The organism is Halalkalibacter sp. HAAS-P013 (assembly GCF_056619925.1).
The window spans coordinates 1-115,343 of sequence record NZ_JBWQTU010000006.1; the positions used below are offsets into that span (position 1 = coordinate 1).

Below are 115,343 nucleotides of genomic sequence, written 5' to 3' on the forward strand. Positions count from 1 at the left end.
CGTTATTACAACGAAAAAAGAACCCAGTATAAACTGGGTCTCGTTACTCCGAAGAGATATTATTTAGATTATAAAATTGCAGGTTAATGTCGTATTTATCTTTGTCTATTATTAGGGGGCTTGACCACTAGGCACCTTTGATAATAAATTATAATCAACAATAAATACCAAACTGTAGTTATTTTTTAATTAATCGTTGTATACATAATTCATTTTAAGATCCTCTAATAATAAACCTCTAAAGCTTCTGTTTCCAGACTTATTCAGATGATCTTCATCTGCAAAATAATGTACATTGTCTAAATATAATTCACTATAATCAAGAAAGTAATTATAATCGATACTATCAAAAAATAAATCAAATTTTTCTATGTCAAAGTTATTTAGCGCTGCTATATACTCTTTTGAGATAGGATATCTAACTCCAACTACAGTTATATTATGTTCATTAGCTAACTCAAGAATATCCTCATATACATTTTGTAATTCTATTTCAATATTAGCATTATTAAATTGACCATTAACCCTTGAGACAGCTCTATTTTCCCTAGCAGATTCAGACATTTCTACCCACCTCTGATTATAACCATCCCTCAAACGATTTATCTCCATAGACAATCTTAGCATTGTAAATGATCTATTCTCCCCAAGAGAAATAGGAAATTTAGAGTGAAGAAATTTATCTACATTCCCTATACTCTCTCCAAAAAGACTATAAATATCTTCTTTCGAAGCATACAGATACGATCTGTTTTTATTAACTGAATTGACCCTATATGAAGATAACATATGATAATCACTCTGCAAAACTAGAGTTTCTATTTCATTGTTATTTTGAAGTGCATATTTTAATTTTAAATACATTTCTTTAACCGAGTCACTATCTGCAGACATATCCCATACAAGATTATCTTTATCAATCCCTGATATAGCAGCTCTTGCACGGGAGTCACCTATGATAACTATCTCAGCTTCTGGATTCATAGTACCTATTACACTTTCTATATAGTAATTATTTAAAAAGTAAGTAACCAGCATTACAGGTAAAAAAAACAGTAACATTTTATAAATAAGCTTTATTAACATTGCACTCCACCTTATTTAATTATATAGGTATGTTAGAATTGAAAATAAATAAATTCTACTTCTGTTGAATAGTAACCTAAAAACAATATTGCAAATAGGATATAAACATAAGCAGCATATCTAAATATAAATGGCGTACGTGATAGTTTTTTACTTAGTCCTCCTCTTCTTTGGTTCATATGAACAACTTCCATTATAAATAATGACGATAATGCTATTAACAAATCAAGCTGTGTCCATCCTATTAACAAAGAGGACTTCATAGAACCAAGTAAACTAGAAGTATCTAATAAGCCTACAAACATATTAGAAACTATATAAAAAGCTTCGCTTATATTATTTGCCCTAAAGAAAATCCATGCAAAACATACCAAAGAAAAAGTTATACTCACTTGAAAAATTTTACAAAATATAGGGTATTTACTCAGCCCTAAAAAATGAACAAATTGCTTTCTTATTTTATAGGTCCAAATACTAAATACTAAATAAAAGCCATGTAATGCCCCCCAGACCACAAAGGTCCAATTTGCTCCATGCCATAAGCCACTAACAAGAAATACAATAAATAAATTAAATTGCCATCTCCACTTTATTACCCTATTACCACCTAAGGGAATGTACAGATAGTCTTTAAACCATGTTGACAAAGAAATATGCCATCTTCTCCAAAACTCAGAAATAGACTTTGAATAGTATGGCCTTTTAAAGTTATTCATAAGATTAAACCCCATTACTTTTGCTGCACCAATTGCAATAAGAGAATATCCGGCAAAATCACCAAATATTTGAAATGCAAAAAATACAGTGGCTATTAATAATGGAAGTCCATTATAGTCAAAGGGATTATTGTAAACTTCATTAACATATACAGCAAGCCTATCTGCAATTACCACCTTTAAGAAAAAGCCCCATAGCATTAATTTGATTCCTTTTGAGACATTTTTATAAACAAAACCATTTCTTTTATAAAATTGAGGTAATAAATTAGTTGATCTTTCAATTGGTCCGGCTACTAATTGTGGGAAAAAGGAAACGTACAACGCAAAGATACCAAAATGCTTTTCAGCTTTTGCTTTTCCTCTATAAACATCTATAGAATAACTTAATGTTTGAAATGTATAAAAAGAAATCCCAATTGGTAGTAATAATTCAAAATTTGGTAAGCCATAAAATATATTATACGATGCTAATACAGAGTCAAATGTGCCCATAAAAAAAGTTAAATATTTAAAAGTAAATAAAATCCCTAAACTTGATGTAATACTTATTGTCAAAAAAGCTTTCCTTAACCGCTCATTATTACTATTACTAATTAATATCCCAAAATAATAGCTTATTGATGTAGATATTAATATTAATATTATATATTCAGGTTTCCAGCTCATATAGAAGTAATAGCTGGCCGCTAATAGTAATACCCATTTATATTTATGAGGAATTAAAAAATATAACCCTATTACTATTGGAAAAAAGAACATAAAATGCAAAGAGTTAAAAAGCATATAATAACTGACTCCTTTTTACTATAAAAGTTTACAAACTAAAAATATACTCTGCATAGCATACTGGTTATGTTCAATTTCAGAGCATCACTTATCCAAACAAGAAAATGAATTAGTTAAAATGAATTTGTATTTTATAGTACGAACTAGATATAATTGGTATTAATACGAAGATTATTCAAAACAATATTTAACTTCAAATGGAAAAGCTTAATTTAAACAAGTATAAAGTTTATATTGGTAAAAGAAATATCATTGCATATTTAAATCACTGGTATTAAATTTAAACCCAGTGATTAATTTCACTAATATTTTCTGGAAAATCTCTAGTTTCTTAACTTCACTTTATCGTTTAATACTCATAGGTTGAGATTCTTCTCTTTTTTCTCGACAACTACATCCAATTTTAAATCACGGAATATTTTTTGAAGAACAATATATCTTGATAACAGTTGAATTATACTAACTAGAACTACCGAATAAGCAACTCCCTCAATTCCAAAAGGTGGTATCAATAAAAAGCAAAGTATAACTGAACTTACTACCCATATTACACCTAAGATGGGTTGCACCTTAAAATACCTTGCAGATGTAATTAAGAAACTATGGAACGAACTAACAAAAATAAAAACTGTTGATATTATAAGGATTTTAAATATATTTGTATAACTTCCATAATCATTTCCATATATAAATGTTAATAGAAAATCTCCGAACATATATACAGTAGATATACTAATAATACCTAGCATTAACCCAACAAATTCTAATTTAGTGAGTAACTTTTTAATTTCTTTTATTTTTCTATTATAAACAAGTTTGGAAAACCTAGGCATCACAACTTTACTCAGTGCTGTCGTAAAAATATTTATATTATTTACTACCATATATGATATCGCAGCAAAATACCCTAATATTTCTGCATCAAAATAATACTCCACAAAGTACCTAGGAATATTTGTATTGAGAGAAATTAACATATGGAGTACGCCTAATGGAAGTGATATTTTTATAATATTATAAAAATGAGGAAATACAAAACTAATCTTTACAGATTTAAACTTCTTAGCATTCTTCAAATCATATAAAAATAGCATTAATAAGTAAATAATTATTACAACAGATAAGCCTAAAATCAAATTATCTGTAAAGTAAAGTATTGTTGAAATTGAAATAAGCGATAATATTCCTTTAACTACTTTAGAAATAGCTACAAAAGTTACATGCTCTTCTTTTTGCATAGGAGCATATAAAATTTCACTTATAGATTCAACAACTTTATAAATTCCTACTAATATTATTATCAAGCTCGTTAAAAGACTATATTCAATAGCGAATAATATAATAACAAGTATAACTAATGTAATAATAGAAGTGAGAATTCTCAAACTAAAATAATCTATAAATTTATACTTTTCTATTTGGTCTGTAATATATACCGTTGAGGACTTTAAACTTGAAAACATAATTATCGGAGATATAATTGCTAACCCTAGTGTATATTGTCCTACCATTTCAACATTGCCTAAACGGGCAATTACAATTAATATTCCCCATTGAGATAAAGCGAAAAATATGTTAGCCAAAAAAACAAATGAAAAGTTTTTTTTCAATGATACACTTGGAATCTTTTCTTTTTTATTTTCCATAAAGACACCATTCTTTATTTATATTAGTTTAGATCCAACATGAACTTATGAAACTTTTTTAGTAATCAAACAAAAGTGTTATAAATATTATATAACTTCACAACATTTTACCGATTTACAATATTTTTTAAACTACTTATTATAAGTAATATATCTAGACTCGAAAGTTTAATCACTCTTTGTTATATCCGATTCTCTCCATACAATCTATTACCTGTGTGAGAACTTCTCTACCTTTTTTAATATGACCAGGATCTTTGTAATCCAATCTAATTGACGTATTCCGAGTAAAAGCCCGATGTACTAGAAGATCATCATTTACATCTGTAAAATACACTACTTTTGGAAGTGGCTTTTTCTCAAGGAGCCCCAACATGTCATAGTTCTTACTAGCACTGAATGTTATAGACCAGAGGGCTTGGAATAAACCTTGATCCCAAATATATTGTCCCTTTATGTTTATACTGTTTTTTCGATACAAATAAATAATCGCAAACCAATTCGACAGCACACTGAATAGATCTTTTAAACTTTTCTGTTTAGAAGATATTATTATCTTGGTATCACGTATAAACATTTTTGGTGAAGAAAACAAAATGGAAACTAGACAACCTAATTTATAAAATTGTCGCTTTAAATTAGATTTTGGTAATGAACTATTTACATCTACTACATCACTTTGCCCTTGGATTATTTTTCGCATTAATGTGGATTTCCCAGAAGCTGGCATCCCCAACATCTCTATGCAATTATCAAACTTTTGATCACAGCACTGCTGATATTTCAGAATATACATCAGTTATTACCTCTTCAAGTGGTTTATTTGCATTAATAGTAATGATTACCCCAGACGGTATCCGGAGTTCTTTAATAATTTCAACTTTATTTTCAATAGTAATAGGATTATCCATAGGTTTTCTTTCTTTGGCTGTTTCAGCATCTACTAAAAGTTTTATCAATAAGTCAGGCTTTAATATACTCGCCTGTTCATAGATACCAAACTCCCATTGTGCCAGATTTCTTTTAATCCAGTTTGTAGATTCAGTCCATTTATAAAGTAAAGGTCCATCATTAATCCCCATAAACTGCGTTTGAGGATACCTATCACAAATTACTATCATACCCCTAGCTCGAGCTTTCCAAATGCGGTTTAGCTTATTTTGCTTTTCTAATGCCAATACTAATGCCCAAACAGCCTTTATAATTGATAAATTCCCTTGCTTTCTTTGCAATTCGTTTTGTGTTTCTCTTACAGCCTCTTGCTTTTTAGCTTTAGTAAACTTTTTTAAAAACTGTAAAGGAGCCCTAATTAATGAACTTTTACCTTCACCACTACCAAAATACTCATTATAAACATCAATCTTTTTTTTCAGTGATTTCTGTAACATAGCGTTGATTGTAGATTTACCTGCTCCATCGGCACCCACTATGGCAATTATTCGTCCCCCTGCTGGATTTATACGGCGATAAGGAACCGGACGAACAAATTTACTCTGCAATATATAATCCCAAATCATCATTAGACGTACAAAGAGATATTTTATACCGGTCATTTTTTCCGTTTTATATGGTCTATACATTTTCCTAACGGCGAGAATTAAAGGAAGTAATTTTTTTCCCCTTTTATCACTTTGCAAAAATTCGTGTAATTTATTTATAACTTTGTCATTACTCATTAGTAAGTCTTTTGAATAAAATTCTAATTCCTGTTTGGTTACTCGATCTTCTAACCATTGCGATTCTCTTTTAAAATCACTGCTCACACGAAATCGGTGCAAGAAAAATCGTAAAGGTCCAATTTTGAGACAGTAGCGTAACCAAAGTATAAGTAATTCCTGTGCAGGGTGCATTATACGAACAGGGAAATCCCTGTCTAGTTTAGCATTTGCAAAAAAAGCATCATCAATAGGTATCAAGTATTCTTTGTAAAATTTTTTTCCAACCATAAAACGATCATGTAAATGAACATGCAACACTTTCTTTGATTCTGGATCTAACTTAACATAATCAAATATTGATATATAACTTTTCTTTCCAGTAGCATTATATAAAGAAAATCCTTCCTCTTCCAAAATATGAACAAACCTATTATGATGCTCTGGTCGCACCATAATATCTAAATCTGTATCTCCATTTAGTGCAGCATATAGATGCTCATTACTCTTCCAATGTATATATTCTATTTTTTCCTCATTTAATCTTTGAAATATTTTTTCTAACACAGAAAGCATTAATATTTTCCCCCTAACGTTTGGTACAACTAACTATTTGGAAATTTCACGATATAAAGTAGCATATCGGTTGAAACATTCGGAAATGTCATATTTCCCCCTCAACTTTTCTATAATCTCATCATTTTTTTCTTTACTATATTCAAATTTAATCATATTGAACATACCTTGCTTTATTTCCTGTTCATCTTTAGGGTCAAACATCACCATATTACTTTCTTGATCAAATAATTCTACAAAAATATTAATGTTAGAAACCATTGCTGGGAGTCCTACGACTAGAGCCTCCATTAATGCATTACAAAAACCCTCGTAAAATGAAGCCATGATAAATGCGTCAAAACGATGTAACAAGCTATAAACTGTTTCTCTAGGTAGCATCCCCGTTAAAACCACATGTTCTTTTAATAAATCGCTTGCTTGAATTATCTCGTTAATTTTTTCACGCTCTGGGCCATCCCCAACCAATAACAATCTATATCTTCTATCTTTTGGAGCTTCACGTAGAAAACCTTCAAATGCTCGTAAAACTTTTTGATGGTTTTTTACCTTTACAAAACGTCCAACCATTCCAAATAAAAAATCTTCCGATCCAATTCCATGTTCCTTGACAAGAATTTCTCCAATTTCAGAAGGCGTATTCTGAATAATGTTACAGTCCACCCCATTATATATAACTAGCTTATTAACATTTCTTGTACGCCTCTTTTGCCAGTTTTTTAAACCCTCTAAGGACGTTTTTGAATTTCCCACAATAGCATCACTATACTGTAGAGTAAAACCAATAATTAAATTTTGCCACGCTGAAAAACTGTTATGATTCGCATGAACAGTATGAACTACTTTAGATTGATGTAATTTTTGTGCCACCCACCGTGCTAGAGTACCTGATACAGCTTGATGAGTGTGAATTATATCAAAATCACCTTTCTTAATAAAAGTAGCAAACTCTTTCAAACCAATTATCGGTTCTTTTTTCAAATTATAAGCTTCAAATTTACAGTTGGGTGCAACTGAATCTACTATTTTTTGGGCGGAATTCTCCGAATCATATAGAGAAACCACTGTAGTTTCAAAAATTTCAGACAACATGTTAGCCATCTCTAAAGGTATGGACGTGTGTGACAGCTTATTCAGTACGTATAAAACTCTCATTATTCTTCTCCTTTACTATTTTATATACTTTTTCCAAGGAATATATTCCCAACACTTAAAGATGTAGAAATTATTTAGATAAATTCATATCTTTTTCTGTAATTATGCTACTACCTTTGGAGAGTGTGTCATTAGAAAAATTGAAGAATATTAATAATATCCACAGAAAGGGATGATAAAAAGTTGACATAACGCTTAAATGTAAAATACCAGCAATAAAACTGAACAGAAAAATGTTCCTTGAATCGAGTTTAGATTTGTAAATTCTTATAAAACTTAGAAAGAGAAAAATAGTAATCGGCAATAAGGTAATAATTCCTGCTTCTAATGTTAAAAACATATACCAATTTGTTGTACTTCCATAGCCTTCCGACGATGTACTCCCTAATCCTTTACCTATAAGAGGGCTTTCTTTAATTCCATCTATTCCTCTTTCCCAACGTGATACCCTTTCTCTAGCTGAACCTATATCCTCATTTAAGGAAGCTTTTGAAATCATTGGACTGTAATAGTTTTCTAGACTTTTAAGTGTAGTAATATTAGCGTATGTTATGGTAGAAACTAATACAAGAAATACTAAAGTAATCAATATTTTAGTAACTTTATATTTTTTTACTAGTATTCTTTTAATATTTAGTAAAAACACAATCGTTAAAGATAAAAGTAAAAATGTAATTCCGGCCGATGAAAAGGTTGTAATAAGGGCTAAAATGGGTAATATGGTTAATAATATTCTTTTTATTAGTTTAGTATCAGTATTAGTTTTTTTCCATAAATACCATATTGCTATTGGTGCAAGAGAATTAAAATAGAATGCTAGTACTCCTGGTTCAGTAGCAAAACCATAAGAACGAGAAAACTCAACAGCGTATGTTGCTGATGTGGCCCTGTTCCTTACTATATATTGTTGAACATCTATCCCCGTGAAATATTGTAAGCTAAACTCACTAATAACAAAAACACTCACAAACATTACAGAAATTAAATTTATCTTCATTAATTTCCCATAACAAATATTTTTATAAATTGCTCCTTTCATGAGTAGGTATTCAAAAACAAATATTAATGTGTATGCACCTAGGTAATTAAATGTTTTTGAATTATTATTTACTAAACTTGAAAAGAACAATGATAAAATAAAGATTAATATAAATACATCTTCAACCTTAAATGGAGTTTTTTCTATCTTTTTAATTATTAAAGTTTGAAGTATAAATAAGACTGTTATAACTATGGTTAACATAACATGTAAAGGAAACCATTGCCCTAAAGAAAATGCATCTGTCCAACTAATAAAAAAAATAAATAAATAAATAAAATATCTCAATAGACTATTGTACATCTATTTTGCACCTAATTTCTCTACTTAACTTTTATCGTATTTGTTTAAATTATTTTTATCTCCTAATCCCATAATATCAAGCATATGCTTATTAACAATCTTAACATCATACTTGTTATTACACAGATATATACTTTTTTCAGACATTCCTTTGAGAATCTTAGGGTTCTCGATCATATATTTTATTTTCTCAGCCAACCCTTTACTATCTTTGGGCTGTACTAAGAATCCATTAACTCCATCAGTCACTGCATCACGACAACCTGGCCAATCTGTTGTAATAACAGGTCTGGCCATCGCCATTGCTTCTAAAATAGTTCTCGGAAGTCCTTCACGATAATAAGTAGGTAATACAAAGACTTTCGCCTTTTCAAAAAAAGGAACAACATTTTTAGTCTCTCCTGGAAACTCAATTGATCCATCATTTATATAAGGTTTTATTTCTTCAGGTTTAATAGCACCAATGGAACTATCAAAACCACCAAGTAGAATAAACCTTGACTCTGGGTAAACTTTTTTTACTTGCCTGGCTGCCTCCGCAAATTCAAATACACCTTTTTCTTTAATAATTCTAGCTATCATTAAAAATACTGGTTGATCAGGTAAATCATTTGCAATAAATCTTTCCATACTTACTCCTGAACCATTCACTCGGACTGCTTTATCTTCAGGTAGGTAGCTTAATTTAACAAATTGTTTTAAATCGTCATTATTTTGAAAAATAACTTTATTACACCCTTTAAAAGCTTGCTTATATAGGGTACCAGTAATTTTTCTTAATAGTTTAGCTTTAAAACTATTAGAAGCGTATACACGCCCTAGCCCAGTTACCATCGGATATATTTTTTTAACTCCTGCTTTTCGAGCTGCTAAACTACCATAAACTACTGGTTTGATAGTATAACTAAATACTAAATCTGGCTTCTCTTTTTTTATTACTCTTTTTAGCTTTTTATAATACTCTAGATCTCCAAGTATACTAGTGTTATCTTTAGAAAAAGGGACTTCTATGAATTTCACCCCAAGGGCTAGTACGTCATCTAAATAGTCCTGATTTGGACCAATTGTAACAACTTCATGTCCTCTTGAAACAATTTCCTTTATAAGATCTCCCCTGAAATTAAATAGTGTTTTATTTTTTGGTGAAATCACCATTACTTTCATTTATTGCACCTCTTTAAAGTATATAATTAACATAAGTTATCTGTTGAGTTTCTTACAATTAATTGAAACAACCGTTCACTGACCCTATCAGATATAAATGAGTTATGAGGCGTAACAATAACACTATCTAAAGCCCACAACTCATTTTCTTCTGCTAATGGTTCTTCCTCAAATACATCAAGTGCTACTCCATGGAACTTATTAGTTTTAAGAGATTCTATCAATGCCTTCTGGTCTACAATGCCACCACGAGAAACATTAATAAGTACACTGTTATCTTTCATCTTTCGTATTCTATTAGCATCAATCAAGTGGGTTGTTTCCTTTGTGAAAGGAATAGTCAAAATAACAATATCACTCTCACTTAACACTTCATCTAATTTTTCAATTTTGTAGTATTCATCAACTAAATCAGATGTAATATCTCGTCTACCAACACCAATTACATTTACCCCAAAAGCTTTAAGGCGTTTAGCAACTTCAGACCCTACACTACCAAAACCAATTATAGCTGCAGTCTTATCAGTAAGTTCTAATATATTACGTTCCTTTTCCCACTTACGTTGAAATTGTAATTTGTAGAAATGACCGCTCATTTTGTAAGTTTCTAAGATTTTAAGTACTACCCATTCAGCCATTGGAATGCTATAAACGTCTTTGGCATTATAAAGTTCTATTCCATGTTCCTTAATATACTTAAGAGGAACCCTATCTAACCCAGCACTAGTGAGTTGTATAAATTTCAGGTTCTTAAATTTCTGGATATCATTGTAGAGAAATAGACCATTACAAACTACTCCATCAATATCAGAGACATCAAATTGTATAGCAACTCTTTCATCCTGAACAAATATGGTTTCAAAACCAAGCAATTTTAATTTATTTAATTGTTCTTCACTATATTTAAATGCCCCAGTAAGTAATAGCTTCATTTTTACAAACTCCTTTTTCTTACAAGCTATTTGACAATTGCGTTTATAATTTCATCAACCTTTTCTCTAAGAAAATCTTTATTCTCATAAAAGAAACTATTTTGTTCGTTTATTAACCTTTCTTCATAGTTTCTTATTTCTTTAACACCTGTTTCAAACACTTCTGCTACCATAGTGATATCTGCTTCCTTACTTGTATTGCAAAAGCTTCTTGATAAGATAACCATGCTAGATCCTAAACGGTAGTGTTCAGCAATAATGTTCTCCGCTGGGAGGGTTCCTTGTCCAAGCTTTGCTATCCCACCAAATCCATACGGAATTCCTTTAGCTTTAAACTTATTGCATAACCTTTCAACCGTACCATCTACCAATAGTTCAAACATAAACTTCAGATCATAACTAAGGTGCAGATCATTTAATCCGATGTGAATGTAATCAATCCCATCCACCAATAATATAGAATCTATGTTCTCTACTGCTTCTGATGTTTCACACAAAAGACAAACCCTTGCTCTACCATTCACTAGGTTTACGAATTCCGCTACTTCTTCTTTAGTTTTAAAAAACGGAAGCATAACAATATCTGCACCGTATTCAATGACTTTATTAATCTCGTCTTTTGAACCATCATAAATTGGATTTATACGTACAAGTAATTCTGATTTATTAAGTATTTGCTTAACTTTTTTTATATCATCAATACTATGTCGGGATATGACTGTGTCCAAGTGTCCCTGTCGATCATCTTTACCGTTTATTTCTAAGTCAATAAAAATCCAGTCTACACCACTTTGTTCAGCTGTTTTAGCAATATCCTCTTGATTAGTAATGTACATTAACTTTAAAGACATTTACTTAGTCCCACTTTCTTCTTTTGTTGCTGCTACTTCGTTATTTATAACATTATCTGTATCTCTCTTTGCAGTCTCTCCAACATTTACATTGTCCTTCATCATTAGTACTTTAAATATAGTCTTAGTGAAAATTTTAAAATCTAATGCAAACGATAGATTGTCAACGTACTCTACATCATATTCAATCCTTTTATCCCAAGGCACTTCTTTTCTTCCATTTACTTGAGCCCACCCTGTAACTCCAGGTCTAACATCAAACCTTTTCCATTGAAATTCAGTATATTCACTTAACTTCCATGGGTGGTATGTTAAAGTGGGACGAGGCCCGATAAGAGACATGTCACCTTTTATAATATTTATAAATTGGGGAAACTCATCTATACTTGTCTTTCTTATAAACTTTCCTACCTTAGTTACCCTAGCGTCACCTTTTGTTTCATAAACACCACTTTTCTCAGCACCAACACACATTGATCGAAACTTATAAATTTTAAATACTTTTCCATCTAGACCAAGCCGCTCTTGTTGAAAAATAACCGGACCTTTCGACTCTAATTTAATTGCAATAGCTACTATTATTAATAATGGTGAAAGAATTGATAGACCAATAACTGATAGAACGATATCCATTAGCCTTTTAATATACTTGTATATCATAATAAGTGCTCAGCTCCTTTGCATAATTGTTTCCGTATCCACAAGAGGAAAATCTCTATAATATAACTTTAGTCGATTAGTGCTTAAATGAACCTAATTCCAACTAACTACTAACCACTAAATTATCGATCTAGCTTAATTAAAAATAAGCTAAAGCCATCTCCAGCTAATAAAACAGAAAATGGCTTTGACCTTACATCTACTTCACTCCACTTAAAACCCTCAACTCACCAACCCTAAAGTTAGCAATATCCAACAATCTCTCACGTAACTGTTCTTTAGTCAGCCCCTCAAATTCACCAACCAACTCATAAGTCACATTTATATTAACCTCCGGAGTCTTCCCACGATAAATCTTCGGATAAACCTGCTCACTATGCACTTCATCCGCACCAAGCAATTCCTCAAACATCTTCTCCCCAGGCCTCATCCCAGAGAACACAATCGGAATCTCATCCTCCGTATACCCAGACAATTTAATTAGGTTACGAGCCAAATCAACAATCTTCACCGGCTCACCCATATCAAGCACAAACACTTCTCCACCTTCAGCAAGCGCCCCAGCTTGAAGGACCAAACGAGAAGCCTCAGGTATTGTCATAAAATAACGAACCATATCAGGGTGAGTAACTGTCAATGGTCCACCATTCTGAATCTGCTGCTTAAATAATGGAATCACACTCCCGCGACTCCCAAGCACATTTCCAAAACGAACAGCTACAAAACGAGTATCACTAATCATATCCATATGCTGTACAACCATCTCCGCAATACGCTTCGTTGCCCCCATCACACTCGTAGGATTCACGGCTTTATCTGTGGAAACCATCACAAACGTATTTACGCCAGCTTCATTCGATGCTTCAGCTACGTTTCTCGTTCCAATCACATTGTTCTTAACTGCTTCTTCTGGATTACGCTCCATTAAAGGAACATGTTTATGTGCTGCTGCGTGGTAAACGACATGCGGCTGTCTCTTAGCCATGATCGAAAACATTTTATCACGATCTTGCACATCAGCAATTTCAGTTGAGATATTTAATTCAGGTACCGTTCTTCGCAATTCCATTTCAATCGAATAAATACTGTTTTCACCATGTCCTAGTAAAACGAGCTCTTTTGGTTTGAAAATGGAAAGTTGACGGCAAATTTCTGATCCAATCGATCCACCAGCTCCCGTAACGAGAACGGTCTTTCCTTTTACATACTTCTCAATACCTGCAACATCAAGCTCAACTGGTTCGCGTCCAAGTAAATCCTCTACTTCTACATCACGGAATTGATTGACTGATACTTTTCCAGACATTATATCTTCAATACGAGGGAGAATTTGTGTTTTCGCTTTTGTTTTTGAACATTCTTCAAAAATCGTGTTTAATTCATTTCTACTAAGGGAAGGGATAGCTATAATGATATGTTTAACCTTTAATTTTTCTACTGTTGATACAATTTCTTCGATCCCACCGACAACGGGTAAGTTTAACACTTCTAGATGCTGTTTGTTAACATCATCGTCAATAAACGCAACAGGAGTTAAGTCAGATTCTTGGCTTTGCTGGAGCTGTCTAGCTACCATCGTTCCGGCCGCACCGGCACCGATAATCAATGTATTGCTTTTCCCTTTTGCTTGTTGAATATAATGGTCTCGATATAATCTCCAAGAAAAACGTGATCCGCCAATAAAGAGAATATGCATCATCCACGTAATCGCTAGTGTTCGGAGGGCAATATCTTGGAAGAAGATGAGTTGGACCGCACCTGTTACAATCACTGAGAATGTCACAGCTTTAAAGATTCCTGTAAGCTCGGACATACTCGCATATTGCCAAACTTTTTTATATAGCTTGTACTTAGCTGCAAATAGATGGTGGCTAATAAGCAATGTAATTGCACTAACTAGTAGGACGACTGTAAAAGGATTTGCTAACGGAAGTAATAAGAAATGACTAATAAAGATGGACGTTAATACAATAAGTGAATCGATCATCACTAAAGCAGCTATTCGTTTTCGATATGACATGTAATGTTCCCCTTTCTATAAAAAACCGTTCGTAATGTATAAAACCTTAAGCTATTATCCCTCTGAGTTGTCTTTGAAGAATCATAGGTTAAGGCTTTATTTAGGCCTTAACAGTAAAATAGAAGGGGAAAGTAATGATCCCCTTCTTCAAAAATTAGTTAGTCAACTTACTCTTATTAAGAAGCTCTTCCATCTCATGAAGTAACGGCTTACTTAACTCTTCATTTTGCAACGCAAACTTCAACGTCGTTAAGACAAAGCCAAGCTTCTCCCCAACATCAAAACGCTCACCTTCAAAGTCATACGCATATACATACTGTTGTTCATTTAAACGTTGAATGGCGTCTGTTAATTGTATTTCTCCCCCTGCACCTGTTTCTTGGCTTTCTAGTAAAGAGAAAATCTGCGGTGTTAACAAATATCGACCCATAATAGCTAAGTTGGACGGTGCTGTACCTTGCTTCGGCTTCTCAACAAAGTTACTCACTTGATACGTTCTGCCTTCTTGCGAAATCGGATCAACAATCCCATACCGATGTGTTTGATCTTCTGGTACAGTTTGAACACCAATCACAGAAGAACCTGTTTCGTTATAGACATCAATTAGTTGCTTCGTACATGGCGTTTCCGCTAGAACGATATCATCCCCAAGTAAAACAGCAAATGGCTCGTCCCCAATAAACTTACGTGCACACCAGACAGCATGTCCTAATCCTTTTGGTTCTTTTTGACGGATATAATGAATATCGACTTTTGAAGCAGCTTGTACTTTATCTAATAGAGCAAACTTCTCTTTTTCAATCAAGTTTTGTTCTAATTCAAACGCATGATCAAAGTGATCTTCAATCGCACGCTTCCCTTTACCTGTAACAATAATAATATCCTCAATCCCTGACTCAACTGCTTCTTCAATAATGTATTGAATTGTTGGCTTATCAACAATTGGAAGCATTTCTTTTGGCATCGCTTTTGTTGCAGGTAGGAATCTTGTCCCTAGCCCTGCTGCTGGAATAATCGCTTTTCTAACTTTTTTCAATTTATTTCCCCCCCTGTAACTTGTTTGTCCTTAACACAATGAAAGCCTTAAGCTATTAGACTTACTTGTAAGACTAGTAGCTTAAGGCTCTATCTATTTTATTAAAAATAAGAGGCATCTAACCCCTCCTCACACCACACTAATGACGACTATTTGCGTCTAAGGTTCAAATAGAACCCACAGCGTAACCGAGTGCCTCCATCGATAACGGCAAGGAGACATTGCCAAGTTCTCTTTTTGGTTTTTAGCGCGTGTCTTCTTGTTTTCTTATCTCTATCGCTTGTTGTAAAAGCAGCTGAATCGTTTCAAGTTTCTCTACTGGCGCATCTTGTTTTATATATCGAATTGCTTTTTTTATTGATTTCGGCATTTCATCAAGATTTTTCATAGTTTCACATATCCTTTGCAATAAAAGAACAAGAGGTATGTAGATGCTCTTGTTCTGTCTTTTTACTATAGTCACTATGATAAAGTTATCTTCAGCCAATAATGGTCCAAAAGGTCTAGATATTATTCATTAGCATGTAATCTTGTTTGTCTGTTATATATCTTAACATACATTTTGTCGAATTATCTTTTCCAATATACGGTTTTTGAGTGATCACGAAGCCTTATTACAAAAGCAATAACACTATGAATTACACTTTATCATTGTAGTTGTTTAAGATACATAATTCAACAAGTTCCGTACCCTATCATTCGACAATTTTCGTAGGTTATTCCGTGAAAGCGCTATGAAAATAGTCATAAAAAAAAGCCATTAATTTGGCTTCTATTAAAATATCGGTTCTTAGGTCTTATAACAAACCAAATAAACGTCTTTTTCTTCTAATTGGCTCAGGGGGCAAGACTTGAACATGCTGTTGACTAGCAAGCAGCTCTGCATTTTCTTTTAAATGGTACACCATATCGATCCCAAATAGCTCTTCTACTGCAGCATAAGCTTCAGTTAATAAGAAAGGTCTCTCATGACAATTGTGAGCATCTGAAGCTAGAAAATGAGTTAAGTTAGATTCTAGTAATTGCTCAGTGAATTTCATTACTTTTTTCCCAAAGTGACCTGTCAAACTCCCAGCGGTTATTTGCGTGAGAACCCCATTCTTTACGAAGTCAAAAAGCATCACAGGATCTTCTGCCAACACTTTGTTTCGTTCCGGATGTGCAATAATCGGTGTATAACCTTGTAGTTTCAAATCGTAAAATAATCTTGATGTGTAATGAGGAATACTGTTTGAAGGGAATTCTATTAAAATATATGAGTTGCCTGGTGTCATCGGCAGAACATCCCCTAATTCCAAATACCGAATCATTCCACCGTGCAAACGAACCTCTTGGGATGGAATTACATCTATATTAATATTTGCTTCCTTCAGTTTATGATTCAATTGTTCTACTTCTCTAATGACAGAGAAACCACTGTTCTCAAAAGACGGATGCTGGTGGTGAGGTGTCGCAATGATTTTCGTAATCCCTTCTGATTCTGCTAATCTAGCTAGTTCTAAGCTTTCTTCAACGGTTTTCGGTCCATCATCAACACCTGGTATGATATGACAGTGAATATCAATCATTCGTTACCCTCCTCAAACTGAATTCTATAAACAGAGGTTACTGATTAGCTAATCTGCCTTTTCAGTAACCTCTAGATCCGAAACTATTTAATTTGAAGTTGAGCTATAGTAATAATAACTTCCTGATTCAATCTTCTTATTGTTTAATACAGCACCTAAGATGTTTGCTTTCGCATTAAGCAGCTGATCTTTTGCTTTCTTTACATCTTCTCGTTCTGTCTTTCCGCTTGAAACAACAAGTACCGTACCATCACACTTACTCGCTAAAATTTGAGCATCGGCTACCGCCATCACAGGTGGGGAGTCAATGATAATCGTGTCAAATACCTCTTTTGCACGCTCAAGGATCAAACCCATCATTCTCGAGTTTAATAACTCAGCTGGGTTTGGTGGAATCGGACCAGAAGGCAAAAGGGAAAGATTCTCCACTTTTGTTTCTTGAACTACCTCTTCTAAACTTCCTTGCTTCGTGATGACATTCGTTAAACCACGCATGTTCGAGACCCCAAATGTATAGTGCATTGTAGGTTTTCGTAAATCGGCATCTATTAACAGAACTGAGTTGCCGTTTTGTGCCATCACAACAGCTAAGTTTGATGCAGTCGTCGACTTCCCTTCTGCCGGTCCAGCTGATGTAACTAAAATCGTTTTAATTTCTTTATCTACCGCAGAAAATTCAATGTTCGTTCGTAGTGTTCTGTACTGCTCAGAGACAGGTGAGCTAGTCCCTAATTCTGTAATTAGGTTACGTTGTAAATTTGTATGTGTTTTTTTACTTTTACGAGACACGTTTTGCTCCCCCTCTCTTTCCTTTTTTCCCAACTTTTTGATCATCCATCGCTGCAACGACACCTAGTATAGGAAGGTCAAGAGTATCTTCTATATCTTTTTCCGTTTTCATCGTTGTATCAAGGAATTCAAGCAAGAACGCAAGACCAACTGCTGCCATTAACCCAACAACAAAAGCAATAGCTATATTTAATTCTGGGTTTGGTTTAATTGGTGATGGTGAATCACTTACTTGAGCTTGAGAAAGGATACTAACGTTATCAACGTTCATAATTGAAACAATCTCACGTTGGAATACAGTAGCGATTGTATTAGCAATGTGAGCAGCCGTTGATGGTTGTTCGTGTTGAACAGTAATGTTAACTACCTGTGAATTGTTTTGACTTCCGACAGTCACCTTACTATTTAACGCTCCAACCGACTCGGATAGATTTGCTTCTTCAATGACTTTTTCTAAAATAATTGGGCTTTTAATGATGACGTTATACGTATTTATAAGTTCAACATTTGTTCTAATATCATTTTGACTAAACGTTTGATCTTGTTGAGTTTGGTTTACGAGAATTTGCGTAGAGCTCTGATATATTGGTGTTAAGTAGAAATAACTTACAAGCGCACTAACTAATACAGCAATAACAGGGATAATGATGAGAAGCTTTATACGTCTTTTTAACGTTTGAAAGATCTCTTTTAAACTAATCGTTTCTTCCATATTGGTAATTGACCTCCTAATATTTTAAACTGCAATACTGTGGATTATATCATAGATTGTCAGTTTCTGTAGATATTTTTTATTACTCATCAGTTACAATTTAACTATTAATTTGTTGAGAAATCTATACTAGTTTTTTGGTAATTTCTATTGAGTTATTTCTTCACTTTACGGTCGTATCACTCTGATTCCTCGGTTTGGACGTTTTCTCGCTATTGTAATTACACTAAGCTCAATTCCTTAATATTCGCCATTCTTTCTATATATTGTCTATTTTCGTTTGATATTTAATGGCCTCATAGTTACAATTTAACTATAATCGCATAAGAAATCTATGCAAGTTTATTGGTAATTTCTAAATCCAGGAGAAGAGGCATTCTTATATGAAAAAGAAAATACTTGTTACTTTAGGCATTATGTTTGGTGTTTTGTTTCTAGCAGCTACCACTTATGGTTTTTATTTATATAAGTCTGTTACGGATACGGTTCAAGAAATCCACGAACCAATTGAGCGTGTCACGGAGAAACGAGAAAAGGAAGTTGATGTCGAAAACCAGGAACCGATTTCGTTTTTAATTGCTGGTGTTGACTCAAGAGGAGACCATCATTCAGGCCGGTCTGATACGATTATTGTGATGACCGTTAACCCTGAAGATCAGTCGGTTAAAATGTTAAGCATTCCGCGTGATACACGTACGGAGATTATTGGACGAGGTACGGTTGATAAAATTAATCATGCTTATGCATTTGGCGGTGTTGAAATGACGATGGACACTGTTGAGAACTTTCTTGATATTCCAATCGATCATTATCTAAGTATCAATATGGAAGGGTTCAAAGGGTTAGTTGATGCTCTAGGCGGAGTAACAGTTTATAATGATTTTGCTTTTGATTATAGTCGACATTCCTTCCCTGAAGGAGAGCTTTTCTTAAATGGTGAGGAAGCTCTGGCTTACTCACGAATGCGTTATGAAGACCCTCGTGGGGATTTTGGTCGTAATGACCGACAGCGTCAAATTGTCGATGCCGTTATTCAAGAAGGTGCTCAAATAAGTTCAATAACAAGAGTTGGAAATATTTTGAGTGAGGTCGGTAAGTCTGTAAGAACGGATTTGGATTTAGAAGATATGTGGACAATTCAATCGAAATATCGTGATGCTCGGCATAATGTAGAACAAATGGAAATCAACGGGGACGGTACACGGATTGATGGAATTTATTATTTAATTGTTCCTGATGATGAGTTAGCACGTGTTCGTGGTGAGTTACGTGAGCATTTACAATTAGATAATTAAAAAGATAAAAGCAGAATGAGTAACCGGATTGGTTTTCATTCTGCTTTTTATTACTATTGCGATACTGGCTTCTTCTTACAATTATTCTTTTTCGTGACAGGCTTAGTTGAATATATCTTCAAACCAACTCGTCGATAAAAATCAAAAAAACTGCAACTGAAAATAATTTAACTTAATGACTCTATAATTCTTCTTGGGCAATAAATCCGTCCCCAACAATCAACAAAAAATATCAAATATATAGGAAGAACCTTGTAAATCTCCCTCAATAACTTTCGAACTATTCCGACAATGATATAATCATGTTTATCTACTAATTTGGAGGAGATCTTATGATAAAAAATAAAAAGGATTATGAATTCTATTTAAATGCCGATTTAAGAGCTAGAAATTTCACAAAGTGGAAGCGCAGCTATAAATTAAAGCACCCGGAACTGTACTTCCAAAGAGTCATGAGAAAACTCGAATATTTTAATGTTAGAAAGGCAAATCCCTACTTTAAAATACGTGCCTACTTCACGGAAAAAAAATTTAAAAAGCTAGGAATCACGTTAGGTTATACAATTTATCCGAAAAATTTTGAAGCTGGTCTTAAGATCGCCCATTACGGCAGTATCGTATTACACCCTCAAGTAAGAATAGGGAAAAACTGTGTAATTCATTCATCTGTTAATATTGGCAAACATAAAAACGGAGTTCCCCAAATAGGAAATAATGTTTATATCGCACCAGGTGTGAAAATATATGGGGGCATTACAATAGGAGATAATGTCATTATTGGAGCGAACTCTGTTATTAACAAAGATGTACCAAGCAATGTAGTTGTAGCTGGAGTGCCCGCAAAGGTGATTAGAAAAATTAAAATCAATAACAAAGTAATTAAAGGTGCAGACATAATGAGGCGAGAACTGAAACAAGCACTTTAAAGAAAGTTAGAAAATGATCAAACTGAAAGAAGCCCCGTTCAAATTACAACCCGCCAGTACATAAACCCGTTATCGTCCTGGCGGCTAGAAACAGAGTCACAGTTGTAGTAGTGAAAAAAGACCCCGGGTTCACATCCGGAGCCTTGAGTAGCTTAGAACTCTTTGAATACAATCCTAGTCCTTACGTTTTGGAAAAGTAATTCTTGTAACCAACTTCAGATTTATAGCTACTTCATTATCTTTTGAAATATACCAATCTTGACTAGTCAGTCTATTAATTAATTCTTCTTGGTTTTCAGCTTCAATGTTAACAACTTTGGTGTTATCATTGTCAAACGTGAATCTAACTTTGATTAATTCCATTTTATCACCTCCTTACAAGATTAAGGTCCTCCAAACTCTATCTTTCACTATATATTAACAATATCCCTTAAAGAGCAGGCTTCTTCACCAAATTAATAATGTCACTTACCACTTCAGGAATGGTTAACGACGTCGTGTCGATCTCTATTGCATCACTTGCCTTGCGCAGTGGTGCCACTTCTCTCGTTGTATCTAACTCATCACGCTTGGCGATCTCTTTTTTCAACTCTTCTAAGTCAGAAGGCATGCCTTTTTTCAGTTGCTCTTCATGGCGGCGTTCCGCACGTACGTCTACAGAAGCAGTTAGGAAGACTTTCACTTCAGCATCTGGTAATACGTGTGTACCAATATCTCGACCATCTAAGATAGAATTGTCTTCATTTGCTAGAACTCGTTGACGCTCAACCATTTCTAACCTGACTGCTTCATGACTTGCCACAAGTGGCACTTGCTTATTCACTTCAGCTGTACGAATATTCATTGTGATGTCTTGATCATTTAACAGGACTTTTGTTCCTTCTTTTTCATTGACTAACTGAATCTTCATCTGATCAAGGAGCTCTTTTAACGCTGCTCCATCATTACCATCAACTTGATTTTTTAATGCAGCATAGGCAAGTGTTCGATACATCGCACCTGTATCAATATATAAAAACGAAAGCTGTTCTGCGACCATTTTGGCAACGGTACTCTTCCCAGCGCCTGCTGGACCGTCGATTGCTATATTTATTCTATTTGTCATTGGTTACACCTCGTATCGTTTTAAATAACAAACTCTATCTTATCACATTAAAAAACGCAGTTGAAAGAGAGATTCATTTACATTTTTATTACTAATTTTTCTCATAACCTTACAATATCAAACAATATACGACAATATCAATGAATCTTCTTTCCTAAAATAGGTATTTTCATTATAATAAATAGTACTAGAATTAAGAGGAAATGAGGTGTCTCTCAAAGAATGGACAAAAAGTTTATCTTAATGATTGTTTCTGGCATTGTCGTCATTTCACTTATGGGTATTTTCACTGTAAATGCCATCCAATCAGACAATTTAACTAAACAGTTACAAATCGCAAAAGAACACTTTGAACAAGAGGATTATGAGAATAGTGTTGAAGCTTATCTTAATGTGCTGGAATTAGACCCTTTAAATGTTAACGCGAGACTTGGCCTTGCCAAAAGCTATATGGCTCTATCTTATTGGGATGAAGCGGAAAGAACACTTTTAGAGGGGATTGAGTTACGCTCAACGGAAGAGAGTTTTTACTCATACTTATCAACTCTTTATGTTAACCAAGAGAAAGTTGTCGAAGCATTAGCGGTTTTACATGATGGAGTTGCAGCAACAAGCTCTTCTGAATTAGAAGCTACATACGAGTCACTAGATGAATCGATTAGAATCAAGTCTCGAAGATTAGTACAGCCCGGTTATAGTCGAACATTATCATTAACTTGGGAGAAAGAATCTGGTGAAACAGTTCCCCTCTCTGCAGAATGGACTGTGGAAGATGAGTCCATTGGCACGATTGAAGAAACAGAAAATAGTGATGAAGTTGAATTTTTGGCCCATGAACTTGGTGAAACAGTTGTAACAGCTCATATCGGCGATTTTACTAAAAAAAGAAAGTTTGAAGTCCAAGAGAAGGTATTAGAAGAGATTATAGTTACACCAGAGGAAATTGATCCTCTAGCAATTGGACAAACCCTGTCATTGTCCATTGAAGGATTTGATGCCGATGGAGAACCGATGGACTTCCATCCAGAATGGTCTATGGACAATGAAATAGGTGAATTTGATACAACCGAAGGACTTGAGACAGTATTCACCGCTATAGAAGAAGGAAGAACAACGTTACTAATTAGGTATGAGGATTTAATCAAGAGGGTTCGCTTTGTTGTTGAAGGAGAAAATAAGATCGTTGATTATGAAATAACAGGACAAGGAAATGTAGTCTTTTCACCTGACCAACAATCTTTTCCTCCCGATTCTGAGATTAAGATTGAGGCACAGCCTCATGAGGGTTGGAAGTTCGTTCGTTGGGAGGGTGACTTAGAGGGAGAGACAAATCCTGCTACTGTAACAATCACAGAGAGTCTTAACATCCGTGCTATCTTTGAAGAAGAGACAACTCACACATTAGCGTTGGATCTAGCAGGAGAAGGTCAGATTATTAGAAGCTCACTCGCTTCAACCTTTTCAGATATGGATACGGTCACTTTAACAGCCCGTCCTAGTAATGGTTGGACGTTCAAAGGGTGGGAAGGATCAGAAACATCTTCAAATGAACGGATCACTGTAACAATGGACAGCAACAAATCGATTCGAGCAGTCTTTGTTCAAAATGAGCCAGAACCTGCACCAAGACCTGAATCTAGACCTGAGCAATCCGAAACACAACCGCAGCCACAGACACCTACTTATACGCTCTCGTTAAACGTTGCAGAAGGTGGACAAATTACAAAGAACCAATCTGGAAACCAATTTAAAAGCGGTACGAGCGTCTCGTTAACCGCTGCGCCTCATTCCGGTTGGACGTTTGTACGTTGGGAAGGTGCAGCAAGTGGAACATCGAGAACGACTACAGTTACAATGGATAGCAATAAAACAGTGAGAGCTATTTTTGCTAAGAATGAACCTGAACCTGAACCAAAGCCAGATCCAGAACCGAAACAATACACTCTTACCACTGCTACAAGCGGTAACGGAACCATTGGTAGTGATAGGAGTGGTGCCACTCACACGGAGGGAACAACGGTGACATTAACAGCTAGACCAGCTGAAGGTTGGGAGTTTGTACGTTGGGAAGGCGATGTATCCGGCCGAAGTTCAACCATTACAGTCAATATGAATAGCAATCGCAGTGTTCGAGCTGTTTTTGCTGAAAAGCCAACTGAAAGTGAGAATGAGGAATAATCATTCTATACAGCAAAAGGAGAGCCTCTGCGGCTCTCCTTTTTTATTTCGATTTAACTAATTGTTCAACGATATTATTTTCATAGTATTCTATGGCCTTTTCCGTTTCACCTATATATGCGACTTGACCTTGATCTAACACAATAGCCTTAGTGCATAATCGTCTAACTTGCTGAGCACTGTGGGAAACAAAGATGACTGTTTTCCCTTTCATATATCGTTTAATAGCCGTTAGAGCTTTTTTCTTGAAACGTTTATCTCCTACAGCTAGAACTTCATCTAATAAAATAATATCTGTATTCACATGAATGGCAATCGAGAAACCAAGCCTTACCTTCATACCAGAAGAGTACTGTTTTATTGGCTTATCAATATGGTTCTCTAGTTCAGCAAATTCTATAATGTCATCAATGATTAAATCAATTTCTTTTTCTTTAAGACCTAAGACAACCCCGTTCATATATATATTCTCTCGGCCTGATAATTCTTTATGAAAGCCTGCACCTAACTCAATAAGCCCACCGATTTTCCCATTAACCGTAATAGAGCCTGTCGTTGGAGCAGTGACTCCAAGGATAACTTTTAAAAGGGTACTTTTCCCTGATCCGTTCCCGCCCAATATTGCAACAGATTCTCCTGCACATATGTCAAAAGATACATCTTTCAAAGACCACTGTCCTTCAAGACTTTCGCCTGTTCTCATTAACCTATCCTTGAAAGAATGCAGCTTCGTCACTTGTTTTGGATATAGCTTTCCTACGTTTTCAACACGAATTACACAATCATTCATGATATCACTCTTTCTATACGACATCAGCAAAATTCTTTTCAAGCTTCATAAAAGTAACCCATCCTATAATAAAGACAATTACACTAAAGACGAGCGAATAAAGCAATAACATCATGTCCGGTGGTTGGTTATGCAAAAGTGATTGTCTATAGCCATCAAAAATCCCTGTTAATGGATTAAGAGCCATGTATGGCTGATATTGTATTGGAATCGCATGGTAAGAATACATAATCGGCGATAAATAACGCAACATTCGAACAGCCAAAGGTACCACCATACCAACGTCACGAACATAAGCGTTCGTAGCTGATAAGAAGAACATGACACCAAGTGTCAAAATCATTTGAATCGCTAAAACTGGTATAGCATACAAAGCATTTAACCCAGGGAAAATTTGATAATAGATTAATACCAACACTAAACCGATTAATGCAAAACCAAAATTAACGGACTCTGATAGAAACTTGATAAAAACCAAAGAAGGTCGATAAAAATTCCTCTGCCTAATTAATCCAGCATAGCTGTTGATTAATTTCGTAGAAGCATTGACCGTATTATTTAAATACATATAAGGCAATAAAGCGACAAATAAAAACGGAGCATATGGCAACCCTTCACTCGGCAACCTTACGAACATTGAAAATACAACCGTTAGTACAATCATAAGTGCTAGTGGTTGTAGGATAATCCATAATATTCCTAATAATGATTGTTTATATTTTGCAATGATATCTCTTTTAGAGAGCGTTAGTATAAAATCTTTATGTTTCCAGATCTCTGTTATTGATTTCACAATTAGCAGCACCTTATGACAAATTTTACATTCTTAATCTTACTACTTTAAGACTTGATTAACCATCATAACTTTCTTCAAAAGATGGAATTTTTTACAGTTACTATACTAAAGACAGATCGTTTATCTTTATATATGTTACATATTATTAGGAAGTATGTAAATAAAAGATTGCTTATTTGCGCTATACATACCAAATCATTAACGGATATCTAGTAAAAAAGTTATAGATTCCATATGTTTCTGTCGAATTTTGTATTGCTCCTATTTCTATACTAACTTATAATAACAAATGTAATCCTATACATTATCTTGCAATTATTACTGACTATAGAAAGAGGCGGATTCATTGAAGAAAAAAATACTTGTTACTTTTGGCATATTATTTGGGCTGTTGTTCCTATCTGCTACGGCATATGGATTCTATATATATAATTCTGTAACTGAAACGGCGACACAAATTCATGAACCACTAGAGCGTGAACAGTCTAGTAAACGTGTCGAACAGGTCAAAGTTGAAGAGAAAGATCCTATTTCTTTCTTGTTAGCTGGTGTTGACTCGCGAGGAGACAATCACTCTGGACGTTCCGACACCCTTATTGTCATGACTGTTAACCCGAATGATGAGTCTATTAAAATGTTAAGTATTCCTCGTGATACTCGTACTGAAATAATCGGGAGAGGACATGATGATAAAATCAATCATGCTTATGCATTTGGCGGTGTTCAAATGACAATAGATACCGTAGAAAACTTTCTTGATATTCCAATTGATCATTATGTAAGTATTAATATGGAAGGCTTCACAGGCATCATTGATGCTCTTGGTGGAGTGGCTGTGACAAATGACCTTGAGTTTAATTATGGAAGTCGTCATCATTTCCCTGTTGGGAACCTTTATTTAGATGGTGAGTCTGCTTTAGCATTTTCTCGAATGAGAAAAGATGACCCTCGTGGTGATTTCGGTCGTAATGATCGTCAACGTCAAATTGTTGAAGCTGTCATCCAAGAAGCTGCACAAATTAGTTCTATTACAAGAGCTGGAGATATGCTAAATGTAGTTGGCAATTCAGTTCGTACGGATTTAACACTAGAAGATATGTGGAAAGTCCAATCTAATTATCGGAATGCTAGACATTCGATTGAGCAAATGGAAATCAAAGGTAGCGGTACAACTATGAACGGTATTTATTATTTACTAGTTTCTGATGAGGAAAGAAATCGTGTAAGTTCTGATTTACGTAATCATTTAGGTTTAGACTCATAAGAAAAAGGATTGCTCTTCTAATGGAGCAATCCTTTTTTATGTATAAATAAAAAGAAGATGAGAAAAGGTTAATCCTTTCTCATCTTCTTTATTAATATGCGTTCTTATTAACAAATCCATTAATAATCGTCTTAAAGACAATCTTGATATCAAATAAGAACGTCCAATTTTCTATATAAAATAAATCTAATTGAATTCGTTTTAGAATAGAGGTGTCCCCGCGTAATCCATTTACTTGTGCCCATCCTGTTATACCTGGACGAACATGATGCTTGACCATGTATTTAGGAATTTCCTCTTTAAATTGCTCAACAAAAAATGCTCTCTCTGGACGCGGTCCAACGACACTCATATCACCTTTCAACACATTGAAAAACTGAGGTAATTCATCTAAGCTTGTCTTCCTTAAAAACGTTCCAAACTTCGTCTTACGCGGATCATTTTCTGTTGTCCACTTTGAATCAGAAACCGATTCAGGTAAATCAATCATTGATCTAAATTTATACATTGTAAATGTCTTTTTATTTAATCCAACTCGTTCTTGCTTAAAAATAATTGGCCCTTTTGATGTTAACTTAATTCCTAAAGCAATGGATAGTAAGATAGGAGAAGTAATAATAATAGCAATCATTGAAAAGGCAACATCAAATGCCCTTTTGGCCATTTGGTTACGAATCTCATCAAGTGGTACATCCCTTACGTTTATTAACGGAATGTCCTGTAATTGATCAACTGTAAACTTAGCCGGAAGTACATCATAATAATCAGGAATAATTAAAAGTCTAACTCCAGTTTTATCACATATTTCAATAATCTCTTTGTACTTTTCATGCGCACTTAAAGGTAAGGCTAAAACAACCTCGTCAATAGGCTTTTTCTCTAAAATTTCTTCTAAATCATTGATTCTGCCTTTAATAGGTTGATAGTGAGCATGCTCTTCCTCATGCTTTGTGACAAAATCATCTAAAAAGCCAACCACTTCAAGACCCATATCTGGGCGCTCTTTTATCTTATCAGCAAAATATCTTCCAACACTACCAGCACCAACAATTAAAACAAATTGCTTATTGTAGCCTTTTTTACGCAGATGACGTAAGCTCACTTTTATGACATAACGATAGAGTCCGATGATTGTAAAGCTACTAACGACAAAGAGAAACAAGAATGTACGAGAAGTATGAATTGAGTTCACAAGGAACAAAAAGCTTAATAGAATCATAATACTCATCATATGAACTTGAGCAATTCGAATCAATTCATTAGCAAACTTCTTCTTTCTCTTTGAAGAATACATAGAAACACTATAACCTATTACAATAGCAACAACAATGTATACAATTGCCCACAAGTAATAGGTAGACATCGGTAAGTGTCCACCGTCTTTTGCAAATGGAGATACAAACCTAATCCACCAAGCAATAAAAAAGGCAAAATGAATAGCTATAATATCGCATAAAGCGGTTATTTGATTTAAGAAACGTTCATTTCCTCTTATCATACGTTATCAACACCTATTTCGAGTATCGTAATGTGTTTCTCGTATATTCTAACAGAAACTTAGACCAAATTCCTAGATATATTATCACATTTATCCCGAAAAAATATTTTTTTTGATAATGCTTTTTATGAAACACATGCATTGCTCTATAAAATTCATAGATAATCTTCGTAGGCTTCTTCTTATTCGTGCTTCCACCTTTATAATGAATAATAGATGTGTGCGGATAATAGTAAATGTCCCAGCCGGCTTCTTTAATTCGATAACACCAATCAATATCCTCGCCATACATAAAGAAGGTTTCATCTAATACCCCTATTTGATCAATCGCTTCTTTTCGAACAAGCATAAATGCCCCTACTAAGCAGTCAATCGGGTAATCTTTATTTTCATCTAAATGACTTTGGTGATATTGATTAAAACGAGCGTTCTTTGGATAACGCTTAGCTAGTCCACTCATATAGTAGAACGAAGCTGACGGCGTTGGAAAGCCTCTACGGCATGCTTTATCTAACGAACCATCGGGAAGGACAACCTTACAGCCACTTGCACCAACTTTAGGTTCTCTATTCATAAAGTCTATCATGACTTCTAATGTATCTTCTTTCACAACCGTATCGGAATTTAATAACAACACATACTTCCCAGACGATTGATGGATGGCTTGGTTATTCGCTTTTGAAAATCCAACATTCTCTTTATTAGCAATCATTTTCACATGAGGAAATTGATTGCTGATTTCTTCTACTGAGTGATCAGATGAAGCATTATCAACTACAAAAATTTCATAGTTATATTTTGTTTTAGATTGATAGATTGATTGTATTGCTTGTATCGTTAACTTACATGTGTTGTAATTTACGATAATAATGCTTACATCCATTTAAACACCTACTCTACCAGATTCCTTTAAAAAATCGGTAAATATTATTTGCAGATTCAGTAGATCTAGACTGAATCTGTTTTCTTTTCTCAAACATCGACGAAAATGTTGACGTTTGTTTCCAGACATTTAACAGTTCTCTTTCTTTCATGATAGCATAAAAAAAGCTTGCTATTTCATAAAATATGATAAAAGGAGAATGTAAAATAAGGAAAGAGACTTTCTCATTTTTTACCATCATATAATAACGATTAATATAGGAATGGTGTCGAATAAAGAGTGGAATCTCGCTTCTCTTCTTTTCTTCTTTCCAGCCACGCTGATGAAGAGCAACGGCTTTCGGGACAAATTGTGCCTTCCATCCTAGTAACTTTGCTCTCCAAGCAACATCAACGTCTTCTTTATAAGCAAAAAATGTTTCATCAAAGAACTGCCCATTGACTGAAATATCTTCAATCATTTTCCTCCTATAAACAGCTGCGGCACCCGATACGCCAAAAAGATCCGTATGCTCATCCCACTGTCCTTTATCTTCTTCATTCGCTCCACGATCGTAGGCACGCCGGTTTTTCTTAATCGCAATACCCGTGCTATCAAGGTTCGTTCCTTTTTCATCACGGTATAATTTCCCCGTCGCACTTCCTGTTGAAGGAGAGGATTTCATAACCTCTATAATATACCGAATATAGTTGGGGTCTAAGCTTACATCTGGATTTAGTATAAGAGAAAAGTCTGTGTTTGTTTGATTGATCGCTTGATTATGTCCACCCGCAAACCCGTTATTTTTTTGGTTTTCAACGATTTGTATAGGTACATGGATATTCTTATCGCGCCACTTTTTAATAATAGTAACGGTGTCATCATTTGAAGCATTATCAACAACAACAATCTGATCAATTGGGTGTGTTTGGTTTTTTACGGCTTCTAAACAAGTTTCAATATCGTCCGCACTATTAAATGTAACGATGTGAACAGATACGCTATCCATCTACATAGCTCCAATCTCTCTTAAAAATACTTGCAGTGCCTCACGCCAATGCCGTAAATCTTGAAATTGATTTTTACGTATAGCTTCGTGATCAAGGACCGAAAAGTTAGGTCTCGGTGCTGGCCTTGGGAATTCCTCTGTCGACACCGGCTTAACGTCGATTCCCTTATTGGTTTCTTCAAAAATGGCACAAGCAAACTCATACCAAGAACATTGCCCCGTATTCGTTGCGTGATATATTCCGTATTTATCTGTGTGAATGAGTTCAAATAAAAATGCCGCTAAATCAGCTGTATACGTAGGGCTTCCTACTTGATCACTCACAACTTGTAATGTCTCTCTTTCTTCTGCTAGCTTGAGCATTGTTTTTACAAAGTTGTTGCCATGAGCTCCAAATACCCAAGAGGTTCGTACAATAAAATACTTGTTACAATTCTTTACAAATTGTTCTCCTACATACTTTGATTTCCCATAAACGGTTATTGGATTCGTTGATGCATGTTCTTTATACGGCTGTTCGTTTTCACCGTCAAAAACATAATCCGTACTGATGTAACAAAGACAAGCTCCTATCTCTTGAGCCGCCTCTGCTACATTTCTTGTCCCTGTGCCATTTACTAAAAATGCCTCTTCTTCATTCGTTTCAGCAAGATCCACCTGTGTATAGGCAGCGGCATGGATAATCACATCTGGTTTGTAATCAAACACTTTCGACTGTACTGACTCTAAAGAAGTAATATCCATATCTTCTCTAGAACAAGCTACATGTTCAATATCTTTCTTTTTTAGAAGGATAGCTATTTCTTTCCCGAGTTGCCCGTGAGCGCCTGTTAGTAAAATTTTCATTGCCGCTCTCCTAACCGTTCACCATATTGGTTATGAAAGTAGTCTTTGTACTCACCTGATACAATCCGTTCCCACCATGAGCGGTGTTCTAAGTACCAGTTAATTGTATGTTCAATACCTTCTTCAAACATGTACGTTGGTTTCCATCCTAACTCTTCACGAATCTTCGTTGCATCGATCGCATAGCGTCGATCATGTCCTTTACGGTCTTCGACATATTTAATGAGAGTTTCAGGCTTATTTAACTTATGTAGGATCGTTTTTACAATTTCTAAATTGGTCCGTTCATTATTCCCACCTACGTTGTATACTTCTCCGTTTTTTCCTTTATGAAGAACTAAATCAATAGCCTGACAATGATCTTCTACATGTAACCAGTCTCTTATATTCAATCCATCACCATAAAGAGGAAGCGGCTGATTATTAAGCGCGTTGCTTATCATTAATGGGATTAATTTCTCAGGAAATTGATACGATCCGTAATTATTTGAGCAACGAGTAATAGATACTGGTAAGCCAAACGTCTCATAGTATGCATGCACAAGATGATCTGCACCTGCTTTGCTCGCACTGTATGGACTATTTGGAGATAATGGAGTCGTCTCGTGAAATAAGCCCGTCTCTCCTAATGAGCCATAGACTTCATCCGTTGATACTTGAACAAATTTCTTTACTCCATACTGCTTCGCGGCATCTAGCAATACTTGTGTGCCTTGGACGTTCGTTCGGATAAAGACTCCAGGATCAGTAATGCTTCGATCAACATGAGATTCTGCTGCAAAATTAATAACAGCATCGATCCCATCCTCAAATAAGGAGCTAACAAGTTCGACGTTGCAAATATCCCCTTTAACAAAGGTGTATTGTGTGTGACCTTCAACAGCCTGTAAGTTTTCTAAGTTGCCAGCGTACGTAAGGCTATCTAAATTTATGATTTGATAATTTGTATGCTTCTTTAGCATATATTGAATAAAATTACTACCGATAAAGCCAGCTCCTCCTGTAACTAACAGTTTCATTCTTCTTCCTCCTCTCTATTCAAAATTATTTTCAGCTTCTAATAATGGTTTTAATTTCTCATCCTTTGGAGAAAGGATCGGATTTGATACCGGCCAATCAATGTTCAATTCTGAATCATTCCATTGAATGCCACAATCATGCTCTGGTGAATAATAATTATCAACTTTATAAAACACTTGTGTATTTGGTACAAGTGTACAGAAACCGTGTGCGAATCCTTTTGGTACAAGCAATTGCCGTTTGTTTTCACTACTAAGAATAAACCCTTGCCATTGTCCATACGTAGGGGAATTCTTTCTTATATCGACAATGACATCGTATATCGCTCCTGACAGGACTCTTACTAGCTTTGTTTGTGCCCTTGGGTTTAGCTGATAGTGCAATCCTCTTAATACACCTGCTTCAACGGATAAAGAATGATTGTCTTGGATAAAGTCAATATCTATTCCATGTTCAAAAAACGTCTTCCGATTGTAGCTCTCCGTGAAAAAGCCTCGGTGATCTTGGAACACGTTTGGTTCGATTATCTTTGCATCTTCAAAATGTGTTGATCGTATCTTCATTTTTATCACCATCAATTTCATTTGTGGTTCAATTTTCTACTTCGCTTTTATTGTTTATTAACTGAATTAGTGGTCGGATTTCGTCTTCATTTTGACATGAGTTGTTGACGTAGAAATAGTGTAATGTTGATATTGCCTCAAGAGCTTCTAATTTCTGACCATTGCGATCTCGTTCCTCACTAATCGCACTAACATTCGTTGTTTTTTCATTATAGGCTCGATTTCGCTTTTTTCGATTTTCCATAATCGTTTCAACATTAGCATCAACAAAGACAACGATCGTCTCTTCGGAACGAAATAAAAACTGAGCCTCTTTCAGTAATGATACATAGTCTACCTTTTTGTCAATTACACGATTATCCAAAGAAAATAATATCGCATGGATGATTCCCTCATCAACAACTTTTACCTTCTTTTTTGTTTTGAGATGTTTAATCTGTTTAAGACCAGAAAGGAAGAGTCTTTCATTGACGATTTTTCTCTTTTTCATACTGCTCGTTTTTAATTGAACATTTGCTTTTAATAAAAAGACAAATAACTTTAGAACAAGGCTTACGATATTAGGTTCTTTAGATTTTTGCTCTGTATTGGCTGTAGCAATAGACTGTTTTACTTTTGATATGAGAGTGCTTTTACCTACTGCAGCCATGCCTACAAATTCTATGATCATTCTACCTTTAGAACCTCCGACCAATCAAAGACATTAGGTACTTCCCGTAATCATTTGAGGTCATGTCTTCTATTAATTCTTTTAGCTTCGCTTCAGAAATATAGCCTTTGCGATAAGCCACTTCCTCTAAGCAAGCGATCTTTAAGTTTTGTCGTTTTTCCACTGTTTCAATAAAGTGCGAAGCTGCAAGCAATGACTCATGTGTACCCGTATCAAGCCAAGTAAACCCACGACCTAGCAACTCTACATGAAGTTCGCCCCTCTTTAAATACTCTTGATTCACATCAGTAATTTCTAGTTCCCCTCGGTGTGATGGGGTGATGCTTTTAGCAACATCTACAACATGATGGTCGTAAAAATACAAACCTGTAACTGCGTACTCTGATAAAGGTTTAGACGGCTTTTCTTCAATTGAGGTTACTTTGTTCTCCTCATCAAATCCAATGACACCATAACGTTCAGGCTGCTTCACTGGATAACCAAATACGGTAGCTCCTACTTGCCTTTGACTTGCAGCCTCAAGGATTTTCGTGAAGCCATGTCCATAAAAGATATTATCCCCTAAAATTAAAGCCACTGACTCGCCGTTAATAAAATCCTCAGCCAATATAAAGGCTTCCGCAATGCCATTAGGGTTTTCTTGAACGGCATACGTTAGGTCTATTCCTAAATCTTCCCCCGTTCCAAGTAACTGCTCAAATCGTGGCGTATCTTGCGGAGTAGAAATAATCATGATCTCTCGAATGCCTGCTAGCATGAGAACGGATAAAGGATAATAGATCATTGGTTTGTCATAAACCGGTAATAACTGCTTCGATATAACACGTGTAAGCGGATATAACCGGCTCCCGCTTCCACCCGCAAGTACGATACCTTTCATAATAATCTCCCATCATCGATTATAATACGAATAAATTTGCTTATAAAATCTCGTTCCAAACATACTGCTCATTAAAGAGACAAAGCACTTCACGGACTTGTTATTTAGGCGATATGCTTGAAACAAGATTTCTCTCCCTTTTTTCACATCCCCAGCTAGGCAAAGATTATGGCCATATGAACATAAATAACTAGCATAATACTTTGATCCCGCTTTTTGAAACCTTTTTTTATGCTTTTGAAGTATGTTCTCATAAGCAATGACAATTTTGTCTTGGGATGAGGAAATACTACCTTCTGAATAGTATACATCAACAAGGGGTTCATCTACCCATATAAATGGGTACTTTTCTGACAGTCTAATCCAAAGCTCCCAGTCTTGAAACCTTGGCATATCTTCTGCAAAACCACCAACTGCTTCTAAGCACTCTTTTGCCAGCATCACCGTCTGAGTGGATATAAAATTCCCCTCAATTAACTCTTTATGTATATTTCCTTGTTTTTTTCTACTATCTTTATTAGGGATGTATTCCTTTTTTCCATTTTTGTAACGATAAAAGCTTGTATAGATAATAGACGGCTTGTCATCAATTTGTTTGGGAATCTGTGCTACTTGTTTTTCTAGCTTATCTTTTCGCCACAAATCATCGCTATCTTGAAAAGCAATCCATTTTGCTTTAGCTTGTTTAACGCCAGTATTTCTAGCTGCAGAGCCTCCAAGATTTTTCTCATGAGAATAAAGACGAATTCTTTCATCCGTTAGTGTTCGTACAACATTAGCCGTATTGTCCGTAGACGCATCATCAATAACAATAAGTTCAAAGTTTGAATAGGTCTGTTCTAAAATGCTTTCGACGGCCTGCTTTACCGTATCTTGACGATTATAGACTGGCATGATAACACTTACAAATTCATTCATAACGGGTACTCCTACTTTGGATGAAAAGATTTTGTTAGTTTCCACATATATTGAAGCTTTGTATTCCAATCAGCCTCTTTGGCAGCTTCTAAGCGTTTTTCTTGCATGAATGGATTTTCACGCTTAATTGCCTGCTCACATGCATCGATGAAGTCTTGTGCTTCATTTTCAACATGGTCATACACATCATCTGCAACACAATGCCTTGTCGATGGCAGCCCACAGCCAACAACAGGTAATCCACTAGCTAAATATTCGTAGAACTTCAGAGGGAAAACCCCTTTATTGTAGTCATTATCTAGATATGGAAGTAAACCAATGTCGAATAACTTCATGTAACTTGGTATCTCTGTATATGGAACACTTTCATATCGATACACATTCGGTTGCTCGATCAATTCTTTGTAATTACCAGGCATGTCTCCATACGTTTCACCGATTAACAAGATACCCCACTCAGGCTTCTTTTTAGCGACCTCAATCAATAGTGAGAAATCAATCTTCCAAGGTTTCAGTCCCCCGACAAAGCCTAATAACGGTCGATTTTCAGCAGGTTTTTTTTCAACTTTCCTAGCTTGCTGAAACGAGTCATAATCAACCCCATTTTCAACTAGTTCAATGTTTTTCTTTCCGAGGGAAACGATATGATTATATAAATGCTGTGAGGAAGCAAAGCACTGGTTAGAGGCATGAACAATTTTCTTCTCTGTTCGTACAATAAATTGCTGCTTAACCTTTGTTAGGACAGCATTCCCTGTCTTTTCGGATTCTTTCCATAGATCGCTGCAATCATAGACAACTTGATCCCAAATATTCATGTTAATTAAAGATGAAAATGCCGGGTAGGTGTACCATAAATAAAAGCTATGACGGCCCTTTTCCGTTTTATGTAACACTTCAGTAAGCTTCTTTTGTAACAAACCAATATGTCTCATTAAGCTTTTATAGTCGGATACGATTATCTCTACCATTCCGTTTTCTAATTGCTTGATTTCAGGCATTGAAAGAATTGATTTGGGCTGATTGCTAACTTTGGGAGCGATCCAAATCACTTTCTCCGTATTCTTTTGTTTATGTAAAAATACCGCCAAACGATGTCGACGGTATAATAAGTCACTATCCCAAGAAGAAGGAGCTACAAAAACATGAACAATCTTTTTTCCATTATTCATCTTCATAGCCTCCTTCACTTCTATCATTAATAAAGCTCTTTTAATTTATAAGCCATTTCGTAATCTTCCATCTCATCAATATCAATCCCAGAGAGCTTCCCTACTACATGTTTGTAAGGGTTCTTACCTAAGAAGTATCCCTCTTCTAACGTTGTAGCTTTATCTCTCATGTACAGACCATTCGTTACTCGATAAATATCTGGAAGATCCTGGCTTATTGTGTGGTTTTTGTCAGCTCGATAATTAAGTGGACCATTTGCATCCCATAAATAATCTTTAACCATATTAACAGAAACAAGGCTATCGTGCTCTTTTGAGTCAACTACTGTTTCCATATATTTTTCAAATGCTTCTGCATACTCATTTGGACGCATTAACGGTACGACAACTGTTGTCCAAGCAAAGTGCTTAGTTGGTACGTCTTGTACCACACCTGTAATAACTTCTGAGAAAGAAGCTTGATGTCCAATTGATAAATAATCACTTCTTTCAATATATTCAACACCCATTTTCGCTGCAATTCCAGCAATTTTTTCTGAGTTAGAACTAACAAAAATTCTGTCACTAGCTTGTACTTCTTTTAACTGACTGATCTTCCATTCAAGAAGACTCATTTCCTCATGGAATGGTAAAAATACTTTTTTCTTAACACGACTACTACCTTCACGAACAGGAATAACTACTCCAATATCATCAAAATTATTCATAAGAAATCTCCTCTACTATCATTTTTTACTGTATTTTTCAAAAGATAATACAAGTGTATGTTTAATCATACATATTTGTAGTCATCTCATTAATACCCAAAAAGCTTTTTACATATTTTAATTTATTTCCCTAGTTTTATTCGGCATTCGGCAAACTTTTATCAATATGTGGTAGGATATCATCAGGAATAGAGACACGTGACCTTCTACCTGCCATAAAATCACTTAAGTCTCTCCATAATTGTTCGGGTGTTTTCATTCCTAGTTCACTATTACCCGTTAGTGAGTAGAGATAGTATTTACGAAGTCTAGCGACAAAAGTATGAAATTGCTTCATATTGACTCTTTCCCCTTTTTTCTTTTCAAGAAGGGTCTTAATGCCTGCTTCCAAATCGTTTGTTTCGACAACACCAGGCGTAATAGACCCTTTAGGAATCGTAAACGGACCTACTAGACAAACAGGGACACCTTTTGCAAGAGCCGTGATAATACTTTTTGAACCGAGTGAAACCATGACATCACTAACATCAAGTATCTCGTGAATATCTGTATCTTTAAGAACTAGAACGTTCTGATGTACTGATTGACTTGTAATGGCCGAATGGTATGCTTTTGAAAAGTATGGATGATCCTTGTACACCACTTTCCAACCGTTTCTAACAGCAAATTCTGTTACTTTGTCTAGTAACTCTTTATTAGAAGCAAACGTCGGTGAAAATAATTGTGAGCGTTCTGATGTTCTCGGTACAAGCCCAGAGGCAAACTCATGAATGCCATTCACATAAATAACCGTTTGATGTTTCAGTTGCGTTTTCAAATCTTTGTTCAATTCTTTGTAAGTAAAAGCTCGTTGCGATTGACGCGCATGGACCATACCCTCCATAAAATGAGTAGCCTTTTGAACCTCCTTTTCACTTATTGGAAGTTGTTCAAATAAACTTCTATCTAATGAAGGCCAAGAAGCTTCAAACATTTCTTTTTCCGAAACTAAAATCGTATGCGGCAACTCACCAAACTCCGTCATTACCGTTTTACAGTTTCTCATTCGAGCGATAGAACGTAACATTTCTGCGGCTGGTGACACCCCTGTAAAGACAAGCAAATCACGATCATTTACGTTAATCTTCCTTATAATCCGGAACAAATGCCCTAACCCACTCAATGTCTTTGCATATAAAACGATTGCTTTCTTAATAGAGCATTTCGAAACGTTCTTAATGATCGACTTTTCCCACTTTAAAGCTGTATGTAAAGTATGGCGATCTTGCACTAAGTACCACCCCAGTGCAAGAATTCCATACAATGAATTTTTTAAGGACCACTTATTGCTACATAACAATTTATTTAAACGGTAAGTACTCCATGTTGGACGATCTAATTTCAACTCACCGCTCACTGAGTTATCAATAACAATACAATGTTCAAATTGATCATCCATAAATTTATTTTGATTAAGCCAGAAGTTAAATTTAACAAAGTCCTTCTCTCTTAAAAAATACCCAAATAAAATAAAATTACGATAAGGAATTTTACCATCATTTTTTAACTTCTGTGACATAGACTTAGCACACCTTACACTTTGGCATATGGACTTTCGTTTTCTAAACTGGTTGGAATGACCGTTTTTCTACTTTGCTTTCTTCTGCATTTGCTTCATCTAAGCAATTCTCAAGCACTGCATCCGAAACAGAGATCCGGCGTCTCTTTCCTTCTCTAAACTCGTTCAGATCCCTCCATACATCAACAGGCTTCTTCATTCCTACTTCTTGATGTCCATAATAAGGATAGAGGTAGTACTTTCTAAGTCTTGCAAAGTACTTATTAAATTGATCTTGATTTACTCTTTGCTCTCCAGTATTTGCAAGATTAGCTTTAATACTCGCTTCCAAATCATCCATTTCAATTACTCCCGGTGTTATTGCACCCTTAGGAATTGTATATGGTCCTGCCAAGCTCACTGGTACACCTCGAGCAAGTGATAAAAGAATACTCTTTGATGCAAGTGACACCGTTACATCAGCAACATCTAGAATTTCATGGATATCTTCCTTTTCTAGAATGTACACATTTTTATGTGAACTCTTAACAATTGAATTAGGATGGAGTTTCGTTGTAAGTGGATGATCTTTATATAATACAATCCAATTATTACGTTCAGCCATCGCAGCGACATGATTCAATAAGTCTTGATTGCTATCATAGTTAGGCGACAACGCCCTTGATCTTTCTGAATCTCTTGGTTCCAATCCAGATGCATATGGGTAAATACCATTAATATAAATAACTGTTTTGTTCTTTAGGTCCATACTTTGAATAATATTACTTTCGTCTGCACTTGGCCTTGTTGATTGACGAGAAGCAGCAATATTATAAAGGACATTCGCCGCCTCGTTAACTTCTGCCTCGTTAACTGGAAGATTGTTGAACCGTTTTGATTCAATTAATGGCCAAGTATGGTGAATGCTTTGTTCTTCTGAAACAAAACAAGTAAGTGGTAACTCTCCTAATTCAGTATAAATGACTTTTGCTCCATTTTTTTTGGCAACAGAAGTTAACAAGTCTGCTACTGGTGAAATGGCATGTACGACTAGTACATCATCACTCCCAAAATCCACCTTCTTGGAAGTTCTATAAATTCTCCCCAAGCCCGAAAACACTTTAACATTAGCAAAAAGTTTCTTAATTGGATTTAAATCAAAACTCTTAATAATTGATTTTTCCCAACTCAAGGAAAGTTCAAAAGCCTCACGATGATTTGAACGGAAAAAGAACCAAGCGAATATCCCATAAATAATATTAATTAACGACCACTTTGAGTCATAAAGAAACTTAGGTGTTTTATATGTTTCCCATTTATCGGAATCATAAGGAGTTTTACTTTTTTTAGTATTCTCCAAAACAATGCATTTATTAAACATCGCTTCAATGTTATGGAATTTCCCTATCCAGAACCTAAATTTCGTCCCTTTTAATTGAGGGTGTTTACTCAAATAGTATCCAAGGAAAACAATTTTCCCTCTCTTAGTTGCTGCTAATTTCCCATTTAATTTTTTTGATAGTACAAGTTTTTTCGTCTTTGTTGTACTATCGTCTAAATCTGAATGATTATTCTTCAAGTCTGCTATCTTCTGCAGCCATTCACTCTCTTGTACAGGATTAATTTGAGACTCAATTTGCTGCCTTTCACTATCACTTAAAAAATAACTATATTTGTTTGAATTTTTTTCCAATTCTGATGTCAGAACGACATCATCACTTGTAAGCCCCTTGTCTTCAAGACTTGTCAAAAGCTCTAAACAATCATTTTTACGAACTAAAATAAGGCCCTCTTGATTACCACTAAATTCAATTGAAACGACTCCTATTTTTGGTTCTGTTAATTTAGTCATTGCAGCCGATAATACATCTACGTTGTATTCATTAGCAGTATTATAAAATACTAAATTAGGGTACAATGCTTTCTGTGTAGCTAATTTCTTATACTCAAGATCTGTGAGCCTCTTCTCGCACCTTATGTGACGAATAGGAAACTGATACTGAAGCTCTTGTATAATTGATGAAGTTTGCTCAGATAACTCTGGATCAACAACGATTAGTTCAAAAGGATGATAAGAGTTCGTTTCAAATAGTGTCCTTAAAATCTCTTCAAGTTTATTTCCGACTAAACTTGTTAATAAGATAATCGAGACACCAGATAGTTTATTATGCTTCAAGACTTTAGTTCTCCCTTCCTTTTAAAACTGATTTATTCTACTGTTTAAATTTCCTCTTCCATGAGTTGTATCTTTTTAACATTTTTTCAATAAAATCACTTGGCATTGGCGTTTTTGAACGAAATGATATTTTTCTCATTAATTCTCCAAAAGAGTTACCAATCTTCCACCTTTTTGAATCTAATAACAATCGAGTCCCTTTTTGGATCTTATCCGTAAGGTCAATTAATTCAATTAAATTATTTTGTAAATTTGCTATTTCTCTTCTGTAGTTCTCAGCTTCATTTTTCCTAATCTTCTTCTCTATATTGACTTTATCTTTAAAGTTATCTAGTGTAGCTACAACATATTGGGTTTTTAAATTTGCTTCTTCTTTAAGATGTGTTTCTTTTTCTAATAAATTCCGTAATTTTGCTACCTCTTTGTCCCTAAAAAAAAGTAATGAATAAAGATATTCTTTATCCTCATGTAAAGAAGTTAATTCCGCGTCCTTTTCTTGTAACCGGCTCATTATAACTTCATTTTCTTTCTTAAAGCGTCTAGCTTCCATTTCTCTAAACGACATTTCTCTGTTGAGAGTATTCTGGAGAGCATCAATTTCTAAATCCTTCTCTTCAAGAAGATCTTTTAAATACAAGTCATTTTGACGTTCTTCATATTGCGTCTCTATAGAATCCTCACTATTTATATTAATGTTATCATCTTGTTGAATTTTGTTACTGTTCGGAAACATTGGAAGTTCATCCTTTTCCTTAGTTAAACTAGAGAAAGTATGATCATTTTTATTCACCTTCAACAACTCCCTTTCTCCATAAGTATTTATAGCAAACTCGTATATAGAACACTCAAAAAAGTAAAACCACAGTTAATTGTGGTTTTATCAAGGTTCACTATATGATTTTAGCTATAGTAATATTAAATTAAGTCTTAATAACACCAATCATTATAGCATAGATATTGTAGAAATGTGTCTTTTTTTAGTAGATTTCATTAGGGACTTAGATACTAATTTTGGAAGTTTTTTATATAAAAAAAGAAAGTTGGTAGCATCATGCACCAACTCCCTTTTTACCTATTCGATGTTAAACATTCCATTTTTTCAATTGCCGACTCTAAAAAATCATTAATGTCCTCTTGATAATTCCGCTTTTTCATACGAATTAATCTATACACAACGAAGGAATATATAAAGAAAATCTTCTCAATTCTCTTCAATCCAACCGCTTGATTTGAAAGATAACACTCACTAACTTCACGGAACGAAAGGTCTAATTCATTGTAGAAAATTGTCATGTCTAACCCTTTTGGACCTATTCCAAACGTAGTCCAATCAATTACAAAATATCTATCTTTGCTATTGTCATATAGGATATTTTCACTTTTAAAGTCACCATGAAAAAAAGAATAGTGAATATGAGGTTTTAGCTGCTCATATAATCTTTGGCCCATTATTATCTTCTGTAGTCGTTGAATAAGTAACACGCTAGTAGCTGATTGTTGTAATTCTTTTGCTCTTACAAACAGCCAATCTATTATTTCTCTATTGGTTTCTTCTTGATGAATATAGCTAAATCCTCGTAGGAATAATCTATTATCCTCTGAGAGAAATTCAGGATTTCGAAACAAGTTAATATAATTTTGAGGTGTAATAGCCGAAATTGCTTTATGAACATTTATCGCTTCGGAACTATACATATAATCCCCTGAAACTTTTTCAAATGTTAGGAAGGATAAATTCACCTTTTCTAACTCGGTATAATCGATAAAATTTGGCGTCATTTCCCTTAACTGAGGGAAACTTTCTCTTATTTCAAGGTTAAACAACTTTTCATTAGCAATCCTATTCCTGTCAATTGTAGAATCACATATTTTGGTGAGATATATCTCACCATTGCCCATCACATGTTCAATAACCCCTAGGTTATGAGCACCGCCTGCAAAGACAAAACTCGATTTAATTCCTTTCTCAGAGGTGATACTATCCTGAAGATCTTCTATTAACTTAGTAACATTCAATCCTCTCGTTACCTCTAATCCTCTTCTCATATAATAATCAACTGATTGATAACAATTAACGTGCATATAACATTCTAATAACTTTTGATAATGAAGATAGCTAACAGTATGCTTTTTATTATTAATAACCTTATGCCATTGATGTATTGCCGGAAACCATTCCTCTTTCTTCATTAATAAGTGCGCATAACTCATCTTTAATTTTATATTATTTGGGAACCTCTTAATGCCCATCTCGTATACTCTCTTTGATCGATTATACAATCCAAGCTCTTTATATGCCTTGCCAAGCCCTAAAAAAACATTAGGTTGTGCTTGTTTGTTAAATGATAGTAACACAGCTTCCCAACGCTTTATCGCAGTTATCCACTCTCTTCTGAACGACGATAACCTCGCTAGTTCAATTAGAAAATCGGCCTGATCAGGAAACTGAACCATACCTATCTTTAAGATTTTTTCTGATTGCTTCAGATTCCCTTGTTCCTTATTAGATTTACTTAAACCGATATAAACAGTAGATGGAATGTCCTTATCCGACTTACTCAAGATACTTTGCCACACCTTACTAGCTTCTTGCCAGTTTTTTTGTTTCATTAAATCTTGTGCCAAAGCAATATCTATATTGCTCATTTTACCACCTCTGCTACCTTTACCAAGCCAGTAAATAACAAAAACTTACTTCAATCTAGCTTATGTATGTTACTTATATAATAACATGAATAATAAACACATTCACCTATCGGAATGAAAGCGGTTTTACAATTATCAAAAAGCCAATTCGAATGTCTGTTAACACTCGAATTGGCTTTTCTTTTTATGCGTTTTTAAATTCACTATAAAGACGAGAGAAGTCTCTAGCATCTTCAGCAATTGTATCAAAGTCACCAGCTGCTAATGCTTTCGAGTTAACCAATGAACCGCCTAATCCAACAGCTACTACACCAGCTTTTAAATACTCATGCAAGTTGTTTTTATCAATTCCACCAGTAGCGATTAACGGAATTTGCGGTAATGGACCTTTAAGGTCTTTGATGTAACCAGCTCCTAGGCGAGCAGAAGGGAATACCTTAACTGCATCTGCACCTTCTTCATAAGCTGTTAAGATTTCTGTTGGGCTAAATGCGCCTGGAACAGAAAGCTTTCCGTAACGCTTTGTCATTTTAATTGTATCAATGTTTAAAGTTGGTGAAACAATATAACTTGCACCAGCTAAAATTGCAGAACGTGCAGTTTCTTGATCTAAAACTGTACCCGCACCAACGAAAATTTGATCTCCAATTTCGTCAGTTACTTTTTCAATAACTTTTAATGCACCTGGAGTTTCAACAGTGATTTCAATAAATTTAATTCCTGATTCTGATAGTGTCTGACTTAACTGTACTGCATTATCTACTGTTGTCCCTCTAACTACTGCAATTAAACCATGGTCTTTAACTGTGTCTAAGCTTAACTTCATACGAAAACTCCTTACTAAAATTTATTTTTTATAATATTACTTGCTCACAACTGGGCTGCTTTGCTTTTGTAGGAATTCATGTATAGACTTCCAATCCTCAAAGCGAGATATACCTTCAAGTTCTGGCAAATGATTATAGCCTGTATTTAAAATTAGAACATCAATATCATGTTGATTTAAATTTAAAATATGATGAGGAGCATCTTCAATAAAGAAGTCAATTTCTAATTCTTTTACTACTTGGTCCTTTTTAGCTTGATTGATTACTAGATTTTCAGAGTAAGGAGCATTGTTTGCTTTTAACCATTCACTAGTAGCTTGCTTTACACCTTCTCTTGCAGGTCTAGCACTTACATAGTAGATTTCCGCAAACTTAGCAATTTCATTTAAATATTTGATGCTTTCTGTTACTTCATTTGAGGCACTGAACACCATGGTCATATCTCCACCCCAACGCTCTGCAGCTTCTTCCTTTGTTAAACCAAAATGTTCAACAAGATACTTTGCTACATTGGTATGTGCCGGGAACACTGTAGGAGCATCAGCTTTTTCATATAAATCATTATAATGTTCCATAACACAACCATACGTATCTACTACTACACCATCAAGATCAATACCAACTCGTAACATAAATCCACCTCATATTTTTATTATTTATTTTATATAAATGTGTACTTTTTTTGAACAACAGAACTTACAAATACACTCTATCACACTAGTATGTATCTTGGAACATGCAGAAATATGGAAATGTAATTACAATTAATTCTAATAGCTTGAAATAATTCTCAAACAATTATCGACAAAATTAATAACGAGACAATAATAACATAGTTTCTTAGCAACCATAAATACTTTTTCCAAAATTACGTAATTTTTCCCAGTAAGTTATCTAACAGTATTGCAAAAACATGTTATTTTCGACATACTTTAATCTATCATAAATTTAAGTATGTGAGGCTAAAAAACTATGTATTTACGTGTGAATAGTACAGAAAATAAAGTGAAATTTATGGCTTTATGGAAAGAAATCGCTAAAGGTAGACAACTTCCTGTTACAGAATTAGAAGAAAAGTCTGAGGCATTTATCCTTCAGAGCAAGGACGGTAAAAGTGTTGGTACGATTGAATTTATTCCATGTGATAGTATTTCTGAGTTTAGTGGCGACCTTATTGATATCTCATCAGAAAAACGTATTTTAGATAATATGGGTCAAACATATCAGGTAAGAAAGATGGGAGTTAAAAAAGAACTTGTTTCTAAATTCGCTCTACTAGACTTACTAAAAATCGCAGCTCAACACACTAAAAACAATAATGTTCAGTACTATGTTAGTTACTTAGAAAAACGACACTTTGAAAGTTTGACTAAGAAGTTTAAGTTTAGACTAGAACAAATTGGAGACGAGGTTAAGTTAAAGAAGAAAGTATGCGTCCCTGCTTTAATCGATGTGGAGGATGCCATCACCAATACTAAAGGCTACCCTATACATATTAAATCCATTGTCTATATGGTTCGTGGGACTAAGAAGGTGAAGTCACTGTTTGCTTGATGATTAATAGTAAGATAATATGATTTCTTATACTTCTTTTTAATTGGTTCTATTCAGCTAATATTTAAGAGGTCAAAGTGTCTAAGGCTTATAATTTGATCTGTTTCTTCTATTATATAGAACTATTTAACAACGAAAAAAGACTTGGTTTCTGTTTTCAACTGACAGAAATCAAGTCTTTTTATTTAATGAATTCGTTTCGCTCCTAAATAGCGTTGTTTCCAGTAAGGATTATCCATGCTAGCGATTGCAACACCTGTTGATGATCCACTATGTACGAATTGGTTGTTGCCAATATAAATACCGTTATGTGATGGACCTTTTTGATATGTTTCAAAGAAAACCATATCACCTACAGCAGGCTTAGAGACAGATCTTCCCATATTCCATTGCTGCGCAACGGTTCTTGGGATGGAAATGCCTTGTTGTTTAAAGACAAATTGCGTAAAACCGCTACAATCAAAGCCTCTTGTCGTTGTTCCTCCCCAAAGATACGGAACGCCGATATGGTTTGCGGCTTCAGCAACAAGATTTGTCACTAGGGCTGCCGAGCTGGTGCTGCTTTTTGTATTTGATACTTTGTTTGTTTGTGTGTTTGAAGGAGCTTGAGTGGTTGGCTGTGATGGCTTATTCGTTGCTACTTCATTCAACTTTCTTAATGTATTAGGTCCAGCAATTCCATCAGCCGTTAAGTTATGTACTCTTTGGAAGTTTCGTACTGCTGTTGCTGTGACTTCACCGTAATAGCCAGTTGGCTCTTGGTTGAATACTCCGACTGAGCGAAGCGCTGATTGAAGGTTCGTTACAGCTGTTCCTCTGCTGCCTACACGTAATGCCGTTGATGTTTGGACCGACTGAGTAGTCTCACTTTTCGTTTGTTGGTTGCGTTCTTCTGTTTTCGGTAAATCTGGTTCATATGTTGTTGTTTGTGCTGGTACCGGCTGGTTAATTAGACGAGAAAGCGTCTGCGGTCCCACGATTCCATCGACGACAAGGTTATTTGCACGCTGGAAGTCACGTACAGCGGCTTCGGTTATACGTCCAAATTGACCTGTAATGGTATGACTATAGTAGCCTTTTTCTTTTAGCTTTTGTTGAAGTTGTTCTACTTGCGTTCCGTTTGAGCCGAATCGCAGCAATGTGTTGTTTAATGTGCTATTTGTTGTTTTGGTCGTAGATGTAGAAGGTGTTGATGCTGGAGCTTGTCTTCCCATTTCCTGTAGAAGTCTTCCTAATGTTTGTGGGCCTGCAATTCCATCGACTTGTAAATTGTGCTTCCTTTGAAAACTTCGGACAGCATCTGCTGTAATCGTTCCATAAAAACCAGTTGATCGCTCAAAATTAAAATGCCCCTTTTTCTTCAAGGCATCTTGTAACTCTTTCACATCTGAATGGTTCATTCCTTCTCTTAATGTTTGATCACCAAGCGCAGCATCTGCCATTTGCGGGGTTGCTAAAAACAAGCCTGTCGCAAATGTCGAAGAAATGACCACTTTTCTAAGTGTTGAAGCTTCCTTCATCTACATAAGACCTCCTCATTCGCCAAAAAAACTCTGATTTTTAGTTAATTTTACCTCTATTGAGCGAATCTGACTAGATACTATTTTTCCTATTTTAGTAGTTTCAGTATTTATGACCTATGTAAAGTGTGAAGATTTATTGAACTTTAGGTAATTAGTTTTGTGGCGGGGAGTTTTATTATCGTCAACATGGAATCAAGTGGATAGGAATAATCGCTGATTTTGTTGAACGATTTTAATCGTTATTGCAAATGTAAGCGATTATAATTAGAGATATCCTTTAGAAGAAATGAGGCCTTTCTATGGAGAATACAAACAACAATGGTACCATCTTTACTGGTTTGATGTGGGGAACAGTTTTAAGTATTCCGTTGTGGCTTTCTTTCATTGGGTGGATTAAATGGATTGGGTTGTTCTTTATATAGGTTCGGGGCTCAGACCCCTCTTTCATACGGTGAAGTGTTGATAAGGGAGCCTTTTTGTGGGCTCCCTTGTTAGGTTATTAAAATATAAAATTTCCCAAAAAATTAATCTACCTTTTTTCAGATTACGGGAGTATAATTATCTAGAATTTTACATTTTATTATATGGAGGAATGTTATGTGAAAGGCTTGTTCATGTCGTTATTGGTTGTGTTAGGTCTTGTTGTATCTCCACTCTACTCGTTTGCAGCGGTTGATGAAACTGAATTGCAAGACTATCTAAATGAAGTTGGTTGGACAAAAGTAGAGCTAGAAGAGTATTTAGACTTTTACGGATTTACATTGGATGAATTTGAGGACATCGAAGATTTAACTATGTTTTTAGGGCCTGTATTAACAGAAGAAAACTTACAAGACGTACTAGCTGAGCATGGCTTAACATTAGAAGAAGCAACCGCACTGTTAATTTTGAACGGCGAGCTAGAAGAAGGACAAGCTATTTTAGATGTCTACACGTTTGTAGATGATCTTTATTTCGATTTATACTATTATAATTTATCGCCTATTACAGATGAGAATTTACAAGAGTTACTTGATTTTTATGATTTAACAATGGAAGAATTAATTTCTTTGTTAGAGGAGCATGGTGATTCATTAGAGTATTATGAGCACATCGAGGACTTAGAATGGGCAGTTGAATATTATCTTTTTTATTATGATGAAGAAGACATCGATTTCTCCGAGATTGATGATCTATTTGATCAACTTGGATTAACATATGAAGAGCTAGATCGATTATTTGAGCATTTCCTTACGCTTGATTTAGAGAATCCAGCATTTTTGGATCGCTTAGAAAAGCTAGCTGATCGCATGATGGCGTTTGAAGATTTTGATGAGGCATCAGATCTGACTCCAGCTCAAATTGCTGAACTACTAGATATTTTTACTCAATTACTAGATCTGTTTGAAATAGATGTGAAGTTCTATCTTGTGAAAGAAAATGAGAAAAAACCTGTTTCCTTGTCTACCCTTATGACAATGACGAGTACGGATGGTTATGGTTTATTAATTGAACTATATAACAAGCAAGGCGAGTTCTTAGCTGACCTTCTATTCACAGCAGAGATGCTAGGATCTGACATTATTGTTGAAACTGGGAAAGACTTAAAGAAAACAGAAGAAGTCATTGTGAAACAAACAGAGAAAAAAGCAGAAAAGAAAGCAGACAAAAAGCCTGCACCTTCTGAAAAGAAACCTGTAACGAAAACGGAAAAAGGCGCAAAGCTTCCGAAAACGGCATCCAATTATGTAGTAAATGCTGCTAGCGGTCTAGCGGTTGCCTTAGCTGGATTGGCGATTTATCGTCGTTTCCGCGTGAAGGGTGTGTAAGAAGATTGAAGCGATTCATTCTTCTTTCCTTATGCAGTGCTCTCATTGTTGGAGGATTGTGGTTTTCGAGTACGAATGCTTATTCATTTTTAAAAGGGTATTTTTTGTTTAAGACAGGAAGTGGCGCAGCGAGTGAGACTGTGGTGTCGGCCGAACCTCCACTAGAGCCTGTGATGGATGAGGAAGATGACTTGGAGGTTAATTCGTTTGACTTCCCTGCCAACCCTCAAATCGGCGACTTAATGGGCGAGCTGTACATCCCGAAGCTTGATGCGACTTTACCGATTTATCACGGGACAAATGAAGATGAGCTTGAAAAAGGCGTCGGTCATTTTGCCGGGAGCGTCCTTCCCGGTGAAAATGACAATTCCGTCTTATCTGGGCACCGCGATACCGTATTTCGCCGCTTAGGTGAAGTTGGTGAGAATGATCTGTTGATCGTTCGAACAGCTGCAGGAGAATTTGAGTACAAAGTGCGGAGAGTGCGGATTGTCGATGAGGATGACCGAACGGTGATTGTACCGAGGCCGCGTGCGACGTTGACGGTGTCTACTTGTTACCCGTTTAACTTTGTTGGAGCAGCGCCAGAGCGGTATGTGCTGGTGGCGGAGTTGCGTGGGCAGGAGAAGACGCGATGAGTGGGTGTTTTGCGAATATGGAGAAGAAGAGAGTATGAGGACTATCTCATGCTCTCTTTTTATTGTTGGTTTTTTCTCTTTCTGTCGGAACTAGCTTTTTTCTGTCGGAAACATGAGATTTACTGTCCAAGTATGCAGTTTTTCTGTCGAATCTGGGTAATTTACTGTCTGAAGCGAAAAAATCGAGCTTCACTTTAACACTGTGAAGTCCTACCGAGGGGTCTGACCCTTCACACTATTTATTAATTATTTGCTTTCGTTCTTCCATCTGAGGCGGCTCTTCCATCCAACCATTGTTAATCATTATTTTTGCACCTTTGTGAGCATATTCAAAGGTATCTTTCATAAAAATAGCCATTTTTGCGGGTAAATCATTTCGTAAACTAAAAGCAGTTCCTAATGAGCTACCACCCAACGCAAAACTACAAAAAAGACTTGTGCAATACATCATCAATTTATCAGAAAATGGAGCCGTCGTTGAACGGGTTGGATTGCCACCCGACGGTTCAGGCGTTTGTAAATTATTTTGTAGTAAGGTTTCTCTTAATTCTTTTATAATACTTTTAGCAAGCTCTGCACCTTCATTAAAGAAGTTTTTTACTTCTCGTTCATTTGCACATTGAGCAAAACCTGTAATCATCTGCATCCCGGTCAAATTTGTTTCAATTGTATGATGAAGATGAGCAACTTCTACCGTATTTAATGTCCGTTTTTCGCTAAATGGATTAATGGCGAGTCCGCCTAAATAGGTTGTATCTTTAACAAACTCAACTGAATTTGGCATTGAAACATAAGGAGGTCGAGCAAGCATCCCTTTTTCAAGCAAATATTGTGTGCAAAGATTGTAATACTTTTGAGTAATGGCAGTAAGATCTTCAAAAATCATTACAATATCTTCTCGATATGCCATCGTTATATTTAATGAATGCAATGCCATACTAATTTCTTTTAGTAGACGAACAAACATTATGTCGAAACCATTATCATATAATTTCGGCACATCTTTGTTGACATCTTGAGCTGAAAAACCGACTGGTATTACAGCGCCTTCATTTTGAAAAGTTTCGGTTATTTTACCGACATAAAGGTCAATTTCTCCATATAAATTTGTCATAATATCCTTGGCTTTTTCATCATCGGCTTTTTCTATAAAATATTCTAACATTCGTAAAACCATTGTTTTCTGTTGATATGTAAGCCATAACGTACCTAGTTCTGATGACGTAATTGCAGGTTTTTCCGGCATAGAGCATTCCTCCCTAAAACTTTCTTTTTTTAGGTTGAACATATAATGACATGGTATTCCAGTATTTTTAAGGTATATTATTCCATCTGCCCATCTTCAGCTAAAGAAGCGTTCCTTTAATAAAAAAAACGACCCTTTTTCAAATAGTAACTTATATTAAGAACTATCGTTAATTCCCTTAAGAACATAATGACCTAACCGTTCACAAGGGTAGGAATAAATTATTAAAAATGGTAAATTATAACAGTAATCATGTTATAAGGAGAGAGAGTAAATGATAGAAGAGTATCAAACCAGATTAACGTCTTCAGAAATTGCCGCACTATGGAGTGGTTTTCAAAACAATAGCGTGTCAGTCTGTATTTTTAAGTATTTTTTAGAAATTGATGATAGTTGGTTAGAAGAACCACCTCAAACAATAAATAAAAGAATTTTTTCTAATCATTAATGGTATGAATCAGATGGAAACCAAAATTGAAAAATTGTTATGGAGTATAGCACTACCAGGGTTTGCTCAATTTCTTAATGGGAAATTCATGAAAGGAATTGTCTTTATATCTCTAGAGCTGTTAATTAACGTACAAGCTAATTTAAATTTAATTATTATTGAAAGCTTTCATGGCAATATGTTAAAGGCTATTGATTTAACTGATTACCAATGGTTAATGTTTTACCCATGTATCTATATGTTTGCTATATGGGATGCCTACCGTGATGCAGGAGGCGGTAGGAACCCCTTCTCCTTTTTACCTTTTGTGTTTGCAGCTTTTCTATCAACCATAGGCGTTATTTATTCTCCCACCATAAAAATATTTGGATTCTTGTTGGGACCAATTTTTTCTCCTATAATCTTTCTCCTCATTGGTGTTATTATCGGCTGGATAATTAAATTATGCGTACTTAGTATAAGCAAACTCAAACAGTAAGATAGATTGGGTTTGCTTTTTTTTGATTGTTATTTTATTTCCCCGTTTTTTCAACTATCCTCATTACTTTAAGTGCAATCTTCACAAGAGATAAAAGTCATTACTAAAACCCTTTCAAATTAAACCTCGATTATTATCATTTCCACCACCTATAAGGAATCATGTTTGTATATTATTAATTTTTTCCAAAAAAGATAGTTGACACACAACTTGTTTACCTCGTACAATAAGTTTGCACAAAGGAAAGATTATTAAATTTAGGAAAAAGGGAGAGTGAACAATGATGGCACGTTTAGTTAGTTTCAAAAAGGTATGTTTCCTATCAGTTCTTTTTGTATTATCGCTGGCTTTGATGGCATGTAATGATTCAACTTCGAAAATGGAAGGAGAAAAAGACAAAAGGATTATTCACATGACAGCTGTTGAGCCAAAGGGTGGTACAAACAGCATACCGTTTCCTGAAGAACCATTACCTGAAGGCGGAGGCTATATTTTAAATGAGCCAGATGAAGATGGTCGTTGGGAAGTAGCAACATATCGCTGGGAGCCAGGATTGATTGTTGCTTATGAAGGTGAACAAGTAGAACTCCATATTTTAGGTGTGAATGGTAATCATCATCATTCCACGATTACAGGTTATGATATTGATTTTGTAGTGGAACGCGGTGAAGTTACCGTAGTTGATTTCACAGCTGACAAACCAGGTATTTTTGAAATTATTTGTCATGATCACCTTCCATCTATGCAAACGCAGCTTTTAGTATTACCAAAACCATAATTACTCGGTCATTTACTATTTTTTCACACTGAAATTTCTTTAAACAGTAAGAGGGGATGTCTCAAAAGATCTGGTTTTGACCTTTTGAGACATCCCCTCCAATTGCCGAGCCTGTTATGATCAGCATCGCTTCTCTTGTTTTTATGCACCGCTAATGTCTAAATTGTAATTGCCTCTACCTCGATAACTGTAGACTTCAATGTAATACGTTCCCGTTCTTCTCGGAACAAATGACACATGTTCCTGCCTGGCGGTTGTATTCGAATAAGATAGTAATGATCCGTTTTGATCATAGACATATAGATCAAAGTCGGTTCTTTCCGTTTCTTGGATCATTGTAATGGAAACAGGATAAGACAGGTCATTTACTTCGTATTGCCACACGTCTCGTGAACGATTTTGTAATGAGCCGCTGACCGAAACATGATTAGGGGTTTCCGGCAGATCGCCTCTTTCATTCGCTGCAGTCATGACTGCTTGGTAGCCTTGTAGACGCCCAGAGCCATAATCAATGTTTTTGCCTTCTTGCCCCCAATCCTCCGCGGTTTCTTCTAAAATGCTTTTGATTTGTTCTGGCGTTAAGTCTTCCTGCGCTTCTAGCATGAGGGCTACTGTTCCTGCTACATACGGTGCAGCCATACTCGTACCACTGAACGTAGCATAGCCTGTTCTTGAGTTAGCTCTCGCTGCAGTCATTTCGTATCCTGGTGCAACGATATCTGGTTTCGTTCGTCCATCAGCTGTTGGGCCTCTAGAAGAGTAGTCATTTAGAAAATATCCTCGTTCTCCGACATCAGCCATCGAACCGACTGTGATCGCTCTTGCCGCTACAGCCGGCGTTCCAATCGTATAGCGATTCGGTCCTGAGTTTCCTGATGCCACAACAACCGTAATTCCATGATCGACTGCTGCATTGACGACTTGAGATAAAGCGTCCCTCCCATCTGAGCTTTCTGCTGAGCCCAAGCTAAGGTTGGCAACTTGTATATTCAGGTGATCTCTTTCATCGATCAGCCATTCTATTCCTTCCATAATCTGTGTCATCGAGCCTGCACCGTTTCGATCTAGTACCTTGACCCCAACAATAGACGCCTCTGGAGCTACACCGGTATAGCGGTAGTTAGCATCGCCTGTTCCAGCTGCAATGCTTGCGACATGGGTTCCGTGCCCTTGGTCATCATAAGGGGTCTCGTTCCCGTTGACAAAATCTCTCCAACCGGTCACCTTATTTCCGCTTAGGTCTACATGTCCATTGTCGACTCCCGTATCAACAACGGCAATCGTCACCCCTGCACCCGTTAAGTCAAAATCCGCTCTTGCCTTTTGTGTGCTAAACCATTGATTAGCCGTATCAAGGTTTATACGAAGATTAGTGTTTTCTTCGATAAATTCTACTTCTTGATACTGTTCTAGTTGTTTGATTTGTTTAGCTGTTAAGTTGGCAGAGAACGCCTGAATATAGTTGAACACTTTATTTGGCTGAAACGATTTTCCGAGAGTTTTGCTTAATTTTTTCATATTCTTTTTAGCATCACAGTTTAAGTGAATAATAACCTCAAAGCTTTCAGACTCGCCCATCTTTTTACATTTTTCTCCTAGGTGGTGTTGAATTTTACTTAGATTTTGTTTAGATGTGTTTTGTGTTTGGTCGGGGGCAACTGTTTTCTTTTCGTCTTTCATCTTATTTGAGGATTTTAAAGATGGTACTTTCCCTTTTGGAATACGTTTTATATTCAAAAGCATCCCTCCTTTTCATTCGTATCCTATGAAATCAAAATTAAGTAGTATAGACCTTTAAGCTAAAAAAACATAAAATGGTCAAAATGTCCGATGGTTGCTTATGTAGCAAGAAGAACAATATGATAGACTATCGTAAGGAAGAGATTTTTCCTTTCCAACAAAAAACAGGTGCAATATTTCCATTTTTGAATTAAATTTCTTAGTAGACCCCCTTTTATGTAAAAAGTTATGATTTAGATAAACTAGCAGGACTGCATATACAAGGGCGAGAATCTTTGTATAGAAACTACTGCTCATTAAGGAGTTTTGTATGAAAGAAAGACTTAAATTAACAGTGCTTCTCTCCTATTTGATCTGTTCTATTCTCCTTATAGCTGGCTGCAGTACTCCTAACAGCTCTAATAATCAGGAAGTTTCAGCAGGTTCTGAAGAGATCATTGAAGACGTAATCGAACACGAAAAAGTAGTCATGTATGAAAATACGGATAGAGGAATAAGAGTATACGAGACACCGAATTGGGTGTTTGAGGAACAATCAGACGGTGATCAAATTAATGTAACCTTTCATAGTGAGAAAGGGAAAGCCATTATCACTGTATTATCTTCGAATAAAGATATAGAAGAAATTAAAAATGAGCTAATGATCGGCGTCGGTAAGTCTAGCATTATTGAAGAAACAGATAACTATTTCGCTTTTCAGTCTGAACGGAAAGAAAGCATACGTACCGATATTTACATCGAGCAGCAAGGTCAAAGGGTAAACATTCTTACCTTCATGACACCAGTAGATGACTATGAAGAAAATATAGAATATATCAAAGAGTTCAAGCGATATATTGAATTCTATTAAAATAAAGGAGAATCTCGGATGAAAAAAATAGTCATTGGAACAACTATTAGTTTCATATTAGTAGCTGGAGCTGTTTACGCAATTGAAGAGAAGGAAATCGTCAGCCCAGAATCTGAGCTTTACGAAACGGTTCGTATTATCGAAGAGACAACGATAGAACTTACGAAGGATACGGGTGAGAAAACACTTCTTGAAGATGAATATGCTGAAAATCGGCTTCTTGAAGCTGAAGAAATGTTTGCAGTCGGAAATGAAGAAGCGGCCGAAAGCTCTTTAGAAGATTATAGCGGACATATCGTGAATATAGAAAAACATTTAGTTGCAGCGACTGAGCAAGGCAAGGATCTTTCTGATGTAGAATCAATTGTTTACGAAAATATCGAAAAACGCAGTGAAAACTTAAATGCGTTACTTGAAAGAGAAGACCTTCCTGAGCAAGCCAAAGCAGGCATTGCAAGGGCGTTAGAAAAAAAGGAAAAAGCGTTAGAAAATAAGGCAAAAGCGAAGCAACGCGCTGAGGAGGCGCGGAGTCGAGCTGGAACTGGTAGAGGAAATGGAAATGCTCAGGAAAAAGGCGAGCAGGCGAAGCTGAAGGGTCAAGAGCGAGCGGAGCAAGCGAGGCAACAGGGGCGTGATCGCGCTGAGCAAGGCAAAGGGAATAAGCCTGAACATGCGGGAAGACCATAATTTATGAACGAAATGCGTGAAATTTGATTTTTTATATAAAAGAAGAGCGTGAGGACTGCCTAATGCTCTCTTTTTGTCATTTTGAAGTGAATTTCACACCACTTATGCGATATATCATATCATTTTCTTCAGCTACAATACCAATTGATTCAGCCAAATCAGTTGATACAACTGTACTTCCTGACCCAGTATCAACCAATACACGTTGTAAATTAAGTGATTGCCCTTTAAATGTTAGTTCCATATTCGTAAGTAATAAACCATCTTCAATAACTAATTTTTTCACTATCGCCTAACACCTACCCACTTTTTCTCAATAATATTAGGCTCCTTACGGCTAGTATGAAGGACATATAATTCTCGATTAGGATTTTTACGATGAATTTCTTGGTATGCTTTCATCGCCTCTGGTGAATTAGAAAATTTTTTTAAAGGGGCAATCTCATCCAAAATACGCACACTTTTCTCATTTGTATGTGCTTGAATAGCTTCTATTAAAATCCACTGTTCTGGAAACGCTTGGCACACATCTTCCCACTTCATTTTAGTCACCTCCAGAATATTTACTTATATTGTATCATGATAAAGAAGAGATATAGTAACACAAATCATTGCTTATTGAAGGTAAGGGAGCACTCAGTTGAATAAATGTAATTATTAATGAAGTTTACCTGCTTATAGACAAAACGGAACCCGTAAATGAACTCATGCTCTCTTTTTTGTCGTTGGGAGTTAATTTAAAGGAACATGAACGCGCTGAATTCGTTGTGATTTTTGCTTTCTGTCGGAAGTAGCTTTTATACTGTCGGAACTATGGAATTTACTGTCCAAACTTGGAATTTCACTGTCCAAACTCCCCCATTTACTGTCGGGGGCACTTATCGCAAAAGGAATAATATTTTTAAATAAATCTGAAAGTATGAATGGAATTCGCTAACTTGTATTTGATATAATTTATTTGAGGTGATATTTAAATGAATTCATTAAGTGATCACGCCAAAAAAGAATTATATAAAGCTCTAGAAGGTAGAGAATCGGGGATTTTCTAGTAAATGGGAAACTATTTTCAATTGAAGTAGAAAATGAAAATATGGAACTAAGATCTAATTTAAATGATGACTTATCAAGAGAAATTGATGAATATCCTGAACTTAAAGCATCATTGTCAAGGTATTTAGACAACCCAGATATGAAAAGGTATTCTGGAAGTGAGTTGAAATCTAAACGCAATGGTCAAAGAAAATAACAGTCAGTTTATTGTTCTTTTTACAGAAGAATTTGAATTATGCTTAGATAAAATTCAACAATTTTTTGCTGATCAAGGCGAGGAAACGTGGTGTAATTGTGCCTCACATCAAGCATTGATTTTTACATAGAAAAGGGATAGCCACTCTTTTTAGAGCGGCTATCCCTTTTTTAGTGTTATGACGCCGGGGCATTCACCTTCTCATACGTCTCCCGATTACAAATGATATAAAGCACAGCATCATCTGGAATCTGCTCATCCAAGCGCCGATTAATATCTAAATGGTTACGGTCTGCAATCAACGTCGCTCCTTGTGCTAGTAGATCCTGAAAAGCATCGTTATACGTCTCCCACTCTTTCCTTTTAGAGATTTGGTAAAGGTCTTCCCCATGCGCTCTGCTAATGAGCTGAGAGTACACTTGGCTGACGCCTTTGTAAAGAGCGGAACGGACAGCTAGTCGGGAAATCGTCTCTTGTGAGAGGATGAATTCATCAACTTGAACATGAGAGAAATTGGAGATATTTTTTTCTGTCATGACTTCAACGGTTGTGTGGACATTTGGTGCCAAACGGCTCACTGTAATGGAAACAAGCAGGGATTTCGCATCTTTGAGCGAAGGCTCTTGAATATTATCATCGGCAAAAATGATCACAGCACTCGCACTTGTTAAGTTTGCTTTTGCGTAGGGCTCTTCTGAAGTCGGATCTCCTTGTATGTAATGAAGGCGATTGTCACTCATTAATAGCTCCGGTGCCTTAGGCAGGGCATCAATGACGATTACTTCTACTTCTGAATCAGAATCGAGTATTTCTTTCACAGCCGATTCCGATTTTTTCCCCCAGCCGATAATGACAACATGGTTCTCGTTCATATAAGTCATCCTCCCTTCCTCTCTCATCCTTCTAAAGATCGTAAATGAATCCACAATCTTTCCAATGACAACCCCAAGTAAGCCGATCCCAATAAGAAACATGAACACAGAATAGATCTTGGCCGGAAGCGTTATTGGTGAATAATCGCCATAGCCGACTGTTGTGAATGTCGTCATGACAAAATAAAATGTGTTTAAAAGACTCTCAAAATTGTCAGGTTCAAGAGCATACATGATGAGCGTACTAAGTAAGATGAAGATCGCTGTCGTAATAAACAATGTAACATTTCGCATTCGGATTAGGCCCAGGCTAAGCTTCAGAAAAAAGTGCATCGCATCCTCCTTTCTGGGGGGCTACCCCACTCTAACGTGTCGTATACGCTACAAACATCGATAAATTCCCGGTAATCGGTCCGCCTACGCGAAAGAACAGTCCACTCGGCTCGCCATTAATCACATGTGACCCAACCAACAACTTCCCTGTATACGGTCCGTCCCATGTATCAATCGTCTGATCTGGCATCGGAAAGTACTCCTGATAAACAGTTGCTTGATCTTGATAATAATCAACATCCTCATCGATTACGGCACCACCTGATACGACCTGGACTCCCCCACCTTCTCGTCCTAACACAGGTTTCTTCACATAGGAATTCATATCGCCAAGCGAATCGTATGTCGGCAAGAAGTACTTCTCAATTGCATCTCGCTCTATCCGCGTGTACCACTCATCTTTTTTCTCCCAAATAAGCGAAAGAATGGCTTTTGACTGCATGAGTAATGCTGATGGAGGGTTGATGACCTTCAATTTATCATTCATTAAATGAACAAGGAACTGCTCACCAATTTGTTCGCCTGTTCCACTCTTCTCTTCCAAGAAGTACTCAAGAGGGTACAGCCGATATAAAAATTCAATCGTTTCCCCTTCAGGTGTTTGGACATCTTCTTTTCCAACGACAATCTCTTCAAGCGGAACATACTTTGCCTGCTGCGGGTACAAATCCATTAAATATTTTACTGTCTGCTTGTCTTCATCATGCCAGTCTGCGCACGTAAAGTACAACGTATCAGTGCTGCCAATTCGATAATCTCGAATGATCTGATTCCACGCATTTCGAACGTTTGCAGCCAACTGCGCATTCGGATTGAGTTGTCCGTGCTCCTGACAAAGAATTTCCTGGGCAACAGCTGACTCCACTATGCCCACAGGTGTATCGGTATTGGCTTCGATCACCTTTAAGCCATTAGCTGAAGCGATAAAATCATATCTAGTAAAATAAGAAAAAGCACCCTTTCCCTCTGAAAGAAGCAAATCCCACATGAATACAGAAATACCTAGTCTATGTATAATTGAGCGGTCCTTCATAATTTGCTCATACGTTTTTTGAAAAACATCATTTGCCGCACGAGAAGCATTTTCCACTTCGCGAGCAAGAGACGATGGAACGACAAGGAGGGAATCACTCATGTATTGATTGTCTTCATAGTTTTCGTACAAGGTTGCCCATGTGAAGCCTTTAGCTGAAACCTTTTGTTCGACCTGTTGCCAGCGCTTTACATATTGGTTTGGTTCGAATGGGTCTGTTAGTGAGTGGTATGGAAGCATGGAGGAGTCTCCTTTCTTAGGTCGTTATTTTGTTTTTGTTGGTGTTGGTTATAATTGGTGCGTTTTTTTGAGAAGTTCGCTTTGCTCAAAAAGGTTTAAGACAGGAAAAACATCTTGAAAGCTTCTCATAGACGGCATTGGCTCCACTCGCCGTGCGCCCTTTATGAGAAACCCACTCATAAAGGGCTTAAAAGATAACGGCGGCTTTTGTGCTTTGCTCTGTGTTTACAAAAAGGTTCGCGCATTCCACATGCTAGTGCGAACATGTTTGCATTGGCTCCACTCGCTGCGCGCCTATAGGGAAAACCACCCTATAGGCTTAAAACCTGGCAGCGGCTACGCTCAATGCTTCGAGTAATAAGAAAAAGGGAAAATCGTCCTTTTTCTTATTACTCTTCAATAGCTAATCGTCGCGGCTACAATCATCCCAACTAAAACTGATACCCCACCAAGAAGTAATCCAACAGCTATATTCCCTTTTTCTACTTCTTTCGCCAAATTCGTATTACGTGTGAGGACATACTCAATGACTAGGTGCAGGACAATTTGGATGATAATCGCAATAAGCGCCCAAATGGCTAAATCGACTAGGTTAATTGAGTGTCGAATGGCTGATTGCAAGACAACAACTAGACCTGCCATTTTCCCTAATAATTTCAGCGATACGGCTGTATTGCCGTTTTTGATCTGTTCACGCTCGGAATATGGCGTCACTAATTTGAAAATGTACGTCCCAATTAAAAACAACACTAAAGATACAGCTAAATAAATAATAAAATGATCAAAGGTTTGTAAATAAAATGTTAAGTCCATTCATTTGCTCCTTTCACTCCACAAGGTAAGAAATACGATAAATTATCGGTAATCTGTGCTCCGGCGCGTACGCCAAATGCACTCGCTTTCTCGTTCACAACAAAACTTCCGATTAGTAAGTGAGCATCCTTTACTCCGAGCTCCGTTTTAATCGACGCTGTTGGTAGGTCCACGTACTTTTGAAATACTTTCATATATTGATCATAAGATTTTGCTTTTTGCTCAAAGAGGGTTGCCCCATTTTTTCGTACTTCAATCGTATCGCCTTCCCGACCAAAGGCAGGCTTAGACACATATGTATCGCCTGTTTCCAGAAAAGGCTCTTCATCTAGATACGTCGGTAAAAAATACTGGCTGATCATCTTATGTTCATGCTCTGTAAACAATGGATGACGCTGTTCGTGCATGCCCCAAATCGCTGCCATCACCGCCTTGCTTTGCATTAAAAAGGCTGAGGCTGGGTTTAACATCCCAACTTTTCGCTCACCAACAAGCTTCATAAACTCCATTCCAATAGGAAACTGATCATCGGTTACATCCTCAAGCAATGCTTCTAATGGGTACGTATGACGATAAACAACATCAATTTTCTTCCCTTCAACATCGTACACTCCGCTTCCATCAACGACTTGCAGCTGATTAAGCGGTACAAACTCGGCCTCCTTGATTTTGGCGACCTTCATCAAATACATCATTGTTTCACGGTCTTCGATGTCGTCCTCATGCGCGGTAAAAACCACATACGGGTGCTCCATCACACCGACTTGCCTCGCACAATGAAAAATACTATTTCGAATTGATTTCCCTAAATGCTCTGCTTCTTCAACGTTTGGGTTCACAAGTCCAAACTCTTCGCAGACAAGGCCATTTACATCAAAGAGCTCTCGAATAAAAGTTGGCGTATCTGAATTAAACTCAAGTATCTTCAGCCCGTCCTCGGTCTGAACAAAATCAAAGCGACCAATCACCGTTTCATACGGGATCATCACCATCCTCAAGAACGGCAGTGCTTTTGCAGGAAAACCTAGATCAAGCAACGTCTCATCGGGTGCTTGTCGAACCATTTGGTTGATTTTTTTATAAATAGCATACGACTCTTCTGTCGCAGTTCGAATCTCATGCCTATCTTCCAGCGTGATTTCCAAGCAATCGTAAAGAGCATACTCCATCCCGTACAATCGATCCCAAAACGATGGTACCCCTGCGTAAAATTGATCTCGCCACTCCTTATAATTAGCCACCAAAGAAACCACCGCCGCCCATGCCGGAGCGTGGATTTGTTGCTCGGTTTGGTGTTCTTGTTTGATTTTGGTCCTGACGCGGCTGGCTCACATTTTGATCCGGCTGAGTTCCTGTAGCAGGTTGTCTTACCTGACCGCCACGCGCACCTCCAGCCGTCGCTCTACCTGCCATGAATGCGGCAATTGTCGGGAACCACATTCCGCCATAATAATAGTGTCCGTGATTTTCGTTTCCTGGCTCCACACATTGGTATCCTTCTGCTTCCTCGTCCCACTGCCACGTATCACAATCGGCTTCCTCCGGAGATGGAGGACCAGTATCCGGTTGAACATTGGCTTCTGGTTCAGCAGGCACGGACATAAGTTCATCCTGAAGACCCGGCGCGCACCCTGTTAATCCAAAGAGAGCCACACTCGAGCCAACAAGTCCTTTTAGCAATTTATCCGTTTTTGGTTTGTTCATGTTAACACCCCCTGTATCTCTACGAATCCAAACTTCAATGGTTTCATTTTACTTATTTGATTCTACCAGTATTTTGGATATTTATAAAAGAACTGATGCAAATTGAGATGGTTTAATTTCTAAAAAACGCTTTCTTACCGTAACGGAAATGAATTGTTGCGTAAAGATTTCAAAGAAAGATGATTTTATAGCACGATGCTCCAAGAAAAACTATCGGCCATTGATCTGGGCAAAGGATTACCAATTGGCGCTTCTGTTGGAGTTGCCACTTATGAGAACAAAATGACATTTGAGCAATTAATACAACATGTCAGATTGTTCGGGCTACCTTTATAGGTGGCTTTTTTCACTTCTGCTACTTTAATTACCAGAAAATTTCAACTTAACTACATAAAACTACACACTTCGCAAAATGTTTATACTATGCTAATGGTAATAATACATAAATGGAGGGGAAGTCATGGAAAATCGATTATTTCCGTCGATGAGTTTTCAAAAGCCATTGAATGCCGATATCAGCATTGCTGAGCTTAATGGCAACACCGTCAACTCTAGCAAGACAAAGATCCTTGTATCTGACATAAGCTCTCTAGGATTATCGTTTTCTACGAATTTAGACTTCCCCATTTTAAAAGAGAATTCTTTTATTCTTAAAATTGAATTATGGCAATGTACGTTTACGGGTGAGATTTGTGAGAAGGAAAAAAGAGATGGTACGTTTTATTACAAGCTGAACGTAAAAACGTGTAATTTACTGTTCTTTAAAATGTTTGAGCATATGCAAAATACACATTATGTGAGAAAGCCTGTGCCTAACTTTGAAAAAGCGACAGCCACTGGTTGATCGCTTTTAATTATCGCTTGCACACAAAAAAACCCCTATCACTCTTCCTACTAACGGAGAGCATTAGGGGTTCTCGTATTTATTCTTATAGGCTTGTCCTAATGGTTTATCACTTATATCCATTATGAACACTTTGGCATTTGTGATTCACAAATCCCCATCATTTCAGCTAGTAAGTCTTGTCCTGTTAGTTTCGTCCATGGGATCTCAATTCCTTTGCCTGGTGCTAGAGCTTTGCCTCTATATTCTTGATTTTCATCAGCAGCAATGTAAATGTCCCAACTCCAACGATTTTTGTAGCTTTTTTCACCAGTATGCTCGATTTCTGCTAAGTAATGGTTTTTAATTTTCATAGTCATTCGCTCCTTTAAGTTGTTTTCTCATTTATTATAATAGTCTGAAAAATGATAGAATGGAAGGGGTTTGTTAGATTATCTATCAAAAAAAGAGCCATTCGACAAAACTTCTCATTTTTAGAGTCTTTTCTAGCGATAAAACATTACATTATGTTTGTGTTTTTTATAAAAATAGAAAAATAGAAGGCTTGAGGACAGATTATCCCTCAAGCCTTTCCCCTTTTTATACTAGGGATGTCGTTTCTTGACTTTGGTCTTCTTTCAATTCTTCCCCAGCTTCGATCACTCGGCTTTCATAAGGATGCAGCTTCACATTACGAAACGTCTTCTCTTCAGCCGTGTGATTCATGACAAAATAGAATGGTTTTTCTCCCATTTGTCGTTTGTACACTTCTACTCCTTCTTCACTTTCCATCTGCCAAATTCCTTGATCCTCTATAATGTTACTGGCAATGTCAGAAATGACATGCTCCTCTGTCCCGCACCCGATATAATAGACGACTCCTTCTCCATAGCGGTTGCGTGTAATTGCAGCTTCTGGATAAAACGGGTCATCGTAGCGGTAGAGGACCTCAGCCGTTACAGGTGTAATGATATCGCGCCATACCGAGCAGCTAGAACGCTTCTCTTCATTCTCACCTACACCGACAATCGAAGCTCCTTCTGTTGATGACAGCGACTCAATTTCGTGAATTGTAATCCCTGCCATTTCACGTACATGACCAGGTAAGGTTTCTTTAAAATGGATGTTGTTGTTTTTATCTTTAATGCCTGTTCTAAATGTGAATACAATTGTCCCGCCATTTTCAGCAAAGGCTTTGAAGCGCTCTGCTAACTCCTCATCAATGATTTGCAGGGCTGGAACAAGTAACACCTTGTATTTTGAAAAATCTCTATGAACCGGGATCACATCAAGATTTGTATTCTTCTTATAAAAAGGTGTATAAAGTCTTAGCAATTCATTGGAAAAGTCAAAGCCTGAACTTTGTGTTTGAAAACGCCATGACCATATATTGTCGTAGTCATATAACGCAGCGACTTCTGACTCGATGTCTGATTGCAGTACCTCTTCATATTGAGGGATATCTGAAAATACCGATTGAACCTCTTTGTACTTTCGACCATAATTATTATCGTGATCGACGACTCCGTAGCAAAATTGCTCTGCCCCTTTTGTCATCCCTCTCCAGCGGAAATATAATAGATCTGTACAGCCGTGTGCAAAGGCTTGATAGGACCACATTTTTGCTTGGTTTGGTCGCGGCAAGTATCCTATTACATCATGGCCTTGCGCTCCCATTAATTCTTCAACTATCCAGTAATTTTTACCAAGCAAGCCGCGATTAAAATCATGACTCATCGCAATTGCTGCAGGCGTAATCGGCTCCGTCAATCCACCCCAAACAGGATAGTTATCATATGAGACAAAATCCATTAACTTTACATTTTCCTCGTGGTCAAACCACTTTCCAAAGAACCCACCTGACACATTTGTCGTCACTAACTGGTGACTCCCTTTTAATTCTTTGACAATCAATGTCTGTTCATGTGCATAGCGATTGACAGAAAACGAACGGAATCTCGCCCAATCCAGCTGTAAAGACGGATTATGTGTTGTGATCGTCTTTTTTGGAATAGGAACCTCTGAGAAATCGTTGTACGTTTGCCCCCAGAAAATGGTTCCGTACGTCTCATTTAATTGCTCAATCGTTTTGTATTTGTTTTTTAAGAAAACTTGAAACTCGCTATGACATTGCTCGCAATAACACATGTCACTGCCCTCATGCCCAAACTCATTGTCAATTTGCCAAGCAATGATGGCTTCCTCGTTTTTGTAATGCTCGATGAGCTTCCTAGTTATACGTGCACTATACTCACGGTAGACGCTTGAGTTAAAGCAATACTGACGTCTTCCGCCGAACACTCTAGTTTGACCGTTTTCATCTTCAGATAAAATCGACGGATGTTTCTTCGCTAACCACGCAGGGAACGTCGCTGTTGGTGTCCCGAACATCACTTTAAAACCTTGTTTTTTCACTTTTTCAATTACTTCATCGAAGAAGGAGAAGTCAAAATTCCCTTCTTCCTTCTCCATTAAGTGCCACGCAAACTCACCAATTCGAACAATATTGGCACCAAGACCTTCGATTCCTTGAATATCATCGTCCATCATTTCTTTTGGCCAATGCTCAGGATAATAATCTACACCAAGGTACATCCTTTTTCCCCCTCATCTGAGAATACATTTTTTTGTTTATTTCACGGCACTACCTAACATTCCTGAAATGAAATGACGCTGCAACATTAAGAAGAAAATAATAATCGGAACGGTTGCAAGTGATACACCTGCCATTACTTGACCATAATCAATTCTTGATAGCCCAAATAAACTACTTAACGCAACTGGGAATGTGTACATATCCGTTGTATTCACAGCCACTAACGGCCATAAGAAATTGTTCCATTGAAACATAAATAAGAAAATCGCTGTTGCAGCAAGGGCCGGCTTCATCGAAGGAAGAACGATCTTCCAAAAGATTTTCCATTCTCCTGCTCCATCAATTCGTGCTGCCTCCATTAATGCGGTAGGAAAGGCTAACATGTTTTGTCTCATCAAGAAAATAGCAAACGGATAAGCTAAGTTCGGTAAAATTAATGCTTGGTATGTGTTTAACCAACCAAGTGAAGCCATCATCTTAAAGAGCGGAATGACCGTTGCATGATACGGGATCATCATCGATAGTAAAAAGATGGCAAAGATCACGTTTCGACCTTTAAATTGAAACTTGGCAAATGCATAAGCAGCCATCGTTGAAATCAACAAAGCTAATATCGTATAGGTAATCGAGACGAACAATGAGTTAAACATCACTCGACCAATTCCAATTTGTTCGTTTAAGTTCACAATGTTTTCTACTAACTTGCTTCCTGGAAGCATGATGAGGGAGGATGAGAACATTTTTCCACTCTCATTCGTCGCTCCCATCAATGCCCAGTAGAACGGGAATAGAGAAATAATAGCCCCAATAACTAACGCAATATATAAAAAGACTTTTTGTAATGGTTTTTTTCTCATTATTTATCACCTGTTACTTTGAATTGTATAAATGTCATAATCCCAATTAAAACAACAATGACGTATGCAACGGCTGACGCATAACCAAAGTCAAAATAACGGAAACCTGTTTGATACAAGTACATACCGATCGTTAGCGTAGAATCACTTGGTCCACCGCCGGTAAGTGTAAATGGTTCATCAAATAACTGAAGTGTACCGATCGTTGATAATACCGCTGTAAACAAAATAACTGGCTTTAACTGCGGAACCGTGATCGAGAAGAATTGACGAATCTTTGACGCTCCGTCCATACTTGCTGCCTCATATAACTCTTCCGGAATATTTTGCAATGCCGCTAAATAAATGACCATGTTATACCCAACCCATCTCCATGTAATAGCGGTAATGAGTGCAACCTTTGCCCATGTTGGATGTGACAACCAAGGAATACGATCAGCTCCTAAACTCGTGATCACTTGGTTGATAACACCTTCTTCCATTAACATGACGGAAAAAATGATCGAATAAGCAACTAACGATGTAACAGCTGGTAAAAAGAAAGAAACTCGGAAAATCCCTTTTAACTTAACTAGCGCTGAGTTTAAGCATGTTGATAAAATAATCGCTAAAGACAACATAATTGGCACTTGGATCGCAAGAAACAAGAACGTGTTGCCTAATGCTTTAAGGAAAATTTGATCTGAGATAAGTCTTTGATAGTTTGCAATGCCATTAAAGACCATTTCCCCACCTTGACTCGTTTGAAAACTCAAAATGAAGGAAGCAACAATCGGGTAGGCCATAAAGATCGCAAACAAAATGACGGCTGGAGCAATAAATAAATATGGCACGATGTCTTGCTTTTTCATTTTCTTCCGTTTGACAACCACGTTTTCTCGCTGACCAATCACTGCATTTGATTTCATAGTTAATCTTCTCCCTTATAGGAATGATAGTGTAAGGGAGGTATCCCATAAGCGTTAAACCTATTGGGATACCTTTGTTCCTAGTTTTTTAATGTCTTAATATGTGTTCACGTCACGGCCTGTACGGTCACTTAAACGTTTCGCAGATTCCTCTAAAGCTTCTTTAATATCTTTGCCGTTAAATATATCTGCTTGTGCTTTAATTGCTTCATCTAAACCAACTGAATAATCATTTGTGTAATAAGCAGTTGGAACATCACTCATTTGGTCTGCAAATAGCTGCCAAATTGGTTGCCCACCAAAGAATTCTACTTCTTCCGTAAAAGTTTCAGAGTCATATACGGTTGATAATGAAGGGAATAACCCGTACTCTTCCATCGCAATAAGTTGAACATCATCGCTCGTTGAGAAGAACTCCATGAATTCGTAAGCTACCTCTGCATGGTCAGATGCTTGAGGAATCATCCAGCTGCTTCCACCAAGATTAGAAGCTCTGTTGCCGCCCTCTTCAAATGCTGGCAATTCAAAAACGCCCCAATTTCCAGCTGAGTCAGATGCTTGATCAATAATTGTTCCATAGTACCAAGCGCCAAATGGAATCGTAGCTACAGATCCATCGATGGTTGAAGAAACAATTCCGTTCCATCCATCAACATTTCGGATAAGGTCCGCATCTGCGAACGCTTTCAAAGTTTCCATTGCTTGAACTGCTTTTGGATTCGTAAGGTCAACGTTTCCTGTTTCATCAAAGTAGTACACACCTAATTGGTTTAACATCATACGGAATGTTGGATCATCACTGAACATATCAAGTGGCATTACTGCTACTCCTGTAGCTTCTTTGATTGTTTTACCAGCCTCTAAGAATTGATCCCATGTTTCAATTTCTTCTGCATCTACACCCGCTTGCTCAAAAATATCACGGCGATAGAACATTCCACCAGGCCCTGCATCAAAAGGCATTGCGTAAAAGTCTCCATTTAGACTTGCTAACTCGTTTTTAAATGGAGGAAATGACTCAGCTTGGCTGTCAAAACCTTGTTCTGAAAGATTTAAGAACCCGTTCGGAAATGCTTCTACATACCCTTGGATTCGATCATCTTCTACTAAAACGATATCTGGCAGACCTGCTCCACCAGCAGCAAGACCCGTTGATAGTCGATCATATACATCTAGACGACCCATATCTTCTACTTTTAACTCTACATTAGGGTTTATTTCCTTAAACTTCTCAGCAGCTACATTTAATGCTCCAACATTGACATTCCATGCCCAAGCTGTTAATTTAACTGTTTCTCCATCTCCTTCTGCACCACTTGTTTCGTTATTACCGCTACAAGCTGCTGCAAATACTAGAAGTGATAATACTAGAAGAAAAGATAATAATTTTCGCATTCCTATTTCCCCCTGCTATTGTTTTTTTATTTATTGTAATACCTTCTTTCCACCTAGAAGAAAGCGGTATTAACAATCTAATCAATAGTGTGGACTCGAAACCACAAAAGATAAATGGAATCAAACCCTAATAAACTTTTGACTGGATATGGTTTCGAGTCCACAGAGCATATATTAAATGATTTTACACCTACTTCTGCTTTGTGGTTTAGAATCCATATTCCTTATAAATTATTTAACTATTGAACTTCCTTACATTTTGTCAGCTTCGAGTCGAACCTTTGATTAGTGCTAACCTTAAAGTTTAGTGTGGACTCGAAACCACATTTGATGAAAAATAAATCGCTCACAGATATGTAAACGCTTTAATGAGTTTAGTTTAGTACGTTCATGTAAGGAAGTCAATTACTTTTTTTATATTGTCAGATTTTTTGTACGGTTTCTCTTTCCATAAGCTCCGATTCATACTCTTTAATTTTCCCCTCTAATTTCTCTCCATTCATTTGACGAAGTAAGGATTTCATAAGCGTATGCCCGATTTCCTTTTTAGGTAATGAAACGGTTGTTAATGCAGGGGTAATCATTCTCGCAATCTCTACGTCATCAAAACCAGTAACCGAAACATCTTCTGGCACACGTATTCCTCGTTCTGATAAGGCACGAATTGCTCCAATTGCCATTAAATCATTACAAGCAGCAATGGCAGTAAATGAAACACCTCTGTCTAGAAGTTCTTTTACCTTTTCGTAACCAGCCGTTAATGTGTCATTCCAATTAGAGACAAATAGAAAATGATCAGACGATACCTCTACTCCTTTTGCTTTCAACGCATCAACATATCCTAGGAAACGCGGGTTCTCTTTCACCCCTTCAATTCCTTCTTTTGGATAACCAAGATAAATGATTTTTTTATGGCCGCAATCAAGTAAATAATTAGTCGTATTTTTCATTGCTTTCTTCAAGTTTACTGCTACATTTGGCAGTGATGTTTCATAACCAAGGTCCCAATAAAAACAGGTAGGAATCACTTCTCTTATTTTCTTAGAGTCTACTAAATTATTGAATTCAGAAGAAGTTAAAACAATGAGCCCATCATAAAAGCCTTCTAAGATTAAGTTTATATATTGCTCATTTTCTACACTCGTGCTGTAGATAGAAAAAGTATATCCATTTTCTAATGCGACCTCTTCAATCCCTTGGACTATTTCTGCATAAAAGGTATTTTTCAATCCATGTGTAATACAAGCAATCTGTCCACATTTTTGTGTACGAAGGCTTCTTGCAACGCGGTTTGGTACAAACTGCAATTCACGAATGGCTTCTTCCACTCTTTTTCGCACATCTTGTGAAACATAACCATTATTGTTTAATACGCGGGAAACGGTTGTCGCTGACACCCCGGCTAATTTTGCTACATCTTGTCTCGTCGCCATGAATAATCAATTCCTTCTGAATTATTAAAACGCTTTCACTTTATTATATTATAACCCTTTAAAAATAGTAAGGTTCTTGCTTAATTTTTGTATTCACAGAAAAGATTCGAAAGATAAAGACAACTAAAAAAGGTGAAAACCGTACCTTTTTTAGTGGCCTCCGAAAGTCCCTTTATTCATTTATTTTGTAAAAAAAGAGGAATACACTGATAACTATCGAAATAGTATGATTTGAAAGACAATAGTAGGTTAGTTGACAATAGGATCTCACGAAGGTGATAAAATGAAGCAATTCTTCTATTCATTACTATTCATTATTTGTTTATTCTTTATAGCAGGTTGTGTGAAAGGGCAACCTTCAAACGCTTCAAATGAACCGAGTCATGAGGATACCACAAACTCGATAGATACGAATGAAGTACTGGAAACACCATCATCAGAAAATAGCGTGTCTGACATTCCTTTAACCGTATTACAAGCTGATAGCCGTTTCCATTTACAAATGACGGATAACAAAAATCAAACGTACCACGTACATATTTATAGCTCGGACGAAGAAAAAGGCGAGATTGATTCGCCTTCTTTTCTTGGAGTGGAGGGCGAACAATTTTATTCCGGCTACTACCATCTTTATGTAGCTGAAGATGACGCAGAGTACGGCGTTATGCAAGAACATCTGAAGCTCTTTCAGAACGAGGATGATTCCCCTCTACATTTTATTGAGGGAGAAAAGATGGCCTATATTAGTTCTCATAAAACAGGGCGAGACCTCCTTGTTATTTATCAAAAGGAAGCACTGAGACAAAAGAGTTTGAACGTTTTTGCGTTAGAAGATGGAGAGCTCCAAGAAGTGAACGTTGATGGACAGTCTTTGAAGTCAATTAACGGGGAATTGCGTAATATCGGTGATCACTATTATCAAAGCGTAGAGTATAAAAACAACGAAACAGAAGAAGAGTTCGGTTGGTTTTTTACCACATGGGAGTTAAACGAGGAGACACTTACTCTCTCCTTAAAGAGCCAGGCCGTCTACAATGACGAGTCGTTTACTGATGGTGCTAAATATGGACAAGAAACGTATGAACGTTGGAAACATAAACCGAACAGCACGTTCGCTTACCCGTACATTTCAATCACTTCTGACTGGCTAGACGAAGTAGAGAAAGGTCGATTTCCATCAGTCTCATTTGCTATAGGCACAAGTTTGCAGGAAATCTTTGATCAAAAAGGAGAACCTGATGCCATTACCGATTGGTTACGTGGAGCGGAGACCTTTATGTTTAATAACATCGGATATGCTGTAGCCGCAACTAGTGATAACACCATTAACACCATTCTTATTCCTGGGACACTGATAGATGGGGATATTGAGCAAATTTACGATAAGCTCGGAGAACCTGATGAGAAAGTGGTCGGTGAACAGTTGAATCATACAGAAGTGATGATTTATAACACTGGTGCCAATATTCTCTATATCGAAAAAAATCAAAATGAGATTGAAATGGTTTTAGTTAGCAAAACGAAGACGCCTGAAATTTCATCGGACTGGAGTGGCACGTACACGATTCCAGAAGGCACAGATGTCGGCGGTGAACTGAACATCTACAATGAGGATGAAGCAGGCTTTCATTTTGATATTCATGTCTCTACTACTCATGTCGGCGAAATGGAAGGCTACGCACTGAAAGATGGAAATACTGCGTTACAAGTCGAAGATGAAATTGGCTGTCAAATGACTCTTGTGAAGGACGGAAATCACGTTACGACGATTGAAGGATCGGAGTGCTTGGGCTGGAGTGGGATGGCTATTGATTTGAACCATACGTTTGTCAAACAATAATGATACGTACTCAGCTGTTCATCGGCTGGGTTTTTTCTTGCTTTTATACGTTATTTGCGTGCGTTTTTTCGCGAAAATAAATTAGGTTATTTATGCATAATTCCCATTTTCAGTAGCAAACTATCGAAAAAAGGGAGTGACAACTATGAATATTTTGTTCAATAAGACGTATGCATTCCTCAACTGTATTGATAAAAAAGGCTATCTCTTCGACAAAAGTCTGAAGTGGATCGCTTTCCTTCAGGGTAACTCTTCTTTTTCTAACTCTTGTCACTGCTTAACAGCAGCCATTTACTTAGTGTAGATGACAACCAAAGACCCTGAATAGAACACAAAGTTCCTCTACTGGCTCTTCTACTCGAGGGACTTTTTTGCATTTCCTTTCTTTTGCTTTTTAATAATCTATCAATCTTGCAACTGCATAGGGAACTGCATAGGGGTCTGACCCCTTATCACAAAAATAATCATATTGCCTAGCTTTTCTTGTGTGACAAGCCGTTACAAGTAAGTGTTCTTTTGAATATCATTCTAAAGTAGGAGGTGATATTTCATGTTCAAACTATATTTAGATCCTGGTCATGGAGGCTCTGACAGTGGTGCTAGTGCAAATGGTATGCATGAAAAGGATATCGTTTTAGATATTGCTTTGCGCATTCGTGATATCCTTAGAAATGAGTATGAAGGTGTAGATATCCGAATGAGTCGAACGACCGATCGAAGTGTCACGTTAGCCGAGCGCACACGAGATGCAAACTCGTGGGGGGCAGACTACTTCGTTTCGATCCACGTTAATGCTCATAATGGCTCGGCAAAGGGGTATGAAGACTATATTCACAACAGCTTATCTGACTCTTCACAGACTGCCCGTTACCGTGACATTATGCACGAGGAAATCACAAAGGTAAACAATCTAGTTAATCGCGGAAAAAAGAAAGCGAACTTCCACGTCCTACGTGAAACGAGGATGTCAGCTATTCTCACTGAAAATGGCTTTATCGACAACGCGGAAGATGCTGCAAAACTCAAGAATCCCAATTGGCTTGAAACGGTAGCTCGTGGTCATGTCAATGGATTGGCGCGCGCCTTTAACCTTAAGCGAACATCAAATTCAGGAGGCGGTGGCTCTAACGGAGGCAACGGAAATGGCGAAATTTATCGTGTCATTGTGGACGGCACACAAGAAGGTGCCTACCGTATGAGACAAAATGTTTTAAATGCAGTGGATAGAAATTTAGATTTAGCTAGTGAGATTGTAATTCAGCGAGTGAAAGATTAATAGAGAGGAATTATTTAAAGAAGTATAAACTAAGGAGTGGCACCGAGGGCACTGAAAAAGGTCAAAACCGTACCTTTTTCAGCGCCCTCGTTTCACCTCTCTTTTTGTGATAAAAAAAATTTATTTCAATTGGGACAGTCCCAACTAGCATAGTGTTTAACCTTTATCATTACACCCCCTCCTTATATGCTACTTCCCCCCTGCAGAACGTATATTTAATAGTTAATTCCTCATCAACGAGTAATATATCCGCATCCTTGCCAACTGCTATACTTCCCTTTCGATCTTCAACATCTAACTGCTTAGCAGGGTTCACGCTAGCCATTTGAATGCATTCCTCAATGGATGCTCCTATAAATGCCCGGATATTTTTGACTCCGTCTACCATTCTCAATATACTGCCCGCTAATGTTCCATCAGATAAAAGGGCCTTCTCTTGATCAACTGCGACCTTTTGTCCTCCTAACTCATACGCACCTGGAGGAAGCCCCTTCGCCCGAATGGAATCAGTTATGACCATTAACCGACTAGCTCCCATGTTCTTATAAATAAGCTGGACCATTTCCGGGGAAACGTGAATGCCATCCGTAATTAACTCCCCTTGAAGTTCCTCAAGCAAAAAGGCTGCACCGACCACTCCCATATCCCTGTGATGAATCCCTGTCATCGCATTGCACAGATGAGTGACCTGACTTACTCCTAATTGAACGACGTCCTTCATTATTTCTATGCCAGCACCTGTATGCCCGGCTGATACATTTACCCCATCCCTAACTAAATAGGTAATAAATGTGCGATCTACATCCTTCTCTGGTGCAAGTGTGATCGTCTTGATTTTGTTACCTGAGAGCTCTTGCCACCTTTTAAATGACTCAACCGATGGCTCTCTTACATACTCTATTGGTTGAGCACCGGCTTGTTTCTTTTCAATAAAAGGTCCTTCCAAATGTACGCCCAGCAGCTCTGCGTTTTGAGGTTGGTTCTGAAATTGACTCACATTGATTAATGCTTTTTCAATGCTTTCTTCAGCCTGCGTGATCGTTGTCGCTAAAAAACTTGTCGTCCCTTCCGCCGGGAGAGCTCGTGCCATCGTTTCTAATGCTTCAGGTGTTGCATCCATCACATCAGCCCCACTGGCCCCGTGAATGTGGCCATCAATAAAACCAGGGATTGCCTTTAAGCCTCCACCATCAATCACCGCTCCATTATAGTTTGATAAATCTAAGTCCGTCATAGCTCCTATAGCTTCTATTTTTTTGCCATTTATTCGAATATAGCCTTGCTTTATAACGCTGGCCTCTCCGTATACGTCAACGTTTTTCAGAAGCATCCTCTGTTCACTCCTACTTTGTGGCGATTTGCTGCTTTTTGCAACACTATTTCTCAATAAAAAGTGACGGTTCTGTCGAGTTTGATGCATTTACTTTCCAAACTAGTGGATTTGCTGTCGAATCGACTACCACTTACTTTACTTCCTCTTCTTCAATACCTGCCGTAACACAATCTTCTCCCACCAAGACCAAGGCATCAGTTGCTTCAGCGCCAACGACAGCTTCAACCCCTTCCCAATTGGATACCTTAGCTTTCTTAATTTCTCTTCCACTGCCAACTCACATATTAATTGAACCACCTCATAAGGATCACCATGATTCTTCTTACCAGCTTCCAACCTGTCAGTAATTCCATTCATATATTCATAGTATGGCGACCCAGTATCCAGTGCCCGCTTTGACACTTCCATCCCAGATGACCAAATGTTGGTGCTATATGACCCTGGCTCTACTAATGCAACCTGGATTCCAAATGGGGCGACTTCTAATCGAAGGCTTTCTGAGTACCCTTCTAATGCGTGCTTTGACGACACATAAGGTGAGAGCCCTGGAAAGCCAATCCGCCCACTCACACTGCTCACATTGATAACGTTTCCAGATTTTTGCTTACGCATGACCGGTAGAGCCGCCTGCGTAACCGCCATCACTCCGAATACGTTCGTTTCAAACTGTCTGCGATAATCTTCTATCTCGATCTCCTCAGCAAATCCACCAATGGCAAATCCTGCATTGTTAATCAGGACATCTACCTCCCCCATCGACTGAACTTTTTTCGAGAAACGAGCAACCGAATCTCCCTCTGTCACATCAAGTGGAAACGGCTCAATTCGCTCAAGTATGTCCCCATCATCTGTTAACGAGTTAAACGCGACTGCTTTTTCTACATTCCGCATCGTCGCAAGTACGGTAAACCCACGCTTAGCGAGCTCTAATGTAGTAAGTAATCCAAATCCACTAGATGCCCCTGTTATGATTGCTGTTCGCCTCAACTCACTCCACCTACTATCTTTTTCTTTTATTCTATCAGAAAAAGTCTCTACCCTTTGTACCTCATTCTTCTCCTACTATTCTCTCAAATCTTCATCTCAGGTAGGAAAATTCAAACATTTGTTTAATTTATTAATATAGGGAGGGATTTATATGAGCAAGAAAATCATACTACTTCTTCCACTATTCTTCATTTTTATGGCTCTCATACCTAAAGAATTAAAAGCAAATGAGCTCCTTTTGAAAAAAGAAGATCGTGGAGAAGCTATCGTCGAGTTACAAGAGAAGTTAATTGCATTGGAGTATTTACATAGCAATGCAACCGGGTATTACGGAGAGTTAACAGAAGCTGCCGTCCGTCAATTTCAACATGATTTCAACTTACTTTCTGATGGTGTTGCAGGACCGCAAACTCTCACTCAACTAAAAGAGGTTGAAAAAATAGCTAGAATTGTACACGGGGAAGCACGTGGGGAACCTTATAAAGGTCAAGTCGCGGTGGCAGCAGTCGTGAAAAATCGTCTGAAATCACCTGACTTTCCATCTTCTGTTGAAGGAGTCATCTACCAAAGAAACGCATTTACAGCCGTTATGGATGGTCAATACAACCTAACACCAACATCTGCCTCATACAAAGCGGTAAGAGATGCCTGGAATGGCTGGGATCCATCTGAAGGGGCTACATATTACTACAACCCTGCAATCGCAACGTCTGAGTGGATTTTCAACTGGACGACGCCGAAGTTTACGATCGGGAACCACCTTTTTGCTGATTAGTTTTACATACAGAAAAACGAGCTCTGCAAATAACAGGTTCTAAACACAGGGAGAAAATTAAAAATATCACAGCATTTAGGGATGAAAATCACACAGGTTTTCATCTCTTTTTTTCTTGATTTATTAAGTGTTTCAGTATTATGGGCAATTATAAAACACCTCCCATTAACGAGAGGTGCCAATTTTCAAATTATTTGTCTTTTGCAAGATTTTTTCTATTCGGGGCAAGTGGGGGCTCCTCTAACCACTTGTATTGCGTCATAATATTGAACCATTCTTTTGTTACCATCAAGTTTTTTAATATAATCTTTTCATAAGTTACTGCAAGGTCTGTTCGCATGGCGGCAGCTAGTCCTGTTCCATGATAAGCTTGCGCGGTTTGTAGTAGGAATCCCATATGATACAACATTAACTTATCTGAAAAAGGTGAATCCGTAGATGTTGTGACTTCTGATTCCCAAGACATTGGAACAGGTAAATTATCTTTTTTTAATATATTACTTAGTGATTGAATTTGGTTATTTGCAGTTTTTTGTGATGACTCTAAAAATTTCCTCACTTCTTTAGATTGAGCAACTTGGCTAAATGCAATCGAAAGAGTTTTTTCCAGTATTTTCTTTTTCAAATTAAACGAAAGGGCGATAATTTCCGTAGCGGCTAAAGGTCGTTTATCCCCAAAATACCCATCTAAAAATTGTTGACCTGAAACAAACTCGGGGGTTGCTTCTGGATAAAAGTAAGGGTCTTTTTGAAAATGCCCTTTTTCTAGTAGTAATTCAATGGTTTGATGGTACATCCTTTTTCCATCATTATCACAGGAATCATAAAAATATCTTAAATCCTTCCTGACAGAGGCACTCAGTGATGTCATATGTCCGAGTAACCCATGAAGCGTCATAATGTGTAAATAGTGTAAACAGAATATATCCGAAAATAATCTTTTTGTCCCTTTAGTAAGGTCTGAATCAGTAAATCCAATTGGGACAGGAAATCCTTCGTTTTCAATAAACATAGCTATCTGTTTCTTTTGTTTTTCAAATGTATGTATTGCATCTTCAAAAATTGCTCTGATCTTTTCATCTTCAATAATGGACAACATATACTTGTTTATCATATGAATAGCTGTACCATTCACATATTCTGCCCACAAAGTCCCTATCTCAGCAGATGTGAGCTTTAAATCCTCTTTTTCCATAATGTCACCTCATAAAATATATTGTGGATTGAAATATAAATTTCTATAAAAACAGAAAGTTTGAATTCTTGAGAACAATCATATATAAGTTTGAACGGTGTATAAAAAAAGAATTCAATGAATATCGCTCCACATTGAGTTTAGTGTTAAATAATAACACTAGAGTTAGTATCTAACTGGCGAGAAAATTTATCCAATGAATTTATTTTTCAAGAAGAATTTACATGTTAACTTCGAAATCTGTAATCAATAAAAGAGAAGCTGCTTATTCAACGAACGGGGCTTTTAGCACTTAGCACAAGAAGACGATTTAACTAGAAAAAAACGCAATGGTTTTTAGAATCCATTGCGTTTTCTTTGCCAATATTATTGATATTATTGCCGCGAATTAACTGTTACTTGAGTTGTGAATTTAATTTTTCTCGCTCTCAACCGAACCGCCACTCTACAAAAAGCTCGCTTTTATTTATTCATCTTCGCAAGAAACCCGCCGAGCAAATCCTCTGCCGTTTCTTCCTTCTTAGGCTCCTCTGCCTCTTTGGCTGCTGCATGCTCTTGCAGTGCCTTATTCCAATCAAAGTCACCTAAGTCATCTTCTAAGTCATCGACTGCGTCGTCATGCAGCAGATCCTCTTCTGGCTCAATTACAGGTTTAGACGGAAGACTAGACTCTCTTTCATCTTCCTCGGTAAATGCTTCGCTTTCCTGCAAATATAGCGCCTCATCAATATCAAAGGCATTGCTATTAAGAGATGCCAAAACAGAAGTCGCTCGTACTGGATCAGCTAAAAGCTGAAACACAATCGCTCCAAGAAGGGCTTCTGAATGTGAGTGGCGCAGCCAGTTTCGCTGTTCTTTGCTTAATGCCTTCGGTAGAGGGATCGTAACCGTTTCGCGTTCCTTTGCCATCGAGTTGCTCACACCATCTAAGGCATATTCAGCAATCTTACTTGAAAAGTTGCGTCTCTCTGTCTCTTTTAATTTTTGTAGCTGTTTAAGTAAGTGATCTGGCGTATCAGAAGGGAGACGGAATGTAATTGCCTGACCCCTCTGGATTCCAGTCGTCCCCTTTGTACTCATAGAATCACCTTATTAGTTTTTCACAGCTTTTTTATCTTTTTCTTTGTCTTTAGGATCTGGGTTGTTTGCCTTTGTAAAAGCTGAAATCAACTTATAGTACGCATTTGCCATCATCCAGATGCTTTCTTTTTCATCTTCAAAGAAACCGATATTAAAGCCATCTAAGCTGTTATTTAATGTTTTTAAGTAGTCTTTTAATACCATTGCACCGCCGCCGACAAAGTAGCAAATCTCTGTTTGAGAATTCTTTGACCATACATTACGTAAGTGACGATATTGCTTCTTCGCAAGCTCCATTAAAATACGATCCGTAATATCATGAACGCTTGTCCGACTTCCGCGTACCATAATATGATTGCGATCTTGCTTCTTCGTAATAATATCAACAACATCACGACGACTATCTAACTCTACACCGTGCTTCGAGCGAATTTCTTCTCTAATTTGCTCTAATGATTCAGCTACTCCAAGGTTAAAGCCCTGAGCCTTATCATCATCAACATTACGATTTTTAATAACAGCAATATCCGTAGATAAACCACCAATATCTTGAATCAGAATGCTCTTATCTACTAAGTCTCTATTAATAATGTTTAAATTATTATCCATAACTAAGTTGATATAAGCAGCAAACCCTTCCGGATATACTTTTACTTCATCAAATTTAATATTCACTTTGATTCCTTGATATTTAGGTGTAACTAGGAATTCTACTTGGTGAACCGAACTTAATAGCTGAGAACGATAACCAACGTCTTTTCCTTCTTTTACTTCACGTAGCGGCAAACCTGTTCCTAATGTATAGTTTGCATCTATGACATTGTTTGTCTTTTTAAATAGGTTTGAGTTTTCTTCTCTTACTGCATCTAACGCTAATGAAGCAAATAGCATAACTAATGTTTGATCTTCTTCCGACTTACTGCTGCCAGGATCTAGCTCATTTGGATTGTTGCTCTTTGTCGCTAAGTTACCAACACGGTAAATGGCATTGTTCTCTAGAAGGGCAGGGGAGTGAACTCGAATATGTATTCCATCTAGAGGATCCTTTTCATTTAAATCTTCTATTCCAATAACTGGTCTATCTTCTGTATCTCTTGCGATGACATTCGGGACATTTAATTCAAAATCCGCTTTTCCAAATAACGCCTTAAGGGAATCGTTACCTACATCAACTGCAGCAATTCTTGTTTTACTCATTCAAATCATTTCCTTTCGTTTCAGGATTTTATAACATTTTCCAACATATATAAGAGTATAGTAGAGTGCTAGATTCGTCAATGATACTTAAGTTGTATTCATTTTTGTATACATGTACACATTTTCGTATACATGTATACAATCTCGTACACATCCCTAAAGTACACTATGTATACACATTTGTATACATGTACACGATATTGTAAACAACCAAGTATACATTTTGTAAACATCTATACGTTTTTGTAAACATGTACACATAATTGTATACAACGCCCTAACTACCATTATCTGGATAAACAGATCCTCTCCCCTCCCCTCTTTGACCATCACCCTTGATTTCTATTATTCGACTATTCACGACTTAAAAATAAGAATATAGACATCTTTCTACAGGAATATCATCTTAATTTAAAGCTTATTACTAGCAAGATTCCACCGATCTCCCCTCTAAAATAAGCAAGGCCATTGAAAAAGGTAATACCACACCTTTTTCAATGGCCTTTAAGCAATCATCGGAACCGTTGCTTTGTCTTAACGCCTGCTATGAGCGGGTTTCATAGGTGCAAACTTGCTTTGCGCCGGTAGCCGACTTTCGGAGGCTCATGTTTCTCATAGCAGGCGCGCAACGTGTGGAGCCATTGCTGCTTCCTCGAATCGGCTAAAAAGAACTTTTTCAGTGAATAGCTTTTACCCTAAACTCTGATACCTGTTTTCACACCAACAACAGAACCACTCCCCTACGACTTAAACAATTGGCAGACACACGTTTTTCATATACAAATAAAAAAGGAGCCAGTATAAACACCGACTCCTCACACCCATTATTCAGTTATACTACTAGCAGTTGCAGGACTAACTCCTACACTCTTCCCTAACGCCCACTTCTTTAACTTTTTAATCGAAATGAGCCCATCTGCAAAGAACTCAATCCCAGTAGAAGATGGATCGGGGTAAATTCTTGATGTCATTACTTTTTCTCCATCATTAACAAAGACTTCAATAGACGATGTATCTATGAAAATACGCAAATGAAGCTCATTATCGTTAAGGGTAACTGGCGCTTTACGAATGCCATCTAATCCTTTTCCAGATTTGTTACGATCTAACGTTAAGAATTCTTCGTTGCAATCATAGCTAAGGACGGTTTCCTCCCCTAGCTCCTCATTCATACGCATTTTCAAACCAAACCTAGTAGCTTCTTTTGCTTCAATAATGACATCAAGTTCCAGTGAATCTCCTACAACGTCTTCGAACACGTGGTTCCCTTCAAAGAGAACATGCTCATATTCGGTAAGACCTTCTCGTAATGTTTCAACTTTTGGCATTGGCTTACTAATGATTTGACCATTTTTTATAAATAATTGTCGAGGCAATGTCATCGCTCCAGCCCAGTCAAACTCTTGTTCAGGCATGTCACTTTCCCACATCGCCATCCACGCAATCATGACTCTTCTTCCATCGTCATCTACCGTTGTTTGAGGTGCGTAAAAATCAAACCCATAATCAAGCAGTTGAAAAGCCCCATGGTCGAGCTTCCCACTTTCATAATCTAGCTCCCCTACTACATAACCTGATTGGTGCAAATTATGATATAGGTGGCCTTCTGGCTTCATTCCTTGCGGTGACATTATCAGTACATCCTGACCATCTAGAGGGAAAATGTCTGGGCATTCCCACATAAAACCAAAGTTTCCTTCACCCTTTGCTGCAACATTTAGAAACTCCCAATCTAGTAAATCGGTTGAGCGATAAAGAAGAACCTGACCTACTTCATTCTTTGTTTTATTACCAATGACACAGTAATAATCATCCCCATGCTTCCACACTTTTGGATCTCTAATATGATTCGGGTGAATATCCCCTTCAGGCGTCGCTTGAATTACTGGATTATTCGCTAGTTTTTCAAAATTTATACCGTCCTCACTAACAGCAAGGCACTGAACTTGTTCTAAATCTGTGTCGTGGTTATCCCCTGTCCAAATATGGCCTGTATACATAAGGTAGAGCTTCTCGTCCTTTTCAATTGCACTACCAGAAAAACAACCATCTCTGTCATATTCTTCACTTGGAGCAATGGCAACAGGGAGGTGTTCCCAATGGGTTAAATCTTTGCTTTTTGCATGCCCCCAATGCATCGGTCCCCACTGCGGGCTGTATGGATGATGTTGGTAAAATAAATGGTATTCCCCTTTATAATAGCTAAACCCATTTGGATCATTAATCCAATAGGCAGGCGAGGCTACATGATAGTTTAATCTCCAGTAATTCTTGCTCACTTCTTCTTTAGCTTGATTAATCGATTGAATTGCTTTTTCAACAGCCTGCTTATGTTGTGTCATTTTGTACCTCCTGATTTCCTTCTATTCTCTTACTGCCGTTGTGCTCTTTATTATTTTTTCTTTGTTTGACTCATTATGCTCCTTGGATAAAATAGGAGCTAGTACGACAACGGTCCACATCGCCATTAGACTCATACCATAGAAAGGAATCATCCCTGGAATGGATCGTATAATGAAATACAAAAGTACAAACCCACCTAATAACATCCCTGTACGAACTGGGTGCAATGCCCCTGTTATAAATGCCATTTTTATTGTTTGCCACACTCCATGTGATTGGTACGTAGTAATTGGCAGAACATAGAGAACGACCATACTGTACATAACGAACAAACAAATCAAACCGTACTTCAAAAACACATGAAGAATTCCACTCATAGACTGTACAACTATTACATTTGTTATTAATACAGACCCTGCTACAAGTGATAAAACCATCAACATGTTTGCTTTTATAAAACTATTTTTATAAGCACGGGTGAAACTCGAAACAACTTTACATTCCTCTTTTTTGATCCAGCGAGTAACGACGGTTAGCATAGCAACCGTTGCCGGGAACATCCCAAAGATTCCAAGGCCCAGGACTGTGAAAGCGATCCATAGCAAATTAACCATTGCTAGTTTCATTAACCAGTCACAAACTTTATATATTCCACCAGCAACTCCACCTACTTGCATAACCGACACTCCCTATCATTCTTATTTCACTACATCGCAAAAAGCTGGTAAAGCGGGAATTGCCCCTCGACGAGTAGTAGCGATGGCTCCACACTTACCTGCAAATGAAACCATTTCTCGAGCCTTTTCTTCATTCTTAAGAAAATCTACGAGGCTGCTATTCTTCATTTCTTTTTGCAAAAAGAACAATAATCCACCGACAAAGGCGTCACCAGCCCCTGTCGTATCAATGGCCTCGACCTTCATCGCTGCAACCGATTGACAATAACCTCTCGTATAAACAACTGAACCTAAAGCCCCTTTCGTGACGACAACAAGCTCATTTACCCCTCCAAACAACTGATGAACAGCATTCCTTTCATTTTCGATCCCTGTCAAAAAGAAGAGTTCCTCATCGCTTATTTTTACAATATGAGCCTGCTTGAAATAGCGAAGAATGCATTCCTTTGCCGTTTCTGCATCATCCCAAAGGGCTAAGCGGACATTTGGGTCAAAACTGATAATGAGCCCCTTTTCTTGAGCGATTTGCAGTGCTTCAACCGTCGCTTCCCTTACCGGATGTCCAATCAAAGAAACAGAGCCAAAGTGGTAGATATCCCCTTCTTCAAACCACTGTTCATCGACTTCTTCAGCAGTTAACATCATATCTGCAGATGGATCACGATAAAACATAAACTCCCTTTCGCCATTATCTTGATTTGTTACAAATGCAAGTGCCGTTTTATACTTATCGCTCGTAACGACAAAGTTCGTATTTACACCCGTTTTTTGCAGTGTTTCTTCAAGAAAGTGACCGAATCCATCATTTCCAATCTTTCCGATGAAGGATGCATCCCCGCCCAGTTTTGCGATTGCAGCCGCTACATTAGCAGGGGCACCACCAGCAGCCTTTTCAAATTCCTGTATGTCCTTTAGTGACTTTCCTTTTTCTTTTGGTACAAAATCTATTAGCAATTCGCCTAGGCTTATAACCTTTCCCATGTCAACTTCCTTTCCTATCCATTATTGAAATTAGTTTTTCGAACCCGTATGCGCTAAGCCTTGAACGTAATATCTTTGTAAGAAAATAAAGATTAATAGCATAGGAATCGTTGTAACAGTCAGTGCTGCCATCACTTGGCCCCACTGAACAGGAGGTTGATTCATAAAGTACTGCAACCCAATTTGAATCGTTCTCATCCGGTCTTCCGTTGCTACGACTAGCGGCCATAAGAAATCATTCCAATGGTTAATAAAAGTAAAAATGGCAACTGTTGCAAAGATTGGCTTTGAAAGCGGCACAATGATTCTAAAAAAGATCCCGATTTGCGAACAACCATCAATCTTCGCAGCTTCTTCAATCTCTTTTGGAAAATCTAAAAAGAACTGTCTGAAAAGAAAGATACTAAATGCATTTGCAATAAATGGAACAATTAACCCAGTGTACGTGTTCACCCAGCCAAAATTATAGACAAGAACATAAAGTGGCAGGAAAATACTTTCTGGCGGAATAATTAATGTTGCAATTATGACTGCTAACCAGAAGTTCCTTAATGGAAAGTTAAAACGCGCCAATGCATAACCAGCCATTGAGTTCACAACTAATCCACAAATTAATATCCCAACCGTATAAACCAAACTATTTAACATGTAACGGAACAAATCAACACGCTCAAACGCAGCAACGTAATTGGCAAAGTACCCGCCCTCTGTCGGTGCTGGTGGTAAAAACGCCTTAAACGAACTGATATCTTCAAAGATCTGAAATTCATTTTTTAACGAAGAAACTAGCATCCATATTAGAGGAAATAAGAAGATGAACGCCAATAACGTCATAAAAATATACAGAATAACATTTTTAAATAACAACCTATTCTTCATTACGTTCAACCCCTCTCCTCGCCAGTAAACTTACGTTGTATGATTGTAATAATAAGAACTAATATCGTAAACACAACCGCCATCGCTGAAGCATAACCAACATCTCGATAATTAAAGCCCACCTCATAAATGTGATAAACAAGGGTTTTTGTCGATCCTAATGGGCCTCCTTGTGTCATAATCATCGGTTGCACTAATAACTTTACTGCCGCAATCGTAATGGTGACAAAGATGAAAATCGATACATTTCTTAGACCAGGAAGTGTGACATTCCACAACTGTTGTAAAGGAGTTGCACCATCTATAGAAGCAGCCTCATAAAGATGTTTAGGAATGTTTTGTAAGCCTGCAAGGAAAATCAACATTTGAAACCCTGCCCCTTGCCAAACGGACATGACAATAATGGAATTCATCGCTTGATTAGGACTTGTTAAAAACGGTTGCGGAGAAATACCAAAAATTCCTAACATCTCGTTAATTAAGCCCTCATTCGGGTTATATAAAAACGTCCATAGGATCGATACAACTACTAAAGACATAACGACTGGACTGAAATAGGCAGTTCGGAAAAAGACCTTACATTTTAGCTTTTGATTGATTAATAATGCTAATCCTAATGCAACAGCCATTTGAATTGGGACAACTAGTAACGCAAAGTAGGCTGTATTTTTAAAAGCTTGTTTAAATTCGGCATCCTGAAAAATATAAGTGAAATTTTCTAATCCTATGAATTGCTTTTGATCTGGTCTTAATATATAAAAATCAGTGAAACTATAGTAAAATGCCATCCCCATCGGATATAACAAAAACACACCTAGCAAAAGTAAAGCTGGTAGTAAAAAAAGATAACCATTGATAAATTCTTGTGTTTTTTGCGTTTTTAGATTAAAACGTTTCTGTGCTTTGATAGGCTTCAAATTGATTTTTTTATTGGTTTCCATAACCATCACTCCACATCTGACATTTAACAGAACAAGAGGCTTAGAGAAGCCTCTTGACTGTTTCATGAAAAAGGTATAATCCTTCTTACTGGTTGAATCGACGTAGTTCTCGTTCTACTCGTGTAACTTGTTGATCTAACGTTGACTTTGCATCTTCACCAAGCGCCATTGCATGAAACGTCTGAGCAAAGGCATCCGTTAATACCGGATAAGCTGGTGTAGTAGGACGTGCATGGGCTGTTTGAACAACTTGATCACGCATGATCCTTTTTGGTAACTCATTATACTCTTCCATACTCTCAAATGCAGATTTACGAGCAGGAGGCATACCAGTAACTTCAGATAAGCCAATTACTGATTCTTCATTTGTCATCCATTGCATCGCTTTGTATGCAGCTTCTGGGTGCTCAGCCTGTGTTGAAATGGCATAAGCCATACTTCCAGATGGTGATTTAGGAACTTCGCTATATGGATAAGGCATCATTCCAAAGTCCATTCCAGCATTCTCTGCAGATACAGCGATCCAAGGTCCTCCAAGGGCCATTGCCGCATTCCCTGACTCGAATTGCGTTTCAGAAGGAGTTAAACTAACGACACCTTCTTCAAATAAACTCTTCACGTATTCAAACGCTTCAACACTTTCAGGACCGTTCAAATATCCATCAACCGTTGTTCCATCTTCAGATATTAACTCGCCTCCGTTTGACCAAATAAACGGTGCGCCCATATACGTATACCACTCACCAACACCATAATCCATAAACAAGTTGAGTCCATAACGATCATCCGTTGTTAGTTGTTTAGCAACAGCCATAAACTCATCCCAAGTCCACGCATCTTCAATCGTTGTTGGTGCTTCTATCCCTTCTTCTTCAAAAATTTCTTTATTATAATAAAGAACTACCGATGACTCCATTGCACCTAAAGAATACAACTGATCATTATACGTACCTTGTTGAAGAATGGAATCTACAAAATCTTCTTTGTCTTCTTCCGAGATATACTCATCAATAGGAGCAATAATTTCCGCATCTGCATAACTAGCAACGAAAGGGCCATCAAGCGCTAACACATCTGGTAGATTACCTGCAACTAAGGCAGCATTTAAGCTGTCATTATAGGAGCTGCCGCCATCATCCATGACCACTTCCACATTGATTTTAATTTCACCGTCATGAGCTTCATTGAACTCTTCAATTCTCTTTTTGTAAAATTCAGTCTCTTCTTCGCCTGATTGGTGAATCCACATGCTTAATTCAGTGACTCCCGCGACCTCTTGACTCTCATCAACACTCGATCCTTCATCAGTAGATGTTTCTTGATTGTTATTGCCACAAGCGGCTAACAACACTACCATGAGCATGAAAACAAAAAACAACTTAGCTCGACTCATCATCATTCCCCCAAACTCTTATTATTTGAACTTTAGTAAACTAGTGCTCTTTTTGTAAGAGCTTACACATATCATAGCCAAGGTTCAAAAATATGTCAAACGTTTTCATAAAAATAAACCGCGTTAATTTAAAATAACTTTTATAAAAAACTCCCATAAAACAGCGATAACTCTATAACTTATTACAATTTAATATATCTAAGTGACAAATTTTTTCTTTGTGTAACGTCATTTTCAGGGTAACGATATCATATTCATTTAACTAAACGAGGTAAATGAATAATAAACTATTATTTATTTGTTTTTATTCTAGTAACATCACTGAAAATTAATATGACATACGTTACCATATTTATGGTACACTCTATGTGCATTCAAATCTCGAATTTTTCTAAATGAACTACTTTCTCATTCGGTTCATTTCTGGTATGTTTAAAATAGAACGCTTTCATACGGCATATGAATTCTAAACAAGGAGAAATCAATGGTAAATATTAAAGATGTTGCAAAAAAAGCTGGCGTTTCCGTGACGACGGTTTCAAGAGTGATAAATAACAGAGGATATATCGGCAAAGAAACTCGTAAAAAAGTCGAAAAAGCGATGGCTGACATTAATTATTCTCCTAACCAAATCGCTAGAGCACTTCAGAAAAGTCAGTCCTATCTCTTAGGTGTGATTGTACCTGACTCCGAACACCCTTTTTTCGCTGAACTTATTAAGAACATTGAATTATACGCATATAATAATAATTACAAACTCTTATTATGCAACTCACTAGACGAGGCTGAAAAAGAAACAAATTATATCGGAATGCTCCGTGAAAACCGAGTTGATGGCATTATCATGTGTAGCCAAACATTGGATGTAGAAGAATATAGAAAAGTAGATCTACCAATTGTTTCATTTGACCGAATCATGTCTAACGATATTCCATATGTGGGATCAGATAACTTTAATGGAGGCCGCGTTGCAACGAAACACTTAGTAGATAGCGGTTGCAAAAAGCTATTGCACCTTTCCGGCCCGCTTGATTTAGATATGTTACCAAATAGGCGTGCGGATGCTTTTAAACTCGTATGTATGGAGCATGACATACCATATAAAATTATTGAAGAAGAATATAGCAGAGAGACATTTTCAATTTTCGAACTGCATGAAGAATTTATCGAAGAGAAAGTATCCAAAGAACTCCTTACGTATGATGGTGTTTTTTGTAGTAATGATATATTAGCTTATGCTTTATATATCCATGCACAAAAAAGAGGCATTAAAGTACCAGAACAACTAAAAATTGTCGGATATGACTTTAACTCTTTTACCCGAATGCTACAGAAACCAAAGCTTACCACAGTTAAACAACCGGTTGACCGCATCGGTCGTGAGCTATGCTCTACATTAATAAACATGATTGAAGACAAAGATGGAGAAAAGCGAAACAACACCATTGTTGATATTGAGCTAATAAGAGGAGAAACGACATAGGAGCAAATGATAAAGTAACGAAAAGAAGCCTAACAAAGTTGAATTCAACTGTTAGGCTTCTTTTCTTTTAATTAGGCTTTTTTCGCATACTTTGTTGCTTTTATGGTACGTGCCCTTCACATGTTCGTTCCATTGCGCTCCAGCCACTCGCTTTCCGCGGGGAGGTGGCGAGCCTCCTCGGCTGCGCCTGTGGGGTCTCGCCCCTACCTCTGCATCCCGCAGGAGTCGAGTGGCTTCCGCTCCATTTCACTAAGAGAAAAACGTTTCTTCACAGCATCATCTTTACGTAAACAGCCTTTAATATCATTACGCGTTCACAGCCTCATCTCTTCCTCACGTATCATCTCAATAAACAATGGTACATACTTCGGGTCAAATTGGTTACCAGAACAATGCTCTAGTTCAACAATCGCCTCTTCAAATGTTTTGGGTTCCTGGTACGGACACTCGGTTGTCATCGCATCAAATGAATCAATAATAGAGAGGATTCTCGCTAATTTTGGGATGCAATCGCCTTTTAATCCATGTGGATACCCTTTGCCATCATAGCGTTCATGGTGTAGTTCCACCAACGGCACCAAATGTAATAAATTTTTATTTGTAGAAACGATCTCCTTGCCCCAAGTAACGTGCTTCTTGATCATTTCCCATTCATGCTGATCTAATTTACCTTTTTTATTCATAATATCCCTTGGGATTTCGAGCTTCCCAATATCATGAATAAGTGCCCCCATGATCAAGGTTTTCTTTTCATAATCATTTAAATCTAGTTTATTAGCAAAATGAAAGGCATAGGTAAATACACGTTTACTGTGCTTGTACGTATTCATATCCTTAGAGAGAAAAATCCGAACTTGCTGCTCAAGCAACTCGAATTCTTTTTCTTCGTCGAGACTTTTTTGAACAACATCTTCTTCATCATATAAATGAATTTTATTCTTCCCTTGTGCTTTTGCATAATACAGCGCCCGGTCAGCTTGCCCTAATAACTCAGAAGAACTATCAATCATTCCTTCCTGATAAATAATTCCCGCAGAAAACGATAAGCACCCATGCGGCAAGATTTCGACTCCTTTGAAATACGTATCATTCATCTTCTTACGTAATCCATCTACAAATTGAAATGCATCATTTTCTGTCGTATTAGGCATTAAAATCGTAAACTCTTCTCCACCATAGCGTGCAAGAGTGTAATTGGAGTCACTACACCCCTCTTTTAATACCAGGCCAAAGCACTTAAGCAATTCATCTCCTTGTAGATGACCGAAATACCCATTGTATTTGTTAAAGTCGTCAATATCGATCATTGCCAAACTTATTTTCTCATCCTTTTGCTCTTTCAAAAGCTCTTCTAACAGCTCTTTAAAATAACCATGATTATAAAGTCCAGTAAGCTGGTCCACGTTAGCCCTCAGTGATGCTTCTTCATACAATTTGAAGTGCTTTTTAAATGCATATGATAGAACTAAAAGTAAACAAGAAAAAAGAAAGAGCCCATAAAATGGCTGGTGTAAAAGCAAAATCCCAAGTACCAGAGACAAAATGAGAATACTAATATAGCTCGAAATTGATTCTTTGATTACACCAATAACGATTGCTAACAAACTGTCCGCATCAAGCAAATAAAAATACATCCCAATACAAAAAACATTTAATAGCATGTAAACAGCTAAAGTCAAAATATAACTATGAACAAATTCTGGACTAATGACCCCAACTTGGCCACCCGTTAAGACAAAGACCGAATAAGCAGAAACAATCATTATTGAAAAAGTTGCAAAGTTAAAAATATGCTTCCACCAGAGGATTTTCACCTGATAGAGCGCTCCGATCATGCTGCTCACAAAGAGAATCATTAACGTGAAATCAAGACCAAAGACAAAAATACACGCTAAATAAACAGCTGAATCCATTGAAAGTGCATTTCCTTTTGGAGGAAGAAGAATCGTGAAATGTCTGCACAAAACTAGGACGATTACTAAACAAGCCATCAAAACCCACAATATAGGCGAATATGCATCAAATGTCATATCCCCATACATAGCAAAGAGAGCAATCCCTAGAATAGATATTAAGATGACGTAGATATTCGCTTTTTGCTTACATATTCCTTTATTATTCATTTGTCTTCAACTCTCTAATACATAGTAAAAGGGGCTGTCCCAAAAGGCCGAAACAGAGGTGGCAATGGCTCCGTTCGCTACGCGCCTTGAGAGGAGAACCCCACTCCTCTCAAGGCTTTTAAAAGATGTAGCGACTTCGCTCATTGCTTCGGGGGTGTTTCAAAAGGTCGAAAACAGACCTTTTGAGACACCCCCTTTAAAAAATACTAAATGGAAATCTGATGGTAAAGCAACAACTAGAGATGAAATAATTAGCTTTTTCTTATTCATATGTATCATCTCTTCAAAACTTATACAATTACTTTATAATAGTTTAACAATATTTTTAATAGACTGCAATGTAACGCTTTAATTAGTAACTTAATTTAGTCTCTTATTCTATCAACATACTGATGGATAAATAAACTAGAAATAAATAATTAAGGCTCTATTAATAATACCACTAATTACCATATATTACAAAAAAATAAAAATAAACAGTGAAATAATGAATATCAAAAACACATATTAACTTTTGATCACCGTTTCTAACAACACTTATGATCGATATCTTTTTAGGTTTGCTTATTGGAATCGGTCTTTCAATTATCGTGGCTCTCATAAAGAAACTTCTTTTTCTTATGTACCATAAAAAAACCTTATAGATAGCGTTACGCTATCTATAAGGGGTTCTAATTGATTACCAAGATGACACTTCTCCGTTTCTACTTCGTCTTTTGCTTTGAACTCAAAACCTTTTAGAATGTTTAATGCATGCAAGGCAATTAATCCTTGGAGGCTTTGAATATATTATTTTTAGCTTTTTAAGAAAAATAAAATTTACTTCCCAAGCGCGTATAGGTTCCTGTCTTATAAGACAACATCGCTTCGTTTTTTCATTACATGGATCACTGCTGCGAGATTCCGAGCCGTATTTTTCATATTTTCATAACCCGTTTCTAGAGCTTCCTCTAGCGTTATCGCTCCTGGAACAATACTAAAGAGAGCATCAATGCCGTGATCATATACATTTGTGTAATCATTTGTTAAACTGCCAGCAAGAGCAATGACGGGGACATCATATTTCTTGGCTGTATCCGCCACACAAATTGGTGTTTTTCCATGAATCGTTTGATGGTTGATGCCGCCTTCCCCCGTAATAACTAAATCTGCATCGCGCACAGCTTCTTCTAGCTTCGTTGCTTCAATGACTAGATCTCCGCCTCGCTTCAGTTTTGCAGGTAGAAACGCAAGCAGTCCAGCTCCTAAGCCACCGGCTGCCCCAGATCCCGGGACATCTTGAATGTCCTTGCCAACGTCGCGCTTAATCACGCTTGCATAATGAGCTAGATTCGCGTCCAATAGCTCAATTTGTTCTGGAGTTGCTCCTTTTTGAGGACCGTATATGGCAGAAGCCCCTTTAGGACCTGTTAACGGATTATCAACATCACACGCCACATCTAATTTCACATTAGCAAGGCGTATATCGAGCGTCGAAAGGTCAATCCGTTCAAGCTTTGCTAGACCTGCTCCACCAAGTGGAATGTCCAAACCGTCTTGATCTACTAATTTTCCTCCAAGTGCTTGAACCATTCCAGCACCTCCATCATTTGTTGCGCTTCCACCAATTCCAATAATAATTCGCTCCACCCCTTTATCTAGAGCGATGGAAATTAATTCACCCGTCCCAAACGTCGTGGCAACCATTGGATCACGTTTCTTTCTTGGCACTAACTCAAGCCCTGATGCTGCAGCCATTTCAATGACGGCTGTCTTTCCATCACCAAGCAAACCATAAAATCCTTTTACTTTATCTCCTAATGGACCTGTAACGGTTGCATGTTCAATCTGTCCTCCTGTTGCATCTACTAACGATTGAACCGTGCCTTCTCCGCCATCAGCCATCGGAACTTTTACAAAATGGAAGTCTGGCAAAACTTCTTTCAACCCCGCTTCAATGGCATTTGCTGCTTCTAACGCCGTTAAACTCTCTTTAAACGAGTCTGGTGCAATGACAATTTTCTTCATGATCAGTTCCCCCTAATTTATAAAAATAGTTTAAATACGCCAAAGATTAATGTTGAAATGATCGCAATCGTCAATCCAACGAGTGACTCATACGGAATCAGCTTTAATCGTTCTTGGAAGTTCATCAGCACACTTCCTGCTGTTGCGTGGAAGAAGCTTCCGTGCGGGAGGTGATCTAAAACAGTGGAACCAGCATGAATCATTGCTGCCCCGGCAAGGCCCGCTACACCTAACTCAATCAGCGTTGTACTAAAGACACTACTTGCCACCGCTGCACCCGCAGTTGTTGAAGCAGTTGCTGCTGACATGAAGATACCTGATACAGGTGCTAAAACGTAAGACGGAAGCCCAAGCACATCAATGCCGTCAATTAAAACATTTCTAAGACCAGAGTTCGAAATAATTCCAGCTAACGTACCTGTTCCAAGAAGTAAAACAGCAACACCTGACATCTTATTTAACCCAGAAACAATAAACTTATTAACAGACGTAATCTTACCCATTACTAGTGCACCGATAAGTCCACCAGCTGGAAGCGCTAGCATCGGGTCGATCACAATATCAAATAATGGACGTAGGGCTAGTAATACAATCGTTACAAGTGGAGCTATGATCGCAAGACCGAAAGTTGGAAGCTTTTGATCATTTGTTTGCGTGATTTCATCAAGCGAAACCATGGACCCTTTGTTCACTAACCTTTTCGCAATTACATAAGTAACAAATAGCCCACATAACCCTGGTATAATACCTGCAGCCATCACAGATGTTAGCGGTACTTCAAACGCCTCTGCAACTGCGATCGTATTTGGATTCGGTGACATGATATTTCCTGCCTTACCTCCACCAATCATAGCTAGTAATATTGCCGTTTTTGATAGATTTGCTCGACTAGCAATCGCTAAAGCAATTGGCGCCACAGTAATGACAGCTACGTCTACAAACACACCGACAGCTGTTAAAATCATTGTCGCAATTGCTAGAGCAAATAACGCTTTTTTCTCCCCGATTTTCTTTACAATGCTTTCTGCGATGGAAGCAGCTGCACCCGACTCAATTAACACACCTGCTAGCACACCAGCTGCTAAAATTCGTAAAACAGCAGGGATAATTCCTTGCGCTCCCCCCATCATTAAGTCAACCGTTTCCGTTACTGATGCTCCACCGACTAAGCCACCGACCATCGCTCCTCCTACTAATGCGTAGACCGGCGGTACTTTTCTAAATATAAGAACAATTGCTAATACTAAACCTACTATTGCACCTAAAGCGCTTACTTGAATATCCATCGTTGTCCCTCCTAGATTGATCATAATCTAGTATTCATTGTAAGCGTTTTATATTTTTAATTCATTGTTCAGATGAACAGAATAAACCGTATTCATTTACTCTTTTTCTGTTCATTTGAACAATTCATTTTTTATGATCAGCAAATGTATCAATAATAAGTGAGAGGTACAATTCAAATAAATCCTTGTAGTTTCTAGGATCTTTGCCTGTAACTTCTTTTATTTTTTCTAATCGATATTGGAGCGAGTTTCGATGGATAAATAACTCATTTGACGTGTTGATCGCTTTTCCACTGTGATTAATATACACTTGCAGCGTCTTTTGAAGCTCCCCCAACTCATCTTCTTCTTTTAACCTATTGATCAAATCGAAAAATGGGTTGTTTTCGATCTCATTTGCTAATTTACTCATAAACACATAAATAGCAAGATCATCATACAATAACACTTTTTGTCGAGGAGCTAATTTTTCGCCAACGTCCATTGTCTCTTTTGCTTCTATAAAAGATTGATACAGCTTTTTAAAGGTTGGATGATAGCTACCAATTGCTACTTTTATCGTCGTATCAATTTTCGTTAGCTGTGTCATCCAAATTCGAATCGTATTTAGTGTCCGTTCCTTCTCCCACTGGTCATCTTTCACATCCACCTTTTTTACAATCACGATCTCTCCTGTATACGTGGTAACAATGAGATCGTCCTGTTCAATAAGTTCATTGATCATAAGTTCTACTTTTCGTTTCCGCGCCAAATCATGATCATCACTTTTCACAACGATGACCACTCTTGAAATCAATAAATCTACCTGTAGGGACTTTGCCTTTTCATAAAACAAATTTTCATCGAGATGATTGCCGTTAAGCCATTGATGAACAAGCTCTTCTTTAATTCGTTCATCGAGTTGTAACTGCTTCTGAAGAAAAGCCTGTTCAATAATCATTTCCGTTGTCATCTTGACTAATTCTCCGTACCCTCTTATTACCTCAAGGTCACCCGTTATCCCAACAACACCTAAAACCTCTCCTTGAAACAGAATCGGTAAATTAATCCCCTCTTTGACTCCCTTCCAATATTCTGTGTCTTCCTTTCCAATTTCCACTGTCTCTTTCTTTCTTAAAACTTCACTAGCCACTTCATGTTTCGTCGAAATGCGCTGTTTATCGCCTGAACCGATAATTCTTCCTTCTTGGTCCATCACATTAATATTGTAAGGAAGGATAGCCATCGTTCGATCAACAATTTCCTGGGCAAGTTGTTTCGTTAAATAGATTGTCATCGTTGGCACCCCTCCTACTATGTTTGTCACACCCGTTAATTCAACACTGCAGGCTCAGGATACTCATACCCTTTTGTATCAATCGTTACTTTCTCCATCCGTTGCTCCTCAAATGGATTATCTCTAAAGTCACGTTCTGTGAGAACGATTGCATCGACTGTATCCATCCCTTCAATGACCTTTCCAAAAGAAGCATACTGCCCATCTAATTGTGCAGAGTCATCGACCATAATAAAAAATTGAGAACCTGCAGAGTTCGGATCACTTGTTCTTGCCATTGAAATCACCCCGCGCTCATGCTCTAGCGGGTTCTCAAATCCATTGTCCAAAAACTCCCCCGGAATGGTGTAATCAGGACCGCCTGATCCATCTCCAGCAGGATCACCGCCTTGAATCATAAAGCCGGGAATCACACGATGGAATGTCAATCCATCAAAGAATCCCTCTTCTACTAAAGAAACAAAGTTTACAACCGTATTTGGTGCAATGTCCGGATACAATTCAACTACAATTTCTTCTCCATTTTCCATTGTCATTGTCACGATTGGATTTTCTTCTACGTCAAGCGTATATGGATATGGCCCTTCGTTTGCTTCATTGGCTTCCTCTTCTTGCTTGACCTCGTTATCTGATTGAACCTCACCTGCTTGCTCTTCTTCCTGCTGTGTTCCACAGCCTGTTAGTAGCAGGGTGAATGCTACAAAGCTAGCAAGTAGTATTGCGTTAATTTTCATGTATGAACCTACCTCCTGTATGTATGTGCAAAATGCGTATTTATTATAGCATGCATTGATTGTGAAAACTTTATAACTGATACGAAAGTAAGCTCTAAGTTATGCTCCTTCTTCAACACGCGGCAACCGAATATAAAAGCTCGTGCCTTCATTTATTTGGCTCTCTACGCTCAATTTCCCACTCATCGATTCAATAATACGAATCGAAACAAGCATCCCAAGACCCGTACCTTCTCTCCCCTTCGTCGTAAAATACGGCTCCCCAATTCGGGCGAGCTGCTCCTTAGTCATCCCTTGCCCATTATCAGATATGATAAGGAGAAGATTCCCATTCTCCTCCTTCGTCTCAATCGAAAGCAGTCCTTTGTTCGGCATAGCCTCAATGCAATTTTTTGTAAGGTTGATTAAACATTGTTGAAAAAGCTGCTCCTCACCTTTGAAGAAGTAATCATCAATCTTTTTTCTAATTTCTACCCCATTCATGTTCGCAAAAGGAGTCACAATTTGAAACGTTCGATTCAGCTCTTCTTTAATATTAAGAGTCTTCACATTTTCTGGTGAGGGCTTGGCAAACGTCAAATAGTCACGAATGATATCATTGGCCCGGTCAATTTCACCAATTGATATTTTTAGAAATTCCTTGCGCTTTTCTTCAGGAATTTCACTTTGAAGCATCATTTGCATAAATCCTCTAACCGTTGTTAACGGGTTGCGCACCTCATGTGAAATCGATGAGGCTAGATGGCTGACAACCTCCATTTTTTCCGCTTTCATGACTCGTTTGTGCACCAAAATATGATCATGAAACAATTCGTATAAATACACGATAGAAGCTGTCGCACATAACGTAACAAGTCCATGGAGGAATAAAAATACAATAGAAAACGTAGCACCAAATAGAAACGTAGAATTTAACATTGCTACTAACGTTGCAACTGTAGACAGAGAACTCGCGAGCACCACTTTTCTTTTCCGTGAAGCCTTTTGGAAAGAAGGATTGATATAAATTAAAGTGATAAGAAGAATAGACACGACCATAGCCGTCGTGATAGCACCGACTCCACCAATTAAAAAGCGGAAGAAAACCGTAACCGCAGCTAACATAATGGACGCTGAGATCCCTCCATATAAGCCACCAATGGTTAGGGCAACTAATCTCAAATCAAAAATATACCCCTCTATCACAGGAATCGGAAATGACATACAGGCTATAATCGCAAGCGTAGTTGAAACGATATGAATTTTCCTCTTATGTTCATAAAAAAACTTATATGTATTGATCTCCAATAAAATTGGTACAAACAGCAAAAACACTAACAAAAAAAGAACGTTTAATAACAACTGTTCAAGTCCATACAAGTGATCGCCACCCTTTTAACATATTCTTGCTACTTTCATATTCTCCTAAATGTTACGAAACCCTTTCCAATCTTTACATTTATGTAAAATTAGATGAAGATAAGAAAGAGAACAATAGAATCCAATTAGGTGGTGAAGGTATTTATGCCTACAAAAAACTACGTATTAGCCTTAGACATTGGAACAACTAGCGCGAAAGCTGTTTTATTTCAAAAAAGCGGCATTGTTGTAGCTGAACATGAAAACGCATACCCGGTGCATCATCCACACCCAGCTTGGGTAGAACAAGATCCTCATGAAATTGAACAAGCGGCGATTACAGCCATTTCTACTGCTGTTTTGAAAAGCGGGATTGATCAACATGACATAAGCTGTGTCGGCATCTCTAGCGCCATGCATTCTTTAATATGTATGAATGAGCAACACGAAGCCATTTCCCCATCAATTACATGGGCAGACGGGCGCAGTGTCGACCAAGCAAACCACTTGAAAAAGTTTGCAGGCAAAGACATTTATTTAAAAACTGGAACACCGATTCACCCTATGTCTCCTTTACCTAAATTAATCTGGATGAAGGAGACTGGCTATCAACCTTACTTACAAGCAGCAAAATTCGTATCAATTAAAGAATATTTATTAGTGAAATGGTTTGGTACATACAAAGTTGATTATGCGGTTGCCTCAGCAAGCGGGCTTTTTAACATTCATACGTTTGACTGGGAGAGCTCAGCTCTATTAGCCGCTGGGATTACACGTGACCAGTTGTCAGAACCTGTACCTTCTACAACGGTATGCCAAGGGCTTTCCTCACAGTTGGCCGCCCAGCTTTCTCTCCCACAAGACATCCCATTTGTGATCGGATCAAGTGATGGCCCCCTCGCCAACCTTGGGATTGGCGCGATTAATCCAGGGGATGTCGCAATTACAATTGGAACAAGCGGAGCGATAAGACAAATGTCAGCAAAGCCTGAGACCGATGAATTACAAGAAATTTTTTGTTATGGTGTCACGAAGGATTTATGGATTATGGGAGGGCCAACGAATAACGGCGGCATCGTCTTTCAGTGGATGAAAGATGTGTTAGGTGAAGCAGAGGTTGAGCGTTCGCTGGTTTCTGGAAGCGGGAGTGCGTATGACCTTTTGACTACTTTAGCAGCAGACGTTCAGCCTGGAGCAGACGGTTTATTGTTTTTGCCATTTCTAAACGGTGAACGTGCTCCTTACTGGGATGCCGATGCTCGTGGAAGTTTTATCGGGTTAACCCTTGCCCATCGAAAACAACATATGATTCGTGCAGGATTAGAAGGCGTCATTTTTAGTATGTATAGCATTGGCGAAGCACTGGAGCGCCTAGCTGGAACACCTTCAAATCTGTTTGCAAGCGGCGGATTCGCCAGGTCTTCATTATGGCTGCAAATCGTCGCAGATATATTCGGACGCGAGGTCCACGTTCCCGTCAGCCACCAAAGTTCGGCTTGGGGCGCTGCTTGGTTTGGCCTCTATGCACTCGGAGACGTTCCTTCGCTCGCTGCAATTAAAGAAGATATTCCGATGAAGGAAAGCTACATTCCAAACAGCGTAAATCATGAGCTCTATTTACAGTTGTACAAAACATATAGTGAGTTATACTTTTCGCTAAAGCCGCATTTCCGGTCGCTTTCTGCGTTGCAGAGAGAGGTAGGTAGGTGAGTTTTAGAGAAGGCTGATGAAGGTGAGCTTCATCAGCCTTTTATTGTGTTTTTGAGGGGGTGACTAACGATCTCCTGTCAAAACCGTACCTTTTTCAGTGGCCTCACAAAAAAGAACTCTGCACGTAAGCAGAGCTCTCACAAAAAACTATTCTTCTAACCCCAAATGTCCTCTTAGCTCACTTCTTACACGAGCCAGCTCATCATCTGGTACTTGCAAATAATAAATTCCATTAATCGTTGCGTTATTCCCCTTGATCTCCATTTGCTCGACGTTGTGACGAGCATCGCGGTAATTGGCTTGAAGTTTCCACATTTCATCTAACGTCATATCTGTACGAACCGACTCACCGACAGCTCCTAAAATACCGCCAACTTTTGTGACTGTACCAATGTTAGCAGCTTCTTGAATCACAGCATCAACAATTTCACGTTGACGATCGTTCCGGCCGAAATCACCACGCGGATCCTCTTTTCTCATACGCGAATAAGCAAGTGCTTCTTCACCATTTAAGAATAATTGGCCTTCAGCGAATGTGTGGCCCCCGTAATTAAATGCAAATGGATTATCAACTTCCACCCCGCCAAGCGCATCAACTACACCCTTGAAGCCTTCCATATTAATACTAATATAATGATCGATTGGAATATCTAAAAAGTTGGCTACTGTATCAGCTGTCATTTGGACTCCGCCAAATGCATATGCATGATTAATTTTATCGAGTTGCCCGCGTCCGATAATTTCCGTACGAGTATCACGCGGAATGCTTAACATTTTAATGGATTGATCATTCGGATTGACCGTCATGACAATAATCGTATCTGAACGTCCAGCATGGGTATCGCCTCTTGAGTCGACACCAGCTATTAGAAATGAAAGTGGTTCTCGGCTCTCTAGATCAACAACTCGAGAGGGCGAAAATGGTTCGTGCATCTCCTGAACCGTGTCCGTTACAGATTTGTATAAATAAAAGAAATAAGCAACAACCGACAAAAATACAACGCCAACAATTAACCCAAGTGATATGAAAACCTTTTTCTTCTTCATTTCTTGCCTCATCTCTATAAATTCTTGAACCTTGTGAAATGAATATAGATTCTTAGATATTATAGTGAATCCGACCTAAGCTAGCAATAACTATTTTCTTCCTTATCTCCTTTCATTCGACGTTTCTTTTACTAAATCTGTCGGTAAAAACTACACTCCCTGTGACATCGTTCGTCTTACTTCCCAAATAATGATTGCTATAGTCTTACTATAGAGAAAAACTAGCGCTTTTTGACTAGTAGAAAGGTGGAGTCATTTACTTTATGAAGCAACTCGTTTATTACGCTATTATTCTATCAAGCATTACTATCATTTTTCTTGGGTACATTCAATATGATCATAAGCTAGCGAAAATCGCTACTGATGCCGAGGTTATTGAACTAGAGCAAGCTTCTGAGGATTTTCAAGAAGAGGTGGAAAAATCACAATATGAGCTTGGCGGCCTACTAGAGGAAGTAGCAAAGCAAAATGAAGAGGAAGAGGAATTTCTATTGATGGTAATCGGCTCATCCGCTGTATCTAGTACTGAAGAAAGTTCTTCAATGCCACAATTACTACTCCCACAATTCAAGACGCTCTTGCCTAGTCAGAACGTAGCTCTAACTGTTATCGATGTGAAAGAGGCTACTTCAAGTGAAGTGCTATCTGATAATTACATAGAAAAAGTAATAAAGAATAATCCTGACCTTTTAGTCATTGAACCATTTTTACTAAATGATTATGATCAGTTATCAATTGAGGATTCTCTTGAAAATCTAGAAACTGTAATGAGTGAATTAACGGAGGAGCTATCTGATACTTTAATCGTCTTATCTCCCCCACATCCACTTGAAGACGATAATTACTTGAGATTTACAGATAAAATGAAAGCCTTCGCTATCGAACAAAAGTACCTATATGCAGACCACTGGGAAGCATGGCCTGCAAAAGCAAATGAATTGCCAAAGGAAAAATGGCATATGATTTGGACTGATTATTTAATGGATTTTTTTGTAAAATAGAGGACTATAGCCATTAACATGGTTTTTTCTGTAAATTAAAGGATCATCGCCATCGAAATGTAAAATCCTGTTAGTGGTTGCCGCAGCTAACAGGATTTCTTTTTTTAGAATTTATTCATTAAAGTCCCAGAGGATTTTCCATTCATTCGTTTCTTGGTCTTGTGTAACGTAGACATCTTGTTCGAGGCGGTAGTTTCCATTGTCTCGGTCTCTGATTTCTTTTGTTACGGTAACTTTGTAGGCTGTTTCAAATGGTTCTGAGCTTTCAAACATACTCCAGTCTTTTATTTTATTTGGTTTGCTAAGAGAATACGGAAAGCCTTCTACACCGACAAACTTCCCTCTGTTTTCAATATAGCGACCTCTTGAATTCCTTTCTTGCATTTTTGGGTGGAACAGATCATACGCTGATGAGAAATGAGCTTCTTGCTCATATGTATAGAATGCATCGACGACTTTTTTTGCTTTTTGTGGCTCTGATGGAATGAGGAAGAAGAAAATCAGCCCTATGAGTAATGCTACCGGGATGATGAGGATCATTTTGTTTGGTCCTCTTTTGTACAAGAGAATTCCTCCTTTTCTCACATAATGATGTATAGTTGATCGTATTCGTAGTTGTCCCATTTTATTAATAGCATTTTGGTTGTAAGGATTTCGTGTATAATTGATTCGGGTGATATTATGAATAGTAAAAAGTTATGGTGGACGGTTGCGATCTTGTGGTGCATTGGGATTGCAATTGCCACACGCATGCCCGCGTTTACTGGGGATTCGACAGAGGAAATGCTAAAGAATCCATTTTTCGATTCAGCTATCGTCAATTATATTGCTAGAAAAGGCGTTCATTTAGCTGCATTTGGGTTGTTGGCATTGTTTTTTTGGTTAGCTTTACGTGGTGTGCGTTATCGCTATATATGGGCTTGGGCGCTGGCCACGTTGTACGGAGCAATCGATGAGTGGCATCAGTCTTTTATCCCAGAAAGATCGGGTTTGGTTTCAGATGTTGTGATTGATTCGGTTGGGGCGTTTTTGGTGTTGTTGGTTGTTTACTTTGTTGATAAGCGGCGAGAGAATTTATCTACATAAGATGAGTAACTCCATTGATCGTAGGAGCGTGAGGGGTCAGACCCCTCTTTACTGTGATAAAGTAAAAATATTAGCTTTCCTACTTTCGGATAATTAAGTAGATGATGACGCCGACAACAGGAAAAAATAGTGTAGCAACTAGCCAAAGAAGGCTGTATTCCTTGCTGTTTCCTTGTCTTAACGAGTCTCGATAACACCAAATACTTGTGATAATGTTTAAGATAAGACCAGCAGATATAAATAAAAATAAGACCAAAATGACGATGGAGATTTCCATTTTATGTGCTCCTTTCTGCTATGAGGGGTCAGACCCTCTTTAGCTCTGTGACGTGGTACATAAGTAAAGTGGGGTCTGACCCCTGAAGGAGGAAATAATGAACTATATAGATATGATACGGTCTATCGCTGGGAGTAGACCATTAATTTTAACAGCGTGCGCCGTTTTTATTCTTGATGAACAAGGACGTGTATTGTTACAACATCGTACGGATACAGATAATTGGGGTGTCCCTGGTGGGTTTATGGAGATGGGTGAATCAGTTGAGGAGGCTGCTCGTCGGGAGATTCTTGAGGAGACTGGGTTAACCGTTGGAAAGATGAGGTTGTATACGGTGTTTTCAGGTGAGGAGTTTTACTTTCAGTATCCAAATGGTGATGAAGTTTATAATGTCATTGTTACGTTTATGTCTAAGGATGTTTCTGGTAAGTTGCAGGCGGATCATGAAGGAAAGGACCTTCGCTATTTCCCTTTACATGCCCTGCCTGAGGAGATGATTCCGACAAGTCGGCGGATGTTGGAGCAGTTGAGGAAAGACCCATCTTTACCACGTTAAGTGCGAAGGCCACTGAAAAAGGTGTGGTTTTTACCTTTTTCAATGGCCTCTTAAGTGCGTAAAGATGGGTCTTTTGTAAATCATTCAGATTCGTTCAGGTATTTCCAGATATGTTCGCGTGTTTCTTCTGTCGTTACACCGTTAATGAGTGAGCCTTCTGAGTCAGCCATTGGCATGACGCTGTAGACGTCATCTTCTAGCACAACTAGTGTCGGCTCAATATCTGGGGTATGGATTTCAATTGTTGAGTCTTCCCCTTTTGTTGTTTTTGTAACGTCGATCGTTGCTAGGCCGCCTATGTCTGTGTACTCAAAGTTTTGACCGGAGAAGAAATTTCCTAAGGAATAGAACACATAAGTTTCATGCCCGTCTTCTTGTTCGAGCAGATCAATTGGCTGCAGGACATGCGGGTGGTGTCCAAAAATGATATCTACTCCTGCGTCTGATAAGAGCTGTGCTAGCTCTCTTTGCTCTTGGTTCGGTTCGTGAATGTACTCGTCTCCCCAGTGCATATGAACGATGAGGATGTCGACTTTGTCACGAAGGTTTTTTACATCTTTCTTAATACGGTCAGGGTCAATGAGGGCGACGATATCTTCGTGTCCTTCTGGAATCGGAATGCCATTTGTGCCGTATGTGTAGGCTAATACCCCAAGGGTGATGTCTTCTATGGTTACGATACGGTCGGTTTCACGGTCTGCTGTATCACGATAGACTCCAACATAATCCATGCCTACTTCATCAAAGAAGTCTAACGCACTTTCAACCGCCTTTACACCACGGTCAATTGTATGGTTATTGGCTCCTATCGCCATATCGACGCCCAATGACTGTAGGTCTGTGACAATTTCATGTGGGCTGTTGAACGAAGGATAGGTTGATAAGCCAATTTCAACGCCACCAGGGATTGATTCAAAGTTAGCCATTAAGAAGTCTGGCCCTTGGAGAAGTGGTCCCACTTTTTTAAGCATTGGCATAAAGTCATAACCTTCTTCGGTTTCTGCAGGAACGTAGACGCGCTCATGCAGTAGGACGTCCCCTACTGCACCGATTGTAATTGTTGTCTCCTCTTCTTCTGGCTCAGGCGGAGCTTCCTGACGAATGATTTCTGCATCGATTTCTGTTTCAGTTTGTTCGACAGTAAGTTCTTCTGGCTGTGAGCAGGCTGTGATAATTAGAAAAATTAGTGCTGCGTAGATTGTTTTTAGTTTCATCGTTACACTCCAATAGATTGATAGATTCGTAGGAAAGGTGCCTGAATTTTTAGGATTCTTTTCCTAGTGTAACATAGGGGAATTTGTAAGTGGTTGGGAGATTCCATTGAATTTTAGTAGGAAGCACAAATGCAGTGCTGTGTTAAAGAGGGTTCTGACCCTAAGTATATTGGTGACTGTTCATGTGGATACTATTGTAGGGTTCACACTATGCAGTTATCAATTTTCTTAGGAGGTTATGATGAAGTTACCTGGTTATAGAAGTGGAACAGGTTGGAAGAAACGACTTGCGACGTTAGTATACGGGATTCTTTTGATCGTGGTTATCTTGTTCGTGATGGATCCTTTTACCCAAGAGGCGATGGATCTCAATCAACCTACTGCTCAAGTTGCAAACGATTCACCTGTTCATAAGCTTGAAGTACAAGGACAAAATGAGTTGTCCAAGCAGTACATGTTTGAATTTACGAGAAATATTCACTTTACGAATATGACTTTACCTAGTATACGTGAACGGTTAACAACACTTAAGAGTAACGCCGGCCAAATTGCTAGTATTCGTGAAGCGAATGATGAAGTCTTCCAAATGGTAGGTCAATTTGGAGAGATGGAAAATGTACCAAGACAATATGAACGTGTTCATGCGGTGTATGTAAGAGGTGCTCGAGATGTAGAGCAGTTTCATGCGATGGTAGCGGAGGCGTTGGATTTCATGGAAACAGGCGACCAGCGCCGTGCACGCATTGCAATTGAAGAGGCTATTCCTTTTATTGAAAGTGCTGAAGCTTATTTTCGTGAGGCTAGTAGAGAAATGGACGGGATAGGTCCTTCTGCATAACTTTACCCCTTTAAAAGGCCATTGAAAAAGGTAAAAACCACACCTTTTTCAGTGGCCTTAAAACCGTACCTTTTTCAGTGGCCTCCTAAATTATGATAAGTGTTTAGATTAAACCCTATTTTTGTTACTTAGTTTCACCTTGTCCTTCACATTTGGATTAAATAAATATGTTGGGTAGAAACCACTTAACACATCGGCCACATTTTGTGCTGTTTTTCTTTTTAATTCTAGTTGTGCTTCCTCTGAGTACCATGCAACATGCGGGTTCAAAATAACGTTATCCATTGTAAGCAATGGATTATCTTTATCAATTGGTTCTTCCTCAACAACGTCTAGGCCAGCTCCAGCAATTTTCCCTTGTTGCAAAGCAGCAATCAATGCTTTTTCGTCGATAACTGGTCCTCTAGAAGTATTAATAATAAATGCTTCTTTTTTCATCACATTAAATTGCTCTTCACTAATCATTCCTACTGTACTTTCAATTAATGGTGCATGAACAGAAATGAAGTCTGCTTGCGCACAAAGGTCATTTAACTCAAGTAATCCTACATTTAACTCTTCTGCCACTTCCTTTGGAACAAATGGGTCATAGGCAACGACTTCGATCCCAAACGCTTGAGCTTTTTTCGCTAACGCTTGAGGAATTTTTCCAAGGCCGATTAAGCCAAGTACTCTTCCACGAAGGCGATATATAGGAACACTCACTTTAAAATCCCAATTGCCGTTTTTCACCTCTTGGTTAAGTAAAACGACTTTTCTTGCACATGCCATTAGTAGTGCGAACGCATGGTCAGATACTTCATCCATACAATAATCTGTTACATTCCCTACCATGACCCCGTTTTCAGTCGCAGCATCGATATCAATCGTATTAACGCCTACTCCATAACGAGAAACGACTTTTAAATTAGGCAAATTTTCGATGACCTTTCTCGTAATTGGAGCATATTGATTGATCAGACCATCAGCGTCTTTACACACTTCAATGACTTCTTCTTCCGTTTTGCACTGAACAGGAATGAACTCCACTCCATCCACTTTGCTTAGTACTTCTTCTTCTGGTGCAACCGACGCATATTCATAATCCGTTACATACACTTTATATTTGCTCATAGTTTACACTCCTAATTGTTTATCCTAAGATGGCTAATAATATTGTAATGGTAAAAATACTTACTAATGTTGAAATTAATGTAATACTTGAGACTAGCTTTGGTTCTGAGTTAAATTGAACAGCATACATGACAATCGTTGCAGCTGAAGGCATTGCAGCTGATACAATCAATACCTTTGCGAGTAAAGGATCAAACGGGAACAGCAAGATAATTCCAACCGCTATTAATGGCGAGACAATCAGACGAACAGCGACAGCGTATGTAATATGACCCCAATTGAAGTTTCCCCATTCTATTTGGGCTAATTGCATGCCTAAAATAACCATTACTGTCGGCACTGTCGCAACGGCAATAATATCAATCGTCATTAACAGATTATTAGGAATTTCCAAGTTCAATCCTTTTAAAATCAGCGCAATAATGACAGCGTATGTTGCTGGCATTTCAAAAACAGACTTTAACGCAACACCAATTCCAGCCTTCCCTCTTGCGGCATAATAAACACCAAAGAAATTCATGATGATGGCTTGAAGTACGAGGAAGGATACTGCATATGCGAACCCTGCATCCCCATAGGCAAATAACACAATCGGAGCCCCATAATTTCCTGAGTTCATAAAGGCCGTTGACAAGATTAAGCCACTTTCTTCTGATTGTGAATAATTACGTAGTTTGACATAAAACTTATTAAAAACAATCAAAGCGGCTAGCAGAATACCGGCGAAGAGAACCATATACAAATATTGCATGTCTAATTCCGACGTATAAAAGGTCTGAAAAACAAGGCATGGAGTCATGATATAAATGGCAACCGTTGAGATTGCCTTTATATCAATTTTCTTCCACTTTTGAACTGCAAACCCAATAAGAAAGACTAGTAATACAGGTAACACGACTTCTATAAAAATCCTCATCTGACAGGACCACTCTTCTATTTAAATCTAACTGCCTACCACTCAGCCACTGTACCGTCTTTATGGCGCCAAACTGGATTTTTCCAGTTATGACCGACTTCAGCCATTTTTCTCACGTATTCTTCATTAATGGTAATTCCTAAACCAGGACCTTGTGGGATTTTCACATGTCCATCCTCATAATTAAAAACAGATGGATCTGTTATATAATCCAATAAATCATTGCCTTTATTATAATGAATGCCTAAACTTTGTTCTTGAATATAGGCATTATGTGATGTTGCATCGACTTGTAAGCAGGCAGCAAGCGCAATCGGACCTAATGGACAATGTGGTGCAACGGCAACATCAAACGCTTCCGCCATTGAAACGATCTTCTTGCACTCTGTTATTCCCCCAGCATGTGATAAGTCTGGCTGAATAATGTCAACATAGCCGTCAGTGAGCAATTGTTTGAAATCCCATCTTGAATACATTCTTTCTCCTGTTGCAATTGGGATATGAGTATGATTAGCGATTTCACGAAGTGCTTCATTGTTTTCAGCAAGAACCGGCTCTTCAATAAACATTGGCCGATAAGGCTCTAACTCCTTTGCTAAGATTTTGGCCATTGGCTTATGAACACGTCCGTGGAAGTCAATTCCAATTCCAATGTATTCACCCGCAGCTTCTCTTACCGCAGCAATTCGTTCAATTACTTGATCAATTTTTTCATAAGAGTCAACATACTGAAGCTCTTCTGTTCCGTTCATTTTCACCGCCGTAAACCCTCTATCAGCGATCTCTTTCGCTGCTTGGCCGACGTCACTTGGACGGTCGCCTCCAATCCAAGAATAGACCCGGATGGAATCACGGCAAGCTCCTCCCATAAGCTGATAGATAGGTGCGTTGAAATACTTCCCTTTAATATCCCATAACGCTTGATCGATACCAGCAATTGCACTCATTAAAATCGGACCACCACGGTAAAAACCAGAACGGTAAAGAACATTCCAGTGGTCCTCAATACGAAGTGGATCCTTACCAATTAAGTATTCGCTCAGTTCTCGAACGGCAGCCTTGACCGTATGTGCTCTTCCTTCGATGACGGGCTCCCCCCAACCAGTGATGCCTTCATCTGTTTCTACTTTTAAAAAACACCATCTAGGTGGCACGATGAAACATTCTAATTTTGTAATTTTCATTTTCCTGCCTCCTAGTTCGAACGAGCAGATTGAACTGCTTCTACATATTGTTTCGATTTTGCTGTGAGATCAGCTAAATACTCTTCATTAATTTCTTTTTTTGTATCAACAAGAGCACTTCCAAGTCCTGCAGCAACCCCACCTGCTTGTATATAATCTTTAATATTGGAAAGGTTAATGCCGCCAGTTGGCATAAGTGGAATTTGCGGAAGAGGCCCATGAACATCTTTTAAGTACGTAGGTCCAAACACATTTGCAGGGAATACTTTAATCACATCTGATCCATTTTCATACGCCTTTAAAATTTCTGTCGGTGTTAACGCACCAGCAATACTGATCACGCCGTAGCGTTTCGTCAGACGAATCGTATCCACATCAACTGTTGGCGAGAAGATGAATTTTGCTCCTGCCATAATCGCTGCACGAGCTGTCTCTGAATCTAATACTGTACCCGCTCCTACAATGACATCATCTAATTGTTGTGACACTTGTGAAATTAACTCTAGTACACGTGGTGTTTCCACAGTGATTTCCAGTGTTTTCACTCCACCTTCACGTAATGCTTTTGCGATATCTAAGATGTTTTCTGGTTTTGCTCCACGAATAATAGCTACTACTCCGTTTTCTTGAATTTCCTGTAATAAATGGTTCATAATATCCTCCTAATAATTAGCGACTAACGTCATCTGTTGGTTTATTGATAAATCGTTCAATTTCTTGTTTCTCAGGTAATCCTTCTACGTCTCCCTTGACAGTTGTTACAATCGCACCAACTGCATTTCCTCTTTGAACAGCTCCATATAGCGGCAGCCCATCGATCAAGCCAGACATAAATCCAGCAGCGAAACCATCTCCTGCTCCGACCGGGTCAATGACTTGTTCCACCTTAAAGCCAGGTACGAGCGAACTCTCCTCATTCGTGAAATAATAAGCCCCTTCTGCCCCGACCTTTAATATGACTACGTTTGCACCGTGAGTCAAAAACCTTTTTCCTAACGTTTCGGGATCACTTTCTCCAAATAAAAATTCTCCCTCAGCTACTCCTGGCAAAACAATATCCGCTTCTGCGGCAATTTTTAGCAATACATCACGGGCTTGTTCTTCGCTCCATAACTTTTTTCGTAAATTTGGATCAAAGACAACCTTCAGACCATGCTCCTTTGCCATTTTGATTGCTTCAAAAATCATTTCAGAGCAACTTTCACTAAGAGCAGGTGTGATCCCTGAAATATGTAAATACTTTGCCTTTGCAATGTAATCCGAATGTAAGTCTTCTTTGCTCAGTTGGCTGGCTGCTGATCCTTTGCGGTAATATTGAATTCGAATATCAGATGAATTACGAATTTCTTTGAAGAAAATTCCTGTTGGCGCTGTAGGGTCTATTTTCACTTGACTTACATCTACTCCCTCTCCCCTAATAAAAGAAAGCATCCCTTTTCCTAATTCATCATCGCCAATTGCGCTTATCCATCCGGCTTGATGTCCAAGCCTTGAAAGACCAATGGAAACATTCGATTCTGCTCCGCCAAACGATCTTCCGTATTGAGTGGCATATCTTAGTTGACCGTTATTAGGAGTAAACACTACCATTGTTTCTCCAATCGTTACTACATCCATTTTATTTCCTCCAACATTTAAAATTAAGCAGAAAAAGGGAGATCCTCATCTAATTTCAGGCTGCTAATAAGCACCTTTTTAGTTGTGAACCTCCCTTTCCTCCTTTTAAGTTAAAAATTCAACTACTTTTTTTAGAGCCTCTTCACTATCTTCACCAATAGCTCGTACGAATATTTTGTCACCGTTTCGCATTTGAAGGGTGATAAGCCCCAAAAAACTTTTCAAGTTGACTTCATGGACCGTACCACGTACTAGTTTTTTTAAATAAATTTCAGATTGATAAGGTTGAATTAATTCACTCAAGCCCGTTATGGTCTGTTCTTCTGTAATATTTACAAATACCTCTTGGGTATGTTCAGTTGCCATGACCATTCCTCCTTCTTACCTAGTATGAATCGTTCTACTCTGTTTAATTTAGAGTGTTTTTGTAAAGATTGTTGCTATGAAATAGTTTTGCTCGTAGTGAAATGGAGCGGAAGTCACTCGACTCCTGCGGGAAAAAGAGGCAGGGGCGAGACCTCACAGGCGCAGCCGAGGAGGCTCGGCACCTCCCCGCGGAAAGTGAGTGGCTGGAGCTCAGGTGGAACAAACATGTGAACAACCAACAAAGTATGCGAAAACAGCCTTAATTTAAAAAGAACAATGAGATTTGCGGTACAAACACGACAATTAATAATGTTAGTAACATCGCGATGAAGAATGGAATAATCGCTCTAGACAGAGTCTCGATGGACAAGCCTGATATACCAGAGCCGACGAACAAGTTAACACCAAGCGGCGGTGTAATAAAGCCAATAGCCAAGTTAAGTACCATAATAATCCCAAAGTGAATTGGGTCATACCCTAGACTTATCGCGATTGGTAAAAGGATTGGTGTAAGAATAATAATGGCTGCAATTGTATCCATGAAACAACCAACAATTAACAAGAGAAGCGTAATTAATAAAATAATGACAAGTGGATTTTCAGAAATTGCCATCATTGCTTCTGCAACTTGGTATGGAATTTGCTCAATTGTTAACAGTCGACCAAATGCAGTTGCCGAACCAACAATAATTAATACTGTTGCTGTTGTAAGCGCCGCGTCTGTAATAACTCTTGGCAATTGTTTAATTTTAAGCTCTTTATATAGGAAAAGACCTGCGACTAAACCATACACAACAGCGATTACGGCAGCCTCTGTCGGAGTGAAAACCCCTCCATAAATCCCACCTAAAATAATAATTGGGATAAGAAGTGCCCACTTTGCTTCCCAAGTTGCTTTTGCTACATTTGCAATGGTCGGCTTTTCACCTTTTCCTTTGTAACCTTTTTTGCGAGAGTGGAAATACGTATAAATGATTAATGCTAAACCAACTAAAATTCCTGGAATAATCCCTGCAATGAACATATCACCAATTGATACACTTCCTACTACGCCGTAAATAACCATCGGAATACTTGGTGGAATGATAACCCCTAAAGATCCCGCTGCTGCGACAACCGCTGTCGCAAACTTTTTGTCATACCCTTCACGAACCATTGCTGGAATCATAATCCCGCCAATTGCCGCTACCGTTGCAGGACCTGATCCTGAAATAGCCGCAAAGAACATACAAGTGATAATGGTTGCAATCGCAAAACCGCCTGTCTTGTTTCCTACTAAGGAGTTAGCCACTCTAAACAAGCGATCTGAAATTCCACCTTTACCCATAATCTCACCGGCTAGGATAAAGAATGGTACAGCCATTAACGGAAAGGAATCAAGTGATGTTATTAATTCTCTAGCCAAGAAATCAACCGGTAGTGAACCGGAAAACATTATTGTAATTAATGTAGCAATACCCAATGCTATCCCAATTGGAACACTTAAAAACAGTAAGACTGCAAATGCCCCAAACAAAATGAGTGCCGTCATCTTTGTTGCCTCCTTTAATCAGTTGCTACTTCATCTTTCACTTCTTCTTTCACTTTTTCTAGCTCCGTTTTCACTTCCGTATCTCCTTTACCTAACAATGCTTTTATATGTTTAATCAGGTTTTGGATTAAGCGAAAAGCAGTTAGCGCCATCCCTACAGGTCCTGCCATGTAGACAAATCCCATTGGAATTTGAAGGGCTGGTGATTTCTGTCCGAAATTCAACAATTGTTGCGCCATTTGATACCCGTAAAAAACAACAAAGATAGCAAAAGCTAAGAATAATAAATTAGAAATGATATTAAAAATGATTCTTCCTTTATCTTTAAATAACAAGAGTAAAACGTCTACTTTAATATGCCTTTGTTTCTTAACCCCGTAACTAATTCCGATGTAAATCATCCAAATAAAACAATAACGCGCTAGTTCCTCTGACCAAGCAAGTGAACTGCCCATTACATACCTCATAAATACTTGAACAAAGATAACGCTAACCATTATAACTGAGAAGAGAACTAAGAAAACTTCCTCAATATGATCATCAAGCCATTTCAATACTTTCATAAATCGTTACCTCGCTTTCTTTCTTATGGTGAAAAAGGAAAACAGAACTATACTCATATTTTTATGACCTACACTTTTGCTTTCCTTTTACATTAAGAAAAACTTAGGTCTGTTCTAGATGCTGTATTTTTCTTTAGTGAAAAAGGGAAACGGCTATGAAGCCGTTTTCCCATTAATTAGATTACTGCTGTGCAGCTTCAATTGCCTCGTACATTTGATCAACTAAATCTTGACCGATACGCTCTGCATACTTATCAATAACTGGTTGAACTAAGTCGACCATTTCTTGACGAGCTTCAGGCGTGATTTCAGTGTAAGTCATACCTTCTTCTTGTAATTCTTCAAGATATTGAGCATTTGCTTCACGGTTAAGTTCACGTTGATATTGTCCAGCTTCTAGTGCTGCTTCACTTACAATTTGTTGTTGTTCTTCATTAAGTCCATCGTAGAATGATTTACTCATTAAGAAGACGAACGGGCTGTATACATGGTTTGTGTTTGATACGTGATCTTGTACTTCTTGGTATCTTTGTAAATAAATCGTTGCAATAGGGTTTTCTTGACCGTCAACCGTTCCTTGCTGCATAGCCGCAAATAGCTCTGTAAATGCCATTGGCGTTGGATTTGCACCTAATGCACGGAAGGCTTCTAAGTGAAGGTCGTTTTCCATTGTACGAATACGAAGACCTTTAAAGTCGTCAGCTGAAGCTACAGGACGTTTGCTGTTTGTTAAATCACGGAAACCATTTTCCCAGTATGCTAATCCAACTAAATTTTGATCAGGAAGCATATCTAAAAACATTTGTCCAACTTCACCATCTAATACTTCCTCCGCTACTTCTTCACTTGGGAAGAGGAATGGGAAGTCAAATAGGTTGTATTCAGGTACGAAGTTTGCAATAGGCGCTGTTGAAGGGATAACCACTTCTTGAGAACCTAATTGAAGAGCTTCCGTCATTGTACGGTCATCACCAAGCTGACCACTGTGATACGTTTGTACCTCAATCGCACCATCTGTTCTTTCTTCAACAATCTCTTTAAATTTTAATAACCCTTTATATTGTGGATGCGCATCATTTAATCCGATCCCTGCACGAATTGTTTTTGTTTCACCTTGCTCTGCTGCTTCTTCTCCACCAGTTTCAGGTGCTGGCTCATCCGTAGCTGTTCCGCCACCGCCGCCACAAGCTGTTAACATTACCGCTAATGCAGGTGCAATAAATAATGACAATTTGTTCTTTTTCATTTTGAAATACCCCCTATAATGTGTGTATTTAACCCCATAAGATCTAGTCTCTTAAAGGATTTTCTAAAATTGACTATATTATTAAAATTAGTCAAAACTTCAAATCAAATTTCTTGTTTCACCTTATTTTAAGCGCCTTCATAAGTGAGCCAGCTATCCTTTTTCTCATGTAAACAATTCCGATCAAACGGAAGCGCTTTCTCTAAATTCAAAAAGAAAAGATGCAATAATTAGGTAAAAACTCTTCTGAAAAGATATCCAACTTCGTGAATCCCCTTTCAAAATATAAAATTTAATTTCTACTTCATTATAAATCAAAAAAATTATTTTTCAATATAAAATAGAAAAAAATTTTTTTCAGTTCCGACAATTATCACATTTTATTTCACAGAAAATTCTAATAATTATTGCCTTCCTTTTTCTTAACCGTTGTTTTTCTCTACTGCATGTCCACCGAACTCATTACGAAGAGCTGCCACAACTTTCCCAGTAAACGTATCTTGATCTAACGAGCGATAGCGCATTAGCAGGGACATCGCAATTACTGGAGTAGCCGTTTGTAAATCTAATGCTTCTTCCACGGTCCATTTTCCTTCTCCGGAAGATTGCATAACACCCTTAATTTCATCAAGCTTCGCATCCTTCAAAAAGGCATGTTCGGTTAACTCCATCAGCCATGAACGAATGACAGATCCATGGTTCCATACTCTTGCTACTTGCTCATAATCAAAGTCAAATTCGCTCTTTTCTAACACTTCAAAGCCTTCACCGATTGCTGCCATCATCCCATATTCAATTCCATTATGGATCATTTTTAAATAGTGGCCGCTTCCTGCTTTTCCTGCATACAAATAACCGTTTTCAACAGCCGTTGCTTTAAAAATCGGCTCAACAACAGACCACGCTTCCTCGTCGCCTCCGACCATGTAACATGCACCGTGTCGAGCCCCTTCCATGCCTCCGGACGTCCCTACGTCCATAAAACGAACACCGATTTCTTTTAGTTCGTTATATCGACGGATTGATTCTTTATAATGTGAGTTACCTGCTTCAATGACAATATCACCTTCTGAAAGGCACCCTCTGATTTCATTAAGAACCGAATCAACCACATGGTGTGGAACCATAATCCAAATAACACGAGGAGCAGTAAGTGACTCGATGAGCTCCTGAGGGCTAGCAGTTCCTCTTCCACCATATTTTTCCACCTCTTTGATAGCATCAGGGTTTACGTCAAATGCGACAACTTCATGCTTTCGATCAGTAAGATTTTTACCTATATTTAAGCCCATTTTTCCCAAACCGATTAAACCAATTTCCATTATTATTCCCTCCAAAAATTCATTCAAATTAATTGGGGTCATTCCTGTGAACAACCCCATTAAAAGTTAAACGGTTTCTACTTTAGCCCTTAACAAACTTTTAGCTTCCTTTACGACCTTTTCAGATGTAAAACCGAAACATTCCATTACTTCATTACCCTCTCCCGACATCATATCCCGCTAGATGGTTTGCCCATAAGGCATAAGCCATCGGCGCTGCCCCCATA

General features: G+C 37.6%; 109 protein-coding genes and 1 pseudogene (1 of these 110 running past the window's edge). 24 read left to right on the plus strand and 86 right to left on the minus strand.

The window, feature by feature from the left end; all coding sequences use genetic code 11:
• Window positions 1-189 precede the first annotated feature (189 nt).
• The 17 genes from AC1FXP_RS10280 to AC1FXP_RS10360 all read right to left on the minus strand — a co-directional run bounded on the left by AC1FXP_RS10280 (window position 190) and on the right by AC1FXP_RS10360 (window position 18,697).
• Window positions 190-1,086, minus strand: a complete 897-nt coding sequence (locus AC1FXP_RS10280; RefSeq protein ID WP_480060998.1) for a hypothetical protein — start codon at window positions 1,084-1,086, stop codon at window positions 190-192.
• A gap of 32 nt (window positions 1,087-1,118) precedes the next feature.
• The gene (locus AC1FXP_RS10285; RefSeq protein ID WP_480061000.1) at window positions 1,119-2,588 is read right to left on the minus strand and encodes an MBOAT family O-acyltransferase; all 1,470 of its coding nucleotides are present in this window, start codon (window positions 2,586-2,588) and stop codon (window positions 1,119-1,121) included.
• A gap of 359 nt (window positions 2,589-2,947) precedes the next feature.
• Window positions 2,948-4,237, minus strand: coding sequence for an oligosaccharide flippase family protein (locus AC1FXP_RS10290; protein ID WP_480061002.1), 1,290 nt, complete (start codon window positions 4,235-4,237; stop codon window positions 2,948-2,950).
• A 172-nt stretch (window positions 4,238-4,409) separates the two neighbouring features.
• Window positions 4,410-5,033, minus strand: a complete 624-nt coding sequence (locus AC1FXP_RS10295; RefSeq protein ID WP_480061004.1) for a hypothetical protein — start codon at window positions 5,031-5,033, stop codon at window positions 4,410-4,412.
• Complete coding sequence (locus tag AC1FXP_RS10300; RefSeq protein WP_480061006.1) at window positions 5,002-6,468, minus strand: hypothetical protein; 1,467 nt, start codon at window positions 6,466-6,468, stop codon at window positions 5,002-5,004. The genes AC1FXP_RS10295 and AC1FXP_RS10300 overlap by 32 nt, the downstream gene beginning before the upstream one ends.
• Window positions 6,469-6,501: 33 nt before the next feature.
• Window positions 6,502-7,623 (minus strand): glycosyltransferase, encoded by a 1,122-nt coding sequence (locus tag AC1FXP_RS10305; protein WP_480061008.1) that lies wholly within the window; start codon window positions 7,621-7,623, stop codon window positions 6,502-6,504.
• 70 nt (window positions 7,624-7,693) lie between these two features.
• Complete coding sequence (locus tag AC1FXP_RS10310; protein ID WP_480061010.1) at window positions 7,694-8,965, minus strand: O-antigen ligase family protein; 1,272 nt, start codon at window positions 8,963-8,965, stop codon at window positions 7,694-7,696.
• A 24-nt stretch (window positions 8,966-8,989) separates the two neighbouring features.
• A complete protein-coding gene (locus AC1FXP_RS10315) occupies window positions 8,990-10,129 on the minus strand; it encodes a glycosyltransferase family 4 protein (protein WP_480061012.1) in 1,140 nt (379 codons plus the stop codon).
• Window positions 10,130-10,155: 26 nt separating this feature from the next.
• Window positions 10,156-11,061, minus strand: coding sequence for an NAD(P)-dependent oxidoreductase (locus AC1FXP_RS10320; RefSeq protein WP_480061014.1), 906 nt, complete (start codon window positions 11,059-11,061; stop codon window positions 10,156-10,158).
• A gap of 26 nt (window positions 11,062-11,087) precedes the next feature.
• The gene (locus AC1FXP_RS10325; protein ID WP_480061016.1) at window positions 11,088-11,912 is read right to left on the minus strand and encodes an aldolase/citrate lyase family protein; all 825 of its coding nucleotides are present in this window, start codon (window positions 11,910-11,912) and stop codon (window positions 11,088-11,090) included.
• Window positions 11,913-12,572 (minus strand): sugar transferase, encoded by a 660-nt coding sequence (locus AC1FXP_RS10330; protein WP_480061018.1) that lies wholly within the window; start codon window positions 12,570-12,572, stop codon window positions 11,913-11,915.
• Window positions 12,573-12,771: 199 nt separating this feature from the next.
• Window positions 12,772-14,592, minus strand: coding sequence for a polysaccharide biosynthesis protein (locus tag AC1FXP_RS10335; RefSeq protein ID WP_480061020.1), 1,821 nt, complete (start codon window positions 14,590-14,592; stop codon window positions 12,772-12,774).
• Between the two features lie 154 nt (window positions 14,593-14,746).
• Window positions 14,747-15,628 (minus strand): UTP--glucose-1-phosphate uridylyltransferase GalU, encoded by an 882-nt coding sequence (gene galU, locus AC1FXP_RS10340; RefSeq protein ID WP_480061022.1) that lies wholly within the window; start codon window positions 15,626-15,628, stop codon window positions 14,747-14,749.
• A 244-nt stretch (window positions 15,629-15,872) separates the two neighbouring features.
• Entirely contained in the window at window positions 15,873-16,016 is a 144-nt protein-coding gene (locus tag AC1FXP_RS10345; RefSeq protein ID WP_480061024.1) for a hypothetical protein, read from the minus strand.
• A gap of 409 nt (window positions 16,017-16,425) precedes the next feature.
• Entirely contained in the window at window positions 16,426-17,196 is a 771-nt protein-coding gene (locus AC1FXP_RS10350; protein WP_480061026.1) for a tyrosine-protein phosphatase, read from the minus strand.
• Window positions 17,197-17,283: 87 nt separating this feature from the next.
• Complete coding sequence (locus AC1FXP_RS10355; RefSeq protein WP_480061028.1) at window positions 17,284-18,030, minus strand: CpsD/CapB family tyrosine-protein kinase; 747 nt, start codon at window positions 18,028-18,030, stop codon at window positions 17,284-17,286.
• Window positions 17,975-18,697 carry a YveK family protein gene (locus AC1FXP_RS10360; protein WP_480061030.1) on the minus strand — a complete coding sequence of 241 codons (723 nt, stop codon included), beginning with the start codon at window positions 18,695-18,697 and terminating at the stop codon, window positions 17,975-17,977. The genes AC1FXP_RS10355 and AC1FXP_RS10360 overlap by 56 nt, the downstream gene beginning before the upstream one ends.
• A 383-nt stretch (window positions 18,698-19,080) precedes the next feature.
• On the opposite strand from AC1FXP_RS10360, the gene AC1FXP_RS10365 reads away from it, so the two are divergent.
• A complete protein-coding gene (locus AC1FXP_RS10365; protein WP_480061032.1) occupies window positions 19,081-19,992 on the plus strand; it encodes an LCP family glycopolymer transferase in 912 nt (303 codons plus the stop codon).
• Between the two features lie 332 nt (window positions 19,993-20,324).
• Window positions 20,325-20,918, plus strand: a complete 594-nt coding sequence (locus AC1FXP_RS10370) for a serine O-acetyltransferase (protein ID WP_480061034.1) — start codon at window positions 20,325-20,327, stop codon at window positions 20,916-20,918.
• A 174-nt stretch (window positions 20,919-21,092) separates the two neighbouring features.
• Here the strand turns inward: AC1FXP_RS10370 and AC1FXP_RS10375 are convergent, their stop codons facing one another.
• Together AC1FXP_RS10375 and cmk are read right to left on the minus strand one after the other, a co-directional pair.
• Entirely contained in the window at window positions 21,093-21,281 is a 189-nt protein-coding gene (locus AC1FXP_RS10375; protein ID WP_480061036.1) for a hypothetical protein, read from the minus strand.
• 67 nt (window positions 21,282-21,348) lie between these two features.
• Entirely contained in the window at window positions 21,349-22,023 is a 675-nt protein-coding gene (gene cmk / locus AC1FXP_RS10380) for a (d)CMP kinase (RefSeq protein ID WP_480061038.1), read from the minus strand.
• Between the two features lie 222 nt (window positions 22,024-22,245).
• Here cmk and AC1FXP_RS10385 point away from each other — a divergent pair, with 222 nt between their 5' ends.
• Window positions 22,246-24,201: an InlB B-repeat-containing protein gene (locus AC1FXP_RS10385; RefSeq protein WP_480061040.1), complete on the plus strand. Its 1,956-nt coding sequence runs from the start codon at window positions 22,246-22,248 to the stop codon at window positions 24,199-24,201.
• A 43-nt stretch (window positions 24,202-24,244) separates the two neighbouring features.
• Here AC1FXP_RS10385 and AC1FXP_RS10390 read toward each other — a convergent pair whose 3' ends face one another.
• Window positions 24,245-24,991, minus strand: a complete 747-nt coding sequence (locus AC1FXP_RS10390) for an ABC transporter ATP-binding protein (protein ID WP_480061042.1) — start codon at window positions 24,989-24,991, stop codon at window positions 24,245-24,247.
• A gap of 13 nt (window positions 24,992-25,004) precedes the next feature.
• A complete protein-coding gene (locus AC1FXP_RS10395) occupies window positions 25,005-25,784 on the minus strand; it encodes an ABC transporter permease (RefSeq protein ID WP_480061044.1) in 780 nt (259 codons plus the stop codon).
• 349 nt (window positions 25,785-26,133) lie between these two features.
• Here AC1FXP_RS10395 and AC1FXP_RS10400 point away from each other — a divergent pair, with 349 nt between their 5' ends.
• Window positions 26,134-27,051, plus strand: a complete 918-nt coding sequence (locus AC1FXP_RS10400; protein ID WP_480061046.1) for an LCP family glycopolymer transferase — start codon at window positions 26,134-26,136, stop codon at window positions 27,049-27,051.
• Window positions 27,052-27,142: 91 nt separating this feature from the next.
• Here AC1FXP_RS10400 and AC1FXP_RS10405 read toward each other — a convergent pair whose 3' ends face one another.
• The 17 genes from AC1FXP_RS10405 to AC1FXP_RS10485 all read right to left on the minus strand — a co-directional run bounded on the left by AC1FXP_RS10405 (window position 27,143) and on the right by AC1FXP_RS10485 (window position 45,014).
• On the minus strand, window positions 27,143-28,549 hold the full coding sequence (locus AC1FXP_RS10405; protein WP_480061048.1) for an undecaprenyl-phosphate glucose phosphotransferase: 1,407 nt from the start codon (window positions 28,547-28,549) through the stop codon (window positions 27,143-27,145).
• 13 nt (window positions 28,550-28,562) lie between these two features.
• On the minus strand, window positions 28,563-29,432 hold the full coding sequence (locus AC1FXP_RS10410) for a glycosyltransferase family 2 protein (RefSeq protein WP_480061050.1): 870 nt from the start codon (window positions 29,430-29,432) through the stop codon (window positions 28,563-28,565).
• A 13-nt stretch (window positions 29,433-29,445) separates the two neighbouring features.
• Entirely contained in the window at window positions 29,446-30,420 is a 975-nt protein-coding gene (locus AC1FXP_RS10415; RefSeq protein ID WP_480061052.1) for a glycosyltransferase family 2 protein, read from the minus strand.
• Window positions 30,421-31,266 carry a dTDP-4-dehydrorhamnose reductase gene (rfbD, locus tag AC1FXP_RS10420; protein WP_480061054.1) on the minus strand — a complete coding sequence of 282 codons (846 nt, stop codon included), beginning with the start codon at window positions 31,264-31,266 and terminating at the stop codon, window positions 30,421-30,423.
• A complete protein-coding gene (rfbB, locus tag AC1FXP_RS10425; protein ID WP_480061056.1) occupies window positions 31,263-32,285 on the minus strand; it encodes a dTDP-glucose 4,6-dehydratase in 1,023 nt (340 codons plus the stop codon). The genes rfbD and rfbB overlap by 4 nt, the downstream gene beginning before the upstream one ends.
• A 15-nt stretch (window positions 32,286-32,300) precedes the next feature.
• Window positions 32,301-32,849: a dTDP-4-dehydrorhamnose 3,5-epimerase gene (gene rfbC, locus AC1FXP_RS10430; protein WP_480061058.1), complete on the minus strand. Its 549-nt coding sequence runs from the start codon at window positions 32,847-32,849 to the stop codon at window positions 32,301-32,303.
• Window positions 32,850-32,877: 28 nt separating this feature from the next.
• Window positions 32,878-33,519, minus strand: a complete 642-nt coding sequence (locus AC1FXP_RS10435; protein ID WP_480061060.1) for a hypothetical protein — start codon at window positions 33,517-33,519, stop codon at window positions 32,878-32,880.
• Between the two features lie 7 nt (window positions 33,520-33,526).
• A complete protein-coding gene (gene rfbA / locus AC1FXP_RS10440; RefSeq protein ID WP_480061062.1) occupies window positions 33,527-34,399 on the minus strand; it encodes a glucose-1-phosphate thymidylyltransferase RfbA in 873 nt (290 codons plus the stop codon).
• 12 nt (window positions 34,400-34,411) lie between these two features.
• Entirely contained in the window at window positions 34,412-35,317 is a 906-nt protein-coding gene (locus tag AC1FXP_RS10445; protein ID WP_480061064.1) for a glycosyltransferase family 2 protein, read from the minus strand.
• Between the two features lie 11 nt (window positions 35,318-35,328).
• Entirely contained in the window at window positions 35,329-36,489 is a 1,161-nt protein-coding gene (locus AC1FXP_RS10450; protein ID WP_480061066.1) for a glycosyltransferase, read from the minus strand.
• Between the two features lie 26 nt (window positions 36,490-36,515).
• The gene (locus tag AC1FXP_RS10455) at window positions 36,516-37,196 is read right to left on the minus strand and encodes an acylneuraminate cytidylyltransferase family protein (RefSeq protein ID WP_480061068.1); all 681 of its coding nucleotides are present in this window, start codon (window positions 37,194-37,196) and stop codon (window positions 36,516-36,518) included.
• A 136-nt stretch (window positions 37,197-37,332) separates the two neighbouring features.
• Window positions 37,333-38,754: a hypothetical protein gene (locus AC1FXP_RS10460; RefSeq protein ID WP_480061070.1), complete on the minus strand. Its 1,422-nt coding sequence runs from the start codon at window positions 38,752-38,754 to the stop codon at window positions 37,333-37,335.
• A gap of 43 nt (window positions 38,755-38,797) precedes the next feature.
• Window positions 38,798-40,909: a glycosyltransferase family 2 protein gene (locus AC1FXP_RS10465; RefSeq protein WP_480061071.1), complete on the minus strand. Its 2,112-nt coding sequence runs from the start codon at window positions 40,907-40,909 to the stop codon at window positions 38,798-38,800.
• Between the two features lie 37 nt (window positions 40,910-40,946).
• Window positions 40,947-41,699, minus strand: a complete 753-nt coding sequence (locus AC1FXP_RS10470; protein WP_480061073.1) for a hypothetical protein — start codon at window positions 41,697-41,699, stop codon at window positions 40,947-40,949.
• 278 nt (window positions 41,700-41,977) lie between these two features.
• Window positions 41,978-43,555 (minus strand): phosphotransferase, encoded by a 1,578-nt coding sequence (locus tag AC1FXP_RS10475; RefSeq protein ID WP_480061075.1) that lies wholly within the window; start codon window positions 43,553-43,555, stop codon window positions 41,978-41,980.
• A 184-nt stretch (window positions 43,556-43,739) separates the two neighbouring features.
• Window positions 43,740-44,381, minus strand: a complete 642-nt coding sequence (locus tag AC1FXP_RS10480) for a bifunctional 4-hydroxy-2-oxoglutarate aldolase/2-dehydro-3-deoxy-phosphogluconate aldolase (protein ID WP_480061077.1) — start codon at window positions 44,379-44,381, stop codon at window positions 43,740-43,742.
• A 36-nt stretch (window positions 44,382-44,417) separates the two neighbouring features.
• The gene (locus AC1FXP_RS10485) at window positions 44,418-45,014 is read right to left on the minus strand and encodes a 5' nucleotidase, NT5C type (protein WP_480061079.1); all 597 of its coding nucleotides are present in this window, start codon (window positions 45,012-45,014) and stop codon (window positions 44,418-44,420) included.
• 340 nt (window positions 45,015-45,354) lie between these two features.
• Between AC1FXP_RS10485 and AC1FXP_RS10490 the strand changes: the two genes are divergently transcribed.
• On the plus strand, window positions 45,355-45,936 hold the full coding sequence (locus tag AC1FXP_RS10490) for a hypothetical protein (RefSeq protein ID WP_480061080.1): 582 nt from the start codon (window positions 45,355-45,357) through the stop codon (window positions 45,934-45,936).
• 185 nt (window positions 45,937-46,121) lie between these two features.
• Here the strand turns inward: AC1FXP_RS10490 and AC1FXP_RS10495 are convergent, their stop codons facing one another.
• A complete protein-coding gene (locus AC1FXP_RS10495) occupies window positions 46,122-47,456 on the minus strand; it encodes a C40 family peptidase (RefSeq protein ID WP_480061082.1) in 1,335 nt (444 codons plus the stop codon).
• Between the two features lie 302 nt (window positions 47,457-47,758).
• Between AC1FXP_RS10495 and AC1FXP_RS10500 the strand changes: the two genes are divergently transcribed.
• From AC1FXP_RS10500 to AC1FXP_RS10510, 3 genes are all read left to right on the plus strand, one after another.
• Window positions 47,759-47,881: a hypothetical protein gene (locus AC1FXP_RS10500; protein WP_480061084.1), complete on the plus strand. Its 123-nt coding sequence runs from the start codon at window positions 47,759-47,761 to the stop codon at window positions 47,879-47,881.
• Between the two features lie 177 nt (window positions 47,882-48,058).
• Window positions 48,059-49,267: a processed acidic surface protein gene (locus AC1FXP_RS10505; protein WP_480061086.1), complete on the plus strand. Its 1,209-nt coding sequence runs from the start codon at window positions 48,059-48,061 to the stop codon at window positions 49,265-49,267.
• Between the two features lie 5 nt (window positions 49,268-49,272).
• The gene (locus AC1FXP_RS10510) at window positions 49,273-49,905 is read left to right on the plus strand and encodes a class D sortase (RefSeq protein WP_480061088.1); all 633 of its coding nucleotides are present in this window, start codon (window positions 49,273-49,275) and stop codon (window positions 49,903-49,905) included.
• 235 nt (window positions 49,906-50,140) lie between these two features.
• Here AC1FXP_RS10510 and AC1FXP_RS10515 read toward each other — a convergent pair whose 3' ends face one another.
• Entirely contained in the window at window positions 50,141-51,151 is a 1,011-nt protein-coding gene (locus tag AC1FXP_RS10515) for a DUF3231 family protein (RefSeq protein ID WP_480061090.1), read from the minus strand.
• Between the two features lie 274 nt (window positions 51,152-51,425).
• On the opposite strand from AC1FXP_RS10515, the gene AC1FXP_RS10520 reads away from it, so the two are divergent.
• The 3 genes from AC1FXP_RS10520 to AC1FXP_RS10530 all read left to right on the plus strand — a co-directional run bounded on the left by AC1FXP_RS10520 (window position 51,426) and on the right by AC1FXP_RS10530 (window position 52,855).
• Window positions 51,426-51,599 (plus strand): hypothetical protein, encoded by a 174-nt coding sequence (locus AC1FXP_RS10520; RefSeq protein WP_480061092.1) that lies wholly within the window; start codon window positions 51,426-51,428, stop codon window positions 51,597-51,599.
• Between the two features lie 13 nt (window positions 51,600-51,612).
• Window positions 51,613-52,077: a hypothetical protein gene (locus AC1FXP_RS10525; RefSeq protein WP_480061094.1), complete on the plus strand. Its 465-nt coding sequence runs from the start codon at window positions 51,613-51,615 to the stop codon at window positions 52,075-52,077.
• Window positions 52,078-52,357: 280 nt separating this feature from the next.
• The gene (locus AC1FXP_RS10530) at window positions 52,358-52,855 is read left to right on the plus strand and encodes a cupredoxin domain-containing protein (RefSeq protein WP_480061096.1); all 498 of its coding nucleotides are present in this window, start codon (window positions 52,358-52,360) and stop codon (window positions 52,853-52,855) included.
• Between the two features lie 141 nt (window positions 52,856-52,996).
• Here AC1FXP_RS10530 and AC1FXP_RS10535 read toward each other — a convergent pair whose 3' ends face one another.
• Window positions 52,997-54,592: a S8 family serine peptidase gene (locus tag AC1FXP_RS10535; RefSeq protein WP_480061098.1), complete on the minus strand. Its 1,596-nt coding sequence runs from the start codon at window positions 54,590-54,592 to the stop codon at window positions 52,997-52,999.
• A 313-nt stretch (window positions 54,593-54,905) separates the two neighbouring features.
• On the opposite strand from AC1FXP_RS10535, the gene AC1FXP_RS10540 reads away from it, so the two are divergent.
• Both AC1FXP_RS10540 and AC1FXP_RS10545 read left to right on the plus strand, forming a co-directional pair.
• Window positions 54,906-55,445 (plus strand): hypothetical protein, encoded by a 540-nt coding sequence (locus tag AC1FXP_RS10540; protein WP_480061100.1) that lies wholly within the window; start codon window positions 54,906-54,908, stop codon window positions 55,443-55,445.
• Window positions 55,446-55,463: 18 nt separating this feature from the next.
• Window positions 55,464-56,132, plus strand: a complete 669-nt coding sequence (locus tag AC1FXP_RS10545) for a DUF5667 domain-containing protein (protein ID WP_480061102.1) — start codon at window positions 55,464-55,466, stop codon at window positions 56,130-56,132.
• A 76-nt stretch (window positions 56,133-56,208) separates the two neighbouring features.
• On the opposite strand, the gene AC1FXP_RS10550 is transcribed toward AC1FXP_RS10545, so the two are convergent.
• Window positions 56,209-56,418: an aspartyl protease family protein gene (locus AC1FXP_RS10550; RefSeq protein WP_480061104.1), complete on the minus strand. Its 210-nt coding sequence runs from the start codon at window positions 56,416-56,418 to the stop codon at window positions 56,209-56,211.
• Window positions 56,418-56,675: a hypothetical protein gene (locus tag AC1FXP_RS10555; RefSeq protein ID WP_480061106.1), complete on the minus strand. Its 258-nt coding sequence runs from the start codon at window positions 56,673-56,675 to the stop codon at window positions 56,418-56,420. Before AC1FXP_RS10555 ends, AC1FXP_RS10550 begins: the two co-directional genes overlap by 1 nt.
• A gap of 547 nt (window positions 56,676-57,222) precedes the next feature.
• Here AC1FXP_RS10555 and AC1FXP_RS10560 point away from each other — a divergent pair.
• The gene (locus AC1FXP_RS10560) at window positions 57,223-57,378 is read left to right on the plus strand and encodes a hypothetical protein (protein ID WP_480061108.1); all 156 of its coding nucleotides are present in this window, start codon (window positions 57,223-57,225) and stop codon (window positions 57,376-57,378) included.
• 176 nt (window positions 57,379-57,554) lie between these two features.
• Here AC1FXP_RS10560 and AC1FXP_RS10565 read toward each other — a convergent pair whose 3' ends face one another.
• From AC1FXP_RS10565 to AC1FXP_RS10585, 5 genes are all read right to left on the minus strand, one after another.
• Window positions 57,555-58,583: a potassium channel family protein gene (locus AC1FXP_RS10565; protein ID WP_480061110.1), complete on the minus strand. Its 1,029-nt coding sequence runs from the start codon at window positions 58,581-58,583 to the stop codon at window positions 57,555-57,557.
• Window positions 58,584-58,614: 31 nt separating this feature from the next.
• Window positions 58,615-59,856, minus strand: coding sequence for a glutathionylspermidine synthase family protein (locus AC1FXP_RS10570; RefSeq protein ID WP_480061112.1), 1,242 nt, complete (start codon window positions 59,854-59,856; stop codon window positions 58,615-58,617).
• A 396-nt stretch (window positions 59,857-60,252) separates the two neighbouring features.
• Complete coding sequence (locus AC1FXP_RS10575) at window positions 60,253-60,669, minus strand: DUF350 domain-containing protein (protein WP_480061114.1); 417 nt, start codon at window positions 60,667-60,669, stop codon at window positions 60,253-60,255.
• Window positions 60,660-61,910: a glutathionylspermidine synthase family protein gene (locus AC1FXP_RS10580; RefSeq protein ID WP_480061116.1), complete on the minus strand. Its 1,251-nt coding sequence runs from the start codon at window positions 61,908-61,910 to the stop codon at window positions 60,660-60,662. Before AC1FXP_RS10580 ends, AC1FXP_RS10575 begins: the two co-directional genes overlap by 10 nt.
• On the minus strand, window positions 61,903-62,373 hold the full coding sequence (locus tag AC1FXP_RS10585; protein WP_480061118.1) for a hypothetical protein: 471 nt from the start codon (window positions 62,371-62,373) through the stop codon (window positions 61,903-61,905). Before AC1FXP_RS10585 ends, AC1FXP_RS10580 begins: the two co-directional genes overlap by 8 nt.
• A 460-nt stretch (window positions 62,374-62,833) precedes the next feature.
• On the opposite strand from AC1FXP_RS10585, the gene AC1FXP_RS10590 reads away from it, so the two are divergent.
• A complete protein-coding gene (locus AC1FXP_RS10590) occupies window positions 62,834-63,217 on the plus strand; it encodes a hypothetical protein (protein WP_480061120.1) in 384 nt (127 codons plus the stop codon).
• Window positions 63,218-63,339: 122 nt separating this feature from the next.
• Here AC1FXP_RS10590 and AC1FXP_RS10595 read toward each other — a convergent pair whose 3' ends face one another.
• From AC1FXP_RS10595 to AC1FXP_RS10620, 6 genes are all read right to left on the minus strand, one after another.
• Window positions 63,340-63,570 carry a hypothetical protein gene (locus tag AC1FXP_RS10595; RefSeq protein WP_480061122.1) on the minus strand — a complete coding sequence of 77 codons (231 nt, stop codon included), beginning with the start codon at window positions 63,568-63,570 and terminating at the stop codon, window positions 63,340-63,342.
• A 226-nt stretch (window positions 63,571-63,796) separates the two neighbouring features.
• A complete protein-coding gene (locus AC1FXP_RS10600) occupies window positions 63,797-65,791 on the minus strand; it encodes a beta-galactosidase (RefSeq protein WP_480061124.1) in 1,995 nt (664 codons plus the stop codon).
• A gap of 36 nt (window positions 65,792-65,827) precedes the next feature.
• Entirely contained in the window at window positions 65,828-66,649 is an 822-nt protein-coding gene (locus tag AC1FXP_RS10605) for a carbohydrate ABC transporter permease (RefSeq protein WP_480061126.1), read from the minus strand.
• Window positions 66,649-67,500 carry a carbohydrate ABC transporter permease gene (locus AC1FXP_RS10610; protein WP_480061365.1) on the minus strand — a complete coding sequence of 284 codons (852 nt, stop codon included), beginning with the start codon at window positions 67,498-67,500 and terminating at the stop codon, window positions 66,649-66,651. The genes AC1FXP_RS10605 and AC1FXP_RS10610 overlap by 1 nt, the downstream gene beginning before the upstream one ends.
• Window positions 67,501-67,653: 153 nt before the next feature.
• Window positions 67,654-68,952 carry an ABC transporter substrate-binding protein gene (locus AC1FXP_RS10615; RefSeq protein ID WP_480061128.1) on the minus strand — a complete coding sequence of 433 codons (1,299 nt, stop codon included), beginning with the start codon at window positions 68,950-68,952 and terminating at the stop codon, window positions 67,654-67,656.
• 422 nt (window positions 68,953-69,374) lie between these two features.
• Window positions 69,375-70,385 carry a LacI family DNA-binding transcriptional regulator gene (locus tag AC1FXP_RS10620; RefSeq protein WP_480061130.1) on the minus strand — a complete coding sequence of 337 codons (1,011 nt, stop codon included), beginning with the start codon at window positions 70,383-70,385 and terminating at the stop codon, window positions 69,375-69,377.
• A gap of 283 nt (window positions 70,386-70,668) precedes the next feature.
• Between AC1FXP_RS10620 and AC1FXP_RS10625 the strand changes: the two genes are divergently transcribed.
• Both AC1FXP_RS10625 and AC1FXP_RS10630 read left to right on the plus strand, forming a co-directional pair.
• A complete protein-coding gene (locus AC1FXP_RS10625; RefSeq protein WP_480061132.1) occupies window positions 70,669-72,225 on the plus strand; it encodes a hypothetical protein in 1,557 nt (518 codons plus the stop codon).
• Window positions 72,226-72,775: 550 nt separating this feature from the next.
• Window positions 72,776-73,501, plus strand: coding sequence for an N-acetylmuramoyl-L-alanine amidase family protein (locus AC1FXP_RS10630; RefSeq protein ID WP_480061134.1), 726 nt, complete (start codon window positions 72,776-72,778; stop codon window positions 73,499-73,501).
• Window positions 73,502-73,670: 169 nt separating this feature from the next.
• Here AC1FXP_RS10630 and nagA read toward each other — a convergent pair whose 3' ends face one another.
• Both nagA and AC1FXP_RS10640 read right to left on the minus strand, forming a co-directional pair.
• Window positions 73,671-74,831 (minus strand): N-acetylglucosamine-6-phosphate deacetylase, encoded by a 1,161-nt coding sequence (gene nagA, locus AC1FXP_RS10635; RefSeq protein WP_480061136.1) that lies wholly within the window; start codon window positions 74,829-74,831, stop codon window positions 73,671-73,673.
• 138 nt (window positions 74,832-74,969) lie between these two features.
• Window positions 74,970-75,821: an SDR family oxidoreductase gene (locus tag AC1FXP_RS10640; protein WP_480061137.1), complete on the minus strand. Its 852-nt coding sequence runs from the start codon at window positions 75,819-75,821 to the stop codon at window positions 74,970-74,972.
• A 151-nt stretch (window positions 75,822-75,972) separates the two neighbouring features.
• On the opposite strand from AC1FXP_RS10640, the gene AC1FXP_RS10645 reads away from it, so the two are divergent.
• Window positions 75,973-76,596 (plus strand): cell wall hydrolase, encoded by a 624-nt coding sequence (locus AC1FXP_RS10645; protein ID WP_480061139.1) that lies wholly within the window; start codon window positions 75,973-75,975, stop codon window positions 76,594-76,596.
• A 190-nt stretch (window positions 76,597-76,786) separates the two neighbouring features.
• Here AC1FXP_RS10645 and AC1FXP_RS10650 read toward each other — a convergent pair whose 3' ends face one another.
• The 9 genes from AC1FXP_RS10650 to AC1FXP_RS10690 all read right to left on the minus strand — a co-directional run bounded on the left by AC1FXP_RS10650 (window position 76,787) and on the right by AC1FXP_RS10690 (window position 87,288).
• Complete coding sequence (locus AC1FXP_RS10650) at window positions 76,787-77,791, minus strand: DUF3231 family protein (protein WP_480061141.1); 1,005 nt, start codon at window positions 77,789-77,791, stop codon at window positions 76,787-76,789.
• A 462-nt stretch (window positions 77,792-78,253) separates the two neighbouring features.
• Complete coding sequence (locus AC1FXP_RS10655) at window positions 78,254-78,871, minus strand: hypothetical protein (protein WP_480061143.1); 618 nt, start codon at window positions 78,869-78,871, stop codon at window positions 78,254-78,256.
• Between the two features lie 12 nt (window positions 78,872-78,883).
• On the minus strand, window positions 78,884-80,068 hold the full coding sequence (locus AC1FXP_RS10660) for an Alp7A family actin-like protein (protein WP_480061145.1): 1,185 nt from the start codon (window positions 80,066-80,068) through the stop codon (window positions 78,884-78,886).
• A gap of 824 nt (window positions 80,069-80,892) precedes the next feature.
• Window positions 80,893-82,410, minus strand: coding sequence for a glycoside hydrolase family 32 protein (locus AC1FXP_RS10665; RefSeq protein WP_480061147.1), 1,518 nt, complete (start codon window positions 82,408-82,410; stop codon window positions 80,893-80,895).
• Window positions 82,411-82,431: 21 nt separating this feature from the next.
• Entirely contained in the window at window positions 82,432-83,088 is a 657-nt protein-coding gene (locus tag AC1FXP_RS10670; protein ID WP_480061149.1) for a YesL family protein, read from the minus strand.
• A 21-nt stretch (window positions 83,089-83,109) separates the two neighbouring features.
• On the minus strand, window positions 83,110-84,069 hold the full coding sequence (locus tag AC1FXP_RS10675; RefSeq protein ID WP_480061151.1) for a PfkB family carbohydrate kinase: 960 nt from the start codon (window positions 84,067-84,069) through the stop codon (window positions 83,110-83,112).
• A gap of 30 nt (window positions 84,070-84,099) precedes the next feature.
• Complete coding sequence (locus AC1FXP_RS10680) at window positions 84,100-84,948, minus strand: carbohydrate ABC transporter permease (RefSeq protein ID WP_480061153.1); 849 nt, start codon at window positions 84,946-84,948, stop codon at window positions 84,100-84,102.
• Between the two features lie 5 nt (window positions 84,949-84,953).
• The gene (locus tag AC1FXP_RS10685) at window positions 84,954-85,889 is read right to left on the minus strand and encodes a carbohydrate ABC transporter permease (protein ID WP_480061155.1); all 936 of its coding nucleotides are present in this window, start codon (window positions 85,887-85,889) and stop codon (window positions 84,954-84,956) included.
• A gap of 85 nt (window positions 85,890-85,974) precedes the next feature.
• Window positions 85,975-87,288, minus strand: coding sequence for a sugar ABC transporter substrate-binding protein (locus AC1FXP_RS10690; RefSeq protein WP_480061157.1), 1,314 nt, complete (start codon window positions 87,286-87,288; stop codon window positions 85,975-85,977).
• A gap of 478 nt (window positions 87,289-87,766) precedes the next feature.
• On the opposite strand from AC1FXP_RS10690, the gene AC1FXP_RS10695 reads away from it, so the two are divergent.
• The gene (locus tag AC1FXP_RS10695) at window positions 87,767-88,765 is read left to right on the plus strand and encodes a LacI family DNA-binding transcriptional regulator (protein WP_480061159.1); all 999 of its coding nucleotides are present in this window, start codon (window positions 87,767-87,769) and stop codon (window positions 88,763-88,765) included.
• A gap of 314 nt (window positions 88,766-89,079) precedes the next feature.
• Here the strand turns inward: AC1FXP_RS10695 and AC1FXP_RS10700 are convergent, their stop codons facing one another.
• The 6 genes from AC1FXP_RS10700 to AC1FXP_RS10725 form a co-directional block, all read right to left on the minus strand.
• Window positions 89,080-90,888, minus strand: a complete 1,809-nt coding sequence (locus AC1FXP_RS10700) for a bifunctional diguanylate cyclase/phosphohydrolase (protein WP_480061161.1) — start codon at window positions 90,886-90,888, stop codon at window positions 89,080-89,082.
• A gap of 849 nt (window positions 90,889-91,737) precedes the next feature.
• Entirely contained in the window at window positions 91,738-92,895 is a 1,158-nt protein-coding gene (locus tag AC1FXP_RS10705; protein WP_480061163.1) for a glycerate kinase, read from the minus strand.
• A gap of 17 nt (window positions 92,896-92,912) precedes the next feature.
• Window positions 92,913-94,181 (minus strand): GntP family permease, encoded by a 1,269-nt coding sequence (locus AC1FXP_RS10710; protein WP_480061165.1) that lies wholly within the window; start codon window positions 94,179-94,181, stop codon window positions 92,913-92,915.
• Window positions 94,182-94,305: 124 nt separating this feature from the next.
• On the minus strand, window positions 94,306-95,457 hold the full coding sequence (locus tag AC1FXP_RS10715) for a CdaR family transcriptional regulator (RefSeq protein ID WP_480061167.1): 1,152 nt from the start codon (window positions 95,455-95,457) through the stop codon (window positions 94,306-94,308).
• 35 nt (window positions 95,458-95,492) lie between these two features.
• Window positions 95,493-96,191 (minus strand): peptidylprolyl isomerase, encoded by a 699-nt coding sequence (locus tag AC1FXP_RS10720; protein WP_480061168.1) that lies wholly within the window; start codon window positions 96,189-96,191, stop codon window positions 95,493-95,495.
• 99 nt (window positions 96,192-96,290) lie between these two features.
• Complete coding sequence (locus tag AC1FXP_RS10725) at window positions 96,291-97,550, minus strand: ATP-binding protein (RefSeq protein WP_480061170.1); 1,260 nt, start codon at window positions 97,548-97,550, stop codon at window positions 96,291-96,293.
• 144 nt (window positions 97,551-97,694) lie between these two features.
• Between AC1FXP_RS10725 and AC1FXP_RS10730 the strand changes: the two genes are divergently transcribed.
• The gene (locus tag AC1FXP_RS10730) at window positions 97,695-99,239 is read left to right on the plus strand and encodes a gluconokinase (protein WP_480061172.1); all 1,545 of its coding nucleotides are present in this window, start codon (window positions 97,695-97,697) and stop codon (window positions 99,237-99,239) included.
• A 147-nt stretch (window positions 99,240-99,386) separates the two neighbouring features.
• Here AC1FXP_RS10730 and AC1FXP_RS10735 read toward each other — a convergent pair whose 3' ends face one another.
• On the minus strand, window positions 99,387-100,286 hold the full coding sequence (locus AC1FXP_RS10735) for an LCP family glycopolymer transferase (RefSeq protein ID WP_480061174.1): 900 nt from the start codon (window positions 100,284-100,286) through the stop codon (window positions 99,387-99,389).
• 263 nt (window positions 100,287-100,549) lie between these two features.
• On the opposite strand from AC1FXP_RS10735, the gene AC1FXP_RS10740 reads away from it, so the two are divergent.
• Window positions 100,550-101,287, plus strand: a complete 738-nt coding sequence (locus AC1FXP_RS10740) for a hypothetical protein (RefSeq protein ID WP_480061176.1) — start codon at window positions 100,550-100,552, stop codon at window positions 101,285-101,287.
• 111 nt (window positions 101,288-101,398) lie between these two features.
• Here AC1FXP_RS10740 and AC1FXP_RS10745 read toward each other — a convergent pair whose 3' ends face one another.
• Window positions 101,399-101,851: a hypothetical protein gene (locus AC1FXP_RS10745; protein WP_480061178.1), complete on the minus strand. Its 453-nt coding sequence runs from the start codon at window positions 101,849-101,851 to the stop codon at window positions 101,399-101,401.
• Window positions 101,852-101,968: 117 nt separating this feature from the next.
• Here AC1FXP_RS10745 and AC1FXP_RS10750 point away from each other — a divergent pair, with 117 nt between their 5' ends.
• Window positions 101,969-102,373 (plus strand): VanZ family protein, encoded by a 405-nt coding sequence (locus AC1FXP_RS10750; protein WP_480061180.1) that lies wholly within the window; start codon window positions 101,969-101,971, stop codon window positions 102,371-102,373.
• 79 nt (window positions 102,374-102,452) lie between these two features.
• Here the strand turns inward: AC1FXP_RS10750 and AC1FXP_RS10755 are convergent, their stop codons facing one another.
• Window positions 102,453-102,650: a PLDc N-terminal domain-containing protein gene (locus AC1FXP_RS10755; RefSeq protein WP_480061182.1), complete on the minus strand. Its 198-nt coding sequence runs from the start codon at window positions 102,648-102,650 to the stop codon at window positions 102,453-102,455.
• Between the two features lie 97 nt (window positions 102,651-102,747).
• Between AC1FXP_RS10755 and AC1FXP_RS10760 the strand changes: the two genes are divergently transcribed.
• Entirely contained in the window at window positions 102,748-103,206 is a 459-nt protein-coding gene (locus tag AC1FXP_RS10760; protein ID WP_480061184.1) for an NUDIX hydrolase, read from the plus strand.
• Between the two features lie 80 nt (window positions 103,207-103,286).
• Here the strand turns inward: AC1FXP_RS10760 and AC1FXP_RS10765 are convergent, their stop codons facing one another.
• Window positions 103,287-104,420: a CapA family protein gene (locus AC1FXP_RS10765; RefSeq protein ID WP_480061186.1), complete on the minus strand. Its 1,134-nt coding sequence runs from the start codon at window positions 104,418-104,420 to the stop codon at window positions 103,287-103,289.
• A 238-nt stretch (window positions 104,421-104,658) separates the two neighbouring features.
• Between AC1FXP_RS10765 and AC1FXP_RS10770 the strand changes: the two genes are divergently transcribed.
• The gene (locus AC1FXP_RS10770; RefSeq protein ID WP_480061188.1) at window positions 104,659-105,258 is read left to right on the plus strand and encodes a hypothetical protein; all 600 of its coding nucleotides are present in this window, start codon (window positions 104,659-104,661) and stop codon (window positions 105,256-105,258) included.
• A gap of 108 nt (window positions 105,259-105,366) precedes the next feature.
• Here the strand turns inward: AC1FXP_RS10770 and AC1FXP_RS10775 are convergent, their stop codons facing one another.
• The 11 genes and pseudogenes from AC1FXP_RS10775 to AC1FXP_RS10825 all read right to left on the minus strand — a co-directional run.
• Window positions 105,367-106,371, minus strand: a complete 1,005-nt coding sequence (locus AC1FXP_RS10775; RefSeq protein WP_480061190.1) for a C-terminal binding protein — start codon at window positions 106,369-106,371, stop codon at window positions 105,367-105,369.
• 19 nt (window positions 106,372-106,390) lie between these two features.
• Window positions 106,391-107,287 carry an AEC family transporter gene (locus tag AC1FXP_RS10780; protein WP_480061192.1) on the minus strand — a complete coding sequence of 299 codons (897 nt, stop codon included), beginning with the start codon at window positions 107,285-107,287 and terminating at the stop codon, window positions 106,391-106,393.
• Between the two features lie 35 nt (window positions 107,288-107,322).
• Window positions 107,323-108,471, minus strand: a complete 1,149-nt coding sequence (gene dgoD, locus AC1FXP_RS10785; protein WP_480061194.1) for a galactonate dehydratase — start codon at window positions 108,469-108,471, stop codon at window positions 107,323-107,325.
• Between the two features lie 11 nt (window positions 108,472-108,482).
• On the minus strand, window positions 108,483-109,124 hold the full coding sequence (locus AC1FXP_RS10790; RefSeq protein ID WP_480061196.1) for a bifunctional 4-hydroxy-2-oxoglutarate aldolase/2-dehydro-3-deoxy-phosphogluconate aldolase: 642 nt from the start codon (window positions 109,122-109,124) through the stop codon (window positions 108,483-108,485).
• A 16-nt stretch (window positions 109,125-109,140) separates the two neighbouring features.
• Window positions 109,141-110,088: a sugar kinase gene (locus AC1FXP_RS10795; protein ID WP_480061198.1), complete on the minus strand. Its 948-nt coding sequence runs from the start codon at window positions 110,086-110,088 to the stop codon at window positions 109,141-109,143.
• Window positions 110,089-110,193: 105 nt separating this feature from the next.
• Window positions 110,194-110,454 carry an HPr family phosphocarrier protein gene (locus AC1FXP_RS10800; RefSeq protein ID WP_480061200.1) on the minus strand — a complete coding sequence of 87 codons (261 nt, stop codon included), beginning with the start codon at window positions 110,452-110,454 and terminating at the stop codon, window positions 110,194-110,196.
• A 259-nt stretch (window positions 110,455-110,713) separates the two neighbouring features.
• On the minus strand, window positions 110,714-111,985 hold the full coding sequence (locus AC1FXP_RS10805; protein WP_480061202.1) for a TRAP transporter large permease: 1,272 nt from the start codon (window positions 111,983-111,985) through the stop codon (window positions 110,714-110,716).
• Between the two features lie 14 nt (window positions 111,986-111,999).
• The gene (locus AC1FXP_RS10810; RefSeq protein WP_480061204.1) at window positions 112,000-112,548 is read right to left on the minus strand and encodes a TRAP transporter small permease; all 549 of its coding nucleotides are present in this window, start codon (window positions 112,546-112,548) and stop codon (window positions 112,000-112,002) included.
• A gap of 181 nt (window positions 112,549-112,729) precedes the next feature.
• A complete protein-coding gene (locus AC1FXP_RS10815) occupies window positions 112,730-113,794 on the minus strand; it encodes a TRAP transporter substrate-binding protein (protein ID WP_480061206.1) in 1,065 nt (354 codons plus the stop codon).
• 422 nt (window positions 113,795-114,216) lie between these two features.
• Window positions 114,217-115,116: a phosphogluconate dehydrogenase (NAD(+)-dependent, decarboxylating) gene (gene gnd, locus AC1FXP_RS10820; RefSeq protein ID WP_480061208.1), complete on the minus strand. Its 900-nt coding sequence runs from the start codon at window positions 115,114-115,116 to the stop codon at window positions 114,217-114,219.
• Between the two features lie 181 nt (window positions 115,117-115,297).
• Window positions 115,298-115,343: pseudogene (locus tag AC1FXP_RS10825) on the minus strand (hypothetical protein); its annotated part runs 95 nt beyond the window's last position; the annotation flags it as partial.

What these genes read in the sequence shown, in the direction of transcription:
- AC1FXP_RS10280 (WP_480060998.1), bottom strand. Translation starts at nt 1,086, where the DNA reads ATGTTAATAAAGCTTATTTATAAAATGTTACTGTTTTTTTTACCTGTA.
- AC1FXP_RS10285 (WP_480061000.1), bottom strand. Translation starts at nt 2,588, where the DNA reads ATGCTTTTTAACTCTTTGCATTTTATGTTCTTTTTTCCAATAGTAATA.
- AC1FXP_RS10290 (WP_480061002.1), bottom strand. Translation starts at nt 4,237, where the DNA reads ATGGAAAATAAAAAAGAAAAGATTCCAAGTGTATCATTGAAAAAAAAC.
- AC1FXP_RS10295 (WP_480061004.1), bottom strand. Translation starts at nt 5,033, where the DNA reads ATGTATATTCTGAAATATCAGCAGTGCTGTGATCAAAAGTTTGATAAT.
- AC1FXP_RS10300 (WP_480061006.1), bottom strand. Translation starts at nt 6,468, where the DNA reads ATGCTTTCTGTGTTAGAAAAAATATTTCAAAGATTAAATGAGGAAAAA.
- AC1FXP_RS10305 (WP_480061008.1), bottom strand. Translation starts at nt 7,623, where the DNA reads ATGAGAGTTTTATACGTACTGAATAAGCTGTCACACACGTCCATACCT.
- AC1FXP_RS10310 (WP_480061010.1), bottom strand. Translation starts at nt 8,965, where the DNA reads ATGTACAATAGTCTATTGAGATATTTTATTTATTTATTTATTTTTTTT.
- AC1FXP_RS10315 (WP_480061012.1), bottom strand. Translation starts at nt 10,129, where the DNA reads ATGAAAGTAATGGTGATTTCACCAAAAAATAAAACACTATTTAATTTC.
- AC1FXP_RS10320 (WP_480061014.1), bottom strand. Translation starts at nt 11,061, where the DNA reads ATGAAGCTATTACTTACTGGGGCATTTAAATATAGTGAAGAACAATTA.
- AC1FXP_RS10325 (WP_480061016.1), bottom strand. Translation starts at nt 11,912, where the DNA reads ATGTCTTTAAAGTTAATGTACATTACTAATCAAGAGGATATTGCTAAA.
- AC1FXP_RS10330 (WP_480061018.1), bottom strand. Translation starts at nt 12,572, where the DNA reads ATGATATACAAGTATATTAAAAGGCTAATGGATATCGTTCTATCAGTT.
- AC1FXP_RS10335 (WP_480061020.1), bottom strand. Translation starts at nt 14,592, where the DNA reads ATGTCATATCGAAAACGAATAGCTGCTTTAGTGATGATCGATTCACTT.
- AC1FXP_RS10345 (WP_480061024.1), bottom strand. Translation starts at nt 16,016, where the DNA reads ATGAAAAATCTTGATGAAATGCCGAAATCAATAAAAAAAGCAATTCGA.
- AC1FXP_RS10350 (WP_480061026.1), bottom strand. Translation starts at nt 17,196, where the DNA reads ATGATTGATATTCACTGTCATATCATACCAGGTGTTGATGATGGACCG.
- AC1FXP_RS10355 (WP_480061028.1), bottom strand. Translation starts at nt 18,030, where the DNA reads ATGATCAAAAAGTTGGGAAAAAAGGAAAGAGAGGGGGAGCAAAACGTG.
- AC1FXP_RS10360 (WP_480061030.1), bottom strand. Translation starts at nt 18,697, where the DNA reads ATGGAAGAAACGATTAGTTTAAAAGAGATCTTTCAAACGTTAAAAAGA.
- AC1FXP_RS10365 (WP_480061032.1), top strand. Translation starts at nt 19,081, where the DNA reads ATGAAAAAGAAAATACTTGTTACTTTAGGCATTATGTTTGGTGTTTTG.
- AC1FXP_RS10370 (WP_480061034.1), top strand. Translation starts at nt 20,325, where the DNA reads ATGATAAAAAATAAAAAGGATTATGAATTCTATTTAAATGCCGATTTA.
- AC1FXP_RS10375 (WP_480061036.1), bottom strand. Translation starts at nt 21,281, where the DNA reads ATGGAATTAATCAAAGTTAGATTCACGTTTGACAATGATAACACCAAA.
- cmk (WP_480061038.1), bottom strand. Translation starts at nt 22,023, where the DNA reads ATGACAAATAGAATAAATATAGCAATCGACGGTCCAGCAGGCGCTGGG.
- AC1FXP_RS10385 (WP_480061040.1), top strand. Translation starts at nt 22,246, where the DNA reads ATGGACAAAAAGTTTATCTTAATGATTGTTTCTGGCATTGTCGTCATT.
- AC1FXP_RS10390 (WP_480061042.1), bottom strand. Translation starts at nt 24,991, where the DNA reads ATGAATGATTGTGTAATTCGTGTTGAAAACGTAGGAAAGCTATATCCA.
- AC1FXP_RS10405 (WP_480061048.1), bottom strand. Translation starts at nt 28,549, where the DNA reads ATGATAAGAGGAAATGAACGTTTCTTAAATCAAATAACCGCTTTATGC.
- AC1FXP_RS10410 (WP_480061050.1), bottom strand. Translation starts at nt 29,432, where the DNA reads ATGGATGTAAGCATTATTATCGTAAATTACAACACATGTAAGTTAACG.
- AC1FXP_RS10415 (WP_480061052.1), bottom strand. Translation starts at nt 30,420, where the DNA reads ATGGATAGCGTATCTGTTCACATCGTTACATTTAATAGTGCGGACGAT.
- rfbD (WP_480061054.1), bottom strand. Translation starts at nt 31,266, where the DNA reads ATGAAAATTTTACTAACAGGCGCTCACGGGCAACTCGGGAAAGAAATA.
- rfbB (WP_480061056.1), bottom strand. Translation starts at nt 32,285, where the DNA reads ATGAAACTGTTAGTTACAGGAGGAGCTGGCTTTATCGGTAGTAATTTT.
- rfbC (WP_480061058.1), bottom strand. Translation starts at nt 32,849, where the DNA reads ATGAAGATACGATCAACACATTTTGAAGATGCAAAGATAATCGAACCA.
- AC1FXP_RS10435 (WP_480061060.1), bottom strand. Translation starts at nt 33,519, where the DNA reads ATGATCATAGAATTTGTAGGCATGGCTGCAGTAGGTAAAAGCACTCTC.
- rfbA (WP_480061062.1), bottom strand. Translation starts at nt 34,399, where the DNA reads ATGAAAGGTATCGTACTTGCGGGTGGAAGCGGGAGCCGGTTATATCCG.
- AC1FXP_RS10445 (WP_480061064.1), bottom strand. Translation starts at nt 35,317, where the DNA reads ATGAATGAATTTGTAAGTGTTATCATGCCAGTCTATAATCGTCAAGAT.
- AC1FXP_RS10450 (WP_480061066.1), bottom strand. Translation starts at nt 36,489, where the DNA reads ATGAATAATGGAAAAAAGATTGTTCATGTTTTTGTAGCTCCTTCTTCT.
- AC1FXP_RS10455 (WP_480061068.1), bottom strand. Translation starts at nt 37,196, where the DNA reads ATGAATAATTTTGATGATATTGGAGTAGTTATTCCTGTTCGTGAAGGT.
- AC1FXP_RS10460 (WP_480061070.1), bottom strand. Translation starts at nt 38,754, where the DNA reads ATGTCACAGAAGTTAAAAAATGATGGTAAAATTCCTTATCGTAATTTT.
- AC1FXP_RS10475 (WP_480061075.1), bottom strand. Translation starts at nt 43,555, where the DNA reads ATGAGCAATATAGATATTGCTTTGGCACAAGATTTAATGAAACAAAAA.
- AC1FXP_RS10480 (WP_480061077.1), bottom strand. Translation starts at nt 44,381, where the DNA reads ATGAAGTTAAGCTTAGACACAGTTAAAGACCATGGTTTAATTGCAGTA.
- AC1FXP_RS10485 (WP_480061079.1), bottom strand. Translation starts at nt 45,014, where the DNA reads ATGTTACGAGTTGGTATTGATCTTGATGGTGTAGTAGTAGATACGTAT.
- AC1FXP_RS10490 (WP_480061080.1), top strand. Translation starts at nt 45,355, where the DNA reads ATGTATTTACGTGTGAATAGTACAGAAAATAAAGTGAAATTTATGGCT.
- AC1FXP_RS10495 (WP_480061082.1), bottom strand. Translation starts at nt 47,456, where the DNA reads ATGAAGGAAGCTTCAACACTTAGAAAAGTGGTCATTTCTTCGACATTT.
- AC1FXP_RS10500 (WP_480061084.1), top strand. Translation starts at nt 47,759, where the DNA reads ATGGAGAATACAAACAACAATGGTACCATCTTTACTGGTTTGATGTGG.
- AC1FXP_RS10515 (WP_480061090.1), bottom strand. Translation starts at nt 51,151, where the DNA reads ATGCCGGAAAAACCTGCAATTACGTCATCAGAACTAGGTACGTTATGG.
- AC1FXP_RS10520 (WP_480061092.1), top strand. Translation starts at nt 51,426, where the DNA reads ATGATAGAAGAGTATCAAACCAGATTAACGTCTTCAGAAATTGCCGCA.
- AC1FXP_RS10525 (WP_480061094.1), top strand. Translation starts at nt 51,613, where the DNA reads ATGGAAACCAAAATTGAAAAATTGTTATGGAGTATAGCACTACCAGGG.
- AC1FXP_RS10530 (WP_480061096.1), top strand. Translation starts at nt 52,358, where the DNA reads ATGATGGCACGTTTAGTTAGTTTCAAAAAGGTATGTTTCCTATCAGTT.
- AC1FXP_RS10540 (WP_480061100.1), top strand. Translation starts at nt 54,906, where the DNA reads ATGAAAGAAAGACTTAAATTAACAGTGCTTCTCTCCTATTTGATCTGT.
- AC1FXP_RS10545 (WP_480061102.1), top strand. Translation starts at nt 55,464, where the DNA reads ATGAAAAAAATAGTCATTGGAACAACTATTAGTTTCATATTAGTAGCT.
- AC1FXP_RS10555 (WP_480061106.1), bottom strand. Translation starts at nt 56,675, where the DNA reads ATGAAGTGGGAAGATGTGTGCCAAGCGTTTCCAGAACAGTGGATTTTA.
- AC1FXP_RS10560 (WP_480061108.1), top strand. Translation starts at nt 57,223, where the DNA reads ATGGAACTAAGATCTAATTTAAATGATGACTTATCAAGAGAAATTGAT.
- AC1FXP_RS10565 (WP_480061110.1), bottom strand. Translation starts at nt 58,583, where the DNA reads ATGCACTTTTTTCTGAAGCTTAGCCTGGGCCTAATCCGAATGCGAAAT.
- AC1FXP_RS10570 (WP_480061112.1), bottom strand. Translation starts at nt 59,856, where the DNA reads ATGCTTCCATACCACTCACTAACAGACCCATTCGAACCAAACCAATAT.
- AC1FXP_RS10575 (WP_480061114.1), bottom strand. Translation starts at nt 60,669, where the DNA reads ATGGACTTAACATTTTATTTACAAACCTTTGATCATTTTATTATTTAT.
- AC1FXP_RS10585 (WP_480061118.1), bottom strand. Translation starts at nt 62,373, where the DNA reads ATGAACAAACCAAAAACGGATAAATTGCTAAAAGGACTTGTTGGCTCG.
- AC1FXP_RS10590 (WP_480061120.1), top strand. Translation starts at nt 62,834, where the DNA reads ATGGAAAATCGATTATTTCCGTCGATGAGTTTTCAAAAGCCATTGAAT.
- AC1FXP_RS10595 (WP_480061122.1), bottom strand. Translation starts at nt 63,570, where the DNA reads ATGAAAATTAAAAACCATTACTTAGCAGAAATCGAGCATACTGGTGAA.
- AC1FXP_RS10600 (WP_480061124.1), bottom strand. Translation starts at nt 65,791, where the DNA reads ATGTACCTTGGTGTAGATTATTATCCTGAGCATTGGCCAAAAGAAATG.
- AC1FXP_RS10605 (WP_480061126.1), bottom strand. Translation starts at nt 66,649, where the DNA reads ATGAGAAAAAAACCATTACAAAAAGTCTTTTTATATATTGCGTTAGTT.
- AC1FXP_RS10610 (WP_480061365.1), bottom strand. Translation starts at nt 67,500, where the DNA reads ATGAAAAAGCAAGACATCGTGCCATATTTATTTATTGCTCCAGCCGTC.
- AC1FXP_RS10615 (WP_480061128.1), bottom strand. Translation starts at nt 68,952, where the DNA reads ATGCGAAAATTATTATCTTTTCTTCTAGTATTATCACTTCTAGTATTT.
- AC1FXP_RS10620 (WP_480061130.1), bottom strand. Translation starts at nt 70,385, where the DNA reads ATGGCGACGAGACAAGATGTAGCAAAATTAGCCGGGGTGTCAGCGACA.
- AC1FXP_RS10625 (WP_480061132.1), top strand. Translation starts at nt 70,669, where the DNA reads ATGAAGCAATTCTTCTATTCATTACTATTCATTATTTGTTTATTCTTT.
- AC1FXP_RS10630 (WP_480061134.1), top strand. Translation starts at nt 72,776, where the DNA reads ATGTTCAAACTATATTTAGATCCTGGTCATGGAGGCTCTGACAGTGGT.
- nagA (WP_480061136.1), bottom strand. Translation starts at nt 74,831, where the DNA reads ATGCTTCTGAAAAACGTTGACGTATACGGAGAGGCCAGCGTTATAAAG.
- AC1FXP_RS10645 (WP_480061139.1), top strand. Translation starts at nt 75,973, where the DNA reads ATGAGCAAGAAAATCATACTACTTCTTCCACTATTCTTCATTTTTATG.
- AC1FXP_RS10650 (WP_480061141.1), bottom strand. Translation starts at nt 77,791, where the DNA reads ATGGAAAAAGAGGATTTAAAGCTCACATCTGCTGAGATAGGGACTTTG.
- AC1FXP_RS10655 (WP_480061143.1), bottom strand. Translation starts at nt 78,871, where the DNA reads ATGAGTACAAAGGGGACGACTGGAATCCAGAGGGGTCAGGCAATTACA.
- AC1FXP_RS10660 (WP_480061145.1), bottom strand. Translation starts at nt 80,068, where the DNA reads ATGAGTAAAACAAGAATTGCTGCAGTTGATGTAGGTAACGATTCCCTT.
- AC1FXP_RS10665 (WP_480061147.1), bottom strand. Translation starts at nt 82,410, where the DNA reads ATGACACAACATAAGCAGGCTGTTGAAAAAGCAATTCAATCGATTAAT.
- AC1FXP_RS10670 (WP_480061149.1), bottom strand. Translation starts at nt 83,088, where the DNA reads ATGCAAGTAGGTGGAGTTGCTGGTGGAATATATAAAGTTTGTGACTGG.
- AC1FXP_RS10675 (WP_480061151.1), bottom strand. Translation starts at nt 84,069, where the DNA reads ATGGGAAAGGTTATAAGCCTAGGCGAATTGCTAATAGATTTTGTACCA.
- AC1FXP_RS10680 (WP_480061153.1), bottom strand. Translation starts at nt 84,948, where the DNA reads ATGAAGAATAGGTTGTTATTTAAAAATGTTATTCTGTATATTTTTATG.
- AC1FXP_RS10685 (WP_480061155.1), bottom strand. Translation starts at nt 85,889, where the DNA reads ATGGAAACCAATAAAAAAATCAATTTGAAGCCTATCAAAGCACAGAAA.
- AC1FXP_RS10690 (WP_480061157.1), bottom strand. Translation starts at nt 87,288, where the DNA reads ATGATGATGAGTCGAGCTAAGTTGTTTTTTGTTTTCATGCTCATGGTA.
- AC1FXP_RS10695 (WP_480061159.1), top strand. Translation starts at nt 87,767, where the DNA reads ATGGTAAATATTAAAGATGTTGCAAAAAAAGCTGGCGTTTCCGTGACG.
- AC1FXP_RS10700 (WP_480061161.1), bottom strand. Translation starts at nt 90,888, where the DNA reads ATGAATAATAAAGGAATATGTAAGCAAAAAGCGAATATCTACGTCATC.
- AC1FXP_RS10705 (WP_480061163.1), bottom strand. Translation starts at nt 92,895, where the DNA reads ATGAAGAAAATTGTCATTGCACCAGACTCGTTTAAAGAGAGTTTAACG.
- AC1FXP_RS10710 (WP_480061165.1), bottom strand. Translation starts at nt 94,181, where the DNA reads ATGGATATTCAAGTAAGCGCTTTAGGTGCAATAGTAGGTTTAGTATTA.
- AC1FXP_RS10715 (WP_480061167.1), bottom strand. Translation starts at nt 95,457, where the DNA reads ATGACAATCTATTTAACGAAACAACTTGCCCAGGAAATTGTTGATCGA.
- AC1FXP_RS10720 (WP_480061168.1), bottom strand. Translation starts at nt 96,191, where the DNA reads ATGAAAATTAACGCAATACTACTTGCTAGCTTTGTAGCATTCACCCTG.
- AC1FXP_RS10730 (WP_480061172.1), top strand. Translation starts at nt 97,695, where the DNA reads ATGCCTACAAAAAACTACGTATTAGCCTTAGACATTGGAACAACTAGC.
- AC1FXP_RS10735 (WP_480061174.1), bottom strand. Translation starts at nt 100,286, where the DNA reads ATGAAGAAGAAAAAGGTTTTCATATCACTTGGGTTAATTGTTGGCGTT.
- AC1FXP_RS10740 (WP_480061176.1), top strand. Translation starts at nt 100,550, where the DNA reads ATGAAGCAACTCGTTTATTACGCTATTATTCTATCAAGCATTACTATC.
- AC1FXP_RS10750 (WP_480061180.1), top strand. Translation starts at nt 101,969, where the DNA reads ATGAATAGTAAAAAGTTATGGTGGACGGTTGCGATCTTGTGGTGCATT.
- AC1FXP_RS10755 (WP_480061182.1), bottom strand. Translation starts at nt 102,650, where the DNA reads ATGGAAATCTCCATCGTCATTTTGGTCTTATTTTTATTTATATCTGCT.
- AC1FXP_RS10760 (WP_480061184.1), top strand. Translation starts at nt 102,748, where the DNA reads ATGAACTATATAGATATGATACGGTCTATCGCTGGGAGTAGACCATTA.
- AC1FXP_RS10765 (WP_480061186.1), bottom strand. Translation starts at nt 104,420, where the DNA reads ATGAAACTAAAAACAATCTACGCAGCACTAATTTTTCTAATTATCACA.
- AC1FXP_RS10770 (WP_480061188.1), top strand. Translation starts at nt 104,659, where the DNA reads ATGATGAAGTTACCTGGTTATAGAAGTGGAACAGGTTGGAAGAAACGA.
- AC1FXP_RS10775 (WP_480061190.1), bottom strand. Translation starts at nt 106,371, where the DNA reads ATGAGCAAATATAAAGTGTATGTAACGGATTATGAATATGCGTCGGTT.
- AC1FXP_RS10780 (WP_480061192.1), bottom strand. Translation starts at nt 107,287, where the DNA reads ATGAGGATTTTTATAGAAGTCGTGTTACCTGTATTACTAGTCTTTCTT.
- dgoD (WP_480061194.1), bottom strand. Translation starts at nt 108,471, where the DNA reads ATGAAAATTACAAAATTAGAATGTTTCATCGTGCCACCTAGATGGTGT.
- AC1FXP_RS10790 (WP_480061196.1), bottom strand. Translation starts at nt 109,124, where the DNA reads ATGAACCATTTATTACAGGAAATTCAAGAAAACGGAGTAGTAGCTATT.
- AC1FXP_RS10795 (WP_480061198.1), bottom strand. Translation starts at nt 110,088, where the DNA reads ATGGATGTAGTAACGATTGGAGAAACAATGGTAGTGTTTACTCCTAAT.
- AC1FXP_RS10800 (WP_480061200.1), bottom strand. Translation starts at nt 110,454, where the DNA reads ATGGCAACTGAACATACCCAAGAGGTATTTGTAAATATTACAGAAGAA.
- AC1FXP_RS10805 (WP_480061202.1), bottom strand. Translation starts at nt 111,985, where the DNA reads ATGACGGCACTCATTTTGTTTGGGGCATTTGCAGTCTTACTGTTTTTA.
- AC1FXP_RS10810 (WP_480061204.1), bottom strand. Translation starts at nt 112,548, where the DNA reads ATGAAAGTATTGAAATGGCTTGATGATCATATTGAGGAAGTTTTCTTA.
- AC1FXP_RS10815 (WP_480061206.1), bottom strand. Translation starts at nt 113,794, where the DNA reads ATGAAAAAGAACAAATTGTCATTATTTATTGCACCTGCATTAGCGGTA.
- gnd (WP_480061208.1), bottom strand. Translation starts at nt 115,116, where the DNA reads ATGGAAATTGGTTTAATCGGTTTGGGAAAAATGGGCTTAAATATAGGT.